Here is an 82,750-nt window from a genome sequence, read left to right on the forward strand (position 1 = left end):
GCGGCGAACGAGACGACAGGCGACGCGAAGACCGCGACGACGAACGCCGAGAGCAACGAAGCGAAGACCGCGGCAGCGACCGCCGCGAGGAGCGCCCCGCACGCGGCAGTTCGCGAGACGGCGCACCACGTCGCAGGTCCGAAGGGGGCGCACGCCGCCGCGAGGAGTCGCGCGGGCAGGCGAGCGAGCGCCTGAGGACGAGGCCCACCAAGCCGACCCCGCCCACCCCGCCCTCGCCGGGCCCCGGAGAGGGCCCGGGCGGTCGCCGGGGCGAGCCCAGGGAGAAGGCGGCCTCGGACCGTTAGGGCGAAGTCGTCGAGAGCATCCGGTACCTGCGGGCGAAAGGCAGCGAGATGGCGGGCAGCAGCAACGGGCAGGAGAAGGAGTCGGGTTCGGGCCTCGCCCGGCTCCGCAAGGCGGTCGTCGAGCATGCGGAGGCGCGCGCCGAGAAGCTGGTGAAGGCGGTGGAGCAGAAGGTCACGGACCTGACCCGGGACCTCACGGAGAAGGCGGGCGAGGACAGCCCCGTCGCCCGCGCCGGCTCGCGGATGCTCGGCGGCGAGTCACCGGCGAAGGCGGCCGCCTCGGAGGGCGGCAAGCAGTTGGGGCAGGCCAAGGACAAGACCACGGGTGCGGTCGTCGGCAAAGCGAAGGACGCCATGGGCAAGGGTGGTTCGTCGGAGGAAGCAAGCGGAAAGATCGGCGACAAGAAGGTCACGACGATCATCGAGACGCTCGACATCGGTCTGCCGATCCGCGTCTGCTACGACCGCTGGACGGAGTTCGAGGAGTTCAGCAGCTTCATGAAGGGCGTCACCGACGCCTCCAAGGAGGACGACGACGTCACCTCGAACTGGAAGCTCAAGGTGGGCCCGTCGAACCGCAGTTGGAAGGCGACGGTCCAGGAGCAGATCCCCGACGAGCGCATCTCCTGGACGACCGAGGGCGACAGGGCGACGACCCAGGGCGTCATCAGTTTCCACGAACTCGCGCCCGACCTCACCCGCATCGTGGTCGTCATGGAGTACACGCCCTCCGGCTTCCTGGAGAAGACCGCCAACTTCTGGCGTGCACAGGGCCGCAGGGTCCGCCTCGACCTCAAGCACTTCCAGCGCTACGTCACCATCGGCGCCGAGGAGGACACGGAGGGCTGGCGCGGCGAGATCCGCGACGGCGAGGTCGTCCGCAGCCACGAAGACGCCCTCTCGGAGGAGAAGGGCGAGGGCGGCGACGGGGACGGCGAGGGCCGGAGCCAGGACCGGGACGAGGACGACGACCGGGACGACGAGCGGCAAGGCAACGACGACCGCGAGAGGGAAAGCCGCGGGAGTCGGTGACCTTCTCCGCCCGCAAGGGGGTCACGGGCGTCGCGGCCCGACCCCGACGGTCGGGCGCGGCACCGGCCCGCCGCTCGCCACGTCGCTCCCGGTGACCGCGGGCACCCACGCCCCGACCGCCTCCGACACGGCGGACGACCACTCCCCACCGGCCGGCGTCGCAGTCGCCACCGCTTGTCAGAGGCGGCGGATAGGTTGCCTCCATGAACACAGGCCGCGGCACCAACCCCCGACTCGACGCGCTCCGCGCCGAGTTGAACGACGCCACGCGGGCCTCGGCCCGCAAGGCGGTCCGGGAGCTCGTACCGCTCATGGACGACGCGGAAGCGGTCGCGCTCGCCGCCGCGTACGAGCCCACGGCGGGCCTCGCCTCCGAGACTCTGCTGCGCCTGTGGTCGCAGTCCCCCGATCCGGACGTGTTCTCCGCCGTCCTGCTCGCCCCCGCCTTCGCACGCGAGGGCCGGGAGGAGCTGCGGCTGAGCCGGTGCGCCTCGCTCGTCGGGCTGCGGCACCTCACCATGCTCCGGAGGCTGGAGCTCCGCTCGAAGAAGGTCACCGACATCACCGAGATCGGCGCACTGACCGGTCTCACCGATCTCGATCTGGAGGGCTGCTCGAAGATCGAGGACGCGGCCCCGCTGAGCGCCCTCGCCGGACTCGTGCACCTCAACCTCGTCCAGTGCCGTTTCGTGACGGACACGAAGGCGCTCCTCCCCCTGCACCGGCTGCGCACGTTGGACCTCAGCCTGAGCGGGGCGACTTCCGTCGAGGGTTTCGGCTCGGCGTTCCCCGCGCTCGAGACGCTGAACCTCGCGGGCTGCCGCGGCCTGCAGAGCGTCGAGGGGCTGTCGGGCCTACGGCAGCTCACCAGGCTCGATCTCGCCCGGACACCGATCGCCGACCTGGCAGGGCTGGGCGACCTCCCCTCCGTCACCCACCTCGACGTGACCAAGTGCACGCAGCTACGCAGCCTGCACGGCGTCGAAGGAATGACGGAGCTGCACCGGCTGGAGATGACGGAGTGCTCCCGGCTGGAGACCTTGAGCGGCTTGGGAGCCCATCCCCACCTGAACCTGCTCTGGATCAGGGGATGCACATCGCTGCGGAACCTGGAGGGGCTCGCCCCGCTCACCGGGCTGAAGCTGCTCCACGTCGAACGGTGCCACCGGCTCACCACCCTCGCCGGAATCGGAACACGTTCCTTGGAGCGGCTCTCGCTCTCCACCTGCGACGCGCTCCAGGACTTCTCGGAGCTGTCGGCGCTCACCTCGGTCGACTTCCTGACGCTCAACCAGCTACCCGAGGTCGACGACCTCGCACCGCTCGACGTCGTGCCGCGGTTGAAGCACCTGTCCCTCGGACGCCTCCCCGGGCTGACCGGGCTCGAAAGTCTGGGAGACCACGCGGAGTTGCACCGGATCGACGTGGGCGTCTGCGACAACCTGCGCTCCCTCGGCACGCTCACCGACCTCCCCGCACTGCGCACGCTCCGCCTGAAGTCCCTGCCGAGCCTCACCGACCTGGGAGACCTCAGCGGGCTGACGAACCTGCACACGTTCGAGCTCTCCGACAGCAGCATCGAGACGCTCGACGGTGTCGCCGGCACACCCGTCGAGAAGGCCGAGTTCCTCAGACTGCCGAACGTTGCGTCCCTGCGCCCTCTGGACAAGTGCCCCCAGTTGCGCGACCTCAAGGTCGAGGGCTGCGCTCTCGTCGAGGACCTGCCGGCCGCGCCGCTCACCAGACTCACCCTCGGCTACCTGAAGTGGAAGGACCTCTCCCCTCTCACCGATCTCACCGGCCTCGACCACCTCAGCATCAACGGCGGCCCGCCGCTCACCGACCTCGGCGCTCTCGGCACCCTCCCCTCCCTCAGAGACCTGAAGTTGTCGCAGCTCCGCCAGGCGCAGAACATCGAGGCGCTGCTCAACGCACCGGCTCTGGAAAAGCTGTCCGTAAGGGGCAGCGTCGGCCACGACGGGGACAGGTTCGGGATCGTGGCGGACCGGCTCCGGAAGCGCGGGGTCGAGGTCACCGTCGTATGAGGGCGCCGCAGGTTCCCGGCGCACGGCACCTCGACTCCTGGGCGGCGGAGGGCGGTTCGCCGCCGGGCCTTGCGGCGGGCCCGGCGCCCGGCCGCGACCCGGCCGCTCCCGGACTCGACGGCGGTGAGGATGCGGACGCAGCGGAGGGTGGTCGCGCGGGTCGACTTCGAGTCCTGCGTCCAGGTGCCGCTGGGCGAAGCGGGCCACGTCCGCCCTGGTGGGCACGAGTGGGGGCGAAATGGCTGAGTCCCGCGCTGGAGGGCGGTGGCGCGGCAGCCCCGGCCCTCGTGCAGGTCGACCAACACCCCTCCCTCCACGCCCAGTTGCACTCGCTGCGTTTGGCGCTCCAGGAGGCCTGCGACCCGTGTGCAGGAGCGCACGTTGCCTGCCAGGTCGGCCACCGTCAGCGCGACCGGTCCGAGGGTGAGTGTCGGGTCCATCCGATAGTCGGCCATTGCCGACCTTTCATCCGTGCTGCGGCTCTCCGGGTGGCGGGGGTGCGGCCGGCCCCGCTCGCGCGCGAGGCGCAGCTCTTCGCCGACGCGCGGAGCGGGCTGGACACCGGGCCGGCAGACGAGGCCGTGCGCGAGGTGCTTCAGGAAGCAGCCGGGAGTGGGCTGTTGCGGGTCCGGGCGAGAAGATTGCTCCAGGACAGGAGCTGGTCGAGCATCGCTGTGAGAGCGGGGCCCTGGTGATCGCCGGGGGTGAACGTGGCACCGAAGTCGGCGAAGTCGGTGCGCAGGTCCAAGGTGACGGTCGCGGAGACGTCCGCGAGCTGCAGGGCACCCAGGACCGGGCGCAGGGCTTCGACGGCGCGCACGCCGCCGTCGAAGCCGTAGGAGACAAGGCCGACGGCCTTGTTGTTCCACTCGGCGTAGACGCGGTCCAGAGCGTTCTTCAGAACGCCGGGGAAGGAGTGGTTGTACTCGGGTGTGACGAGCACGTAGCCGTCGTAGGCGGCGACGGTCGTGGCCCACTGCCGGGTGTGGGGGTGGGTGTAGCGGCCCATGGCAGGCGGGAACGGTTCGTCGATCTGCGGCAGGTCGACCTCGGCGAGGTCGATCAGGTCGTAGTCGGCGTCGCCACGCTTTTGGGCCTGCTCCAGAACCCACTGTGCGACGCGTTCGCCGGCACGTCCGGTGCGTGCGCTGCCGAGAATGATCGCGATCTTCGTCATCGTGCCTCCTGTGTGGAAAAAACGGGTGGCTCTCCGCTCTGGGCGCCGATCGGTCCGCGACCGTGCGTGATCAATCGTTCGCCGACAACAACTCCGACGTCGGCCGGCGGAAGGGGAGCCCGGGTGGCAGGGGTTCAGTGGCCGGTGGACTGGGTTCGGTGGGCGAGGAAGGAGTCGAGAAGCGCGAAGACCCTCTCGGGCTTCTCGCGGAGGGGCAAGTGTCCGGCGCCGGGGACGAGTTCGAACCGTGCATGGGGGAATCCCGCGGCGTAGGCGCGGCCGAATTCGGGGGTGACGACTGTGTCGTCGGCGCCCCAGAGCACCAGTACCGGGCAGGTGACGGTGGAAAGGCGGGGCAGCATGCCGGCGTCCGCCATGGCCGGCCCGGCGTAGGCGCGCATGGCGGCCATCGGCTCTGCGGGCGGTCCGCCCCGCGGCGCCGGAGCCGGTGGCCCGGTGGGCACGGTGATCTGCCGGCCGGGTATGACGGGGCCGATGGCGTCCATGAGGACGAGTCGGGAGATCCGGCTTTCGCGGTCGTCGAGAACGGTCCGGGTGGCGACCCAGCCGCCGAAGGACGTGCCGATCACCGTCACGTCGTTCAGCCCGAGGTGGCCGAGCAGGTCCAGGTAGCAAGCGGCGAGCGCGGGCACGGAGTCGAGATCGTCAGGCCGTACGGTGCCGTCCCAGCCGGGATGGGTGGGCGCCAACACCCTGTGATCCGGCGCGAGATGGTCGATCAGGACCGCAACGCTGGACGGGCCGGGGCCGCCGTGCAGGACGAGGACCGGGCTGCCGCCCTTGCCGGCCTCGCGCAGTTCGAGGTCCAGGCCGGGCCGTAGCGGGAAGGTGCACCCAAGGGGCATCGTCAAGGGTCCTCCAGGCTGAGGAAGCGAGGGCCGTGCGAGCGGGCTTCAGTGGGCTGCCGGGCCCGAGGTGAACAACGCGACCATCTCCTCCAGGCCCCGCTCGCCGAACATGGTGTCCAGATTGGCGGCGGACTCGGTGGCGGACGCCTCGCTGCGCGGGAAGAGAGCCTCCTCGTACGCGGCCAGGGCGGCTTCGGTGTCGCCGGGGTGTGCGGCGATGGCCAGGGCGAGTTCGGCGCCGTCGAGCATGGCGAGGTTGGCGCCCTCTCCCGCGAAGGGGGACATCAGGTGGGCGGCGTCACCGAGCAGCGTCACGCCCGCAGTCCGGTCCCAGCGATGCCCCACGGGCAGGGCGTGAATACGGCGCGGGGTGAGCGTCTCCGCGTCGGCGACCAGGCCGCGCAGGCCGTCGTCCCAACCCTCGAAGTGGGCGAGGACGGCGGCTTTGGCGGCGGCGTGGTCGGTGAAGTCGACCGTGTCCGGCCAGCCCTCGTCGACCTTGAGCGCCGTGTAGACGTGGAGACTGCCGTCGCTCTCCCGGTGCGCGAGGAATCCGCGTTCGTCCCCCAGCGCGATGAAGAACCCGCCGCCGACGACCGCGGCGCTGCGCGGGTGGCGGGTGTCGGCGTCGAACAGGTCGCTCTCGGCGAAGGAGACGCCGGTGTAGGCGGGCTCGGCGGCCGAGACCAGCGGCCGAATCCGGGACCAGGCGCCGTCCGCGCCGATCAGGAGATCGGTGGTGAGGGCGGAGCCGTCGGCGAACGTCACCTCGTGGCGCCCGTCGCCCAGCGCCCGGGCCCCGGTGACCTTGCGGTCCCAGTGGATCGTGCCGTCGGGCAGGGAGTTGAGCAGCAGGTCCCGGAGGTCGCCGCGGTCCGCCTCCGGCCGGTCGCCGGAGCCGTCGTCTTCCTCGGCCACGTGCACGGTGCCGTCCGGGCCGAGCAGGCGCATGGCCTCACCGCCCTCGTGGACGATCTCGAGGAAGCCGTCGTGGAGGCCGGCGGCGTGCAGGGCCTTCTGCCCGCTGTCCTCGTGGATGTCGAGCATCCCGCCCTGCGTACGGGCCGTCGCTGACGCCTCCCTCTCGAAGATCGCCGACTCGATGCCGTTGACGTGCAGGACGCGGGCGGCGATCAGGCCGCCAAGACCTGCGCCGATGATCGCGATCGGGGGATGGCTGGTGCTCATGGGGCCTCCGAAAGCTGTAGGGGAACACCTCGGTGCGCCGAGTCATCACCGGCGACGCCGCGAGGCTCCTTGCGGGGGCCGCGCGGCGCGGAGGCAAGGGATACCTCATTCACTCCGCCCACGGTAACGAACATGTTCGTTGCGAACAAGTTCGATCGTCCGCTTTCGCCCCCGAGGCCCCGGGAGGATCAGTCCGCTGCGCCCGGGACAGGCGTGTGCACGATGCCGTTGACGAGGACGTCGAAGCTCCAGCGGAGCCTGTCCGACACCGAGCCGCCGACCAGGGCGGGCATGTGCGCGTTGATCGCCGGCTGCGTGGCCGGGTCCGCGGCGTGCAGCGCACGCACCATGGCGTCCCAGTCGTCCTCAAAGGCGGAATCGTCCTCGCGCGTCGACTGCTCGGCGGCGGTGGCTGTCGCGTCCTGGAGCAGCTTGTCCAACCCCCAGGCGACCTGCTCGCGACCGGCGCCGCTCCGGGAGAGGAGATCGAGGATGCGCTCCACCAGGCGCAGATAGTTCTCGCCGGTCGGGCGGGCGACGAGCGCGGCCCGCGCGAGCTGCGGGTGCTCGAAGAGCACCCGGGTGTACGACGTCACGACGGCACGAAGCTGCTCACGCCACCCCTCACCACCGTCCCGCCCGGTCAGGTCGACCTCGCCGAGCAGGGAATCCAGCACGGCTGCGTGCAGCTCGGCGGTGTTGGCGACGTAGACGTACAACGACGCCGGTCCGGTGTCCAACTCCTGCGCCAGGCGGCGCATCGTGACCTTCCCCAGCCCCTCCGCCCGCAAGATCCGCACGGCGGTGTCCACGATCCAGCGCCGGGACAGGGCGGGCTTCGCCGGACGCTCCCGGCGGCTGAGCGGCTCTCTTCTCGCAGTCATGACCCGATCGTAAGGAACATGTTCGCGGTGGCCGGCGCCTGAGACCGGGCTCCTTCGACGATCGCGGCCGGTCCCTACGACCGCGTAATCCGGTCGCGCAGCCAGGAGTTGGCGCCGCCGAGCGCCGTCCTGGCCATCGCCGTGGGGTGGCCCGTGAAGCCGTGGGGCGACTCGGGGTAGACCCGGAGCTCGACGTCATTGCCGGCCGCCGACAACCGGCCTGCCAGCGCGAGGTTGTCTTCCAGCAGTACGTCCGCGCCTCCGACGATCAGCAGCGTCGGCGGTAGCCCGCGAAGGTCGGCGTAGAGGGGAGAGATGTCGGGATCGGTGCGGTCTTCCACGTGGCCCACGTACGCCTGGAGGAAGTATTCGTCCGCGATGCGGCGACCGGCCGGGGTGCGCGCGCTCAAGTCGTAGGTCCCGAATTGGAGTGCCGCGCCGGTGAATCGGCCGACGGCACCTCTGTCTCTCAGCCGGAGCAGGGTCGCCAGGGCGAGCGTGGCTCCTGCGGAGCTCCCGCCGATCGCCAATCGGGACGTTCCGAAGCGGGCTTCGGCTTCTGCGACGAGCCAGAGTGCCGCCGCTTCGCAGTCGTCGGGTGCCGCCGGCCAGGGGTGCTCAGGGGCCAGCCGGTAGTCGACGCCGACAACGGCGATGTGCAGGGCGTCCGCGAGCTCGCGGTTGCGCATGTCGCCGTGCGCTGCGGAGTCCATGTAGAAGCCGCCGCCGTGTATGTCCAGGTGGACGCCCCGCGGCGGACCGTGGGCAGGAGTGAAGATCCGGACAGGGACGCGCGCTTCCGCGGCTTCGATCGTCTCTTCGACGGCAGGCGGATCGGCGGCAGCGGGTGCGGACCTCTTCGCTCGGGCTCGCTTGAGTTCCTCCAGCGTGCCGGGGCCACGGCCTGCCGTCCTCGACCTGTAGAAGTCGTGAGCTTCATCGATCTGCTCCGCGGGCACGTCAGCGAAGAGCGCGTCCAATGCGAACCGCACGCGTCCTCCTCGTCACCCGTGACTCAACTCCACGCTATCGCTGACCGGCGGCCGCCGATTCCGCCACGGGACGGCCCGCTGCCGAGCGGGCCGGCGGTGTCCCCCTTGGCCGTGTGCAGGGCGATGGCCCATCCACTCCGCGACGGCGTCGCACCTCCGCGGAGAAGACGTACATGCCCGCGGCTGGGTCGGCGATGGGGATGCCGGTCTTCGCGGGCGAGTCGGGCGTCCCCATGACGGGGGCGAGGCCGGTCTGCCCCGTACGCGCGCTTGTCGTGGTAAGGGCCCGAGCTGCCGTACCCGGACATGGCGACCCGTGATCAACTCCCGGTGATGCTCGGAGAGTTCATCGGCGCCGAACCCCGGCCTCGCGACCGCGCCCGCCGCCCGGAGGAAGACGTCGGCACCGCCGACGCGCCCGCACCGGCTCGCGTCGGCCGGCGCCTCGGTCGGCGAACCGCCGTGCACCGCACGGTGGTTCACCGGGGCGGAACCGCCACACCGACGGCCGGCGGTTACGCCCCCGACCGCTGCGGACACCCGGCTACGGAACAGCCGGTTCCCGGCAGACGTTGAGCCGGCGACGCCACCGCACTCCTGGAGCTTCCGTGTCCCACCCCCTCCCCGTCCGCCCGGCCACCCCGCAGGACATCCCGCAGGCCGTCGAGACGCTCACCGACGCCTTCGCCGACTACCCGTTCACCCGGCACACCGTCTCGGCCGACGGCCACCGGGAGCGCGTGGGCCGCCTCCAGGAACTCTTCCTCGTACGCGTCGGCATGGCGTGCGGCCGCGTGTGGGTCGCGGAAGGCGGCGCCGCCGTCGCCGCGTGGACGACGCCGGAACGGGACGCCCTCCCGGCGCTCGCCGAAGTCGCCCCGCTCGCCGTCGAGTTGGCCGGGGACCGCGCCGGCGCCGCGGAGGCGGCCGAAGCCGCACTGGCACCGCACCGGCCGACGGAGCCGACGTGGTTCCTCGCCACAGTCGGCGTCGCACCCGCGGCGCAGGCACGCGGCCTCGGCTCGGCCGTCCTCGCCCCCGGCCTGGAAGCGGCCGACAGAGCCGGGGACGCCGCCTTCCTGGAGACGTCGAGCGAGGCGAACCTCCGCTTCTACGGACGCCTCGGCTTCGCCGTCACGGCGGAGGTCGAGCTCCCGGAGGGCGGGCCGCTCACCTGGTGCATGCGGCGGGAGCCGAACCCGGGCTGAGGCCAGCGCTTCCGACGGGGCGCGCACCCGGTGCAGCCGTGGCACACGCACTCGGACAACCACCAACCCGTCGCCCGGCGTTGGCCCTACCGGCGCCGGTGGTCCGCCCGCTCCGCCGCGTCAACGATGTTCCGCGCCATTCCGCCGAAGACGGCACCGTGGAAGGGCCACACCGCCCACCAGTACGCGTGCCCCGCCAGCCCGTGCGGGTGGAAGACGGCCTGCTGCGCGTAGACGGTCTGCCCCGACCGGTCCTGTGCGACCCGGAGTTCGAGCCAGGCGAGCCCCGGCACCCGCATCTCCGCACGGAGGCGGAGCAGCCGCCCGGCATCGACCTCCTCGACGCGCCAGAAGTCGAGCGAGTCGCCGACGCGCAGGCGCTCCGGGTCCCGACGCCCGCGGCGCAGCCCGACGCCGCCCACGAGCCGGTCGAGGAAACCGCGCACCGACCAGGCGAGCGGGAAGGAGTACCAGCCGTTCTCCCCGCCGACACCCTCGATCACCTGCCACAGCGCGGCACTCGAGGCAGAAGTGCGGCGCGCCCGCCGGTCCGTGTAGAGGCTGCCGCCGGACCAACCGGGGTCGCTGGGGAGCGGGTCGCTGGGCGCGCCCGGCGTCGACGCCGACGACCAGCGCGTCGCCACGTCGGCCTCCCGCACCCGGCGCAGGGCGAGTTCGACGGAGTGCACGAAGCCGATGCGGCCGCCCGGCGGGTCCGGCACGTACCGCGCGATGTCGTGCTCCTCGCAGACGACCGGGTGGCGCAGCGACTCCGTGAGCGGCTTGGCGATGCTCGCGGGCACGGGCGTGACGAGCCCGACCCAGTAGCTGGAGAGCTTCGGCGTCAGCACGGGAACGGGCACGATCACCCTCCGCGGCAGCCTCGCGACCTCGGCGTACCCCTGCATCATCTCCCGATAGGTGAGGATATCGGGCCCGCCGACGTCGAACGCCCGGCTGACGTCGGGCGGCAGCAGGGCGCATCCCACCAGGTAGCGCAACACGTCCCGCACCGCGATCGGCTGCACCCGGACGCCGACCCAGTTGGGCGTGACCATCACAGGCAACCGCTCCGTGAGATACCGCAGCATCTCGAACGAGGCGGACCCGGACCCGATGACAACCGCCGCCCGCAGCACCGCAGTCGGCACGCCCGACCGGAGAAGCCGGCGCCCGACCTCGGCCCGCGACCGCAGATGCGGCGACAGCACCGACTCGGGGACGCCCGCAGGGGTGAGCCCTCCGAGGTACACGATCCGCCCGACGCCGGCGAGACGAGCCGCCTCCCCGAAGGCACGGGCCGCCCGGCGGTCCGTCTCCTCGAAGTCGCTCCCCGACCCGAGCGCGTGCACCAGGTAGTACGCGACGTCGACCCCCTCCAACGCCCGCTCCACGTCCCCCCGTTCGGTGACGTCCCCCTGCGCCGTCTCCACCTGCTCCGCCCACGGCTGATCCCGCAGCTTCCGCGGCGTACGCACCAGGCACCGCACGGCGTACCCGGCCCGCAACAACTCGGGCACGAGCCGTCCCCCGACGTACCCGCTCGCCCCGGTCACCAGGCACAGGGGGCGCGCTTTTTCGGTCTGGGCCATGCGTGGATGCCTTCCGCCGCCTGTCGGCACGACACACCCTGCCGCGCGTCCGGGAGCTTATGTGCGCCGCAGTATCGAGGCGCCGCGGCGGGGCCGTCCTGGTGCGGGGTTGCCACATCCGGCCGAGCCGAGCGGACAGTGCCGTGACGGGAAGCGACCGTCCTGCGGCGCATGCGTCCCTCCAGCCGCGTGGGAGAGCGACAGTGCTGGCCGGCGCCCGCGCTGCGTGACCAGCCGCGGCGCACGCGGATGGCCGAGTCGCGTCCTGGCGACCACCACACGCCACCTGCTGCTGTTGTAGCGCCGCACGCCGCAGGCTTGCGAGCGGCTTTCGGAGGTGGGCATGGGGACGTCGCGGGCATGGCGGGGACCGCGAGGTGCGTCGAAAACTTGCGACCGGCGCCGATGGGAGCTAGCACGAGACAGTTTCAAGCGGGCAGCTTCGCAGCACCCTTGCCCATCCGACAGTTTGGTGGCTGCGGCACAACTGAACATCGACACACTGCACCAAACACTCCGCAAGAACCGAAACGAGTTCGGTCTTTTGAGTGTGACGGTGGAGGCCGGGGAGAGGCTCACGAGGGCTGTCACCGTGGGGCAGCCGATCCCTGCCGAACCGAAGGAGGTGGCGCAGTTCATCGCGGCCGTCGGCGGTACCGGCGGCACCCTCGCGGACGCGGCGGTACGCCGCGCGGCACACTCCTCAGCGAACCGGCTCCTGGCAAGGTACGTTTCGGAAACCGGCAGCAGTCGCGGTGTCTTCTCCGGCGAATTATTCTGCTACCTCTACCGGCTGTTCTTTGGCGACGTAGTAGCCGAGTTCCTCCGCATGGCTGTCGCCGAGCAGATCAGCTTGGCACTACCTATCCCCCTCATGTTCGGAGCCGAGGAGGAGTTCACCGAGAGCGTGTCCGGAAAGATCGTGGACCTGCTTCCCGATCCGTGCGCAGAGGCCCGGCACGCCGAGGAAGCGGCACAGAAAACGCAGGATGCCGTCGAATTCTTCGGTGACCCGGAAGGCCAACTCGCCGACTCCCTCACGGAGCGCGCGGAAAAACTCGTCCCGCAGACGGCCCTCCGGGCATTGGGGTTGGCCGACCCCAACGAGCCGAAGATCGACACGGCTCTCTAGGTGAGGAAACGAGAATGAGTGGTGCGTACGCGCGTTTCGTGTGGCTCACACATCCGAACGATTCCCCACCGCACGGCGGGGATTGGCGACCCATAGGTGACAACGACTTCGCCGAACGTGAGTCACGGGAACCGGACCGGCGCCCTTATCTGGGCTCGCCTCCGGAATGGGCACGCGATCTCCAGCGTGTGGCACGTGCCGTCTTCGCCGTCGACAAACGCGCTATCCGCGAAAAGACATACGACGAGTGGACGAGGCACCTGCATCTCCGCGTGCCTGTCTCGGCTCCGGACCATTGGGCGGCAGTCCGCCCGGTCCTCACCTCCCTCCTCTCCACGACGACAGGGGATGCGTGGGAGCTCGAATTCACCCGCTCAGGACCGGGACCAGCCATACCGCAGCGTCTCCCCATCGCGCCTGCACGCTGCCCCGAAGTAGCGCTCTTCTCCGGCGGTCTGGATTCCTTCAGCTGGGCATGGCAACGCACCGTCGCGCCTTCCGCACTTCCTCTGCACCTCGTGATGTTCGAAGAGCAACGCGTGACCAATGAGCAGAACCATCTACTCGAATGCATGGGGAATCGGCCCAGGAAGCCGGTCCTCCAGGACACGCAGAGCCAGACGGTACACCGCGTTCGCGGGTGCGGCAGCGAGTACTCGACACGCTCCCGGGGGCTGCTCTACCTGGCGACTGCCGTCCACGCCGCCGCGGCCGAATCGGCGAATGTGGTGCGCGTACCGGAAAACGGGCAGCTCGCACTCAACCCCCCACTCACCGCGTCGCGTACCGGTTCCCTCTCGACCCGCTCAGTGCATCCGTGGACGCTCCATCAGCTGAACCGGCTCATCGAGGAAATAGCCGAAGGCGAGCAACCGGTCCGCGTCGAGAACCCTTTCGCCATGATGACCAAGGCCGAGGTATGCCGCGCGGCGGCATCGGCTGGGCAACAGTTGCAGGAGTCGACTGTCAGTTGCGGCGCCTCGCCTCGGCGACGCCTCGGCTCGAGCAATGCGGCGCACTGCGGCGCCTGCTTCCCCTGCCTGGTCCGCCGATCCAGCCTGCTGCACACGTTCGGTGACGATCGAACCGAGTACCTGACCGACCCCTGGAGAAACGGAATCGAGAGTGGGACGGAGCACTGGTCGGCTCTCCGCCGATGGCTCGACAGGGAGTTCACCGAAGTCGACCTCGTGACTGACACTCCGCTACCGCCTGACGCCGACGCTGCCGCGCTGACGGGCGTAGTCGAGAAAGGCCGGAACGAACTGCGGCAGTTCGTGGAGTGGGCTCAGGCCGGGGAGGTGCGTCCTGGTCAGGGATGAAGCGCCACCTCCGCCCACACCGTCTTCCCCGGCCCCACCCGCCCGCACACGCCCCACCGAGCCGCGAGCGCCTCCACGAGGAACAGCCCCCGCCCGTCCTCCGTTTCCGGGCCCGGGGTGCGGGGCGAGGGAAGGGACTCGTGGGTATCGCTCACCTCGAGGCGGACGACGCCCGCCGACTTCTGCCAGGACAGCCGGAGTTCGAAGTCGCGTCCCGGTACGCGGCCGTGGACGGCTGCGTTGGTGGTGAGTTCGGCGACGAGGAGGACGGCGTTCTCGGAGAGCGGTGAGTCGTAGGCGATTCCCCAGGTGTCGAGCTGCCAGGCGGTCAGATGGCGGGCGAGTCTGGCGCCGCGGGGGGTGGCGGAGAATTTCTGGACGAACACCCTTGCGGTGTTGAGGGGTTGGGGTTGCGAACGGTGCATGGGACCAGAATTCGGCCGTCCACCGTAGCCGCTACAGGCCCGAGAGGAATACAGATCGCGCTGTATCTCCGACTCAGTGGACCGGGCTGATCGCCGAGGGTGACCATGGGTGGTCCAAGCGGATCGCACAGTGCACGGAAGGCGGACGACGATGGCGTCGGACGACGGCCCCACCACACAGCCCGGTGAACCCCAACTCTCGGACAGTCTGCGGACGTTCGGGGCCGTCCTCAGAGCCCTGCGCGACGAAGCGGGCCTGACGCGCGAGGAATTCGGCCCGCTCGTCGGGTACTCGGCGCCGTACATCGCCAAGATCGAGCAGGGGAAGCGGTACCCGCCGAGCGACCTTCCCGTGCGAGCGGAGGAGGCTCTGGGGCAGCTCGCCGTCAAGGTACTTGAGGCTGCGGGGAGGAGCCTGCGTCGGCGGCCCGGGTTGGCTTCCTGGTTCCAGCACTGGGCGTCACTTGAGGAGGACGCCGTCAGCCTGTACGCATACGAGTGCCGCGTGCTTCCCGGACTGCTGCAACCGGAGCCCTATGCCCGACGCATCTTTGAGCGGCGTCTGCCGCCGTTGAGCGACACCCAGGTTGAACGTCAAATTACCGCTCGGCTGAAGCGACAGAAGCTCATGGAAGAACGCCAGAATACTCTTTTCAGCTTCGTGATCGAGCAGGCAGTTCTCGAACGCCACATGGGTGGGCCGCAGATCACGGCGGACGCGATCGATCATCTTCTGTCCCTCGGCACAAGGGCGAACGTGGAGATCCAACTGATGCCTCTACAACAGGAGGACCACGCGGGGTATGACGGTCAAATGTACATCGCTGAAACGCCGACCCACGACTGGATCGGCTATACGGAAGGCCACCGCTCCAGCAATCTGATCACTGCTCCGCAAGAGGTCAGCGCTCTACTCCAACGCTATGGGAAGCTGCGGGCACAGGCCATGGACCACCGGGCCACCGTGAGCCTTCTGGAAGAGATGCGAGGAGCGCTGTGAGTACCAGAACCCACGAGGAGTGGCGCAAGAGCAGCTACAGCGGCAGTGACGGCGACAACTGCGTAGAAGTGACCGCGCCGCCTGTGCCCCGTGTACGCGTAAGAGATTCGAAGAACGTCAAGCGACTCCCCCTCCAGGTCTCCCGGCATGCCTGGGCGGCTTTCACCACCCACCTCAGGGCAGCGTGTACGGCTGATGATCCCGGCTCCGGGTAGCGGAGGCCGCCCTCAACCACCCTCAACTGGGGAGCAGTTGACGAAAGGAAGCTACGTGCATCCGGAGGCTCTAGCGCAGTGTGGTGTCCGTCAGCCTGCTGCTCACGCTTCAGTGAATGCACACCGGAGTGGGATTGTCACAGGTTGTGGCTAGCCTGGATGTCGCCTGGCTCGTATCGAAAGAAGGGCTCACCATGACTGTGATGCTGGAACGACGAAGCTCCACCGAAGAGCCCCGTAAGCGCATACGGCCCTGGAGCGGCTCTGCCAGCTTCCAGGAGCTGTGCCGGACGTTGCTGGAGATGAAGGTGCCGGACGGTTACAGGACGGAGATTATCGGGGGGAACATCGTCATGTCGCCGTTCCAGCGCGGCTACTACCACTTCGCCATGGAGCACCTGGAGGAGCAACTCCGACCGCATCTGCCGAAGGGCCACACGGTGGGCAGCCGCCCGTTCCTCTTCGCCTTCCCCGAGCAGGACCGGGTGTACGGCCCCGATACATACGTCGTGGACCGCGAGGTTTTCCGTACAGCCGACCGCCTGCTGGACGGTGCCTCGCTGGCGCTCGTCGCGGAGTTGACCTCTCCCTCCACCGCAGGAACCGACTGGGGAGACAAGCTCCGCGTCTACGGGCACGCGGGCGTACCCGTCCACCTCGTTCTCCACGCCGCGGACGCGACGGCGACGGTCTTCTGGCAGCCGACGCCCGAGGGCTACGCCGAGCGGAGCACCGTGCCCTACGGGGAGAAGCTGCACATCCCCGCACCGTTCGACTTCGAGCTCGACACCGCGGAGTTCGGCGAACTCCCGGAGGCAGCACCGGAGTCGGGATAGCCCGGCAGCCACGGAACGCGCACAGAACAGGCCCGGCACCCCACCGGAGTGCCGGGCCGAAACACCGCTTCAGCAGCCCAGCAGCCGGCTGCCGAGGTAGCCCTCGATCTGGTCGAGGGAGACGCGGTCCTGCTTCATGGTGTCGCGTTCGCGGACGGTGACGGCGTTGTCGTCGAGGGTGTCGAAGTCGACGGTGACGCAGAACGGGGTGCCGATCTCGTCCTGGCGGCGGTAGCGGCGGCCGATGGCGCCGGCGTCGTCGAAGTCGATGTTCCAGTGCTTGCGGAGGGTCTCGGCGAGGCCGCGGGCCTTCGGGGAGAGCTTCTCGTTGCGGGAGAGCGGGAGGACGGCGACCTTGACGGGCGAGAGGCGCGGGTCGAGGCGCATCACGGTGCGCTTCTCCAACTTGCCCTTGGCGTTGGGGGCTTCGTCCTCGATGTACGCGTCGAGCATGAAGGCGAGCATGGCGCGGTTGACGCCGGCCGCCGGCTCGATGACGTACGGCGTCCAGCGCTCGCCTGCCTCCTGGTCGAAGAAGGAGAGGTCGTGGCCTGACGCCTGGGAGTGGGCCGTGAGGTCGAAGTCGGTGCGGTTGGCGAGCCCTTCGAGCTCACCGAACTCGCTGCCGCCGAAGTTGAACCGGTACTCGATGTCGGCGGTGCGCTTGGAGTAGTGCGAGAGCTTCTCCTGCGGGTGCTCGTACCACCGCATGTTCTCCTCGCGGAGGCCGAGGTCCCGGTACCACGCCCAGCGCTGCTCCATCCAGTACTGGTGCCACTGCTCGTCCTCGCCGGGCTGGACGAAGAACTCCATCTCCATCTGCTCGAACTCGCGCGTGCGGAAGATGAAGTTGCCCGGCGTGATCTCGTTGCGGAAGGACTTGCCGAGCTGCGCGATGCCGAACGGGGGCTTCTTGCGCGAAGTCTGCTGTACCGCCGCGAAGTTGATGAAGATGCCCTGGGCCGTCTCGGGGCGCAGGTAGCTGAGCGAGCCCGAGTCCTGGGTGGGGCCGAGGTGGGTCGAGAGCAGACCCGAGAACTGCTTGGGCTCGGTGAAGCCGCCCTTGTTGCCGCAGTTGGGGCAGTTGATGTCGGCGAGACCGTTCGCCGGCTCGCGCGAGTGCTTCGCCTCGTACGCCTCGACGAGGTGGTCGGCGCGGAAGCGCTTGTGGCAGGAGGTGCACTCGGTGAGCGGGTCGGTGAAGGTCGAGACGTGGCCGGACGCCTGCCAGACCTCGGGGGCGAGGATCACCGACGAGTCGATACCGACGACGTCGTCGCGCGAGGTGACCATGGAGCGCCACCACTGGCGCTTGATGTTCTCCTTGAGCTCCACGCCGAGCGGGCCGTAATCCCACGCGGCGCGCTGGCCGCCGTAGATCTCACTGCACGGGTAGACGAAGCCACGGCGCTTGCTCAGGCTGACGATGGTGTCGATCTTGTCGGCGGCCACGGTGCTCTCTTCATTAACGACGACGGAATGCCTCAGATTACTAACGAGCACGGGGTGCGGATCAAATCGGGGCGCCCCTCTTCGGCCGCCGGATCGGCGCCCGTGGCGGCGGTGTTGCGGCGCCGTCGCGGTGTGCCCTCCCGAGCGGTCCGCGCGACTGCGCGGCTCGTACCGACAGGGTCGCACACGGAGTCCGCGCCGCCGACCCACGACCATGTGCTCATGAATGCGCACGCGCTGAATTCGCTTGCCATACGCGGTGATCGGGATCGATCCTCAATTTGACAACCATTTCCAGTTGAGTTGAAAATGAGTGTCATGAACACTCGACGACGCCTCATACGCACGGGTGCCGCGGCCGCGGCCCTCGGTCTCGGCACCCTCTCCGCCACCGCCTGCGGGAACGACGCGGGCACCTCCGACGGCGGAAAGGTGGACGTCGTCGCCGCCTTCTATCCGATGGAGTACCTCGCCGAGCAGATCGGCGGCGAGCACGTCTCCGTCCGCAACCTCACCAAGCCCGGCGCCGAGCCGCACGACCTCGAGCTGAGCCCCCGCGAGACGGGGCAGCTCAGCGAGGCCGACCTCGTCGTCTACCTCAAGGGACTGCAGCCCGCCGTCGACGAGGCTGTCGAGCAGTCCGAGGTGGCGCACACCGCCGAAGCCACCTCGTTCACCACGCTCGAGGAGCACGGCAGCGACGTCCACGGCGAAGAGGGCCACGCCGAGGACGACCACGGCGAGGACGACCACGAGGGCCACGACCACGACCACGACCACGCCGACACCGGCGGCGACCCGCACGTCTGGCTCGACCCCGTCAGGTACGCGCAGATCGCCAAGGGCGTCGGCAAGAAGCTCGGCGAGGCCGACCCCGACCACAAGTCCACCTACGACCGGAAGACCAAGGCCCTCGTCAAGCGCCTGGACGCGCTCGACTCCCGGTTCGAGGAGGGCCTGAAGAAGCGCACCGGCGACACGTTCGTCACGACGCACGCCGCCTTCGGTTACCTCGCCGACCGCTACGAGCTCCACGAGGAGGCCGTCTCCGGTATCGACCCCGAGTCCGAGCCGAGCGCCTCGCGGATGAAGGAGCTGCACGCCGTCGCGAAGGAGGACGACGTCAGCACCGTCTTCTTCGAGGACAATGCGAGCGACAAGACCGCACGTACCCTCGCGAACGACCTCGACCTCGAAACAGGCGTGCTCAGTCCGCTGGAGAGCCTGAAGAACCCGAAGAAGCAGGACTACTTCTCGGTGATGGAGCAGAACCTCTCCGCGCTGCGCACCGCCCTCGGCGCCCGGTGACCACGCGTCCACGCACCGCGCCCGCCCGCGCCGCGCACGTACCGTCACCGACGGCACCGACCACCACGGAGGAAGCCATGGACGCAGAGCCGTCCCCGCACGCCGGCTCGCCCGAGCAGAGCCCGGAGCACGGCGGCCGGGGCACGCCGGAGGCGCCCCCGGTGATCTCGCTGCGCGGGGCGCACGCGGCGCTCGGGGCCAAGCCGGTGCTGCGCGGCGTCGACCTCACCGTGGGCGCAGGGGAGGTCGTGGCGCTGCTCGGCGCCAACGGTTCGGGGAAGTCCACCACCGTCAAGGCCGTGCTCGGGCAGGTGGCGCTCACCTCGGGCGAACTCGCGCTCTTCGAGACGCCGTTGGCCCGGTTCCGCGAGTGGCGGCGCCTCGGCTACGTGCCGCAGCGCTCGACGGCGGCCGCCGGCGTCCCCGCGACCGTGCGCGAGGTCGTCCAGGCGGGCCGGCTCGCGCGCTCGCAGTTCCGGCCGCTGCGCAAGGCCGACCGCGAGGCCGTCCACGAGGCGCTCGCACTCGTCGGCCTCGCCGACCGCGCGGGCGACCCGGTGGAGGCGCTCTCCGGCGGACAGCACCAGCGCGTACTCATCGCCCGGGCGCTCGCCTCCCGTCCCGAGCTGCTGGTGATGGACGAACCGCTCGCCGGCGTCGACCTAGGCAGCCAGGAGGTGCTCGCCGAGGCGCTCCGCGACCAGGTGCGGCGCGGGCACTCGGTCCTCCTCGTCCTCCACGAACTCGGTCCGCTGGCACCGCTGATCGACCGCGCCGTCGTGCTCCGCGACGGCCGCGTCGAGCGCGTCACGCGCCCCGAGCAGCTCCACGACCCCACCTGCCACCACCCCGACGAGAAGACCGGGGACGCACCGAGCATCGAGACGGGGCTGCTGTCGTGATCGAGATCCTGGAGTACAGCTTCATGCAGCGCGCGCTCCTCGCGGCGCTGCTGGTGGGCGTCGCGGCGCCGGCCGTCGGCATCTTCCTGGTGCAGCGGCGCCAGGCGATCATGGGCGACGGGATCGGCCATGTCGCGCTCACCGGCGTCGCGTTGGGGTTCCTGCTCTCCGCCAACCCGGTGTGGATGGCGGTCGCCGTCTCCTCGCTCGGCGCGATCGGCATGGAGCTGATCCGCTGGTACGGCAAGGCCCGCGGCGATCTGGCGCTGGCGATGCTCTTCTACGGCGGCATGGCGGGCGGCGTCCTCATCATCAACCTCGCGCCCGGCGGCTCGAACGCCAACCTCACGACGTACCTCTTCGGTTCGATCACCACCGTCGCCACGGCGGACATCGTCGCGATCGTACTGCTCTCCGCGTTCGTCCTCGCGGTCTCGCTGGGGCTGCGGCGACAGCTCTTCGCCGTCTGCCAGGACGAGGAGTTCGCGCGCGTGACGGGGCTGCCGGTGCGCGCCCTCAACCTGCTCCTCGCCGTCACGGCGGCCGTCACCGTCACCGTGGCGATGCGGGTCGTGGGGCTGCTGCTGGTGAGCGCGCTGATGGTGATCCCGGTCGCGGCCGCGCAGCAGGTGACCCGGGGGTTCGCGGCGACGCTCGGGGCCTCCGTCGGCCTCGGGGTGCTCGTCACCCTCTCGGGGACGACCGCCTCGTACTACATCGACGTCCCCCCGGGTGCCAGCATCGTCGTCCTCGCGATCGTGGTCTTCGGGGTGGTGACGGCGCTCGCCGCTCCCCTGGCGCGGCGGCGCGCGAGGGCTGTCGCGCGGGCGGAGCGGGAAGGCACCCTGGAGGAGTCGGCCGGGGCCGCGGGGGATGCGGTGCGTGTGCGATGAGTCCGTTTCCGTAGCGAGGACCGCAGCACGGCCGCACCTGGCACAATGACCACGCGTCCCCGGGCCGCCGTCGGGCGCCCGGGCGCAGGCACGAGGCGGAGCCTCGGCATCCGACGGAACGAACGACCACCGAGAGCAGAGGAGTCAGCGCGTGACCACCGCAGGTCCCCCCGTCCGCGGCCGGTCGACCCGGCAGCGCGCCGCGGTCTCGGCGGCGCTCGCCGAGGTCGAGGAGTTCCGTAGCGCCCAGGAGCTGCACGACATGCTCAGGCACCGCGGGGACTCGGTCGGTCTGACGACCGTCTACCGCACGCTCCAGTCCCTCGCCGACGCGGGCGAGGTCGACGTCCTCCGCACCGACGAGGGCGAGGCCGTCTACCGCAGGTGCCACAGCGACGACCACCACCACCACCTCGTCTGCCGGATCTGCGGCAAGGCCGTGGAGGTCGAGGGGCCCGCGGTGGAGAAGTGGGCCGAGTCGATCGCGGCCGACCACGGGTTCGTCGACGTCGGGCACACGGTCGAGGTCTTCGGCACCTGCGGGGAGTGCGCCGAGCAGCGCTGAGGCGGCGACCGCCGTCCGCGGGACGGCCGCCGGACGCACGCCGCCCGGCCGCGCTCACCCCGTCACGCGTCGCTCTGCTGCTCCGCGGCGTCCTCACCGCCGTCCGCCGCGGGCTCGTTGGGCATCGCGCCGCCGAAGCGGCGGTCCCGCTGGGCGAACTCCAGGCACGCCTCCCACAGGTTGCGCCGGTCGAAGTCCGGCCAGAGGACGTCCTGGTAGACCATCTCGGCGTAGGCGCTCTGCCAGATCAGGTAGTTGGAGGTGCGCTGCTCGCCCGACGGCCGCAGGAAGAGGTCGACGTCGGGCATGTCGTCGTAGTACAGGTACCGGCCGAAGGTCTTCTCGTTTATCTTCGACGGGTCGAGGCGGCCGGCGCGCACGTCCTCGCCGATCCGCTGCGCGGCGTCGGCGATCTCGGCGCGGCCGCCGTAGTTGACGCAGAAGTAGAGCGTCATCGCGTCGTTGTCCTTCGTCTGCTCCTGGGCGACCTGGAGCTCCTGGACGACCGACTTCCACAGCCGCGGCATCCGCCCCACCCAGCGGATGCGGATGCCGAGTTCGTCCATCTCGTCCCTGCGGCGGCGGATGACGTCGCGGTTGAAGTTCATCAGGAAGCGGACCTCCTCGGGGGAGCGCTTCCAGTTCTCGGTGGAGAAGGCGTAGAGCGAGAGGTTCTGCACCCCCATCTCGAGGCAGCCCTTGAGGACGTCCATGACGACGCCCTCGCCCCTCTTGTGCCCCTCGGTGCGCGGCAGCCCCCGCTCCTTCGCCCAGCGCCCGTTGCCGTCCATCACGACGGCGATGTGGCCGGGGACGAGCTCGGCCGGGATCCTCGGCGGACGTGCGCCCGAGGGGTGCGGCTCGGGGGTGGCGTAGGTACGCGTCTCGCGCTGCTGCCACGGCAGCACTCCGCGACGTGCCATGCGGATCTCAACTCCAAGTACCGGGGGCGTTACCGCCCGGCGGCTGCGCTCTCCGCGGGCCGGGCGTTGGTCCGGACACTAGCCGGTCCGGCCCTCACGCACATATCTGAGCGAGCGCAGCCCCCGCTCCAGGTGCCAGTGCAGGTACGCCGAGACGAGCCCGGCGCCCTCGCGCACGTGGCGCCGCTCGGCGGCGTCGGCCGTCTCCCAGTCGCCGGTGAGCAGCGCGCCGAGGAGTCGCAGCGTCTCCGAGGACGGGACGACGCTGCCGGCCGGACGGCAGTCGCCGCAGACGACGCCGCCCGAGGCGACGGAGAAGAAGCGGTTCGGGCCCGGGAGTCCGCACTTGGCGCAGTCGGCGAAGCTCGGTGCGTAGCCGGCCATCGCGAGGGAACGCAGCAGGAAGGCGTCGAGGCAGAGCCCCGGCGCGTGCTGCCCGGTGGAGAGGGTGCGCAGGCCGCCCACGAGCAGCAGGTACTGCTGGACGTTGGGCTGGCCCTCCTGGAAGGTGAACCGCTCGGCGGTCTCCAGCATCGCCGTCCCCGCGGTGTAGCGGTCGTAGTCGGCGACGATGCCCTGGCCGTACGGGCTGATCGTCTCCGTCTGGGTGCACAGCGGGAGGCCGCGGCCGACGAGTTCGCCGCCGCGCGCGAAGAACTGCACGTCGACGTGGCCGAAGGGCTCCAGCCGGGCGCCGAACTTCGACTTGGTCCGCCGCACTCCGCGCGCCACTGCGCGTACCCGGCCGTGACCGCGGGTGAGCAGGGTGATGATCCGGTCCGCCTCGCCCAGCTTCTGGGTACGCAGCACGATGCCGTCGTCGCGGAACAGAGTCATGGCGCCATTGTCGCCCACCCGCGCGGCGCGCGGGGCAGCGCCCGGGCGCCGCTCAGGACGGGGTGCGCGCCTGCGCCAGCAGGCGGTCCACGTCCTCGGCGCCGAGCTCCAGCAACCGCCCGGCGGCGGCGAGCACTTCGCGTTCCCGGCCGGTGTAGGGGCCGTCGGCGAGGGCGATGCGGGCGCCGCCGAGGAGGAGGCTCTCGCGTCCTGCGACGGCGAGCTGGGAGGCGAGCGGGGCGAGCTTGTCGTGGAGCTCCAGCTCGGCCAGGACTTCGCGGCCGCTGCCCAACGCGCCGACGTGGGCGGTGAGTTGGTCCTCTGTGCACTCGGGGAAGCCGGCGGCGTGCACCACCTCGACGGCGGTCTCGCGGACGGAGCGGGCCTCGGCCCCGCCGGCCGCGAGCACCACGAGCGCGACCGTGTGCACCGCTTCGCTGAGCATCGCGGCGAGGCCGGCCGTCGTGGGGTGGTCGAGGGCGCCGGGCGCGAAGTGCCCGCGGCAGGCGGTGCATTCGACGACCGGGTCCTCGGCCCCGCGCGGCAGCACGGGGAGGCCGAGCACCACGAGGCGCCGACGTCCCGTCCGGCGGCGGTAGTTGCGGTCGCCGCCGCAGTCGGGGCAGAAGAACTCTCCGTCGTCGACGGTGTGCCAGCGGGTGCGGACACCGCACGCCTTGCGGGCTCGACGGTCACGTGACGGCCCCATTGCCGCACCTCCCTCACGTTTCGGCAACGTTGCCGAGTGGAGTGATGTTAACCACATGCGCGAGGCGGCGTCAGCACCCCGTACGGCACGAACCCGCGGCCAAAGGTCCCCGTGCGCCGGCGAACCGGGTGGCACCGCGTGCCGGGTGCCACCCGGAAGTGCCCTAGCGCCGGGCCCTGTTGACGGCGGAGACGACGGCCTTGATCGAAGCGCGCACGATGTTGGCGTCGATGCCGACGCCCCACAGCACCTTCTCCCCCGAGGCGCCGCCGACCGCGCACTCCACGTAGGCGGCCGCCTGCGCTCCGGCACCCTCGCTCATGGTGTGCTCCACGTAGTCGAGGACGCGCACGTCGACGTCGATCCCGTGGAGCGCGTCGATGAAGGCGGCGAGCGGGCCGTTGCCCGTGCCGCTGAGTACCTGCTCCTCGCCGTCGACGACCGCCTCGATGGTGAGCGCGTCCTGCCCCTCGCTCGTCGTCGAGGTCTGCGCGCCGCGGAGCGCGATGCGGCCCCAGCTCTTGGCGGGCGTCGGCAGGTACTCGTCCTGGAAGACCTCCCAGATCTGCTCGCCCGTCACCTCGCCGCCCTGTGCGTCGGTGCGCTCCTGGATGGTCCTGGAGAACTCGACCTGCATCCGCCGCGGCAGGTCGAGGCTGTGCTCGCCCTTGAGGACGTAGGCGATCCCGCCCTTGCCCGACTGCGAGTTGACGCGGATCACGGCCTCGTACGTACGGCCGACGTCCTTGGGGTCGATCGGCAGGTACGGGACGGTCCACTCGATCGCGTCGTCCGTCGTGTCCAGCTCGGCCGCGCGGACCTCGCGCGCCTCGAAGCCCTTCTTGATGGCGTCCTGGTGGGAGCCGGAGAAGGAGGTGTAGACGAGGTCGCCCGCGTAGGGGTGGCGGGGGTGGACCTCCATCTGGTTGCAGTACTCGTAGGTGCGGCGGACCTCGTCGATCTGCGAGAAGTCGATCATCGGGTCGACGCCCTGGCTGAAGAGGTTCATCCCCAGCGTCACCAGGTCGACGTTGCCGGTGCGCTCGCCCTGGCCGAAGAGGCAACCCTCGACCCGGTCGACGCCCGCCATCATCGACAGCTCGGCCGCGGCGACGGCGGTACCCCGGTCGTTGTGCGGGTGCGCGGAGAGGCAGACGAACTCGCGGTGCGAGAGGTTGCGGGACATCCACTCCATGCGGTCGGCGTACGTCGAGGGCGTCGAACGCTCCACGGTCGCCGGCAGGTTGAGGATGATCTCGCGGCCCTCCTCGGGCTGCCAGACCTCCATCACGGCTTCGCAGACCTCGTGCGCGAACTCCAGCTCGGTGTCGGTGAAGATCTCCGGGCTGTACTGGTAGCCGAAGACGGTCCGGTCGTCGAGGAGCTTCTCCGCGTACTCCGTCACCAGGCGCGTCCCGTCGACGGCGATCTGCCGGATCTCCTCCCTGCTGCTGCGGAAGACGACGTCGCGGAAGACGGGCGCGGTGGCGTTGTAGAGGTGGACGGTGGCGCGCCGGGCGCCGCGCAGCGACTCGACGGTGCGCTCGATCAGTTCCTCGCGGGACTGGGTGAGGACGGAGATCGTCACGTCCTCCGGGATCGCGCCCTCCTCGATGATCGAGCGGACGAAGTCGAAGTCGGTCCGGCCCGACGCGGGGAAGCCGACCTCGATCTCCTTGTAGCCCATGCGCACCAGCAGGTCGAACATGGCGCGCTTGCGCTCGGGCGACATCGGGTCGATCAGCGCCTGGTTGCCGTCGCGCAGGTCGGTGCTGAGCCAGCGGGGGGCCGCGGTGACGCGGTTGCCGGGCCAGGTGCGGTCGGGGATGTCGATCGCCTCGTAGCGGCCGTACTTCTGGATCGGCATCCCGGAGGGGCGCTGCTTCACGGCGGAGGCGGTGACGGGGGTCCGGCGGCCGATGGTGGGGCGTTCGGCGGACTCGGAAGACGACATGGCGTGGGGCTCCTCGGCTGCGGGGCGCCCGTTGGCGCTGCTCCCGCGGATTGGCTTGGAGGGCCGACGGACAGCACCGAACTCCGCGGGGAGGGGGTCGACCGTTTACAGACCCTCGCCGCGGCAGCTAAGGAGGAGAAGCCCGAAGCGCATGATGGGAGCGAGCATAGTGCAGGGCCGCGGGCGCGTAACGCCCCGTATCACGATGCGGAATGCCGTCCCCGGCATCCGCCATCCCTCGGCAGCCCTGCCGCGGGTCCCGCCTACTGCCCGCATCCGCTGCGCTGACCTGCACGCATGCGTCCGCGTCCGGCCGGGATCAGACGCGATGCGCGGCGACGCCCGGCGTGAGCACCGCCACACCGCCGTGGTGGCGCTCGAAGCGGAACGCCGGTTGCCCCGCCGCGGGCGACGGACGCCGGCGGCGGGGCGTCCCGCTCACGGAAGGTAGTACATGGGGTTCGGCAGCTTCACCGAGCGGGCCGCGTGGCCGCCCTTCAAGTCGCTGTACTGATCACCGAAGTTGGCGAGGATCTCGTACCCCTGGTCCTCGATGTGGGCACGCGTACCCGACTTGTACTCGACGGTGTTGCACTCCGTGCCGCACTCCAGGTACGGAGGCGGGTTCTCGGCGTCCTTGAGGTAGAAGTGCTCGCGGTCGACGGGGTTCTCGAAGCCGACGTTCTTGAGGTTGCGGACGCTCCAGTCGCGCTCGTACTCCTTGCGCCCGGTGAGGAAGAAGACCGTGACGCCCTTCTTGTGGGCCCAGTTGACGAGGTGCTTCATCCCGAAGACCGGGTCCATGTCGGTGGTGCGGAGGTACTCGTCCTGCTCCTCCTGGGAGAAGTCGTAGCCGATCCGCCGCTCGAAGTTGTAGGTGAGCAGGACGGTGTCGTCGACGTCGAGGACGACGGCGGGCTTCTTCCCCCTGCCGTGGCGGGCGTCGCGGTCCTTCAGGTCCCGCGCGAGGTCGCGCTCGGCCTTCGCCGCGAGGGCGCGGACCTCCTTGGCGTAGTTCCCCTCGGGAGAGGCGTAGTGCTCGCCGTCCTCCGTCTCGATGTCGCCGTAGTACGCCTCGATCTTCTCCTTCACCTGATCGAGGTTGGGGATCTCCTCCCCGGTCCTGGGCACCGAGTGCTCGGCGGTCGCCTGGCCGATGCCGAAGAGCGCCGAGCCGGCCACGGCGAACGCGGCGGTGGTCGCGGCGATGCGGACGCGGCGCCTGCGGGGGGCCGGGGCGGCGTCGGACGGGCGGGATGAACGGCGGAGCATGCGCACAACTCCTTGGTGTGTGGGGAGAGTTGACGACGGCGCGGGAGACGGGGCCCCGCGGTTTCTACGCGCGCAGATTCAACCACGGGCCCCGAGCCGTGGGAACACTCCGCCGCGCACCGCATTTCCCGCGCACCGACCGGTGTTCACCTCCACGACCCGCGTCTACCGTTGTGCACGCGGATACCACGGCGGACGGCGCCGGGCACCGGCACGCCGCCCCTCGCGGAAGGAGCCGTGCCATGGACCGCCTCACGATCGAGGAAGTCCGCCTCACCCCCGTCCTCGTCGCCGACCCGCCGCTCCTCAACACCCAGGGGCTCCACCAGCCCTACACGCCGAGGCTCGTCGTCGAAGTCCGCACCGCAGGCGGGCACTCGGGCGTCGGCGAGACGTACGGAGACACCAAGTACCTCGCGCCGGCACGGAAGTTGGCGGAACGGCTGCCGGGCCGGAGCGTCAGGGACGTGAACGCGCTCCTCGCCATGGCCGGCGAACTCCCCGTGTCCGGCACCGGGTTGAGCGATTCGGTCGACGTCGGCGGCCTGCGCGGAGTGCAGACGGCGGAGAAGCTCCGGCTCTCGGTCGCCTCCGCGTTCGAGGTCGCCTGCCTCGACGCGCTCGGCCACGCCCTGGGCGAGCCCGTGCACGCGCTCCTCGGCGGCCGCGTACGGGACACCGTCGAGTACGCCGCCTACCTCTTCTACCGCCACGCCCGGCACCCCGACGACGCGGGCGAGCCGGACGACTGGGGCGACGCGCTCGACGCCCCCGGCGTCGTCGCGCAGGCCCGCCTCCTCGCGGAGCGGTACGGCTTCCGCTCGTTCAAGCTCAAGGGCGGCGTCCTCCCACCGGACGAGGAAGTGGCGGCGGTCCGGGCGCTGGCGGCCGAGTTCCCCGGCAGCCCCCTCCGCCTCGACCCCAACGGAGCCTGGACGGTGGCGACTTCCCTCCGCGTCGCGGACGAGCTCCGGGACGTCCTGGAGTACCTGGAGGACCCGACGAGCGGCACGGAGGCCATGGCGGCCGTCGCCGCGGAGACCCGCGTACCGCTCGCCACCAACATGTGCGTCACCACCCGCGGAGAGATACCCGAGGCGTTCACGCGCGGCGCCGTGCAGGTCGTCCTCAGCGACCACCACTACTGGGGCGGCCTGCGCCGCACCCTCGAACTCGCCGCCGTCTGCCGGACGTTCGGCGTCGGCCTCGCGATGCACTCCAACACCCACCTCGGCATCAGCCTCGCGGCGATGACGCAGGTCGCCTCCGTCGTCCCCGATCTCCACCACACGTGCGACACCCACTACCCGTGGCAGAGCGAGGACGTCCTCACCGCACGCGTCCCCCTCGCCTCGGGCCGGGTCCGGGTGAGCGACGCACCAGGGCTCGGCGTCGCCCTCGACCGGGACGCGCTCGCCCGCCTCCACCGCCGCTGGCGCGAGGACGACGGCACCCACAGGGACCGCGACGACGCGGCCGCCATGCGGCGCCTCGTGCCCGGCTGGGACGCCCCCGCCGTCCCCCGCTGGTGAGCCGTCACCAGCCGGCGCGCTCCAGAATCCGCGCGGCGGCGGCCGGCGAGTCCACGAGCGGATGGAGACCGAGCGCCCGCAGCGCGAGCTGCCGCGACGACGTCAACGCGGCCTCGACGGTGGCGAGTTCGACCTCCTTGACCTGCGCGACGAGCCCCTGCTGAGCCCCGTCGAGCGTCGCGGCGCCCAGTGGGCGAGGCCCGTCCGCACCGATCTCGCAGACGGTCTCGACGATCGCCCCGTCCGAAAGCGCCGGCACCGCACCGCGGTTGGGCACGTTGAGCACCAGCCGCGCCGACCGCCCGCCGGAGAGGGCCCGCATCAGCGCCATCGCCACCGCGTCGTACCCGCCGCCTTCGAGGTCGCAGGTGTCGCGCTGCCAACCGCCGCCCGCGGCACGGCTGTCGGCGAGGTAGGTCTCCTCGCGCTGCTGCCGCGTCGCCTCCCACCGGCGGAGCGCCTCGCGCGGTGGGGCGTCGGCGGCGCCGTCGAAGAACTCGCCCTGCTGGCGCCTGAGGAACTCGCCGCGGGTCTCCCCCGCGGCCTGCACCGAACGGAGCGTCTCGCGGCGGAAGTAGTAGTAGTGGAGGTACTCGTTGGGCAGCGCTCCGAGGGCCGCGAGCCACTGGGCGCCGAAGAGCCTGCCCTCCTCGAAGGAGGCGAGCGCCGCGGGGTCGGAGAGCAGCGTCGGAAGCAGCTCCCCGCGCTCCGGATCGCGCAACGAGCCCAGCCAGCCGAGGTGGTTGAGGCCGGTGTACGCGTACTCGACGCCGTCCGGGTCCGCGCCGGCCGCCCGCGCCGCGCGGCGCACGAGACCGACGGGCGAGTCGCAGATGCCGATCACCCGCTCCCCCAGCACGCGCGCCATCGCCTCGGTGACGACCCCGGCCGGGTTGGTGAAGTTGATGACCCACGCCCCCGGCGCCACCGCGCGCACCCGCTCCGCGATCCCGACCGCGACCGGCACCGTCCGCAGCCCGTAGAGCACGCCGCCCGCGCCCACCGTCTCCTGCCCGAGCACCCCTTCGGCGAGCGGCACCCGCTCGTCCTGCACCCGTCCCTCGGTACCGCCGACGCGGATCGCGGAGAAGACGAAGTCGGAGCCGCGCAGCGCCTCGTCCAACTCCCGCTCCACGCGCACCGCGGGCGCCTCGGAGACCCCCTCGGCCTGCGCGGCGAGGATCGATTCGACGACGCCGAGGCGCGCCGAGTCGGTGTCGTACAGCACGAGTTCGGTGATCCGGGGTGCCGCTCCCGAGCGCGCGTCGGCGAGCAGCGCCGCGTGGACCAGCGGGACGCGGAAGCCGCCCCCGCCGAGAATCGTCAACCTCACGGGCGCGAACGTACCACCGCACGGGGGCGTATCCCGGGCCGCGCCGGTTACGTTGGGCAGGACGGCCGCCCCGCGAGGGCGGTCCGGCGTACCCTCGGCGTCCCGCGTCCCGCGCGGGCACGCCCAGGCGAGACGGAGAGCGAGGCGGGCACGGTGAGCACCCCGGCAGCAGGCGGCGAGACGGCGCTGCGGAGCACGCTCCGCGCGACACCCCAGCGCGGCCCCGAACGCTGCCGCGGCTTCGACCCGCTCGCCGCCGTGCGGGACGAGTCGGCCCCCGCCTGGGACGTGTACGTCACCGGCACCGTCTTCCTCGACATCGTCTTCACCGGGCTCGACTCGGCGCCCGTCCGCGGCACCGAGTCCTGGGCGCGGGGCATGGGTTCGAGTCCGGGCGGCATCGCCAACATGGCGACCGCACTCGCCCGCCTCGGCCTCCGCACCTCCCTCGCCGCCGCCTTCGGCGACGACATGTACGGCGACCACTGCCGCGACGTCCTGGAGCACAGCGAAGGCATCGACCTCGCCCTCTCGCACACCGTCCCCGGCTGGCACTCCCCCGTCACCGTCTCCATGGCGTACGACGGCGAGCGGACGATGGTCTCGCACGGCCACGAGGCGCCCGCGAAGGAGGCGAGCGCCTACGACCCGGACGCGCCCCCGTGCCCGCCCCCGGCACGCGCCTGCGTCGCCTCGCTGGTCCCCGGGCGCCCACAAAAGTGGATCGCGACGGCCGCCCGTTCGGGCAGCCTCGTCTTCGCCGATGTCGGCTGGGACGAGACCGGCGCCTGGAGCCTGCGCGCCCTCGCGGACCTGAAGCACTGCGAGGCGTTCCTCCCCAACGCCGCCGAGGCCGTCCGCTACACGGGCAAGGACGACCCGCGCGCGGCGGCGCACGTCCTCTCCGAGTACGTACCGCTCGCGGTCGTCACGCTGGGCAGGGAGGGCGCCTACGCCGTCGACGGACGCACGGGCGAGTCGGCCGAAGTGCCGGGCGTCGCCGTGGAGGCGCTCGACACCACGGGCGCGGGGGACGTCTTCGTTGCCGGGTTCGTCACGGGCAGCCTCGCCGGCTGGCCGCTGCGCGACCGCCTCGCCTTCGCCGCGCTGACGTCGGCGCTCTCCGTCCAGGAGTTCGGCGGCTCCCTCTCGGCTCCGGGCTGGCCGGAGATCGCCGCCTGGTGGCGCCGCCGCCGCACCGAGTGCGGCAAGGCCGACCTCGGCCGGCACCGCTTCCTCGACGCGGTGCTCACCGCCGGCGCACCCGCGCGCCCGCTCCGTCGGGCGGTGCCGACGCTGGGCCTCCGCGGCGGGGACGAGGGGTGAGGGTGCGTCCCGCGGCCGCGCCTTCCGCAACCGGTACGACCGGAGCCGCGGGATGTGGAAATGCCTTTCTTGCCGTGTCGGCACCCGGCGTACCCTTGGTGGCCGAGAGTTCGACCGGCCGGTCGCGCGACAGCCGCAGGACAAGAGAGGGATGAGCTGGCCCCCGGGCCGCCCATGACACAGACATCACCCAGGCAAGCCGGGTCCGAGCAGGCGAGGGCCCACTTCACCGTGCCGCCCAAGCACCCGATGGTCAGCGTGCTCGGCTCGGGTGACGCACTGCTCCGAGTGATCGAGGACGCGTTCCCCGCCACCGACATCCACGTCCGCGGAAACGAGATCACGGCCACGGGCGACCCGGCCGAAGTCGCCCTCGTCCAGCGCCTCTTCGACGAGATGATGCTCGTCCTGCGCACGGGCCAGCCGATGACCGAGGACGCCGTGGAACGCTCGATCGCGATGCTCCGGGGCGGCAACAGCGGCGAGGCGCCGGCGGAGGAGTCCCCCGCCGAGGTGCTCACCCAGAACATCCTCTCCAGCCGCGGCCGCACCATCCGTCCCAAGACGCTCAACCAGAAGCGGTACGTCGACGCCATCGACACGCACACGGTCGTCTTCGGCATCGGCCCCGCCGGCACGGGCAAGACCTACCTCGCCATGGCGAAGGCCGTGCAGGCTCTCCAGTCGAAGCAGGTCACGCGGATCATCCTCACCCGCCCCGCGGTCGAGGCCGGCGAACGCCTCGGCTTCCTCCCCGGCACCCTCTACGAGAAGATCGACCCGTACCTGCGCCCCCTGTACGACGCGCTCCACGACATGCTCGACCCGGACTCCATCCCCCGCCTGATGGCCGCCGGCACGATCGAGGTGGCACCGCTGGCTTACATGCGCGGCCGGGCCCAACCCGTCTTCTCCAAGGTGCTGACCCCGGACGGGTTCCGGCCCATCGGCGACCTCGCCGTCGGCGACCTCGTCGTAGGCTCCAACGGCGAGCCGACGCCGGTGCTCGGCGTGTATCCACAGGGTGAAAAAGACATCTACCGGGTCACGGCACAGGACGGCTCATGGACGCTGTGCTGCGGCGAGCACCTGTGGACCGTCAGGACGGCTTCCGATCGGCGACGCAGCCGCCCCTGGCGGGTCCTGGAGACGCAGGAGATGATCGGCAACCTCCGTGCAGCACACGCACGTCGGTACGAACTGCCGCTGCTCTCCGCTCCGGTGGCATACCCCGAGCGGGACGTGCCCATAGCCCCATACGCACTCGGGCTCCTGCTGGGAGACGGCTGCCTCACCGGATCGACGACGCCTTCGTTCTCCACCACCGACCCCGAGTTGGCGACCGCCCTCGAAGCGGCCCTGCCCGGAGTGCAGCTGCGGCACAAGGGAGGGGCGGACTACGTCATCAACCGCGTCAGGCAATCCGGCGACGTAGTGACCTTGGAGAACCCGGTCACGGGCATGCTGCGGGAGATGGACCTCCTGGGCACCCGCTCTTGCAGCAAGTTCGTCCCGGACGACTACCTGCACAACTCCGCCGAGGTGCGGCTCGCGGTCCTGCAGGGGCTGCTCGACTCCGACGGCGGCCCGGTCACCCGGCAAGAGCGGACCTGCCGGGTGCAGTTCACGACCACCTCCATCCTGCTGCGGGACGACGTGATCTCGCTGGTGCAGTCCCTGGGCGGGGTCGCGTACACGCGTCGTCGCGAAGCGGCCGGACGCACGCCGGGGCACGCAGGCGGCCGGGACGTGAACTACCGGCGGGACACGCACCTCGTGGACATCCGGCTCCCCGAGGGGATCGAGCCGTTCCGGCTGGCCCGCAAGCGGGACGCGTACCGCGAGGCCGGCGGCGGGGGCTCTCCGAGACGGCACATCGACAGCATCGAACCGGCGGGGCGCGAGGAGACGGTGTGCATCCAGGTGGCCGCCGCCGACTCGCTCTACGTCACCGAGGGCCACCTGCTGACGCACAACACCCTCAATGACGCGTTCATCATTCTCGACGAGGCGCAGAACACGAACCCCGAGCAGATGAAGATGTTCCTCACCCGCCTCGGGTTCGACTCCAAGATCGTCGTCACCGGCGACGTCACCCAGGTCGACCTCCCCGGCGGCACCAAGAGCGGCCTCCGCCAGGTGCAGGAGATCCTCGGCGACGTCGAGGGGGTCCACTTCTCCGAGCTCTCCAGCACCGACGTGGTCCGCCACAAGCTCGTCGGCCGGATCGTCGACGCCTACGACCGCTACGACCACCGCGCCGAGGAGGCCCGCCGCAGCGAGCCCGCCGAGCACCCGGGCGAGCATCCGCCCGCCGGGCCCGCGCGCGGCGGCGGCTCCGGTTCGGGCAAGGGACAGAGGAAGCAGCCGTAAAGCACATGTCGATCGACGTCAACAACGAGTCCGGCACCGCCGTCGACGAGCAGGCGCTCCTCGACCTCACCCGCTACGCGCTCGCCCGGATGCGCATCCACCCCCTCTCCGAACTCTCGGTGATCGTCGTGGACGCGGCCGCGATGGAGCAGCTCCACCTCCAGTGGATGGACCTCCCGGGGCCCACCGACGTGATGTCCTTCCCCATGGACGAGCTCCGCCCGCCCGCCCGGGACGAGGAGGACCCGCCGCAGGGCCTCCTCGGGGACATCGTCCTCTGCCCCGAGGTCGCCGAACGGCAGGGCGCCGAGGCGCCCACCGGCCACTCGATGGACGAGGAACTCCAACTCCTCACCGTCCACGGCGTGTTGCACCTCCTCGGGTACGACCACGAGGAGCCCGCCGAGCAGGCCGAGATGTTCGGCCTCCAGGCGGCGATCGTCGACGGCTGGCGGGCCGAGCAGGGCCTCACGGGCCCCTCCCCCGCACCGACCACGACCTCATGAGCGCTTCCGTACTCGCGGCGGCGGTCCTCCTGGTGGTCGTCGCCTGGCTCGCCGCCTGCGCCGAGGCCGGACTGGCGCGGACCACCGGCTTCCGCGCGGACGAGGCCGTCCGGCAGGGCCGCGGCGGCAGCGAGCGCCTCGCCGCCGTCGCCGCCGACCCCGTGCGCTACCTCAACCTCGCGCTGCTCCTCCGCGTCGCCTGCGAGACGGCGGCGTGCGCCGTGGTGACCTACGGCTGCCTCCAGTACTTCGAGGAGAGCTGGCAGGCGCTCACCGTCGCCATCGTCGTGATGCTCCTCGTCTCGTACGTCGCCATCGGGGTCTCGCCCCGCACCATCGGCCGCCAGCACCCGCTCGGCACCGCCACCCTCGCCTCGTACGTACTGCTGCCGCTCGCCCGCATCCTCGGCCCGCTGACGCAACTGCTGATCCTCCTCGGCAACGCCTTCACGCCCGGAAAAGGCTTCCGCAGGGGCCCGTTCGCGAGCGAGGCCGAGCTGCGCGCCATGGTCGACCTCGCCGAGCAGGAGTCGCTGATCGAGGCGGAGGAGCGGAAGATGGTCCACTCCGTCTTCCAGCTCGGCGACACCCTGGTGCGCGAGGTGATGGTGCCGCGCACGGACCTGGTCACCATCGAGCGGTTCAAGTCGATCAGGCAGGCGCTGACGCTGGCGCTGCGCTCGGGGTTCTCGCGCATCCCCGTCGTCGGCGAGAACGAGGACGACGTCCTCGGCGTCGTCTACCTCAAGGACCTCTCGCGCCGGGTCCACATCAACCGGGACTCCGAGTCGGAGCAGGTCTCCACCGTCATGCGCCCCGCGACCTTCGTCCCCGACACGAAGAACGCGGGCGAGCTCCTCCGGGAGATGCAGCGGGACCGCACCCATGTGGCGGTCGTCGTCGACGAGTACGGCGGCACCGCGGGCGTCGTCACGATCGAGGACATCCTGGAGGAGATCGTCGGCGAGATCACCGACGAGTACGACCGGGAGCTGCCCCCCGTCGAGGACCTCGGCGACGGCAGCCACCGCGTCACGGCCCGCCTCGACATCGGCGACCTGGAGGAGCTCTACGGCCTCACGGGTCTCGACACCGAGGACGTGGAGACCGTCGGCGGGCTGCTGGCGAAGGAGTTGGGGCGCGTGCCGATCGCCGGGGCCGGCACCGTCGTCGACGTCTCCGGGGACCGCTCGGACCCGGAGCTGACGGGGCTCCGCCTGACGGCCGAGTCGCCCGCGGGGCGCCGCAACCGGATCATGACGGTCCTCGTCGAACCGGTGCGGGAGGCCGAACCGGCCGCCCTCGACCGCGGCGCCGACACGGAGCCCTCCGCCTGACGCTCTCCCGCCGACGGGTCCGCGGCCCCGGAGAGCCGGCAGGCGGAGGCCGCCGCATATGCTCGTCCCCATGAGCGAGCAGGAGCTGGACGCCGAGGACCGCAAGATCGTCACCCTCGCCCGCAGTACCCGGGCGCGCAACGGCGTGCCCGAGGGCGCGGCAGTCCGCGACGAGACGGGACGCACCTACGTCGCAGGGACGGTCGACCTCCCCTCCCTCCAACTCTCCGCCCTCCGCACGGCGGTGGCGACGGCGGTCGCCTCGGGCGCCGAGTCCCTGGAGGCGGCCGCTGTCGTGACCGAGGCCACCGAGCCGCACCCGGACGACCTCGCCGCCGTCCACGACCTCGGCGGCGCCGCGACCCCCGTCCTGCTCGCGGGGCCGGACGGGCAGCTCCGTACCTCGGTGACCGCCGGCTGAGGCGACGGGCAGCCGCCGCCCGCGGTCCGGCCACCCACGACGATCAGCGACAATGGGGCACATGAACGCATCCTCCGTCGCCCCAGAGGCCGCAGGCGCCTCCGAGGCCCCGTACCGCTCGGGCTTCGCCTGCTTCGTCGGCCGCCCCAACGCGGGCAAGTCCACGCTGACCAACGCTCTGGTGGGCACGAAGGTCGCGATCACCTCCAACCGCCCGCAGACCACCAGGCACACCGTCCGCGGCATCGTCCACCGCGACGACGGCCAGCTCATCCTCGTGGACACCCCTGGCCTCCACAAGCCGCGGACCCTCCTCGGCGAGCGCCTCAACGACGTGGTCCGCACCACGTGGGCGGAGGTCGACACGATCGGCTTCTGCCTGCCGGCCGACCAGAAGATCGGCCCGGGCGACCGCTACATCGCGACGGAACTGGCGCAGCTGAAGCGGACGCCGAAGGTCGCGGTGGTCACCAAGTCGGACCTCGTCGACTCGGAGGCGCTCGCCGCGCAGCTCCTCGCCGTCGAGAAGCTCGGTCAGGAGCTCGGTATCGAGTGGGCCGAGATCGTCCCCGTCTCGGCCGCCGGCGGCGAGCAGGTCGAGCTCCTCGCGCAGCTCCTCCTCCAGCTCCTCCCCGAGGGCCCGCCGCTCTACCCGGACGGCGACCTCACCGACGAGCCGGAGCAGGTGATGGTCGGCGAGCTGATCCGCGAGGCCGCGCTGGAGGGCGTACGGGACGAACTGCCGCACTCCATCGCCGTGGTGGTCGAGGAGATGGTGCCGCGCGAGGGGCGTCCCGACGACAGACCGCTGCTCGACGTGCACGCCAACATCTACATCGAGCGCCCCAGCCAGAAGGGGATCGTCATCGGCCCCAAGGGCAAGCGCCTCAAGGAGGTCGGCACCGCCTCCCGGCAGCACATCGAGGCGCTGCTCGGCACGCCCGTCTACCTCGACCTGCACGTCAAGGTCGCCAAGGACTGGCAGCGGGACCCGCGCCAGCTCCGTAAGCTCGGCTTCTGAACCGGAGAGCGGGCTGCCCCGAACGACCTGCGTCCAGGGCGAGTTGAGAGGACGACCTTGAGCGAGACGCCGATAACACTTGCACACGTCCAGGACGCCGCGGACCGGCTGGAGGGCGCCGCGCACCGCACGCCCGTGCTCCGCTCCTCGCTGCTCGACGCGCTCGCCGGCAGCGAAGTCCACCTGAAGGCCGAGAACTTCCAGCGCGTCGGCGCCTTCAAGTTCCGCGGCGCCTACAACGCGCTCGCGCAGCTCCCCGCCGAGCAGCTCGCGCGCGGCGTCGCCGCCTACTCCTCGGGCAACCACGGGCAGGCGGTGGCGCTCGCGGCACGCGAGCTCGGCAGCAGCGCGCTCCTCGTGATGCCGCAGGACGCCCCGCCGACGAAGCTGGCGGCGACGGCGGCGTACGGCGCCGAGATCGTCACCTACGACCGCTGGACCGAGAGCCGCGAGGAGATCGGCGCGAAGCTCGCGGCCGAACGCGGGCTCACCGTCATCCCGCCGTACGACTACGCGCCCACGATGGCGGGCCAAGGCACGGTCGCACTCGAACTGCTGGAACAAACGGAGGAGTTGGAGGCGCTGCTGGTCCCGGTGGGCGGGGGCGGCCTCGCGGCCGGTTGCGCCACGGTGGCGGCGGCGCTCGCTCCGCGGCTGAGCGTCGTCGGCGTGGAGCCGGACGCGGGCGACGACACGGCGCGCTCGCTCCGCGAGGGCGCCCGCGTCTCGATCCCCGTACCCCGGACGATCGCCGACGGGCAGGGCGCGACGACGCCGGGCGAGCTGACCTTCGCCGTCAACCGGCGTCTCCTCACCGGCGTCGAAACGGTCGGCGAGGACGAGATCCGGGCCGCGATGCGGTTCGCCTTCGAGGTGTTGAAGATCGTGCTGGAGCCGAGCGGCGCCACGGCGCTCGCCGCGCTCCTCGCCGGCCGCGTCCGGCTGCCGCGGCGCACCGGCGTCGTGCTCTCGGGCGGCAACATCGGGCTCGACAGGTTCGCCGAAGTGATGGCGGACGCGCCCGCGCTGCCGCTGCCGTAGGTAGCGGCGCGAGACGCCCGACCCCGCCTCGTACGGGCGGGGTCGGGCGACGGGCTCAGAACCGGAAGGCGTCCACCTCGGCGAGGTAGCGGGCCCGGCGCTCCTCGTCGTCGTCGAGGAAGGACGCGAGGAACGAGTTGCGCGCCAGCAGGCGGAGCTGCTCCTCGCCGAGGCCGAGCGCCTCGGCGCAGGCGGTGAAGTTGTCGGCCGCATAGCCGCCGAAGTACGACGGGTCGTCGGAGTTGACGGTGGCGAGGAGTCCGGCGTCGAGCATCTGCGGGAGAGGATGGTCGGCGAGGGTGTCGACGCCGCGGAGCCGGACGTTGGAGAGCGGGCAGACGGTGAGCGGGACGCGCTCCTCGACGAGCCGCCGCACCAGCGCGGGATCCTCCAGCGCGCGCCGCCCGTGGTCGATGCGCTCCACGCCGAGCTCGTCGAGCGCCTCCGCGACGTACGCGGCGGGGCCCTCCTCGCCCGCGTGCGCGACGCGGCGCAGGCCGAGTTCGGCGGCGCGGCGGTAGACGTCGCGGAAGGGCCCCGGCGGGTGGCCCGCCTCTGCCGAGTCGAGTCCGACGCCGGTGATGCGGTGCAGGTACGGCTCGGCGGACGCGAGCGTCTCGGCCGCTTCTGCGGGCGAGGAGTCGCGGAGGAAGCAGAGGATCAGCCGCGTGGAGATGCCGTACCGCTCCTCTGAGGTGTCGAGCGCGCGGCCGAGTCCCTCGATGACCGTGCCGATCGATACTCCGCGCGAGGTGTGCGCCTGCGGGTCGAAGAAGATCTCCGCGTGCCTGACGCCCTGTTCGGCCGAACGCTCCAGGTACGCCTCGGCGAGGTCGGAGAAGTCCTGCTCGGTGCGGAGGACGTCCATGAGTGCGTAATACAGCTCGAGGAAGGAGCCGAGGTCGGTGAAGTCGTACCGGCGGTGCAGCTCCTCGGGCGAGGAGTACGGCAGGGTGATGCCGTTCCGCTCGGCGAGGGCGAAGGCGGTCCCGGGTTCGAGGGTGCCCTCGATGTGGAGGTGGAGCTCCGCCTTGGGGAGGTGGCGTGCGTCGGGTGGTGCTGAGGACATCCCGGCATGATACGCGCATATCACCTGCGCTTCGGCACGGCGACCCTCGTGAGATCCTCGGCGACCGTCAACTCCCCGTCGAATCCGGCCTTTCGCGCCTGCCTGCCGAACTCCTGCGGGTCCGTGTACCGCTGCGAGAAGTGCGTCAGCACCAGGCTGCGCACCCCGCACTCGGCGGCGACCCGGCCGGCCTGACCGGCCGTGAGGTGGCCGAACTCGCGGGCGAGCGCGGCGTCCTCGTCGAGGAAGGTCGACTCGATGACGAGGAGGTCCGCACCGTCGGCGAGGAGGAAGACCCCGTCGCAGAGCCGGGTGTCCATCACGAAGGCGAACCGCTGCCCCCGCCGCGGCGCCGAGACGTCCTCCAGCCGCACCCCGTGCAGCTCGCCCTCGCGCTGGAGCCGGCCCACGTCGGCCCCCGCGATGCCGTGCGCGGCGAGCCGTTCGGGGAGCATCCGGCGGGCATCGGGCTCGACGACGCGGTAGCCGTACGCCTCGACGGGGTGCGAGAGCCGCTCGGCCGAGAGCGTCAACTCCCCTGTGTCGGCTTGCACTCCGGCCTCGGTGACGGGGCGGCGGCGGAGGCGGACGCTCTCGCGGTAGGCGGTCGCGTACTGGAGCCGCTCGAAGTACTCCCCGCCCGAGGCGGGGTAATGGGCCGTCACCGGATGCGGGACGCGGTCGAGGTTGATCCGCTGGATCACCCCGGCGAGGCCCAGCGAGTGGTCGCCGTGGAAGTGCGTCACACACAGGCGCGTGAGGTCGTGCGCGGAGACGCCGGCGCGCATCATCTGGCGCTGGGTGCCCTCGCCGGGGTCGAAGAGGATGCCCTCGGCGTCCCAGCGCAGCACGTAGCCGTTGTGGTTGCGGCGCCGCGTCGGGACCTGGCTGGCGGTGCCGAGCACCACCAGTTCACGTACGGACAACGCCCGTCACCCGGGGGGCCATTCGAGGCCGCGGCCGCCGAGGACGTGCGCGTGGACGTGGAAGACGGTCTGGCCCGCGCCGGAACCGGTGTTGAAGACGACGCGGTACCCGGAGCCCGGACCGCCCTGGGGGGCGTCGAGTTTCTCCTCCCGGCCGACCTCACCGGCCTCGCGCAGTATGGCGGCGGCGAGTTCGGGGGCCTCGGTCGCGAGCGTCGCGGCGTCCGGGTAGTGCGCCTTGGGGATCACCAGGACGTGCGTCGGTGCCTGGGGGTTGATGTCCCGGAAGGCGAGCGTCGTCTCCGTCTCGCGGAGCAGAGTCGCGGGCACCTCCCGCGAAATGATCTTGCAGAACAGGCAGTCCGCCTGAGGTTCTCCGGCCATGCCCGGATGCTACCGGGCCGCACCGCGCCCGTCCGAGCCGGTTTCGCCTCGGCGCGGGCACGGTGCGGGGCGGTTCACACGTCGGTGCGGATGAGGACGACGAGCGTCCGCGGGCCGTGGACGCCCTCGACACGCTCCAACTCGATGTCGGACGTCGCGGAGGGGCCGCTGATCAGCGTCGTCGGCCGCTCGGGGACGAGGCGCGCGACGGCCTCGGGCACGCCCACCTCGACCGTCGAGCGGTCGACGACGCAGACGTGCAGGTCCGGCACGAGGGTGAGCGCCCTCCGCCCCTGCCGCGGTGTGCCGTCGAGGAAGAGGGTGCCGGTCTCCGCGCAAGCCACGGCCGACGCGGTCACCACTCCGTCGAGTTCGCCGAGCCGGGGCGCCGGCACCTCGGCCGAGTCGGCCTCGACCTCGCCGTCGAAGTCGGCGAGCCAGCCGGGGTCGAGCCCCGGCGGGACGCCGACCCTGCGCGCGCCGTGCGCGCGGAGGGCCTCGGCGACCGTCTCCGCCGTGCGGTCGGCCGTGCAGGTGCGGACCTCGGCCTTGTAGTCGAGGAGACGGTCGGTGAGGAGGCCGACGAGGTCGTCGTCGGGGAGGGTGCGACCCGTGCGGTAGTCGCGGGGCACCTCGACCCGAGGAGCTTCTGCGAGCGCGAGCGCGTCGCGCACCCTGCCGAGGACGGTCTCCCTCGCGGACGCCGACTCGCCTGCGCCGTGGGCGTGTTCGGTCATCGGGACTCCTCTCCCTCGTCGTCCTGCGGGGCCGCGGCGCGCAGCTCCGCCTGCCCCTCCTGCGAGGCGAACCACTCGCGGAAGGTCTGCTTCGGCGGCTCGGAGACGTCGCGGGTGGCGCTCCAGCCGTTGAAGGGCGGCGGCAGATGGGAGAGCTTTCCGTCCTTGCCCGCGAGCAACCGACCGGCACGCGACGCCTTCTGCGCCTTGGTGTAGAGCTTCGGTCGTTTCATGAGCGACGCCGCCGCCTTCATCGCCGTCTTCTCCGCGGTCGCCCCCGACTCCTCGGTGTTCTGGTGGCGCAGCTCGACGAGGAGCGACGGAATGTCGATCTTCACGGGGCAGGCGTCGAAACAGGCTCCGCACAGGCTGGAGGCGTACGGGAGCGAGCTGTTGGGGTCGTCCTTCGCCGCGTGCATCCCGGCGAGCTGCGGCGTGAGGACGGCACCGATCGGGCCCGGGTACGTCGACCCGTACGAGTGTCCGCCGGTCCGCTCGTAGACCGGGCAGACGTTGAGGCAGGCCGAGCAGCGGATGCAGTTGAGCGCCTCGCGACCGACCTTGTCCGCGAGCGCGGCGGTGCGCCCGTTGTCGAGGAGGACGAGGTGGAACTCCTGCGGCCCGTCGCCAGGGGTCACGCCCGTCCACATCGAGGTGTAGGGGTTCATCCGCTCCCCCGTCGAGGAGCGCGGCAGCAGTTGGAGGAAGACCTCCAGGTCGGCGAAGCGGGGCAGCACCTTCTCGATGCCCATCACGGAGATCAGCGTCTCGGGCATCGTCAGGCACATCCGCCCGTTGCCCTCGGACTCCACCACCGAGAGCGTGCCCGTCTCGGCGATGCCGAAGTTGGCACCCGAGAGCGCGACCTTCGTCGTCATGAACTTCTCGCGCAGGTACGCGCGGGCCGCGGCGGCGAGGTGCGCGGGGACGGAGTCGAGGCGCGGGTCGACGCCGGGGATCTCCTTGAGGAAGATGCGGCGGATCTCGTCGCGGTTGCGGTGGATGGCGGGGACGAGGATGTGCGACGGCCTGTCGTGCGCCAACTGCACGATGAGCTCGGCGAGATCGGTCTCGTGCGGCCTGATCCCCTCGGCCTCCAGGTGCTCGTTGAGTCCGATCTCCTGGGTGGCCATCGACTTGACCTTGATCACCTCCTCGCTGCCCGTCGCCTTCACCAGGCGGGTGACGATCTCGTTCGCCTCCGCGCCGTCGCGCGCCCAGTGCACGGTGCCGCCGCGTTCGGTCACCCTGCGCTCCAACTCCTCCAGGAGCTCGGGGAGTCGGTTCATGGTGTCGGTCTTGATCGCCGACCCGGCGTCGCGGAGCCGCTCCCAGTCGGGGAGTTCGCCGGTGACGGCGAGGCGCTTGGCGCGGATGGTGTGGGTGGCCTTGCCGAGGTTGCGACGGAGCTGCTCGTTGCGGAGCTCGCCGTGCGCGGCCTCGGGGAACTTCTGCTCGCCGCGCAGGTTCCCCGTGCCGTAGGGGCTGCGCGGGGGCGCTGCGGGCATGCCGAGGAAGGTGCTGCTCATCGGGCGGCCTCCGCGAGTGCGTACGGCGAGGTGCGGGTGGCGGCGAGGATCTGCGCCAGGTGGAGGGTGCGGGTGTCCGAGGCGATCCGGCTCAACCCGCCGCCGATGTGCATCAGGCAGGAGGAGTCCCCCGCGGCGCAGACGGCTGCGCCGGTCTCCGCCACGTGCCGCATCTTGTCGGCCAGCATCGCCGAGGAGGTCTCCGCGTTCTTCAGCGCGAAGGTGCCGCCGAACCCGCAACAGGCGTCGGCCTCGGGGAGTTCGACGAGGTCGATCCCCTCGACGGCGCGCAGCAGCCGCAGCGGTTTCTCGCCCACGCGCAGCATCCGCAGCGAGTGGCACGTCGGGTGGTAGGTGACGCGGTGCGGGAAGTACGCGCCGACGTCGGTGACTTCGAGGACGTCGACGAGCAGCTCGGAGAGTTCGTACGTCTTCGCCCGCACCTTCGCGACGCCGTCGACGAGCTCCGCGTCCCCGTACCGCTCGGCCACGATGCCGTGCTGATGGCGGACGGACCCGGCGCAGGATCCCGAGGGCAGCACGACCGCGTCGATCGAGGGGTCCCCGAACTGCTCGGCGAAGTTGCGGACGAGCGGCACCGGTTCGCGCTGGTAGCCGGTGTTGACGTGCATCTGGCCGCAGCAGGTCTGGCCCGGCGGGAAGACCACCTGGTGCCCGAGGCGGGTGAGGAGCACGGCTGTGGCCTTCACCGCGTCGGGGAAGAGCGTGTCTCCCAGGCAGGTGGCGAAGAGTCCGATGCGCATGGGACCTCCACGGTCGTCTTTAAGGTCTGACCATAGTAGTCCCGCCTTTGGGGCTGACATGAATTCGGTCCGACCTTATTGACATGTGATGTTTCCGATGACCTACTGAGGAGCCGTCTACGCCACACGCCGCCCCCGGTTGCCGCAGACGGGTCCCGCACCGGCAGGCGCGCAGAGAACTCACCGAGGAGCACATCCGTGGCAACTGCCGTACCAGCGGCCGCACTTGCGGCCTACGCCCCCGACGTGGCCGCCGTCGGAGGCAGCACCACCCTCACCGCGCTGCTCGGACTCGTACCGCTCGCGGTCTTCTTCGTGCTGCTGACGGCGGCGAAGCGCCCCGCGCTCCACGCCGCGCTCGGCGCACTCCTAGCGGCGCTGCTCGTGGCCGTGCTCGGCTACGGGATGCCGGTGCATCTCGGCGTCCTCTCGGCGACGCAGGGCCTCGTCTTCGGACTCTTCCCCGTGATGCTGATCGTCGTCGCCGCGATCTGGTTCTACGAACTCACCGTCGTATCCCGGCGGTTCGAGGACCTCCGGCGCTCCTTCAGCGCCGTCGGACGCGGGGACCTCCGGGTGCAGGCGATGCTCATCGCCTTCTGCTTCGGCGGACTGCTGGAGGCGCTCGCCGGGTTCGGCGCACCCGTCGCGATCACCGCGGCGATGCTCATCGCACTCGGACTGCCGCCCGTGCGCTCGGCGGTGACCGTACTCGTCGCCAACACCGCGCCCGTCGCCTTCGGCGCGATGGCGATTCCGATCACCACCGCCGGCAACCTCACCGGCATCCCGCCGGAGGAGATAGCCTCGGTCGTCGGCAGGCAGAGCCCCGTGCTGGCGCTCTTCGTCCCGCTGCTGCTCCTCTTCCTCATCGACGGTTGGCGCGGGGTGCGGCAACTCTGGCGGATAGCCCTGCTCACCGGCTTCGTCTTCGGCGTCGCGCAGTACTGGTGCTCCGCGCACTTCGCCTACGAACTCACCGACGTCGTCGCCGCGTTGGCCGGCTTCGCCGCCGCGGTGCTGATGCTCCGGTTCTGGAGGCCGCGCACCCCCGAGGACCAGCTCTCGCAGGTCGAGGCCGAACCGCTGACGCCTCGCCGCGTCGTGCTCGCCGTCCTCCCCTACATCCTCGTCATCGCCGTCTTCGCGCTCGGCAAGCTCAGCGTCGGCTCCGTCGACGTGCCCAAGTGGCTCGGCGCCCTCAGTATCGAGCTGCAGTGGCCCGGACTCCACGGGCAACTCGTCGACGGCGACGGCAGCCCGGCGGAGAGCGCCGTCTACTCGCTCGACGTACTCGGCAACCCCGGCACCCTGCTCATCCTCTCCGGCATCCTCGTGGCGCTCGTCTTCAGCCGCGCCGCCGACCGGGAACGCTTCCCGATGTCCGCCAGGACGGCGCTCGGCGCCGCCGGTTCGACGCTGCGGAACATGAGGGGCGCCATCGCCACCGTCGCCACGGTCCTCTCGCTGAGCTACGTGATGAACCAGTCGGGGCAGACCGTCGCCATCGGCACCTGGCTCGCCGCAGCCGGCGGGCTCTTCGCGCTCTTCTCGCCGCTCCTCGGCTGGCTCGGCACCGCCGTCACCGGCTCCGACACCTCGGCCAACGCCCTCTTCGCCTCGCTCCAGCAGACGGCCGGCAAGAGCGCGGGGATCGACCCGACGCTGCTCGTCGCCGCCAACTCCTCGGGCGGCGTCGTCGGCAAGCTGGTGAGCCCGCAGAACCTCACGATCGCGGCGACCGCCGTGGGCCGGCCCGGGACCGAGCGGGTCCTGCTGCGCAAGGTCGCCGGGTACAGCGCGGCCCTGCTGGCCTTCCTCTGCGTGCTCGTCTACCTTCAGTCGCTTCCGGTGCTCTCCTGGATGCTGCCCTAGCCGCGAGCGACCCCGGTACGTGCAGCGCCGGGGCCGCATCCCGGCTCAGCGCGGGCGCAACGTCCCTGGAGGGAGGCGACGTTGCCGCCGAAGGTCCACGAGTCGCACGTGCCGCTCGCAGGGAGAGGTCCAGCTCTTCCGTCAACGGCGCACGAACAGCAATCTCCCTCGAAGAAAGGAAAGTTGGCCGCTCACTCGTCCAACGTGCCCTCCTCCGCGGTCTCGTCGACGAGGGTGCCGTGGAAGCCGCGGATGTGGCGCTCCGCGAGGTCGGCGGCCTCCGGGCCGCGGCCCTCACGGAGGAGGCGGAGAAGTTCGGTGTGTTCCTCGTTGAGCGCGTAGGCGGTGGCCGGCCAGTCCTCTACGGTCTCCAGCGCGCGGAGGATGAGCGGGCGGACGGACTCGCGGACGGCCGAAGTGAGCGTCGACGTCAGCTCGTTGCCGGAGCTGCGGGCGATCTGGACGTGGAAGCGGGTGTCCAGGTCGTTGAAGTCGGCGACGCCGACGTCGGGCCTGCTCATCCCGGCGAGCAACTCTTCCGCCACGTCGAGGTCCTCAGGGGAGGCGTGCCGTGCGGCGGCCTCGAAGCTGGACCGTTCGAGGATCACCCGTGCCTCCAGCACGTCCTCCAGGCCGTAGCTGCCGAGCGCGAAGTGCAGCCGCAGCACGCGGCCCAGGGCGTCGTCGGGATTGCGTACTATTCGGGCGCCCGCGTCGGGTCCGCGGCCCGCCTGGGCGACGAGCACACCGATCGTCTCCAGCACCCGCAGCGCCTCCCGGAGCGCGGAGCGGCTCACCCCGAGGACCGGCGCCAACTCACGCTCGGGAGGCAGCCGGTCACCGACGCGCAGCTCGCCCGCGAGCACCCTCTCCTCGACGCTCTCCAGCACCAGTTCGTGGGTACGGGACTGCCGCACCGGCTGCCATTCGACTGGCATAGCAACTCCCCTGCTCGGCGGTACGGTCCGACCCACTTTACGTCACCCGTCCCAGCCGTCGGACCGCGTCGCAGAGCGTCCCCGCGCCGGCACACCGCGCATCACCGCAGGTCAACGCGGTACGTCTACGCCCAGCGCCCGGAACGCGCGAGGAGCACGGCGGCCGCTACGGTACCGGCCGTCGAGGCACGCAGGACGCTCCGTCCGAGGCGGTACGGGTCCGCGCCCGCCTCGGCGAACGTCTCCAACTCCGCGGGAGCGAGTCCCCCTTCGGGCCCGACGACGAGTACGCACTCGCCCTCGCCCGGCAGCCCGGCCGAGGCGAGCGGTGCGGCGCCCTGCTCGTGGAGCACTGCCGCGAAGCCGGCGCCCGCGAGGAGCGGCGCGACCTGCTGCGTGGAGTGGAGTTCGGTGACCTCGGGGAAGCGGAGCCGCCTCGACTGCTTCCCCGCCTCCCGCGCCGTGGCCCGCCACTTGGCGAGCGCCTTCGCGCCGCGCTCGGCCTTCCACTGCGCGATGCTCCGCGAGGCGGCCCACGGGACGATGCGGTCGACGCCGACCTCCGTCATCGTCTCCACCGCCAGCTCGCCCCTGTCACCCTTGACCAGCGCCTGCACCACAGTGACCCGCGGCTGCTTCGGCGGCTCGACGAGGAGTTCCTCGATCCGCACCCGCAGGCGGTCCTTCCCCTCGGCCGCCTCGACGGTCCCGCGGGCCCCGCGCCCCGCACCGTCGGTGAGGGCGACCGGCTCCCCTGCCCGCAGCCTCCGCACCGAGACCGCGTGCCGCCCCTCGGGGCCTTCGAGCACGAACGGTCCCGCGGACTCGGGGAGTTCGTCGACGAGGAAGACCGGCGCCGTCACAGCGGGGCACCGCCCTCGCCGTCGAGCGGGCCGGCGGCCGCGCCGCCTCCCCTCCCCGCGAACGCTTCCCGTGCCACCGAGACCTCCGCCACCAGCACCTCCGTCAACTGCCCCGCGGGAAGTTCCCGCACCATCCGGTGTCCCTGCCCCGCCCAGAGCGCCATGCCCTGCGGGTCCCCGGCACGGGCCGCCGCCTTGCGGAGACCGGCCGTGAGGTGGTGCACCTGCGGATAGGCGGGCGGTGCGTAGGGACCGTGTTCGCGCAGGAAGCGGTTGGTGAGGCCGCGGGCCGGACGTCCGGAGAAGGCGCGGGTGAGTTCGGTGCCCGCGTGGACCGGGTCGGTGAGCGCGGCCTTATGGAGCGGGCTGGCCCCCGACTCGGGGCAGACGAGGTAGGCCGTCCCGAGCTGGGCCGCGGCGGCGCCCGCGGCGAGCACGGCCGCGATCTGACCGCCGCGCACCAGGCCCCCGGCGGCTATCAGCGGCAGCCGCACCGCCTCCTTCGCACCCGCGACGAGCGTCAACAGACCCGTGCCCATGCCGCGTCCGTCGGTCTGCGGGTCGTCGCGGTGCGTGCCCTGGTGGCCGCCGGCCTCGACGCCCTGGAGCGCCACCGCGTCCGCGCCGGCCTCCTCGACGGCGAGCGCCTCCGCGACCGTCGTCGCCGTGACGACGGTGAAGGTGCCCAACGCGCGCAGCCGCGCCACGACTTCGGGCGTCGGGCAGCCGAAGGTGAAGGAGACGACCGGGACCGGGTCGCTGGCGAGGATGGCGAGCTTCGCCTCGAAGCCGTCGTCCGTGCCGTGGTCGGTGTCGCCCAGCGGGGTCTCGTACCACGCCGCCTCGCCCGCGAGTTGCTCGCGGTAGAGGGCGAGGGCTCCGGCGTCGGCCGTCGACGGCTGCGGCATGAAGAGGTTGACGCCGAACGGTCTGGAGGTGAGCCGGCGGAGCTGCTTGATCTCCTCGTACATCGCCTCCGGCGTCTTGTAACCGGCGGCGAGGAAGCCCAGCCCGCCCGCTTCGCTCACCGCGGCCGCCAGCTCGGGTGTGGAACCGCCGCCGGCCATCGGAGCCTGGACGACGGGGTGCTCTAGCAGCTCGTGGAGCAGGGGCACGGAGGACATGCCCATATCCTGTCACGCGCCGCACCTCGGACGTCTCGCACCGTCAGCAACCGGACGCACTCCGCGCACATCCGCCACAGCAGCGGTCAACACCCAAGCCCTCAGCGGCCGTTGAAGGCGTCCTTCAGACGCGAGAAGAGCCCCTGCTGACCGGGCTGGAACTGCCCCGTCGGCCGCTCCTCGCCGCGGAGCGCCGCCAGGCGCCGCAGCAGCTCCTCCTCCTCGGCCTCCATCTTCGTCGGCGTCGTCACCTCGACGTGGACGATCAACTGGCCGCGGCCGCCGCCCCGCAGGTGCGTGACGCCGCGCTCGTGGAGCGGGATGGACTGCCCGGACTGGGTGCCGGGACGGATGTCCACCTCCTCCGTACCGTCGAGCGTCTCCAACGGGACCTGGGTGCCGAGTGCGGCGGCCGTCATCGGGATGGTCACCGTGCAGTGCAGGTCGTCGCCGCGGCGCTGGAAGGTCGGATGCGCGTTCTCGTGGATCTCGACGTACAGGTCGCCCGCCGGGCCGCCGCCGGGGCCGACCTCGCCCTCGCCCGCGAGCTGGATGCGGGTGCCGTTGTCGACGCCGGCCGGGATCTTCACCGTCAGGGTGCGGCGGGAGCGGACGCGTCCGTCGCCCGCGCACTCCGGGCACGGGGTGGGGACGACGGTGCCGAAGCCCTGGCACTGCGGGCACGGGCGCGACGTCATCACCTGGCCGAGGAAGGACCGCGTCACCTGCGAGACCTCGCCGCGGCCGCGGCACATGTCGCAGGTCTGCGCCGAGGTGCCGGGGGCCGCGCCCTCGCCGTTGCAGGTGTTGCAGACGACGGCGGTGTCGACCTGGATCTCCTTCGTCGTCCCGAAGGCCGACTCGTTCAGGTCGATGTCCAGCCGGATCATGGCGTCCTGCCCGCGGCGGGTGCGCGAGCGCGGGCCGCGCTGCGACGCGGTGCCGAAGAAGGCGTCCATGATGTCGCTGAAGTTGCCGAAGCCGCCGCCGAACCCGCCGGCACCGCCGGCGGCCGCGCCGCCCGTCGGGTCCCCGCCGAGGTCGTAGACCTGCTTCTTCTGCGGATCGGAGAGGACCTCGTAAGCGGTGTTGATCTCCTTGAACCGCTCCTGGGTCTTCGGGTCCGGGTTGACGTCCGGGTGCAGCTCGCGCGCGAGCCGGCGGAACGCCTTCTTGATCTGGTCCTGCGAGGCATCGCGCTCGATACCGAGGACCTGGTAGTAGTCCGTCGCCACTTACGACTCCGCCAGGATCTGTCCGACGTACCGTGCCACTGCGCGTACAGCTCCCATCGTTCCGGGGTAGTCCATGCGAGTCGGGCCGACCACGCCGAGTTTGGCGACCGCTTCGTCGCCCGAACCGTAACCGACCGAGACGACCGACGTGGAACTCAGCCCCTCGTGAGCGTTCTCATGCCCGATCCGGACCGTCATGCCCGAATCGGTCGCCTCGCCGAGCAGCTTCAGCAGCACCACGTGTTCCTCCAGCGCCTCCAGCACCGGACGGATGGTGAGCGGGAAGTCGGGCCCGAAGCGGGTGAGGTTGGCGGTGCCGCCGATCATCAGCCGCTCTTCGGTCTCCTCCACGAGCGTCTCCAGCAGCGTCGCCACCACGGCCGAGACGGTGCCGCGGTCGTCCGCGTCGAAGGACTCGGGGAGGTCCTGGACGAGACCGGGCACGTCGTTGAACCGCTCGCCGACGACCTTGCTGTTGAGCCGGGCGCGCAGATCCGCGAGGGTCGCCTCGCCGATCGGCGTCGGGCAGTCGATGAGCCGCTGCTCGACCCGGCCCGTATCGGTGATCAGCACCAGCATCAGCCGCGCGGGCGCCAGCGAGAGCAGCTCGACGTGGCGCACGGTGGAGCGGGTGAGCGAGGGGTACTGAACGACCGCCACCTGCTGCGTGAGCTGCGCGAGCAGCCGAACCGTGCGGCCGACGACGTCGTCGAGGTCGACCGCGCCGCCGAGGAAGTTCTGGATCGCCCGACGCTCGGGCGGCGAGAGCGGCTTGACGTCGGCGAGCTTGTCGACGAAGAGGCGGTATCCCTTGTCCGTGGGGATGCGCCCCGCGCTGGTGTGCGGCTGCGCGATGTAGCCGTCCTCCTCGAGCGCCGCCATGTCGTTGCGCACGGTGGCCGGCGAGACCCTGAGGTGGTGCCGTTCCGTGAGCGCCTTCGAACCCACCGGCTCGTGGGTGCCGACGTAGTCCTGGACGATCGCGCGCAGCACCTCAAGCCTGCGTTCCCCGAGCATTTCCGCGCACCTCCCGTCCGCTTCCTCTCCGCCCCGCGACGGCTGCCTGGCACTCTGCGAGGGGGAGTGCCAAACTCCCCGTGGGCCAGTGTACGGCGGGTCACCAGGAGCGGGGCAAGGGTGGGCCCCGCCGAGCGCGCGGAGCCCGTTGCGCGCGGTCCTCCCCGGGCGGGCGGTTCCTGCGCGGCGCCGGTAGTTTCGTCCGCGTGGAGAAGACGCACACGGTCGAGTCCGAGGGGGCGGCCTGGGAGCCGCTCGGCCCGGCGGTGATCAGACGCAGGCTCCCCGGCTGGGACGCGACGGTCGGTGCCGTCGCGGGCGCGGATGGGGTGCTGCTCATCGACACCGGCTCCAGCCTGCACGAGGGAGCGGCCCTACGGCGCGAGGTGACGGCGCTCTTCGGCGCGCGCGTGACCCATGTCGCTCTCACCCACCCGCACTTCGACCACGTCCTCGGCACCGCCGCCTTCGCGGGCGTCCGCGTCTACGGCGCCGTCGGGACCGATGCGCTGCTGGCACCGGGGGCGCGGGGACGGGAGGCGCTCCTCTCCGACGCGCTCGCGCACGGCCTCGACGCCGAAGCGGCGGCCGAGGCCGTCGACGTGCTCGTCGCCCCCGAGCACACGGTCACCGACCGGCTCACCATCGACCTCGGCGGGCGCACGGCGCACCTCGTCGACGTCGGCCCCGGGCACACCGCGCACGACCTCGCCGTCCTCGTGCCGCACGGGGCCGGCGAGCGCTCCGTCGTGTTCTGCGGGGACCTCGTGGAGGAGTCTGCCGAGCCCCAGGCGGGGGCGGACGCGCAACCGGCGCGGTGGCCCGAGGCGTTGGACAGGCTGCTCCGGCTCGGCGGGCCCGGCGCGGTCTACGTGCCCGGGCACGGGGCCGTCGTCGACGCCGGGTTCGTCGCGGCCCAACGGGACGCGCTGGCACGGCGGTTCGGCTGAGCGGCGCGCCCCGCGTGCGCCGCGGCACCCGCGGGCGTACGGGCGAGGAGCGGGGGCAGAATGGCACAGGCGCCGACCGTCAGGCGCCCCGTCCGCAGCGAGCCGCCGGTGTGCCGGCGGCTCCCCGAGCAGCCCGCGCCCCCGCGCGCGTACGGAGAACAGGGACCATGCGCAGCCGCGAGTACAGCCCCGACCTCACCCCGCCCTGGAAGCGGCAGCGGCAGGTGCCGGAGGTTCCGGCCGATGCCGACCTCGTCGTGGAGGAGGTGACCACCGGCTTCTGCGGAGCCGTCGTGCGCTGCGAGAAGACGGCGGAGGGGCCGACGGTCACCCTGGAGGACCGCTTCGGAAAGCACCGGGTCTTCCCCATGGCACCGCGCGGCTTCCTCCTGGAAGGGCGCACCGTCACCCTCGTACGCCCCACCGCGCCCCCACCCGCGTCCGCGCCCCGGCGCACCGCCTCCGGGTCGGTCGCGGTGCCGGACGCGCCGGCGCGGGTCGCGAGGGCGGGGCGCCTCTACGTCGAGGGCCGGCACGACGCGGAGCTGGTCGAGCGTGTCTGGGGGGACGACCTGCGGATCGAAGGCGTCGTCGTCGAGTACCTCGAGGGGATCGACGATCTCCCCGCCGTGGTGAGGGAGTTCGGGCCCGCGCCCGATGCGCGGCTCGGCGTCCTCGTCGACCACCTGGTGCCCGGCTCGAAGGAGTCGCGGATCGCCGCCGAGGTCTCGGGGGACGACGTGCTCGTCGTCGGGCACCCCTACATCGACGTCTGGGAAGCGGTGAAACCGACGTCGGTCGGGATCGGCGCCTGGCCCTCGGTGCCGCGCGGCGAGGACTGGAAGACGGGCATCTGCCGCGCCCTCGGCTGGCCCGAGCACACGGGACGCGCCTGGCAGCGCATCCTCGGCTCGGTCCGCACCTACCGCGACCTGGAGCCGGCGCTGCTCGGCCGGGTCGAGGAGCTGATCGACTTCGTCACGGCGCCCGCGTAAGGGAGCGCGCCCGGGCCGGACGCTCCGGCGCAGTGTTCCAATGGAGGCATGCCCTCCGCACTCCCCGACGGCGAGCCGATGCCCGCCGACGGCGCCCTGCCCGAGCCCGCGCTCGACGGCGCCGCCGCCCGCCCCCTCGCCTTCTACCTGCACGTCCCGTACTGCGCCACGCGGTGCGGCTACTGCGACTTCAACACCTACACGGCGACGGAGCTGCGCGGCAGCGGCGGCCGGCTCGCCTCGCGCGAGAACTACGCCGAGGTCCTCGCCGAGGAGGTGCGGCTCGCGCGGCGGGTGCTGGGCGACGACGAGCGCCGGGTGCAGACCGTCTTCGTCGGCGGCGGGACGCCGACGCTGCTGCCCGCTGCCGACCTGGGGCGGATGCTCGGCGCCGTACGCGAGGAGTTCGGGCTCGCCGAGGACGCCGAGATCACCACCGAGGCGAACCCCGAGTCCGTCGACCCGGACTACCTCGCCGAGCTCCGCGAGACGGGGTTCAACCGGATCTCCTTCGGCATGCAGAGCGCACGCCCGCACGTGCTCCAGGTGCTCGACCGCCGGCACACCCCGGGGCGCCCCGAGGAGTGCGTCGGCGAAGCGCGCGCCGCCGGCTTCGCGCACGTCAACCTCGACCTCATCTACGGCACCCCGGGCGAGACCGACGACGACTGGCGGGCGACCCTCGACGCCGCGCTCGGCGCGGGTCCTGACCACATCTCCGCGTACTCGCTCATCGTCGAGGACGGCACCAGGCTCGCCGCGCAAATACGCCGCGGCGAAGTGCCGCCGACCGACGACGACATCCACGCCGACCGCTACCTCCTCGCGGAGGAGCGCCTCACTGCGGCGGGCCTCGGCTGGTACGAGGTCTCCAACTGGGCGGCCGACGCCCCCTCTCGCTGCCGCCACAACGAGCTGTACTGGACGGGCGCCGACTGGTGGGGCGCGGGCCCGGGCGCCCACAGCCACGTCGGCGGCGTCCGCTGGTGGAACGTGAAGCACCCCGGCGCCTACGCGCAGGCGCTCGGCGACGGGCGCTCCCCCGGTGCAGGACGCGAGGTGCTCACGGCCGAGGACCGCAGAGTAGAGCGCGTCCTGCTGGAGCTGCGGCTCTCCGAGGGGTGTCCGCTCGAACTCCTCGCGCCCGCGGGCGCGAAGGCCGCCGCCGCTGCCGCGGAGGACGGCCTGCTGGATCGGGACGCCTTCGCGCGGGGGCGCGCGGTGCTGACGCTGCGGGGGCGGCTCCTCGCCGACGCCGTCGTGCGGGACCTCGTGGACTGAGCCGGGGCGCCCGCGTCAGGCGGCGCGCGTCCCCTCGTACATCTCCTCGATGAGGTGCTGGAACTCCCGCTCCACGACGGGCCGCTTGAGCTTGAGGCTCGGGGTGAGCTCGCCGTGTTCGATGTCGAGGTCGCGCGGCAGCACGCGGAACTTCTTCACCGTCTCCCAGCGCTGGAGGCCGGAGTTGAGCTCGTCGACGTAGCCGGCGATGAGCGTGCGCACCTGCTCGGAGGTGACGACCTCCTCGTACGGGCGGCCCTTGAGGTCCTCCTGCTCGTCGGCCCACGCCTGGAGGGAGGGCTCGTCGAGGGCGATCAGGGCGGTGCAGAAGTTCCGGTCGGCGCCGTGGACGAGGATGTTGGAGACGTACGGGCAGAGCGCCTTGAAGCTGTTCTCCACCTCGGCGGGGGCGATGTACTTGCCGCCCGACGTCTTGATCAGGTCCTTCTTGCGGTCGGTGATGCGCAGGTAGCCGTCGTCCGAGAGCTCGCCGATGTCGCCGGTGTGGAACCAGCCGTCCTCCTCCAGCACTTCGGCCGTCTTCTCCGGCAGCCCGTTGTAGCCCTCCATGATGCCGGGCCCGCGGAGCAGGACCTCGCCGTCCTCGGCGATGCGCACCTCGGTGCCGGGGAACGGCTTGCCGACGGTGCCGGTGCGGTACGCCTCGCCCGGGTTGACGAAGCTCGCCGCGCTCGACTCCGTGAGGCCGTACCCCTCCAGGATGTGCACGCCCGCGCCGGCGAAGAAGTAGCCGATCTCCGGCGCGAGCGCGGCCGAACCCGAGACGCAGGCGCGCAGGTTGCCGCCGAACGCCTCGCGGATCTGGGCGTAGACGAGCCGGTCGGCGACGGCGTGCTTGGCGCGCAACCCCGCGGGGGCCGAGGCGGTGCCGGTGCGGCGGAAGTTCTCCTGCGTCACCTTCGCGTACTCGCGGGCGACGCCCGCCGCCCACTGGAAGATCTTGTACTTCGCCGCACCGCCGGCCTTCGCCTTCGCTGCGATGCCGTTGTAGACCTTCTCGAAGATCCGCGGCACGCCCGCCATGTAGGTCGGCTGCACCACCGGAAGGTTCTCGATGATCTTGTCGACACGGCCGTCGACGGCGGTGACGTGCCCCAGCTCGATCTGGCCCGCGGTGAGGACCTTGCCGAAGACGTGGGCGAGCGGCAGCCAGAGGTACTGGACGTCGTCGGTGGTGACGAGGCCGCTCTGCGCGATCGCCTTCGCCATGTAGGACCAGCAGTCGTGCGGGAGGCGGACGCCCTTCGGGCGGCCCGTGGTGCCCGAGGTGTAGATCAGCGTCGCCAACTGGTCGGCGCGGAGGGCCGACACGGTCTGCTTGACCGCCTCCGGGTGGCGCTCCAGATGCTCGCGGCCGCGGCGTTGGAGCTCCTCGAAGGTGAGCACCCAGCCTTCGGGGTCGCCCGCGCCGCTCGCGGGTTCGCCGTCGAGGAGGACGACGTGGGCGAGTTCGGGGAGCTCGGCGCGATGCGCCCGGACCTTCGCGACCTGCTCGTCGTTCTCCGCGATGAGCACCCGGCTCTCGGAGTCGGCGAGGATGAAGAGTGTCTCCTCCTCGTTGGTGGAGGGGTAGACGGTGGTGGTCGCGGCGCCCGCGCACAGGATGCCGAGGTCGGAGAGGACCCACTCGACCCGCGTCGAGGAGGCGATGCCGACCCGCTCCTCCGGGCGCACGCCGAGCGCCATGAGCCCGGCCGCTATCGCGAAGACACGGTCGGCCGCCTGCTGCCAGGTGTACGAGCCCCAGTCGTCGGGTCCCTCACCGGAGGCGGGCGGCACGGGGTAGCGATACGCCTCGCGGTCCGGCGTGGCCTCGACCCGCTCCAGGAACAGCGACGCCACGGAGGGCGGCCGGTTTTCGATCAGGGACTGCGTGTCGCTCACGGCAACCTCCGGGGCCCGCACCGGGCTTGGTAACTCACGAGTAACTACTGAGCAGTGATCAGACTAAGGGCGGCAGCCCCCTTACGTAAGGGGGCTGCCGACGGTATCCATAACCACTACGGAGTGTTCACACGGCCCGGAGTCGGACTCTCCCCCGCGGCGGGAAAGTTGAGGGAAAGCACCGGTGGCGCCCTACTTCTTCGCCTTCTCGCCCCCGCCGTCGTCGGTGGAGAGCGCGGCGATGAACGCCTCCTGCGGCACCTCGACCCGGCCGACCATCTTCATCCGCTTCTTGCCCTCCTTCTGCTTCTCCAGCAGCTTGCGCTTACGGGAGATGTCGCCGCCGTAGCACTTGGAGAGGACGTCCTTGCGGATCGCGCGGACCGTCTCGCGGGCGATGATCCGCGAACCGATGGCGGCCTGGATGGGCACCTCGAACTGCTGGCGCGGGATGAGCTCCCGCAGCTTCGTCGCCATGCGGGTGCCGTACGCGTACGCCTTGTCCTTGTGGACGATCGCGGAGAAGGCGTCGACCTTGTCCCCGTGCAGGAGGACGTCGACCTTGACGAGGTCGGCGATCTGCTCACCCGTCGTCTCGTAGTCGAGGGAGGCGTAGCCGCGGGTCTTCGACTTCAGCGAGTCGAAGAAGTCGAAGACGATCTCGGCGAGCGGCAGCGTGTACCGCAGCTCGACGCGGTCCTCCGAGAGGTAGTCCATCCCCTGGAGGCTGCCGCGGCGCGACTGGCAGAGCTCCATGATCGCGCCGACGTACTCGCTGGGCGCGATGAGCGTCGCACGGACCACCGGCTCGCTCACCTCGTCGATCTTGCCCGTGGGGAACTCGCTCGGGTTGGTCACCTCGTACTCGGTGCCGTCCTCCATCCGCACCTGGTAGACGACGTTCGGGGCCGTGGCGATGAGGTCGAGGCCGAACTCCCGCTCCAGGCGCTCCCTGATCACCTCCAGGTGCAGCAGGCCAAGGAACCCGACGCGGAAGCCGAAGCCGAGCGCGGCGGAGGTCTCCGGCTCGTAGGTGAGCGCCGCGTCGTTGAGGAGCAGCTTGTCGAGGGCGTCCCGCAGCTCCGGGTAGTCCGAGCCGTCGAGCGGATAGAGGCCGGAGAAGACCATCGGCTTGGGGTCCTTGTAGCCGGGCAGGGGCGCCTCCGCGCCCTTGGCGAGCTGCGTGACCGTGTCGCCGACCTTGGACTGGCGGACGTCCTTCACGCCGGTGATGAGGTAGCCGACCTCGCCGACGCCGAGGCCGTCCGCCGCCTTCATCTCCGGTGAGTTGGTGCCGATCTCCAGCAGCTCGTGAGCGGCGCCCGTCGACATCATGCGGATGCGCTCGCGCCGGTTGAGCTTGCCGTCGACGACCTTGATGTAGGTGACGACGCCGCGGTACGCGTCGTAGACCGAGTCGAAGATCATCGCGCGGGCGGGGGAGTCGGCCGTGCCGACGGGCGGCGGGGTCTGGCGCACGACCTCGTCGAGGAGGGTCTCGACGCCCTCGCCCGTCTTCGCCGAGACCTTCAGGACCTCGTCGACCTCGCAGCCGATGAGGTGCGCGAGCTCGGCGGCGTACTTCTCGGGCTGGGCCGCGGGCAGATCGATCTTGTTGAGCACGGGGATGATGACGAGGTCGTGCTCCATCGCCAGGTAGAGGTTGGCGAGCGTCTGCGCCTCGATCCCCTGCGCCGCGTCGACGAGCAGGATGCACCCCTCGCACGCCGCGAGGGAGCGCGAGACCTCGTAGGTGAAGTCGACGTGCCCCGGGGTGTCGATCATGTTGAGGATGTGCGGCGCGGGCTTGCCGTCGGTCTCGTCCGTCGGGGCCCAGGGCATGCGCACCGCCTGGGACTTGATCGTGATGCCGCGCTCACGCTCGATGTCCATGCGGTCGAGGTACTGGGCACGCATCTGCCGTTGCTCGACGACTCCGGTGAGCTGGAGCATCCGGTCGGCGAGCGTCGACTTGCCGTGGTCGATGTGGGCGATGATGCAGAAGTTACGGATCAGCGCCGGATCGGTACGGCTGGGCTCCGGCACGTTCGAAGGGGTCGCGGGCACGCAGTGTCCTGTCGGGTCTGGTCGGGTCCTCGGCGGGATGCCATCGGGCGGTCTTTCGGGGCTCCATGTTCCCACGACCCCGGCTGCGGGACCGGCTTGGGAGGCCCCAACGGCTGCTGGTAACGTGGTGCACCGTGCCTGCTGGCGTCTCGGCCGGTCCCTCGGTCCCGGAGTTCTCCGGTGGATCCGAGCGGCTGGAGTCGGGAACGCCGTCGGAGTCCGGCCCGCCGCAGGCGGCGGGCTCCCCCGCTGCACAGCACCCGTCGGCTCCGCCGCGGTGGTGCTGGCTGCGAGCTCGCACGGCCCCGGCCTCACGGGCACGGGGTGACAGACGAAGCAACCGATCCCGTAAAGGCTCATTCGTGGCGAACATCAAGTCCCAGATCAAGCGCATCGAGACCAACGAGAAGGCTCGTCAGCGCAACAAGGCCGTCAAGTCGGAGCTGCGCACCGCGATCCGCCGCACCCGCGCGGCCGTCGACGCCGGCAACCTGGCCGAGGCCACCGAGGCCCAGCGCGTCGCCGCCCGCAAGCTCGACAAGGCCGTCAGCAAGGGCGTCCTGCACAAGAACAACGCGGCGAACAAGAAGGCCGCACTGGCGAAGCGCGTCGGCACCCTCCAGGGCTGACCCCGCCCCGGGCCCACTCGACGGGCCCTCGGTGACGGAAGGCGGGCCCTCTCCCGTCTCCGCACCCGGAACGAACGCCCCCTGCGGGCCGCGCCGCCGCCCGGACCGAACCACGGTCTGCGGCAGGCCGGTTGACGGGCCCTCTACCCCGTCCGCAGGTGGCGACCACAGTACGTATTGTTCGCCACGACACTGCGTAAGTGCCCCGGTGGTCCGACGACCGCCGGGGCACAGTGCTGCGCGGGGACGGCGGCGTCGGCGGGTGGCCGTGGCGCCCGGGGCGGCGGCCCTCGGGGCACTTGGGCGTGAACGCCCCGGGGCGTGGGCGGCGCTGCGGTCGGGGCCGGGGATGCCCGGACGTACGAGTCGCCCGGCGTTCGCGGTTGATCGTGGAACCGGCCCAGTGTGATCCGGCCGGTCTGCCGACACGGCTCGTCGGGCAGTCTGCCGTGCATGCCGGCGCCCCGCAGCGGTGTGCGCTTCTCGGACGTGGCCCCCAATCCCCGTCCGCCGCCGGACAACACCGGACGACGGACACCACCAGCGTCTCGCCCGCCGCCAGGACGCACTGGGCCTGCACTAGGCGGGGTTGAGAGGGAGCGCGCGTCGCGGCGGCGCTCTGAACGGGCGGGCAGCCGCCTTCCCGGCCCCTCCGCTCACCGTGCGCGGGCCGCCTGCGCCACTGTGACGACCGCTTTCTCCAGCGCGTACTCCGGATCGCGACCGCCGCCCTTCACCGCGGCGTCCGCCTCGGCCACGGCGCGCAGCGCCACCGCGACGCCGTCGGGGGTCCAGGTGCGGGACTGCTGACGGACCCGGTCGACCTTCCAGGGCGGCATCCCCAGCTCCCTCGCGAGGTCGCCGGGACGCGCCCCGCGCGGCGCCGAGGCGATCTTGCCTATGGCGCGGACCCCCTGGGCGAGGGCGCTGGTGATCATCACGGGGGCGACACCGGTGTTGACGGCCCAGCGCAGCGTCTCCAGCGCCTCGGCCGCCTTGCCCTCCACCGCACGGTCGGCGACGGTGAAGCTCGACGCCTCGGCGCGGCCCGTGTAGTACCGGCCGACGACGGCGTCGTCGATCGTGCCCTCGACGTCGGCGGCCAACTGGGCGCAGGCGGAGGCGAGTTCGCGCAGATCACTGCCGACGGCGTCGACGAGGGCCTGGCTCGCCTCGGGGGTGGCCGAGCGGCCGAGGGTGCGGAACTCGCCGCGGACGAACTGGACGCGCTCGGCGGGCTTCGTCACCTTGGCGCAGGCGACCTCGCGTGCGCCGGCCTTGCGCGCCGCCTCCAGGAGGCCCTTGCCCTTGGCGCCACCCGCATGCGCGAGGACGAGGACGACCTCCTCGGCCGGGGACGGGAGATACGCCTTGACGTCCTTGATCGAATCTGCGGCGAGGTCCTGCGCCGCCCGCACGACGATCACTTTCCGCTCCGCGAAGAGCGACGGGCTGGTGAGCTCCGCGAGGGTTCCGGGCGACACGTCGGAAGCCTGGAGATCGCGCACGTCGGTCTCCGGGTCGCTCTCCTTCGCCGCCTTGACCACCTGCTGGACGGCCCGGTCGACGAGGAGCTCCTCCTGGCCCACGGCGAGCGTGACAGGGGCGAGGAGGTCGTCGGCCGGCTGCTTCTTGCGGCTCTCACGGGTGCTTGCCATCGCCTCCCAGCATCCCACGGGGCGCTGACAGAATGGCCGGGTGAGCGACGTACGACATCTCCTGGTGCTTCCCGACCGCGAGGCGGCGGAGGAGGTCGCGGAGGAGCTCCGTCTCCGCTTCGACCTCGACGAGGAGCCGCAGTTGGTCCGCGACGCCCTCGCCGGAGAGGACGACGCCGAGGACGCCCAGTGGCTCGTGGTCCTGGAGGACCCCGAGGGCATTCACCCGCCCGAGATCCTCGATGCGCTGGCGACGGAGCGCGAAGGGTGGCTGGAGCGCGACTGACGCCCGGCGGCCACCCCGGCGTCGCCGCATCGGGCGGGCTTTCCGGGAGCGTCCCGGCTTGGCGGGGCGCGGCCGCCACCTGGTAGGTCTTTGCCATGAGCAACACTGAACTCCAGCGGCTCCTGGAGGAGTTCGCCAAGGAGCGCGACTGGGAGCAGTTCCACAACCCGAAGAACCTCGCGATGGCGCTCGCCGGCGAGGTGGGCGAACTCGTGGAACTCTTCCAGTGGCTCAGCGCCGAGGAGGCCGCGGAGATCATGGCCGAGCCGAGGCGGGCCCAGGCGGTCCGGGAGGAGGTGGCCGACGTCTTCTCCTACCTGCTGCGCCTCGCCGACGTCACGGGCGTCGACCTGGAGGAGGCGCTGCGGCAGAAGGTCGCGCTGAACCGCATCCGCTACCCGGCCGAGCTCGCCAAGGGGAACGCGTCGAAGTACACGAGGCTTCGGGAGCAGTCGGAAGGCGGGGCCGCAGCGGAGGGGGGATGAGTGGGCCGGTGGGCCGGCGGATTGCCTGCGGAGGGCGGGGAGTTGGGGCCCGCGGACTGTCGCGGGGGCATGGGCGGCGTGCGGCCGGGCGCCGCGTACGGACGGGCTCTCGCGGGGCCGGCCGCGGGGCCGGTGCGCCGGTCGGCTTGGTGCGCTGCTGCGTTGTTCGCGAGGTTCGGGGGCGGACGTGCGGGGCCCCGGCGCAGCCGGGCCGGCTTTGTGCTGCTGAGCCCGTGCTTCGTGCTTCCCCTTCTTCAGGGCGATCGGCGGCGGCTCGGCCTGCGCGGTACGCAGTCCGGACCGACATGCGTGATGCGACGGGTAACTCGTGGGTGTCAACGCAGAGATGCGGCCGGCGCCGGGTGCCATGACTCATTTCGGGTGATCCACGGCGTACGGCAGGTGACGAGAACGGCTCCACGGGCTGACGGCGCCTGCCTGGGTCCGCAGCGCCGAGCAACTCGATGTTCGGGCTGGTCGGTCGGGGCGGCGCGGCGTCGGTCAGACGGGTCCCACTCTTCCGAAGACGCCGCCCCCGCGGGCTCAACGGGAGCGCCGCGGCACACCTCGCGACCGTCGGGCGCCCGCGTACTCATCGCTCCCCCCGCTCGGCCACCACCGACGGCCGGCCCTCCGCACCGGTGACCGCCAACGCGCCCTGGGTGTCCGTGCGGGCCACGACGGCGCCGAGCTCCGCGAGCGCCCGGAGGGTCTCGGGCGCCGGGTGGCCGTAGGTGTTGTCGGAACCGGCGCTGACCAGGGCGGCGCGGGGGCGGATGCGGTCGAGCAGGGCGGCCTCCTGGTAGCGCGAGCCGTGATGGGCGACCTTGAGGACGTCGACTCGCGGGAGGTCCGGGTGCTCGGTCAACAGACGGCGCTGGGCCGCGGGTTCGAGGTCCCCGGGCAGCAGGAGGCTCAGCCCGCGCGTGCGGGCGAGGAGCGTGACGCTGGCGTCGTTCGGCCCCGAGGGAGCGGGCGCCGCCCCTTGCGCGGGCGTCGGCCAGAGCACCTCCCACGACAGGTCCGCGACTCGGCGCCGTTCGCCCGCGGTGCTCACCTCCAACGGGACACCGGCGTCGGCGGCGGTACGCCGGACCGCGGCCGCCTGGCCCGGGGGATCGGCGAACGGAGAGGTATGGACGGCGCGGACTGCACGGCCGCGGAGGACGCCGGAGAGCCCGGAGACGTGGTCGGCGTGGAAGTGCGTGAGGAAGAGCGCGGGGACCGCGGTGACCCCGAGCGCCCGGAGGCACTCGTCGGCAGCTTCCGCGTCCGGGCCCGCATCGACGACGACTGCCTCGCCCGGGCGCCCGGTGGCGAGCGCGAGGGCGTCGCCCTGGCCGACGTCGCAGACGGCGAGCGCCCAGCCGGCCGGCGGCCACCCCGTGAGCGGCCCGACGAGAGGGGCAGGACGCGTCAGCGCCAGCACGAGGACCCCCGCGCCGAGGGCGCACGCCCAGCGCCGCCGCAGCACCGGCACTCTGCCGACGAGGAGGCACAGCAGGAGAGTTGCCGCTGCGAGAAGGAGCGCGCCCGCCCAGCTCCCGGGCCAGTCGATCTCGGCACCCGGAAGTGAGGCCCCGGCACGGGCGATCACGGCGATCGCCTCGGTCGGCCAACTGGCGAGCCACGCACATGTCTCGGCGACAGACGGGAGCAGCGGAGCGAACGCAAGCGTCGCGAACCCGAGCACAGTGGCGGGCGCCACCGCGAACTCGGCGAGCAGGTTGCACGGGACGGCCACGAGACTGAGGTGTGCGGCGAGCACCGCAACCACCGGGGCGCACGCGAGCTGCGCCGCAGCGGAGGCGGCGAGCGCTTCGGCGAGGCGGTGCGGAACGCCTCGCCTGTGCAGGGCGGCGCTCCAGCCGGGCGCGACCGTGAGGAGGGAGGCCGTTGCGAGGACCGAGAGGAGGAAGCCGAAGTCCCGGGCCAGCCAGGGGTCGTAGAGCACGAGCAGGAGGACTGCGGCGGCGAGCGCCGGCAGCAGCGACCTGCGGCGCCCCGTGGCGATGGCGAGCACGGCGACGAGTCCGCACGCGGCGGCGCGCAGCACGCTCGGATCGGGTCGGCAGACGACGACGAACCCGAGCGTCAGCAGCCCCGCGCACCCGGCCGTCTGCCGCAGCGAAATACCGAACTGCGGTGCGAGACCGCCGCGTTCGGCGGTGCCCGCCGAGGACGGCCTGCCGATCAGCAGCACCAGCATCACCGTGAGGTTCGAGCCGCTGACGGCGAGGAGGTGTGTCATGTCCGTGGTGCGAAAGTCCTCTTCGAGCGCCGGATCGAGCCGGGACGTATCGCCCACGACGAGCCCCGGCAACAATCCGCGGGCGTCTCCGTCCAGGCCGGAACTCGCCTCGCGGAGCCCCGTGCGCAGGTGCCCGGCGGCCCGCTGCACCGCGCTGGGTTCGCGCACGACTTGCGGCGCGCCGGGGCGCACCCGAAGGACGGCGGCGAGGTCCCTGCCTCCTTTGCCGTCGGATTGGGCCGGCACCGCCTCCGCGTGGACGCGGACGCCGGTGGACGGAAGCACGCTCAGCCATGCCGCGTCCGCTCCGCGTGCCTGTTCGCCCCGCGCGTTGGCGCCGTCCTCCGCGTCGACCCGCTCTCGTGCGACCACCAGAAGGACAGGGGAGCGCACGGAGGTGGCCGATGAGCCGCGCCCTTCGACGCGCCGCACCTCCGCGGGGACGACGAGGAAACCCGAAGTCTCCTCCGCTCCGCGGACTTTGGGTTCGGTGGCCCTCGGGTCGGCCGTCACCGTCGCCTCGACGGTGACACGTGCGTGCCGCTCCGCCAGTTCCGGCAGCGGGCCTCTGTGGAGATCGGCCGCGTGGAGCCAGGCGCCGGTGCCGGCCGCGGCGGCTGCGAGCCCCGCCATCGCCGTGCCGACGAGCAGCCCGCGCCTGCGTCCGAGCGCCGCCGCGCCCAGCAGCAGGACAGCGCCGACCGCCGCTGCACACGCCCCGGCCACCACCCAACTCCCCGGCGCCGCCAGGCCCACGGCGGCAGCGGCCCACGCGCACAGCGCCGGCGGCACCAACCGGTAGTCGGGCGGCCCCTCCTCCCTCGGATCGGAGTCACCGAGCGGGTTCGCTGCCGCCGCGTGCGCCTGCGCCCGCTCGCGCGGCGGCCGAACTGCGGCCATGACTCCTCCGCTTCGGGACTCGACAGGCGAGAGAGGACAAGGTTGACCACGGACTCGGCGCCCCCGGCACACTGGTGGACCGCGTACGGACGGCGCGGCGCACCGGAACGGGGTCCTGACCGACGGGCCGAACGCGCTCGACTGCGCGACGCAGCGGCGCCCTTCGCCGATGCGGCCCCTCGCTCGGGTGCGGGGCTCCGCAGGGAGCGAAAGCGGCGAGCTGACCGGTGGGCTCGGTCTTCGGCGCAGGTGAAGCTCCTGCCGAGCGGCAGACCTCGCCGGGGTGGTCACGGCACGACCTTGGGCTGGATGTCGGCGAAACGGCGCTCACCGATGCCGCTGACCTCCTGGAGCTGTTCGACGGATGCGAAACCGCCTTGCTGCTCGCGGTAGTCGAGGATGCGCTGCGCGAGCGCAGGCCCGATCCCGGGAAGGGTTTCCAACTGCTCCGCGGTCGCCGAGCCGAGGCTGATCGGTGCGCCCGGTGCGCCGCCCGGGGCGGCTCCGTGCCCCGACGCGGCCCCGGACGGCTCGGCCCCTGGCTGGGCCTGCGGCGGCCCTCCGGCGACGATCTGCTCACCGTCGACGAGTGGGCGAGCTCTGTTGAGCCCTTCCGTCTCGGCCCCCGGGGTGAGACCTCCGGCGGCTTTGAGTGCGTCCTCGACGCGCGATCCCGTGGGCAGCGTCCGCAGACCCGGCTTTTTGACGTCGCCCGCGACATCGACGGTCACCTCGCCGCCGGCGGCGGAGGACGAGCCGCCCTTGGGCCCACCGACGGCTCCTGTCGTCGGTGCGGAGCCGGGTGACGCGCTCGGAGTGCCGTCGCCCGGTTCCTCGGGCATCCGGCTCGGCGCAGCGACCGGTTGCGGCCGTCCCGACCAGAAGTGGTGGACGGCGAAGCCCACCGCGACGAGCAGCACTACCGCCACCGCGACGACCGTCTTCACCTCCATCCCGCACCGGACCCGCAGCCACAGGGAGAGCCGCCGAAGACCGGCGGGCGCCGGCAGTGTCACCGTCTGCGCCGCCTCGGACTCAGCCAGGAGGCGTGGCACGCCCCCGGGCGGCCGGGAGTTGCCCGGCTCTTTCCTGCCGGAGCCGCCCTCGCCGGGGCTGCCACCTCCATGTGGACTGCCCCTCTGCGCTGCCGGGTTGCTGCGCACCTCTGCCGCCGCGGAGACCTCCCGGGAGACGTTTCGGCGAGCGCCCGGACCGACATGAGCCCGGCCCGCGCCTCCTCGATGAGCGGCCTCTTCCGCCTGACGCGCGCCCTCGGCCGCGGCGTTCCGCGCCTTGCTGCGACGAACGGCGGCGCGTGCGGCGGCGACCGCCTCATGACGCCGCTGCTCGGGCGAGAGCCACCGCTCCCCGCCCTCCTCCTCGGGGTGCGACTGCGGCTCCTCCTCCCCCACAGGGCTTTCCCCGTCGAGTGGCCGGTGCTCGTCCCGTCCGTGCCCGTCGGCGTCAATCTCGATCGGCACACGTCGACTTGGCGCCGTCGCCCCGGCGACACCGTGCCGAAAACCGACACCCTCTCCCGGGCCCTCACCGGACCCCTTCGATGTCCCCCGCTTGCTGAAGAGCCCGGCCGAAACGCCGTCAGCAATCCGCGCCCGCGAGCCCTCGACGTCCCGAGTCGGGGCCGCGTGAACCGCCAAACGCCCGCCCTCTGCAGATGCGAGCCCCGCAGGAGGAACAGGCGTCAACTCCCCGACGGCAGAAGAGACCCGACGCCGCACCCACCGGACGCCGCGCAGCGCGGCCAGTCCGTCGAGCAACGAGTCCGCCTCACACGGAGGCAGACCGCGAGCGCCCATCGCCTCACCGGATACCGCCCTCCCCCTACGGCCCTCACCACCGGACGCCGAGGAGCTCCCGACCCCGCCCCGCGGTGCTACGGCGCGCGCAGATCCCCCGCCCGACACGACAACACCCGACACCGCGGTATCCACGGAAGCATCGGACGACCCGACGCCCCCCGACGACCCGCCACCTCCGGACGCATCCCCAAATCCCCCTCGCAGCCCGTCACTCGCACCGCTGCTCAAACCCTCACGGGCACCCGACGCCTCACCGCCCTCAGCCGTCCCCAACGCGCCGGACCGATCCGCTGGTTGAGACGACACCACCTCCCCCGAGCCCCCACCGGACTCACCGGCCCTCGACGCCGCACCCGACCCGCCGGCGTCCGGCGACTCACCAGCCGCCCACGCGGATCCACCCCGGCAGCGAACAGCGCCCCCGCACGCCGCCCCATCTCCGGTGCCGGTTCGGACGTGCGCTTCCGCCTCCGTTCAGCACGCAGGGCGGCGACCCCGCTCTCAACGGAACGGTCGGGATCTGCGGAACGGTCGCGAGAGGTGTCGCGCACCCGGGCTCGTTGCAGAGCGTGCGGGCGGCGGGGTCGATGACGGCGGTGATGTGTCCTGGAGTTCATGCCGACAGACGCTAAAGACGCCGCGACAGAAAAGTGGATCTTGCTCTGTTTCTGTGGAAAACCCGCGAGTTGGGGAGAACTCACTCATCCTCGAGAGTGAAAAACCGCGCTCACTTCGGCGCGACGACCACACCGACGAGCCCGGGCCCCGTGTGCGCCCCGATCACCGCGCCCACCTCGCTGACGTGCATCTCCCCCACACCCGGCACCCGTTCGGCGAGGCTCTCCGCGAGCCGCTCGGCACGCTCCGGTGCGGCGAGGTGGTGCACCGCCAGGTCGACGCTCCCCGCTCCGGCAGCCTCCAGGGCGATCTCCTCAAGACGAAGGAGCCCCTTCCCGGCCGTCCTGACCTTCTCCAGGAGCCCGATTCCACCCTCGCTCAGCCGCAGCAGCGGCTTGACCGCGAGAGCCGAGCCGAGCAGCGCCTGCGCAGCACCGATCCGCCCTCCCCTGCGCAGGTAGTCGAGGGTGTCGACGTAGAAGTACGCCTGCGTCCGCTCCGCCTGCTTCCGCGCCGCTGCCACTGCCTCTTCCGCGCCCGCGCCCGACTCGGCGGCGTCGGCAGCCGCGAGCGCGCAGAAGCCGAGCGCCATCGCCACGCCCCCCGTGTCGACGACGTGGACCGGCAGGGGCGCCTCCCTGCCTGCGACGACCGCCGCATCGTAGGTACCGGAGAACTCGGCCGAGAGGTGGAGCGAGACGACGCCCTCCGCACCGGCCTCGGCCGCCTCCCGGTAGACGGCGGCGAACTGCTCGGGCCCCGGCCGCGACGTCGTGACGGGTCGGTGCTCCTTGAGCGCGGCGGCGAGCGCGGGCGCCGAGATCTCCGTGCCCTCCTCCAGTACCTCGCCGTCGACGACGACCATCAGCGGGACGGCACGGATACGGTGCCGGAGCAGCGCCTCCGTCGGTAGATAGGCCGTGGAGTCCGTGACGATCGCGACATGGCGGGACATGCGCCCGAGGCTATCTGCCCGGACCGCCGAGCAGCGCCCCGGCCCGGACGCCGAACCGCCGACGAGCAGCAGGAAGAGCAGCGCAGGACCCGCGTCCTACTTCCGCTGCCAGCGCCGCCGGCCGTCCCCGGGAAGCCCGCGGTGCTCGCCGCCTTCCGGCAGTTCGCTCTCCTCCGGACGGCTCTGCCCGGTGCCCTGCTCCCAATGCCGGAGCGCGCCGGACTCCATCTCGATCTGCGAGTGGAGGGAGTCGAGCCCCTCGGCGTCGAACCGCTGGGCGCGGTCCGCCGCCGCGCTGCGGAGCGACTCGGCGGACCGGACGACCCGCTCGGCCCTCGCCTGGACCTCCGGCAGCCGTTCGGCGACGCGGGCCCTGCTCGCGCCGTCGGCCAACATCTGCAGCTCGCCGTCGAGTTGACGCGCATGCGAGTGGAGCCGGTCGAGGAGGCCGAGCGACTCCCGCAGTCCAGGGTCACGCGCAACGCTCGCCTCGAGGTACCTGCGAGTCCCGTCGATCGAGGAGCGGAGCTCCAGGCGGACCCGCGCCACCTGTCCGACGGCACCCGGCTGCGCCGCCTTCGCCTTCAGCCCGGCTTCCTCGACCCCGCGCCGCAACTGCACACCCGTACGCTCCACGCCCCTGCTCACCGCCCGCGCGACCCGGAACGCCACCACACCCCCGACGACGACGCACGAGACGAAGAGCAGCACCAGGACCGTCACGACCAACTCCACCTGCTTCTCCGTCCGTACGCGCACAGCGACACCCTCCAGCGTAAGCGGAGAGCCAGGCGTTCAGGACGGGTTCGAACCCGGAACCGCCCCGAGGCGGCCCGGAGGGGAAGCTTCCGAGGGGCCGGGCCCCTCGGAACCAGCTCAGGCAGGCACGATGTTGACGAGCTTCGGCGCCTTGACGATCACCTTGCGCACGTCGGCGCCGTCCAGCGCCGAGACGATCGCAGGTTCGGCGAGCGCCTGCTCCCGCAGCTCCTCCTCGCCGATCGAGGGCGGCACCTCCAGCCGCGCACGCACCTTGCCCTTGACCTGCACGACGCAGGTGACGGCCTCGTCCACGAGGTACGCGGGGTCGGCCGCGGGGAAGTCGTGATGGACGACCGACTCCTCGTGCCCGAGCCTCCGCCACAGCTCCTCCGCGACGTGCGGCGCCAGCGGCGCGACGAGCAGCACCATCGTCTCGGCGACCGACCGCGGCACGCCACGCACCTTGGTGACGTGGTTGTTGAGCTCCGTCAGCTTGGCGATCGCCGTGTTGAAGCGCATCGCCTCCATGTCCTGGGCGAAGCCGTCGACCGCCTTGTGGAGCACGCGCAGCGTCTCCTCGTCGGGCTCGGACTCGACGACGGAGACCTCCCCCGTCTCCTCGTCGACGACGTTCCGCCACAGCCGCTGGAGCAGCCTGTACTGCCCGACGACGGCACGGGTGTCCCACGGACGCGAGACGTCGAGCGGCCCCATCGCCATCTCGTAGAGCCGCAGTGTGTCGGCGCCGTACTCGGCGACGATCTCGTCGGGCGTGACGGCGTTCTTCAGCGACTTGCCCATCTTGCCGAGGAGCCGCGTCACCTTCTCGCCCTGGTAGTAGTAACCGTCCGCGCGCTCCTCGACCTCGGCCGCCGGCACGGCGATGCCACGTGCGTCGCGGTAGACGTACGCCTGGATCATGCCCTGGTTGTACAGCTTGTGGAACGGCTCGGCCGAGGAGATGTGGCCCAGGTCGTAGAGGACCTTCGACCAGAAGCGGGCGTAGAGCAGGTGCAGCACCGCGTGCTCGGCGCCGCCGACGTAGAGGTCGACGCCGCCGGTCGACCGGCCCTTGCGCGGGCCCATCCAGTACCGCTCGACCTCCGGGTCGACGGGGGCCCGGGTGTTGTGCGGGTCGAGGTAGCGCAGCTCGTACCAGCAGGAGCCGGCCCAGTTGGGCATGGTGTTGGTCTCGCGGCGGAACCTGCGCGGGCCCTTCCCGTCCCCCAGGTCGAGGGTGACGTTGACCCACTCCTCGTTGCGGGAGAGCGGGGTCTCCGGCTGCGCCTCGAAGTCGTCCGGGTCGAAGGTGCGCGGAGAGTAGTCGTCCACCTCGGGCAGTTCGAGCGGCAGCATCGACTCGGGCAGCGGGTGCGCGACGCCCTGCTCGTCGTAGACGATCGGGAAGGGCTCGCCCCAGTACCGCTGGCGGCTGAAGAGCCAGTCGCGCAGACGGTAGTTGACGGTCCCCGCGCCGACCCCGCGCTCCTGGAGCCACTCGGTGATCCGGTGCTTCGCCTCCGCGACCTGGAGGCCGTCGAGCGAGACCTCCTCCGAGGAGGAGTTGACGATCTTCGCGTCGTAGGAGACGAAGGCGTCCTCCCACTCCTCGGGTGAGAGCCCGCGGCCGTCGGACGGCTCGACGACGCAGCGCATCGGGAGCTCGAAGACGCGGGCGAACTCGAAGTCGCGGTGGTCGTGCGCCGGGACGGCCATGACGGCGCCCGTGCCGTACCCGAGCAGCACGTAGTCGGCGACGAAGACCGGGATCGGCTGCCCCGTCACGGGGTTGTGCGCGAAGGCGCCGGTGAAGACGCCGGTCTTCTCCTTCGCCTCCGTCTGCCGTTCCAGCTCGGACTTGGCCTCGGTCTGCGCGCGGTACGCCGCGATCGCCTCGCGGGGGGTCGCGTGGCCACCCGTCCAGGCCCGGTGCGTCCCCTCGGGCCAGTTCTCCGACGCGATGCGGTCGACGAGCGGGTGCTCGGGCGCCAGCACCATGTACGTGGCGCCGAAGAGGGTGTCCTGGCGCGTCGAGAAGACCTCGATCCGCTCCTCGCCGACGGCGAACTCGATGCGGGCGCCCTCGCTGCGGCCGATCCAGTTGCGCTGCTGGAGCTTGATCGCCTCGGGCCAGTCGAGGGTGTCCAGGTCGTCGATGAGGCGGTCCGCGTACGCGGTGATGCGCATGTTCCACTGCCGCAGATTCGCCTTGAAGACCGGGAAGTTGCCGCGCTCGGAGCGGCCGTCGGCCGTCACCTCCTCGTTGGCGAGGACGGTGCCGAGGCCCGGGCTCCAGTTGACGGGCGCGTCGGAGGCGTAGGCGAGGCGGTACTCGCTGAGCACCTCGGCGCGCTGCGGCTCGGTGAGGTCCGCCCAGGGGCCGAAGTCACCGGGGGTGTCGCGGGTGCCCGACTCGAACTGCGCGACCAGCTCCGAGATCGGGCGTGCGCGCTGCGCCCCGGTGTCGTACCAGGAGTTGAAGATCTGGAGGAAGATCCACTGCGTCCACTTGTAGTACTCGGGGTCGATCGTGGCGAAGGACCTGCGGGCGTCGTGTCCCAGGCCGAGTTGGCGCAGCTGGCTCTGCATCTGCGCCATGTTCGCCTCGGTGGAGTGCCTGGGGTGCGTGCCCGTCTGCACCGCGTACTGCTCGGCGGGCAGGCCGAACGCGTCGAAGCCGAGCGTGTGCAGGACGTTGTGTCCGGTCATCCGCTGGTAGCGGGCGTAGACGTCGGTGGCGATGTACCCCAGCGGGTGGCCGACGTGCAGGCCGGCGCCCGAGGGGTACGGGAACATGTCCATGATGAACTTCTTCGGCTTCGCCGTCTCCCGGGGATCGCCGCCGAGGTCGCCGTCGCCCGGGTTGGGGGCCTCGTAGGTGCCGTGCTTCTCCCAGAAGTCCTGCCAGCGTGCCTCGATGTCGGCGGCGAGTGCCGCCGTGTAGCGATGGGGGGCCGCTGCGGGTGCGGCGTTCGTCTGCTCGCTCATCGTCCTCAAAGCTCCATCGGTCGTCATCTGCCTAGGTCGAGAAATGAAAAATCCCCTCGCACAGGAGGGGAAGCCGCGCGGACTCCGGGCCTCGGGAGCCCGGACATGGTCAGCGCGGCTGGCTAAGCAGAAGGCGTTCAGCACGCATGGCGTCAGGGTACCGCACGCCCTGAGGGCCCGTACCGGGCGTCCACATCGCGAGGAAGAGAGCGCAAAAAGGGCGGCCCGTGCTCGCGGGCCGCCCCTGTGCGGAACTGTGGAGCTAAGGAGAATCGAACTCCTGACCTCTTGCATGCCATGCAAGCGCTCTACCAACTGAGCTATAGCCCCGCGTTCCTGCGACGAGTGCCGGGAACGGGTAGAAGCTTAACCGGTGACCAGCCCGAATGAGAAATCCGCTGCACCCGCTGCCGACACGGCTACCAACAGGCGGTCCCCGCACGGTCGTTGGCCGGTCGCCCGCTCAGTCGTCGTCGCCGAGGACCGGCTCCGGAAGGCTGCCCGCGTTGTGCTCCATGAGGCGCCATCCGCGTACGCCCTCGCCCAGCACCGACCAGCAGCAGTTGGAGAGGCCGCCGAGCGCCTCCCAGGTCCCGGGCGCGAGGCCCAGCAGCCGGCCGATCGTCGTCCGGATCGTGCCTCCGTGGCTGACCACCACCAACGTGCCCCCGGCCGGGAGCTTCTCCACGCTCCGCTCCACCACGGGCGCCGCACGGTCCGCCACCTCGGCCTCCAGCTCACCGCCTCCGCGGCGGACCGGCTCGCCGCGCTTCCACGCCGTGTACTGCTCCGGGTAGCGCTCCAGGATCTCCTCGTGCGTCAGGCCCTGCCAGGACCCGGCGTACGTCTCGCGCAGCCCCTCGTCGTAGGTGACCTCCAGGCCCGTGAGCGCGGCGAGTTCGGCCGCCGTGGCCGCGGTGCGGCGCAGGTCGGAGGCGACGATCGCGTGCGGGCCGAGGCCCGCGAGAAGCCGGGCCGCCCGCCGGGCCTGCTGGATGCCGGCCTCGGTGAGTGCGATGTCCGTGGTGCCCTGGAAGCGGCGTTCGAGGTTCCACAGTGTCTGCCCGTGCCGCCAGAGGACGATCTTGCGTCCGCCGGGCCCGGCGCCCTGCGCGCTCAGCTCCGCTCCCCGTCGAGTGCACCGTCCTGGGACTGCCGGTGGCGCTCGCCCTCGCCCGCGGTCGCCTGCGCGTCGGCGGGGAGCTCCACCTGCGGGCAGTCCTTCCAGAGCCGCTCCAGCGCGTAGTAGACGCGCTCCTCGGAGTGCTGCACGTGCACCACGATGTCGACGAAGTCGAGCAGCACCCAGCGGCCGTCACGCTCGCCCTCGCGGCGGGCCGGGCGCGCGTCGCACTCCTCGCGCAGGCGCTCCTCGACCTCGTCGACGATGCCCTTGACCTGGCGGTCGTTGGGGGCCGAGGCGAGGAGGAAGGAGTCGGTGAGGGCGAGGACGTCGCTCACGTCGTAGGCGACGATGTCGTGGGCGAGCTTGTCGGCCGCCGCCTGGGCGGCGACGGTGGTCAGCTCGATGGCGCGGGGTGTGGCGGTCACAGGTGATGCTTTCGGCTCGATTGTCTGGATTCGGACACACGCAGGTTTCCAGGGTCTCACGCCGGTGAAGGGACCCGGCCGGCTCAACCCTTGTAGTCGGCGCCGAGCACGACGGAGACGTCCGCGTTGCCGGACACCTCACCCTTGCGGGCGGCGCTCTCCCGGAGCCCGAGGGTCTTCGCGACCTCGACGGCCTTGGCCTTGTCCCCCGCGTCCACATAGGTGACGGCCGAGCGGGCCCGGGCCGAGGCCGCGGCTCCGCCCTTCACCACGGTGTACCCGCTGTTGACGAGCGCGACCGAGGCGGCGTCGTCCCGTCCGCGTGCGCCCGTCGCGTTCTCGACGCCGACGCGCAGCACTCCGTCGGTGTCGGAGTTCTTCACGGTACCGCCGAGGATCTGCTTGACCATGCCCTCGCTCGTGGCCTGGCTCAGCGTCCCGTTGGCCCGCACCGGCAGGACGCGGGTGTCGTAGGAGCCGTTCTTCGCCTGCTCGGCGAGCTTGGCGAGGGAGGCGCCCAACTGCTTCTCGCTCAGCGACGGGTCGGGGATCTGGCCGAGCGACTCGACGGTGCGGCCGGCCGCGGCCGGCTCGCTGGAGAGCTTGCGGAGCGAGGCGTGCAGCACCTGGCCGAAGCGGTTGAGCTGCTTGGCCTCCGCCTCGGCCGGTGCGCGGTGCGTGGCGTAGGCGACGGCTGCACGACCGTCGAGGTCGCGGTCGGCGCCGCTGCGGACGAGGGGGCTCTCGCCCTTCTTCTTCGCGGGGATCGTCGCGTCGGCGTCGATCGTGATGCCGCCGACGAGCTCGACGAGGTTCTCCAGGTACGGGGTGTCCAGCCGCCAGGTCCCCTTGATGTCGGCACCGAGGAGCGTGCCGAGCGCGTCCCTCGTCGGGGAGGCGCCTTCGCCCTCGACGGCCTTGCCGAGGGTCGTCGTCGTGCCCTCCTCGGCCGTGACCGCGAGGGAGTTGGGGAGGAGGAGGGTTCTGCCCTTGCCCGCGCTCTCGTTGTCGACGAGGAGGGCCGTCGAGGTGTCTCCGCCGTCGGTCGAGCGCAGGTGGACGACGATCACGTCGCGCCGCTGCTCGCCCGTGGCCGCGGCCTCCTCCTTCGACCCGTCGAGCCCGGGCAGCATCCCGGCGTACCAGAGGTAGCCGAGGCCGCCCGCCACGAGGACGACGGCGGCGACGACGAGCGCGACGATCCGGTTCCGCCCGCGGCGCTTCGCCTCCTCACGGCGCTCGGTGCGGCTCTCGCTGAACTTCAGCCAGTCGATGACGTCCTCGGACTCTTCGGCCGGCTCCTCGACGAAGGAGAACTGCTCCGTACGGTAGTCGGGCCCGGCGTCGGCGGCCGGGCCTTCCTGCGGCGGCTGTGCCTGGTGCGGGAGGGGCGGCTGCTGCGGCGCGTACGGATCGGGCTGCTGCTGCGGCGAGTCGGGGGAGTAGGCGTACGGGTCGTACCCGGCCTGCTCCCCCGCGTACGGCCGGCCGTGCCCCTGGGGCTGCTGCGCGTAGGGGTCGGCGTAGGAGTCGTACGACGGATAGCCGGGATGCTGCGCCGAGGGGTCGTAGCCCTGGTACGTCTGCTGGGACTGGGGCGCGCTCGCGTAGATGGGGCGGCCGTACTCGTCGTAGCCGAGGATCTCCGGCTGCCGACCGTACGGGTCGTACCCGTAGCCGTCGCTCACTCCTGCGCTCCCCCCGACTCCTCGTCCTCGACCGTCTCGACGACCTCGCGGTACAGCCCGCGTTTCATGATGTACCGCACGATGCCGTCGGGCACGAGGTACCAGATGGGGTCGCCCCGCTCGACTCTGGCGCGGCAGTCCGTCGACGAGATCGCGAGCGCCGGCACCTCCACGAGGGAGACGCCGCCGTGCGGCAGCCCCGGGTCGGTGAGCGCGTGCCCCGGACGGGTGACCCCGATGAAGTGGGCGAGAGAGAAGAGCTCCTCGGTGTTCCGCCAACTGAGGATCTGTGAAAGGGCGTCGGCGCCGGTGATGAAGAACAGGTCGGTGTCGGGATCGAGCTCCCGCAGCTCCCTGAGCGTGTCTATCGTGTACGTCCGGCCGCCGCGGTCGATGTCGATCCGGCTCACCGAGAACTGCGGGTTGCCGACGGTGGCGATGACCGTCATCAGGTAGCGGTCCTCGGCGGGCGAGACCCGCTTGTGGGTCTTCTGCCACGGCATGCCCGCCGGGACGAAGACGACCTCATCGAGGTGGAAGCGGGCTGCCACCTCACTCGCTGCGACGAGGTGCCCGTGGTGGATGGGGTCGAAGGTCCCGCCCATCACACCGAGCCGCCGCTTCGCGGTCCCGGGCACTATGTGCTCTCCCATGCGTGCCGACCCTATCCTGTCTTCGGTCAGCGCGGCCCTCCCTCACAGCACGGCCGCACGGCCGGGCGACCGGCCCGGCAGGACGGTCCGGGGGCTCAGCGGTCCCGGTTGAAGCGCGTGGTGATCCACAGCAGCAGGAGCAGCGCGAACAGGGCGCCGAAACCGGTGAGAAGCGGGTTGAGGCTCTCGTGCTCACCGCCGTGCCCCTCGGAGGCGAGCACGGTGAGGGCGTCGTGTGCGGTGCTGGGCAGAGTCATCGTCGCGGACCCATCCAAGTCTCGTAGGGGCGTGCGCAGGTCGTACGGCAGCGCGGCCGGTTACGACCGCGCAGGCTCATGGTAAGCGTGGCCCCTCGGCCGGCTCACGCCGACTCAGTTCATCGGGCCGGAGGGCGGGGCGGCGGGAACGCCCGTACCGCCGCGGCCGTTGTGCGAAGACGGCCGGGAAGGTGCAACTCCTCGGCACAGCAGGGCGTCTGCACCTAACGTGGACGGCCGACGCGGAGGGGACATCACATGACGCAGCACAGCGACAGCACGCCTGGCGGAGGTTCCGAGGAGAATCCCGAGCGCCTCCCCGGCCGGGAGCGCCGGAGGTTCCCCGGCATCTCCTCGCGTGCGTACGAGCACCCGGCGGACCGCTCGGCGCTCGTGGCGCTCCGGAAGCTCACGGGGTTCGACTCCGTCTTCAAGTCGCTGAGCGGCCTGCTGCCCGAGCGCAGCATGCGCCTGCTCTACCTCTCGGACTCGGTCCGCGTCTCGCCCGAGCAGTTCGCGCACCTCGACGTCATGCTCAGGGACGCCTGCTACATCCTGGACCTTGAGAAGGCCCCCGCGATGTACGTCACCCAGGACCCGAAGCCCAACGCCATGTGCGTCGGGATGGACGAGCCGGTGATCGTGCTCACCACCGGGCTCGTCGAGCTCCTCGACGAGGAGGAGATGCGCGCCGTCGTGGGCCACGAGGTGGGGCACGCCCTCTCGGGCCACGCGGTCTACCGCACGATACTTCTCTTCCTCACCAGCTTCGCGCTCAAGATCGCCTGGATCCCGCTGGGCAACGTGGCCGTGATGGCGATCGTCACGGCGCTGCGCGAGTGGTTCCGCAAGTCGGAGCTGTCGGCCGACCGCGCCGGACTCCTCGTGGGGCAGGACCTCGACGCCTCGATGCGCGGCCTGATGAAGCTCGCGGGCGGCAACCACCTGCACCGGATGAACGTCGACGCGTTCCTCGCCCAGGCCGACGAGTACGAGGCCGGCGGCGATGTGCGGGACTCCGTCCTCAAGGTCCTCAACGTGCTGCCGCGCAGCCACCCCTTCACCACCGTGCGCGCCGCCGAGCTGCGGAAGTGGGCCAAGAGCCGGGACTACCAGCGGCTCATGGACGGCCACTACGACCGCCGCGCCGACGACGCGGAGGCCTCCTTCTCCGACTCCTTCCGCCAGAGCGCGGAGCACTACTCCGAGACGGTGCGGAACAGCAAGGACCCGCTGCTGGGCCTCGTGAAGGACATCGCGGGCGGCGCCGGCGACCTCGGCGGCAAGCTCCGCGACACCTTCACGGGGCGGGGCGGCGGCAAGGGCGAGGCGGACGGCGGCACTACGGGGAAGGGTTCCTAGGGCTCGGCTGGGCGTTGGCCGCGAGCGCTCCGCACGTAGGGACGGCCGAGCGTCCGTCGGCGTACGGGTTGGTCCCCGCGGGGCCGTCCTCCTTCGCCTTCTCGCCGGCGAGGAGCGGGACGAGGGTGTCGGAGGGGTCGGCGGAGCACGGCAGCGGGCCCGCGCGCATCGAGACCTGGCGCACGCTGAGTTGGTGGTCCCGGAGATCCTCGCGGGTGAAGTGGAAGCGGACCTCGCGGCGCACGGTGAAGAGCGACGCCGCCTCCTCCGCACCGTCGCCGGCGGGGCGTACGGCGTAGGCGAAGACGTGGTCTGCGGTGACCTCCAGCGCGGCGGGACCCGCCTCCTTCACGTCGAGCGTGCCGTCGACCCGTACCCGGGGATCGGCGAGGGCGGTCTTCTCCGGGTCGAACCGGACCATCCAGCCGGTGGCCGCGTAGCTGCCGTCGTTGCGGGGGCTCTCCAGGCTCTCGTCGAACTGCCGCTGCTGGCCCGGGTCGAGGAGCAGCCGCACGGGGCGGGCCGCGCCTCCCGTGAGGACCTCCGGGTCGAGGGAGCTCTCGACGACGTAGTCCTTGGCGCTGGTGAGCGCCGTGAGGACCTCGCTCTCCGAGAAGTGCTCGCTGCGCCGGGCCGGCGGCAGCGTCACGCCGTCGGCGCCCGAGCGGAACTCGGCGGCGGGGCTGTTCGCGAAGAGGTCCTCGGCCTCGGCCCCCGGGACCGCGTCGCGGGGCGCGAGCGGCAGCAGCGAGATACGCATCGGCTCGGCCGCCGGCTGCGGGGGCGAGTGGTACGGGTTGCGGATGCCCATGTAGATGGCGGTGCCGAAGGCCATCGCGATGAGCAGGCAGAGCAGGACGCCCTGCTTGGAGAAGGTGAGCCCCGTCTTCCGCTCAGCGGCCGGACGGCTGCGCACCGCTGCGTGCGAGTCGTCGGCGATCCGCTCCTGTGCGGAGTACTCCTGGAGCCGTGCAGCCTGCACGAACGACTCGTCGAAGACGAGCGCTCCGTACTCTTCGTCACCGCCTGTGGGGCCCCCGCTCTCCGGCGCCCCATCGGGCGGATCTTCGCGCCCGGACATAAGAACAGAGTAGGTCCGGTGCACGCGTCGTGACCGGCCGGCTGTGGACAACTTGCGGAAATCACGGATCTTTTCGGTACCGGACGTGGCGAGCCGCACCTTTCCCGCAGGCGGCAAGGGGCGTACGACCGGGGCGGAGTGCGAGGGTCCGCTCCGACGCGGGGACCGCGAGGAGCGGATTCACCGATTCGCGCTATCCGTGTCCTGGCTCCGCCGTGGCCGGCGCCTCCTCGGGCCGGGTCGAGTGGAGGTTGCCCGGCAGGTCCTCGGAGGACTCGATGTCGGCTGTCGCGGGCGGGGGTTCGGGGTCGTCGCGCTGGGCGGCGGCGCCCCGGTAGACGGCACTGAACGCCAGGGCGACCACGCCGATGCCCATCACGACGGCCAGCACCCACGCCACGGGGCGCTGCCAGCGGCCGTGACCGCGGTACGGGCGGGCCGACGCCGGTGGGCCGGAGGCGGACGGGCGGCCGTAGCCGTAGTCGGCGCCGTGCTCGTACGCCTCCAGGTCCGGCGGGAGGCCGGAGCGCAGGTCCGGGTGGAAGCCGGGGCCGAAGTTCTCCGGGCGCGCGAAGCGGACTTGGCGCTCTGCCTCCGGGTCGGGCTCCTCGCCGTCGGCCAGGGCGTCGTAGTCGTCGTAACCCGGGGGGTCCTCCCACGGATAGCGGGGCTCCTCCGGGTCCTGGTGCGGCTGCGCCGAGGTGAGCATGCGCTCGGCGGCCGTCGGCTCGTGGACCTCGGCGGCACGCACGAAGTCCTCGTCGAAGACCACGGTGGCGAACTCTTCGTCCGCATTCCCGTGGTGGCGGTACTCGGGCTCCTCGCCGTCCGGGAACGGCCTGCCCCCCACGTCGTCCGGCACGGGATCCAGCGTAGACCTATACGGTCAATTTGGGCAGTGAGCGCAGGAATTCAACCGCGGATGTGGCCGTCGCCCGTGACGACGTACTTGGTCGACGTCAGCTCGGGGAGGCCCATGGGCCCCCTGGCGTGGAGCTTCTGCGTCGAGATGCCGATCTCGGCGCCGAAGCCGAACTCGCTCCCGTCGGTGAAGCGGGTCGAGGCGTTGACCATCACGGCGGTGGCGTCGACGAGGGCGGTGAAGCGGCGGGTGGCCGCGGTGTCGCGGGCGACGATCGCCTCGGTGTGGCCCGAGGTGTGGGCGCGGATGTGCTCGACGGCCGCGTCCAGCGAGGGGACGACGGCGGCGGCGAGGTCGTAGGAGAGGTACTCCGTCGACCAGTCCTCGGGCGTGGCGGGGACGACGGCCGGGTCGGCGCGCTGCCAGCGCTCGTCGCCGTGGACGGTGACGCCGGCCTTGCCGAGCGCCTCGGCCGCGCGCGGCAGGAACGCGTCGGCGATCTCCTCGTGGACGAGGACCGTCTCCGCCGCGTTGCAGACGCTGGGGCGCTGCGCCTTGGAGTTGACGACGATGCCGACGGCCGTCTCGACGTCTGCCGAGGCGTCGACGTAGACGTGGCAGTTGCCGACGCCCGTCTCGATCACGGGCACCGTGGACCCCTCGACGACGGTGCGGATCAGCGAGGCACCGCCGCGCGGGATGAGGACGTCGACGAGGCCGCGGGCGCGCATCAGCTCCTCGACGCTCTCCCGGCTCTCCCCGGGGACGAGCTGCACCGCGTCGGCCGGGACGCCTGCCGACGCGACCGCCTCCCTGAGCACCTCGACGAGCGCACTGTTCGAGGCGTACGCCGAGGACGAGCCGCGGAGCAGAACGGCGTTGCCGGACTTCAGGCACAGCGCTGCCGCGTCGACCGTGACGTTGGGCCGCGCCTCGTAGACGATGCCGACGACGCCGAGCGGCACCCGGACCTGCCGCAGCTCCAGGCCGTTGGGGAGGGTCGAGCCGCGCAGCACCTCGCCGACCGGGTCGGGGAGGCCCACGACGCGGCGTACGTCGGCGGCGATGCCGGCGAGGCGCTCGGGGGTGAGCGTGAGCCGGTCGAGGAGCGAGGGCTCGGTGCCGGCGGCCTCGGCCTTCGCGACGTCCTCCGCGTTCGCCGCGGTGATCCTCGGCGTCCGCGCGACGAGGGCCTCCGCGACCGCCTCCAGGGCCGCGTCCCGCACGCTGCGGGGCAGCGGCGCCAGCTCGGCTGCTGCCTCCTTGGCACGGCGGGCGGTGGCGAGCACGGGCGACGGCTGCTGCGTGGCGGTCATGTCCCCAGCGTAGCCAGGCCGGTGCGGGCGTCCGGCCGCGCGTCCGCTTCCCGAGACGGGGCCGGCGACCGGACGTCGACGCCGACTCGGCGCGCGGGCACGGGCGAACGCGGAGCGTCAGAACGGGTGGACGCCCACCGGCACGGCCGGCGGCGGTCCGTACCCCTCGGCGACCCGCTGGTGGTAGGTCTCCCGGCCGATCACCTCCAGGCCGACGATCTCCCACGGCGGAAGCTTCGCCGAGGCACGGTGCTCGCCCCACAGCCGCAGCGCCACGGCAGCCGCGTCGTGGAGGTCGCGGGCCTCCTCCCAATACCTGATCTCCGCATGGTCGTTGGCGTATCGGCTGGTGAGGAGGAAGGGATGGTCGTGCGCGAGCTGCTCAAGCGCGCGTCTGACCTCCTTGAGCGGTGCGTCGGCACCGGCGACGCTGAGCGTGATGTGCCACAGCCGGGGCTCCGGCCGAGGCTGCGGCACGGTGCTCTCCTCCGGCCGGGAGGACCCCATCTCGACGCTGGCCAGTCGTCTCACCGGCGGCCTCCTGAGAATGGTGCGAAGGGGGTGGGGAGGCGCTGCGCCCTGCGGGCGGCACGCTCCTGGTTCCGCAGCCGCCGCACGCTCGGGCGGCTCCACCTCAAAGTTGACCAGCCCGAGCGCCCCCGTGGGGCGGTTTTCCTGAAGGTGTCCGCGGAAACGCCGCTCTTTGACCGGTCTCGTGCGGAGGTTGGCGCACCAGCCTGAACACCAGTCCCTGCACCGAGCACTCGCACCCGACCGCCGGCGTGCGCCCGGGGGCGCGCCCGAGCGCACGGTCGCTACGTACCCGAGCGCCCCGCAGTGCTACGAAGCGAGCAGCACGAGGTCGTCCCGGTGGACGACCTCCCGCTCGTACTCCGGGCCCAGCTCTCTCGCCAACTCGCCCGTGGAGCGGCCGAGAAGCTGCGGCAGCTCCTTGGCGTCGAAGTTCACCAGCCCCCTGGCCACCGGACGGCCCGCCTCGTCCCGCAGCTCCACCGGGTCGCCGGCCGAGAAGGCGCCGTGCACCGACGCGATCCCCGCGGCGAGGAGCGAGGTGTGCCGCTCGACGACGGCCTCCACGGCACCGGCGTCGAGCGTCAGCGCACCCAGCGGGGTGGAGGCGTGCGCGAGCCAGAGGAGGCGGCCGGCCGCGCGGCGGCCCGTGGGGTGGAACCAGGTGCCGGTGGGACGGCCCGCCAGCGCGTCGGCCGCCTGCGCGGCCGAGGTGAGGACGACGGGCACGGCTGCCGCCGCCGCGATCCTGGCGGCCTCCACCTTCGTCGCCATCCCCCCGGTGCCGACGCCGGACCGTCCGACGCCGCCGACCTCGACCCCGGCGAGCTCGGCGGCGCCCGCCACCTCGGCGATGCGGCGCGAGTCCGGCCTGGCCGGGTCGCCGTCGTAGAGGCCGTCGATGTCGGAGAGGAGAACGAGGAGGTCGGCGCGGACGAGGTGGGCGACGAGGGCCGCCAGCCGGTCGTTGTCGCCGAAGCGGATCTCGGCGGTGGCGACGGTGTCGTTCTCGTTGACGATCGGGACCGCGCCCATCGACAGCAGTTGCTCCAGGGTGCGGTAGGCGTTGCGGTAGTGGGAGCGGCGGCTGGTGTCGTCCGCCGTCAGGAGCACCTGGCCGACGCGACGCCCGTACCGCGCGAACGAGGCGGTGTACCGCGCGACGAGCAGCCCCTGCCCGACGCTCGCCGCCGCCTGCTGACGGGAGAGGTCGCGCGGGCGCTTGGCGAGGCCGAGCGGTGCGAGCCCCGCGGCGATGGCGCCCGAGGAGACGAGGACCGTCTCCTTGCCCTCCGCGAGGGCGCGGCCCGCGAGCGCGTCGACCAGGGCGTCCACCCTGTCCGCGTCGAGGCCGCCGGCGGCCGTGGTGAGCGAGGAGGAGCCGACCTTGACGACGATCCGCCGCGCGTCTGCCACCTCCTGCCGCAGACCTGCCACCGCGTCCGTGCTGCTGTCACTGTGTGTTGCGCCTGTCACTCTCGTCGGTGCTCCCGCCGTGGTGGATGCGGACCGCGCTGCGGCGGGTCCTCCTCCTCGCCGTCCTCGCGCAATCCCTCCGGCAATCTACGTCAGTGCAGGTCGCGGATGCGCATCGATTTCGGGTGACGAAGAGGTGAGCATCGTTACCTTTGCGCCGCCTCGACCGCGGCACAGAGCGGGCGCGGGGCGGGGGAAGATTGTCACTGGGGCTGCCCGCGTCATACGGTCAGGTCCTCTCGGCCCGCTCCTGTGGACGGGCTCGACATATATCCGCAGAAACCACACAGAACAACTCGAATTCAGCCAGAAAACTCTCGATTCTCCTGCCAGGAGCCCAGCCCGTGCCCTCTGCCGGACTCTCATCCCGACGCGTCGTCCAACTGGCGGCGCTGCTCGCGCTGGCGGTGTTCTACGCCGCGCAGCTCGCGGGCGCCCTGCTGCCGAACGTGCCGGTCTTCATCGCCGCCTCGCTCGCCGGCCTGGCGCTCGACCTGTACCTCACGCACCGGCAGCCCGGCCTGCTCGCGCTGCTCGGCAAGGTGAGGTTCGACGTCACCACCCGCCAACTGCTGCGCGACATGCTCGTGGTGATCGGCCTCGTCCGCATCCCGGAGGTGCCGCCCGGCGTCGAGCGACCGCTGACGCTGCTCCTCCTCGTCGCCTACGCCGCGCACTTCCTGTGCCAGGCCGTCGCCCAACTCGTACGGCGCACCCGGACGTTGCCGATCGTGACGCGGAACATCGACACCTCCGCGCTGCGGCTCACCAAGGCGCCGCCCCGCCTGCTGCTGCGGCAGCCGAGCCGCCGCCTGCTGAGGTTCTCGGTGCCCGGCACCATCGGCGTCGTGCTCTCCGCCGGGCTCTCGGCCGAGACTTGGGGGTATCTCGGCGTCGGCTGCACGCTGCTCCTCTCCCTCGGCAGCGCGTGCTACCTGGGCCTGTGGCTGCTCCCCAAGCGCCGCGCCGTGAGCGAGGCGAAGGTGTGGGAGTGGTTGGATGCGTGGTTGGGGGAGTATCGGCCGACGGTGGGGA

72 protein-coding genes, 1 tRNA gene and 1 pseudogene are annotated in these 82,750 nt (G+C 71.8%); 30 read left to right on the forward strand and 44 right to left on the reverse strand.

What is annotated here, in order from left to right; all coding sequences use genetic code 11:
- The 3 genes from UWG_RS33925 to UWG_RS0128285 all read left to right on the forward strand — a co-directional run.
- Nucleotides 1-195: hypothetical protein (locus UWG_RS33925; RefSeq protein ID WP_033196426.1), on the forward strand; the 195-nt coding region annotated here is incomplete at its 5' end.
- Between the two features lie 158 nt (nt 196-353).
- A complete protein-coding gene (locus tag UWG_RS0128280; RefSeq protein WP_016910561.1) occupies nt 354-1,337 on the forward strand; it encodes an SRPBCC family protein in 984 nt (327 codons plus the stop codon).
- Nucleotides 1,338-1,540: 203 nt separating this feature from the next.
- A complete protein-coding gene (locus tag UWG_RS0128285) occupies nt 1,541-3,382 on the forward strand; it encodes a leucine-rich repeat domain-containing protein (protein ID WP_016910562.1) in 1,842 nt (613 codons plus the stop codon).
- Nucleotides 3,383-3,977: 595 nt separating this feature from the next.
- Here the strand turns inward: UWG_RS0128285 and UWG_RS0128290 are convergent.
- The 5 genes from UWG_RS0128290 to UWG_RS0128310 all read right to left on the reverse strand — a co-directional run bounded on the left by UWG_RS0128290 (nt 3,978) and on the right by UWG_RS0128310 (nt 8,492).
- Nucleotides 3,978-4,559 (reverse strand): NADPH-dependent FMN reductase, encoded by a 582-nt coding sequence (locus tag UWG_RS0128290; protein ID WP_016910563.1) that lies wholly within the window; start codon nt 4,557-4,559, stop codon nt 3,978-3,980.
- Nucleotides 4,560-4,693: 134 nt separating this feature from the next.
- Nucleotides 4,694-5,425 (reverse strand): alpha/beta fold hydrolase, encoded by a 732-nt coding sequence (locus UWG_RS0128295; RefSeq protein ID WP_016910564.1) that lies wholly within the window; start codon nt 5,423-5,425, stop codon nt 4,694-4,696.
- 48 nt (nt 5,426-5,473) lie between these two features.
- Nucleotides 5,474-6,616 carry an FAD-dependent oxidoreductase gene (locus UWG_RS0128300; protein WP_016910565.1) on the reverse strand — a complete coding sequence of 381 codons (1,143 nt, stop codon included), beginning with the start codon at nt 6,614-6,616 and terminating at the stop codon, nt 5,474-5,476.
- 188 nt (nt 6,617-6,804) lie between these two features.
- On the reverse strand, nt 6,805-7,500 hold the full coding sequence (locus UWG_RS0128305; protein WP_029391852.1) for a TetR/AcrR family transcriptional regulator: 696 nt from the start codon (nt 7,498-7,500) through the stop codon (nt 6,805-6,807).
- Between the two features lie 74 nt (nt 7,501-7,574).
- On the reverse strand, nt 7,575-8,492 hold the full coding sequence (locus UWG_RS0128310; protein ID WP_016910567.1) for an alpha/beta hydrolase: 918 nt from the start codon (nt 8,490-8,492) through the stop codon (nt 7,575-7,577).
- A gap of 608 nt (nt 8,493-9,100) precedes the next feature.
- Here UWG_RS0128310 and UWG_RS0128315 point away from each other — a divergent pair.
- Nucleotides 9,101-9,700 (forward strand): GNAT family N-acetyltransferase, encoded by a 600-nt coding sequence (locus UWG_RS0128315; protein ID WP_016910568.1) that lies wholly within the window; start codon nt 9,101-9,103, stop codon nt 9,698-9,700.
- Nucleotides 9,701-9,786: 86 nt separating this feature from the next.
- Here UWG_RS0128315 and UWG_RS0128320 read toward each other — a convergent pair whose 3' ends face one another.
- Nucleotides 9,787-11,292: an SDR family oxidoreductase gene (locus tag UWG_RS0128320; RefSeq protein ID WP_016910569.1), complete on the reverse strand. Its 1,506-nt coding sequence runs from the start codon at nt 11,290-11,292 to the stop codon at nt 9,787-9,789.
- 472 nt (nt 11,293-11,764) lie between these two features.
- On the opposite strand from UWG_RS0128320, the gene UWG_RS0128325 reads away from it, so the two are divergent.
- Nucleotides 11,765-12,424, forward strand: coding sequence for a hypothetical protein (locus tag UWG_RS0128325; RefSeq protein ID WP_157838610.1), 660 nt, complete (start codon nt 11,765-11,767; stop codon nt 12,422-12,424).
- A gap of 539 nt (nt 12,425-12,963) precedes the next feature.
- Nucleotides 12,964-13,746 (forward strand): 7-cyano-7-deazaguanine synthase, encoded by a 783-nt coding sequence (locus UWG_RS33250; protein ID WP_016910572.1) that lies wholly within the window; start codon nt 12,964-12,966, stop codon nt 13,744-13,746.
- On the opposite strand, the gene UWG_RS0128340 is transcribed toward UWG_RS33250, so the two are convergent.
- On the reverse strand, nt 13,737-14,171 hold the full coding sequence (locus tag UWG_RS0128340; protein WP_016910573.1) for an ATP-binding protein: 435 nt from the start codon (nt 14,169-14,171) through the stop codon (nt 13,737-13,739). The genes UWG_RS33250 and UWG_RS0128340 overlap by 10 nt on opposite strands.
- 151 nt (nt 14,172-14,322) lie before the next feature.
- On the opposite strand from UWG_RS0128340, the gene UWG_RS0128345 reads away from it, so the two are divergent.
- The 3 genes from UWG_RS0128345 (at nt 14,323) to UWG_RS0128350 (ending at nt 16,222) form a co-directional block, all read left to right on the forward strand.
- Entirely contained in the window at nt 14,323-15,171 is an 849-nt protein-coding gene (locus UWG_RS0128345; RefSeq protein ID WP_016910574.1) for a helix-turn-helix domain-containing protein, read from the forward strand.
- On the forward strand, nt 15,168-15,386 hold the full coding sequence (locus UWG_RS32480; RefSeq protein WP_078495763.1) for a DUF397 domain-containing protein: 219 nt from the start codon (nt 15,168-15,170) through the stop codon (nt 15,384-15,386). The genes UWG_RS0128345 and UWG_RS32480 overlap by 4 nt, the downstream gene beginning before the upstream one ends.
- Before the next feature lie 194 nt (nt 15,387-15,580).
- Complete coding sequence (locus tag UWG_RS0128350; protein ID WP_029391853.1) at nt 15,581-16,222, forward strand: Uma2 family endonuclease; 642 nt, start codon at nt 15,581-15,583, stop codon at nt 16,220-16,222.
- A 69-nt stretch (nt 16,223-16,291) separates the two neighbouring features.
- Here the strand turns inward: UWG_RS0128350 and UWG_RS0128355 are convergent, their stop codons facing one another.
- The gene (locus tag UWG_RS0128355; protein ID WP_016910576.1) at nt 16,292-17,674 is read right to left on the reverse strand and encodes a glycine--tRNA ligase; all 1,383 of its coding nucleotides are present in this window, start codon (nt 17,672-17,674) and stop codon (nt 16,292-16,294) included.
- Nucleotides 17,675-17,992: 318 nt separating this feature from the next.
- Between UWG_RS0128355 and UWG_RS0128360 the strand changes: the two genes are divergently transcribed.
- The 4 genes from UWG_RS0128360 (at nt 17,993) to UWG_RS0128375 (ending at nt 21,342) form a co-directional block, all read left to right on the forward strand.
- Complete coding sequence (locus tag UWG_RS0128360; protein WP_016910577.1) at nt 17,993-18,982, forward strand: metal ABC transporter substrate-binding protein; 990 nt, start codon at nt 17,993-17,995, stop codon at nt 18,980-18,982.
- Nucleotides 18,983-19,059: 77 nt separating this feature from the next.
- Nucleotides 19,060-19,884, forward strand: a complete 825-nt coding sequence (locus UWG_RS0128365; protein ID WP_016910578.1) for a metal ABC transporter ATP-binding protein — start codon at nt 19,060-19,062, stop codon at nt 19,882-19,884.
- Entirely contained in the window at nt 19,881-20,777 is an 897-nt protein-coding gene (locus UWG_RS0128370) for a metal ABC transporter permease (RefSeq protein ID WP_016910579.1), read from the forward strand. The genes UWG_RS0128365 and UWG_RS0128370 overlap by 4 nt, the downstream gene beginning before the upstream one ends.
- 151 nt (nt 20,778-20,928) lie before the next feature.
- Nucleotides 20,929-21,342: a Fur family transcriptional regulator gene (locus UWG_RS0128375; protein ID WP_016910580.1), complete on the forward strand. Its 414-nt coding sequence runs from the start codon at nt 20,929-20,931 to the stop codon at nt 21,340-21,342.
- 62 nt (nt 21,343-21,404) lie between these two features.
- Here the strand turns inward: UWG_RS0128375 and UWG_RS0128380 are convergent, their stop codons facing one another.
- From UWG_RS0128380 to UWG_RS0128405, 5 genes are all read right to left on the reverse strand, one after another.
- Nucleotides 21,405-22,265: an isoprenyl transferase gene (locus UWG_RS0128380; RefSeq protein ID WP_033196427.1), complete on the reverse strand. Its 861-nt coding sequence runs from the start codon at nt 22,263-22,265 to the stop codon at nt 21,405-21,407.
- Nucleotides 22,266-22,343: 78 nt separating this feature from the next.
- Complete coding sequence (gene recO / locus UWG_RS0128385) at nt 22,344-23,102, reverse strand: DNA repair protein RecO (protein WP_016910582.1); 759 nt, start codon at nt 23,100-23,102, stop codon at nt 22,344-22,346.
- A gap of 52 nt (nt 23,103-23,154) precedes the next feature.
- Entirely contained in the window at nt 23,155-23,811 is a 657-nt protein-coding gene (locus tag UWG_RS0128390) for a TerB family tellurite resistance protein (protein ID WP_016910583.1), read from the reverse strand.
- A 163-nt stretch (nt 23,812-23,974) separates the two neighbouring features.
- A complete protein-coding gene (leuA, locus tag UWG_RS0128395; RefSeq protein ID WP_016910584.1) occupies nt 23,975-25,765 on the reverse strand; it encodes a 2-isopropylmalate synthase in 1,791 nt (596 codons plus the stop codon).
- Between the two features lie 438 nt (nt 25,766-26,203).
- Nucleotides 26,204-27,037, reverse strand: coding sequence for an HAD family acid phosphatase (locus tag UWG_RS0128405; RefSeq protein WP_016910586.1), 834 nt, complete (start codon nt 27,035-27,037; stop codon nt 26,204-26,206).
- Nucleotides 27,038-27,279: 242 nt separating this feature from the next.
- Here UWG_RS0128405 and UWG_RS0128410 point away from each other — a divergent pair, with 242 nt between their 5' ends.
- Entirely contained in the window at nt 27,280-28,569 is a 1,290-nt protein-coding gene (locus tag UWG_RS0128410; protein WP_016910587.1) for an enolase C-terminal domain-like protein, read from the forward strand.
- A 4-nt stretch (nt 28,570-28,573) separates the two neighbouring features.
- Here the strand turns inward: UWG_RS0128410 and UWG_RS0128415 are convergent, their stop codons facing one another.
- Entirely contained in the window at nt 28,574-29,902 is a 1,329-nt protein-coding gene (locus tag UWG_RS0128415) for a family 4 glycosyl hydrolase (RefSeq protein ID WP_029391854.1), read from the reverse strand.
- A 186-nt stretch (nt 29,903-30,088) separates the two neighbouring features.
- Here UWG_RS0128415 and UWG_RS0128420 point away from each other — a divergent pair, with 186 nt between their 5' ends.
- From UWG_RS0128420 to UWG_RS0128450, 7 genes are all read left to right on the forward strand, one after another.
- Complete coding sequence (locus tag UWG_RS0128420; protein WP_033196429.1) at nt 30,089-31,228, forward strand: PfkB family carbohydrate kinase; 1,140 nt, start codon at nt 30,089-30,091, stop codon at nt 31,226-31,228.
- 174 nt (nt 31,229-31,402) lie between these two features.
- Nucleotides 31,403-33,601, forward strand: coding sequence for a PhoH family protein (locus UWG_RS34365; protein ID WP_078495764.1), 2,199 nt, complete (start codon nt 31,403-31,405; stop codon nt 33,599-33,601).
- 5 nt (nt 33,602-33,606) lie between these two features.
- A complete protein-coding gene (gene ybeY / locus UWG_RS0128430; RefSeq protein ID WP_016910591.1) occupies nt 33,607-34,107 on the forward strand; it encodes an rRNA maturation RNase YbeY in 501 nt (166 codons plus the stop codon).
- Entirely contained in the window at nt 34,104-35,444 is a 1,341-nt protein-coding gene (locus UWG_RS0128435) for a hemolysin family protein (protein WP_016910592.1), read from the forward strand. The genes ybeY and UWG_RS0128435 overlap by 4 nt, the downstream gene beginning before the upstream one ends.
- A gap of 58 nt (nt 35,445-35,502) precedes the next feature.
- On the forward strand, nt 35,503-35,865 hold the full coding sequence (locus UWG_RS0128440) for a cytidine deaminase (RefSeq protein ID WP_016910593.1): 363 nt from the start codon (nt 35,503-35,505) through the stop codon (nt 35,863-35,865).
- Nucleotides 35,866-35,917: 52 nt separating this feature from the next.
- Nucleotides 35,918-36,886, forward strand: a complete 969-nt coding sequence (gene era, locus UWG_RS0128445) for a GTPase Era (protein ID WP_016910594.1) — start codon at nt 35,918-35,920, stop codon at nt 36,884-36,886.
- Nucleotides 36,887-36,943: 57 nt separating this feature from the next.
- Nucleotides 36,944-37,927 carry a pyridoxal-phosphate dependent enzyme gene (locus UWG_RS0128450; RefSeq protein WP_016910595.1) on the forward strand — a complete coding sequence of 328 codons (984 nt, stop codon included), beginning with the start codon at nt 36,944-36,946 and terminating at the stop codon, nt 37,925-37,927.
- Between the two features lie 55 nt (nt 37,928-37,982).
- Here UWG_RS0128450 and UWG_RS0128455 read toward each other — a convergent pair whose 3' ends face one another.
- From UWG_RS0128455 to UWG_RS0128480, 6 genes are all read right to left on the reverse strand, one after another.
- Nucleotides 37,983-38,996, reverse strand: a complete 1,014-nt coding sequence (locus tag UWG_RS0128455) for an adenosine deaminase (protein WP_016910596.1) — start codon at nt 38,994-38,996, stop codon at nt 37,983-37,985.
- A 20-nt stretch (nt 38,997-39,016) separates the two neighbouring features.
- Nucleotides 39,017-39,922, reverse strand: a complete 906-nt coding sequence (locus tag UWG_RS0128460) for a ribonuclease Z (protein ID WP_029391858.1) — start codon at nt 39,920-39,922, stop codon at nt 39,017-39,019.
- 6 nt (nt 39,923-39,928) lie between these two features.
- Complete coding sequence (locus UWG_RS0128465) at nt 39,929-40,306, reverse strand: histidine triad nucleotide-binding protein (RefSeq protein WP_016910598.1); 378 nt, start codon at nt 40,304-40,306, stop codon at nt 39,929-39,931.
- 74 nt (nt 40,307-40,380) lie between these two features.
- Nucleotides 40,381-41,043, reverse strand: coding sequence for a LutC/YkgG family protein (locus tag UWG_RS0128470; RefSeq protein ID WP_016910599.1), 663 nt, complete (start codon nt 41,041-41,043; stop codon nt 40,381-40,383).
- Nucleotides 41,040-42,572 carry a lactate utilization protein B gene (locus tag UWG_RS0128475; protein ID WP_016910600.1) on the reverse strand — a complete coding sequence of 511 codons (1,533 nt, stop codon included), beginning with the start codon at nt 42,570-42,572 and terminating at the stop codon, nt 41,040-41,042. Before UWG_RS0128475 ends, UWG_RS0128470 begins: the two co-directional genes overlap by 4 nt.
- Nucleotides 42,569-43,336, reverse strand: coding sequence for a (Fe-S)-binding protein (locus UWG_RS0128480; RefSeq protein WP_016910601.1), 768 nt, complete (start codon nt 43,334-43,336; stop codon nt 42,569-42,571). The genes UWG_RS0128475 and UWG_RS0128480 overlap by 4 nt, the downstream gene beginning before the upstream one ends.
- Before the next feature lie 198 nt (nt 43,337-43,534).
- Between UWG_RS0128480 and UWG_RS0128485 the strand changes: the two genes are divergently transcribed.
- A complete protein-coding gene (locus tag UWG_RS0128485) occupies nt 43,535-45,211 on the forward strand; it encodes an L-lactate permease (protein WP_016910602.1) in 1,677 nt (558 codons plus the stop codon).
- Nucleotides 45,212-45,402: 191 nt separating this feature from the next.
- On the opposite strand, the gene UWG_RS0128490 is transcribed toward UWG_RS0128485, so the two are convergent.
- The 5 genes from UWG_RS0128490 to hrcA form a co-directional block, all read right to left on the reverse strand.
- On the reverse strand, nt 45,403-46,149 hold the full coding sequence (locus tag UWG_RS0128490; protein ID WP_016910603.1) for a FadR/GntR family transcriptional regulator: 747 nt from the start codon (nt 46,147-46,149) through the stop codon (nt 45,403-45,405).
- Nucleotides 46,150-46,274: 125 nt separating this feature from the next.
- Nucleotides 46,275-47,012 carry a 16S rRNA (uracil(1498)-N(3))-methyltransferase gene (locus tag UWG_RS0128495; RefSeq protein ID WP_016910604.1) on the reverse strand — a complete coding sequence of 246 codons (738 nt, stop codon included), beginning with the start codon at nt 47,010-47,012 and terminating at the stop codon, nt 46,275-46,277.
- A complete protein-coding gene (locus tag UWG_RS0128500; RefSeq protein ID WP_016910605.1) occupies nt 47,009-48,136 on the reverse strand; it encodes a nitronate monooxygenase in 1,128 nt (375 codons plus the stop codon). The genes UWG_RS0128495 and UWG_RS0128500 overlap by 4 nt, the downstream gene beginning before the upstream one ends.
- 101 nt (nt 48,137-48,237) lie before the next feature.
- Nucleotides 48,238-49,371 (reverse strand): molecular chaperone DnaJ, encoded by a 1,134-nt coding sequence (dnaJ, locus tag UWG_RS0128505; protein WP_016910606.1) that lies wholly within the window; start codon nt 49,369-49,371, stop codon nt 48,238-48,240.
- The gene (gene hrcA / locus UWG_RS0128510; RefSeq protein ID WP_016910607.1) at nt 49,372-50,388 is read right to left on the reverse strand and encodes a heat-inducible transcriptional repressor HrcA; all 1,017 of its coding nucleotides are present in this window, start codon (nt 50,386-50,388) and stop codon (nt 49,372-49,374) included.
- A gap of 206 nt (nt 50,389-50,594) precedes the next feature.
- On the opposite strand from hrcA, the gene UWG_RS0128515 reads away from it, so the two are divergent.
- The 3 genes from UWG_RS0128515 (at nt 50,595) to hemW (ending at nt 53,614) form a co-directional block, all read left to right on the forward strand.
- Entirely contained in the window at nt 50,595-51,338 is a 744-nt protein-coding gene (locus UWG_RS0128515; protein WP_016910608.1) for an MBL fold metallo-hydrolase, read from the forward strand.
- 167 nt (nt 51,339-51,505) lie between these two features.
- Nucleotides 51,506-52,333 carry a DUF3097 domain-containing protein gene (locus UWG_RS0128520; RefSeq protein ID WP_016910609.1) on the forward strand — a complete coding sequence of 276 codons (828 nt, stop codon included), beginning with the start codon at nt 51,506-51,508 and terminating at the stop codon, nt 52,331-52,333.
- A 48-nt stretch (nt 52,334-52,381) separates the two neighbouring features.
- The gene (gene hemW, locus UWG_RS0128525; RefSeq protein WP_016910610.1) at nt 52,382-53,614 is read left to right on the forward strand and encodes a radical SAM family heme chaperone HemW; all 1,233 of its coding nucleotides are present in this window, start codon (nt 52,382-52,384) and stop codon (nt 53,612-53,614) included.
- 15 nt (nt 53,615-53,629) lie between these two features.
- Here the strand turns inward: hemW and UWG_RS0128530 are convergent, their stop codons facing one another.
- Together UWG_RS0128530 and lepA are read right to left on the reverse strand one after the other, a co-directional pair.
- The gene (locus UWG_RS0128530; protein ID WP_016910611.1) at nt 53,630-55,519 is read right to left on the reverse strand and encodes an AMP-dependent synthetase/ligase; all 1,890 of its coding nucleotides are present in this window, start codon (nt 55,517-55,519) and stop codon (nt 53,630-53,632) included.
- A 192-nt stretch (nt 55,520-55,711) separates the two neighbouring features.
- A complete protein-coding gene (gene lepA, locus UWG_RS0128535) occupies nt 55,712-57,586 on the reverse strand; it encodes a translation elongation factor 4 (RefSeq protein ID WP_016910612.1) in 1,875 nt (624 codons plus the stop codon).
- A 362-nt stretch (nt 57,587-57,948) separates the two neighbouring features.
- Here lepA and rpsT point away from each other — a divergent pair, with 362 nt between their 5' ends.
- Nucleotides 57,949-58,215 carry a 30S ribosomal protein S20 gene (gene rpsT / locus UWG_RS0128540; RefSeq protein WP_016910613.1) on the forward strand — a complete coding sequence of 89 codons (267 nt, stop codon included), beginning with the start codon at nt 57,949-57,951 and terminating at the stop codon, nt 58,213-58,215.
- Nucleotides 58,216-58,871: 656 nt separating this feature from the next.
- On the opposite strand, the gene holA is transcribed toward rpsT, so the two are convergent.
- Complete coding sequence (gene holA, locus UWG_RS0128545; protein WP_016910614.1) at nt 58,872-59,873, reverse strand: DNA polymerase III subunit delta; 1,002 nt, start codon at nt 59,871-59,873, stop codon at nt 58,872-58,874.
- A 40-nt stretch (nt 59,874-59,913) separates the two neighbouring features.
- Here holA and UWG_RS0128550 point away from each other — a divergent pair, with 40 nt between their 5' ends.
- Entirely contained in the window at nt 59,914-60,159 is a 246-nt protein-coding gene (locus UWG_RS0128550) for a hypothetical protein (protein ID WP_016910615.1), read from the forward strand.
- A 95-nt stretch (nt 60,160-60,254) separates the two neighbouring features.
- Nucleotides 60,255-60,644, forward strand: coding sequence for a nucleotide pyrophosphohydrolase (locus UWG_RS0128555; RefSeq protein WP_016910616.1), 390 nt, complete (start codon nt 60,255-60,257; stop codon nt 60,642-60,644).
- Nucleotides 60,645-61,236: 592 nt separating this feature from the next.
- Here the strand turns inward: UWG_RS0128555 and UWG_RS0128560 are convergent.
- The 11 genes from UWG_RS0128560 to UWG_RS33445 all read right to left on the reverse strand — a co-directional run bounded on the left by UWG_RS0128560 (nt 61,237) and on the right by UWG_RS33445 (nt 75,087).
- The gene (locus UWG_RS0128560) at nt 61,237-63,795 is read right to left on the reverse strand and encodes a ComEC/Rec2 family competence protein (RefSeq protein ID WP_016910617.1); all 2,559 of its coding nucleotides are present in this window, start codon (nt 63,793-63,795) and stop codon (nt 61,237-61,239) included.
- A 287-nt stretch (nt 63,796-64,082) separates the two neighbouring features.
- Nucleotides 64,083-65,276, reverse strand: a complete 1,194-nt coding sequence (locus UWG_RS33440; RefSeq protein WP_237720312.1) for a ComEA family DNA-binding protein — start codon at nt 65,274-65,276, stop codon at nt 64,083-64,085.
- Nucleotides 65,277-66,342: 1,066 nt separating this feature from the next.
- Nucleotides 66,343-67,188 (reverse strand): DegV family protein, encoded by an 846-nt coding sequence (locus tag UWG_RS0128570; protein ID WP_016910619.1) that lies wholly within the window; start codon nt 67,186-67,188, stop codon nt 66,343-66,345.
- A 96-nt stretch (nt 67,189-67,284) separates the two neighbouring features.
- Nucleotides 67,285-67,947, reverse strand: coding sequence for a hypothetical protein (locus UWG_RS0128575; protein WP_016910620.1), 663 nt, complete (start codon nt 67,945-67,947; stop codon nt 67,285-67,287).
- Between the two features lie 117 nt (nt 67,948-68,064).
- Nucleotides 68,065-70,938, reverse strand: coding sequence for a leucine--tRNA ligase (gene leuS, locus UWG_RS0128580; RefSeq protein WP_016910621.1), 2,874 nt, complete (start codon nt 70,936-70,938; stop codon nt 68,065-68,067).
- Nucleotides 70,939-71,195: 257 nt separating this feature from the next.
- Nucleotides 71,196-71,268, reverse strand: a tRNA-Ala gene (locus UWG_RS0128585).
- A 133-nt stretch (nt 71,269-71,401) separates the two neighbouring features.
- Nucleotides 71,402-72,058: a histidine phosphatase family protein gene (locus UWG_RS0128590; protein WP_029391860.1), complete on the reverse strand. Its 657-nt coding sequence runs from the start codon at nt 72,056-72,058 to the stop codon at nt 71,402-71,404.
- The gene (rsfS, locus tag UWG_RS0128595) at nt 72,055-72,489 is read right to left on the reverse strand and encodes a ribosome silencing factor (protein ID WP_016910623.1); all 435 of its coding nucleotides are present in this window, start codon (nt 72,487-72,489) and stop codon (nt 72,055-72,057) included. Before rsfS ends, UWG_RS0128590 begins: the two co-directional genes overlap by 4 nt.
- 83 nt (nt 72,490-72,572) lie before the next feature.
- Nucleotides 72,573-74,177: an LCP family protein gene (locus UWG_RS0128600; protein ID WP_016910624.1), complete on the reverse strand. Its 1,605-nt coding sequence runs from the start codon at nt 74,175-74,177 to the stop codon at nt 72,573-72,575.
- Nucleotides 74,174-74,830, reverse strand: coding sequence for a nicotinate-nucleotide adenylyltransferase (nadD, locus tag UWG_RS0128605; RefSeq protein WP_050988674.1), 657 nt, complete (start codon nt 74,828-74,830; stop codon nt 74,174-74,176). The genes UWG_RS0128600 and nadD overlap by 4 nt, the downstream gene beginning before the upstream one ends.
- 95 nt (nt 74,831-74,925) lie before the next feature.
- Nucleotides 74,926-75,087: a hypothetical protein gene (locus UWG_RS33445; RefSeq protein WP_016910626.1), complete on the reverse strand. Its 162-nt coding sequence runs from the start codon at nt 75,085-75,087 to the stop codon at nt 74,926-74,928.
- 258 nt (nt 75,088-75,345) lie between these two features.
- Here UWG_RS33445 and UWG_RS0128615 point away from each other — a divergent pair, with 258 nt between their 5' ends.
- The gene (locus tag UWG_RS0128615) at nt 75,346-76,449 is read left to right on the forward strand and encodes a M48 family metallopeptidase (RefSeq protein ID WP_016910627.1); all 1,104 of its coding nucleotides are present in this window, start codon (nt 75,346-75,348) and stop codon (nt 76,447-76,449) included.
- On the opposite strand, the gene UWG_RS0128620 is transcribed toward UWG_RS0128615, so the two are convergent.
- From UWG_RS0128620 to proB, 5 genes are all read right to left on the reverse strand, one after another.
- Nucleotides 76,430-77,530, reverse strand: a complete 1,101-nt coding sequence (locus UWG_RS0128620) for an SCO2583 family membrane protein (protein ID WP_016910628.1) — start codon at nt 77,528-77,530, stop codon at nt 76,430-76,432. The genes UWG_RS0128615 and UWG_RS0128620 overlap by 20 nt on opposite strands.
- A gap of 193 nt (nt 77,531-77,723) precedes the next feature.
- On the reverse strand, nt 77,724-78,392 hold the full coding sequence (locus UWG_RS0128625; protein WP_016910629.1) for an SCO2584 family spore wall biosynthesis protein: 669 nt from the start codon (nt 78,390-78,392) through the stop codon (nt 77,724-77,726).
- Nucleotides 78,393-78,442: 50 nt separating this feature from the next.
- Nucleotides 78,443-79,708, reverse strand: coding sequence for a glutamate-5-semialdehyde dehydrogenase (locus UWG_RS0128630; RefSeq protein WP_016910630.1), 1,266 nt, complete (start codon nt 79,706-79,708; stop codon nt 78,443-78,445).
- 117 nt (nt 79,709-79,825) lie between these two features.
- A complete protein-coding gene (locus tag UWG_RS0128635; RefSeq protein ID WP_420235652.1) occupies nt 79,826-80,230 on the reverse strand; it encodes a hypothetical protein in 405 nt (134 codons plus the stop codon).
- A 318-nt stretch (nt 80,231-80,548) separates the two neighbouring features.
- Nucleotides 80,549-81,655: a glutamate 5-kinase gene (proB, locus tag UWG_RS0128640; protein ID WP_016910632.1), complete on the reverse strand. Its 1,107-nt coding sequence runs from the start codon at nt 81,653-81,655 to the stop codon at nt 80,549-80,551.
- A 404-nt stretch (nt 81,656-82,059) separates the two neighbouring features.
- On the opposite strand from proB, the pseudogene UWG_RS0128645 reads away from it, so the two are divergent.
- A pseudogene (locus tag UWG_RS0128645) lies at nt 82,060-82,750 on the forward strand (hypothetical protein); the annotation flags it as partial.

The sequence above is a fragment of the Streptomyces xiaopingdaonensis genome (genome assembly GCF_000262345.1).
Lineage (GTDB): Bacteria > Actinomycetota > Actinomycetes > Streptomycetales > Streptomycetaceae > Streptomyces > Streptomyces xiaopingdaonensis.

What these genes read in the sequence shown, in the direction of transcription:
- UWG_RS0128500 (WP_016910605.1), bottom strand. Translation starts at nt 48,136, where the DNA reads ATGTCCTCCGTGCCCCTGCTCCACGAGCTGCTAGAGCACCCCGTCGTC.
- UWG_RS0128570 (WP_016910619.1), bottom strand. Translation starts at nt 67,188, where the DNA reads ATGTCCCGCCATGTCGCGATCGTCACGGACTCCACGGCCTATCTACCG.
- UWG_RS0128290 (WP_016910563.1), bottom strand. Translation starts at nt 4,559, where the DNA reads ATGACGAAGATCGCGATCATTCTCGGCAGCGCACGCACCGGACGTGCC.
- UWG_RS0128350 (WP_029391853.1), top strand. Translation starts at nt 15,581, where the DNA reads ATGACTGTGATGCTGGAACGACGAAGCTCCACCGAAGAGCCCCGTAAG.
- UWG_RS0128520 (WP_016910609.1), top strand. Translation starts at nt 51,506, where the DNA reads ATGCGCAGCCGCGAGTACAGCCCCGACCTCACCCCGCCCTGGAAGCGG.
- hrcA (WP_016910607.1), bottom strand. Translation starts at nt 50,388, where the DNA reads ATGCTCGGGGAACGCAGGCTTGAGGTGCTGCGCGCGATCGTCCAGGAC.
- UWG_RS0128440 (WP_016910593.1), top strand. Translation starts at nt 35,503, where the DNA reads ATGCTCGTCCCCATGAGCGAGCAGGAGCTGGACGCCGAGGACCGCAAG.
- UWG_RS0128470 (WP_016910599.1), bottom strand. Translation starts at nt 41,043, where the DNA reads ATGACCGAACACGCCCACGGCGCAGGCGAGTCGGCGTCCGCGAGGGAG.
- UWG_RS0128360 (WP_016910577.1), top strand. Translation starts at nt 17,993, where the DNA reads ATGAACACTCGACGACGCCTCATACGCACGGGTGCCGCGGCCGCGGCC.
- UWG_RS0128475 (WP_016910600.1), bottom strand. Translation starts at nt 42,572, where the DNA reads ATGAGCAGCACCTTCCTCGGCATGCCCGCAGCGCCCCCGCGCAGCCCC.
- UWG_RS0128410 (WP_016910587.1), top strand. Translation starts at nt 27,280, where the DNA reads ATGGACCGCCTCACGATCGAGGAAGTCCGCCTCACCCCCGTCCTCGTC.
- UWG_RS0128280 (WP_016910561.1), top strand. Translation starts at nt 354, where the DNA reads ATGGCGGGCAGCAGCAACGGGCAGGAGAAGGAGTCGGGTTCGGGCCTC.
- UWG_RS0128390 (WP_016910583.1), bottom strand. Translation starts at nt 23,811, where the DNA reads ATGGGGCCGTCACGTGACCGTCGAGCCCGCAAGGCGTGCGGTGTCCGC.
- UWG_RS0128455 (WP_016910596.1), bottom strand. Translation starts at nt 38,996, where the DNA reads ATGTCCTCAGCACCACCCGACGCACGCCACCTCCCCAAGGCGGAGCTC.
- UWG_RS0128465 (WP_016910598.1), bottom strand. Translation starts at nt 40,306, where the DNA reads ATGGCCGGAGAACCTCAGGCGGACTGCCTGTTCTGCAAGATCATTTCG.
- UWG_RS0128295 (WP_016910564.1), bottom strand. Translation starts at nt 5,425, where the DNA reads ATGCCCCTTGGGTGCACCTTCCCGCTACGGCCCGGCCTGGACCTCGAA.
- UWG_RS0128435 (WP_016910592.1), top strand. Translation starts at nt 34,104, where the DNA reads ATGAGCGCTTCCGTACTCGCGGCGGCGGTCCTCCTGGTGGTCGTCGCC.
- UWG_RS0128620 (WP_016910628.1), bottom strand. Translation starts at nt 77,530, where the DNA reads ATGTCCGGGCGCGAAGATCCGCCCGATGGGGCGCCGGAGAGCGGGGGC.
- UWG_RS0128300 (WP_016910565.1), bottom strand. Translation starts at nt 6,616, where the DNA reads ATGAGCACCAGCCATCCCCCGATCGCGATCATCGGCGCAGGTCTTGGC.
- UWG_RS0128630 (WP_016910630.1), bottom strand. Translation starts at nt 79,708, where the DNA reads ATGACCGCCACGCAGCAGCCGTCGCCCGTGCTCGCCACCGCCCGCCGT.
- leuA (WP_016910584.1), bottom strand. Translation starts at nt 25,765, where the DNA reads ATGTCGTCTTCCGAGTCCGCCGAACGCCCCACCATCGGCCGCCGGACC.
- UWG_RS0128320 (WP_016910569.1), bottom strand. Translation starts at nt 11,292, where the DNA reads ATGGCCCAGACCGAAAAAGCGCGCCCCCTGTGCCTGGTGACCGGGGCG.
- UWG_RS0128285 (WP_016910562.1), top strand. Translation starts at nt 1,541, where the DNA reads ATGAACACAGGCCGCGGCACCAACCCCCGACTCGACGCGCTCCGCGCC.
- UWG_RS0128405 (WP_016910586.1), bottom strand. Translation starts at nt 27,037, where the DNA reads ATGCTCCGCCGTTCATCCCGCCCGTCCGACGCCGCCCCGGCCCCCCGC.
- UWG_RS0128555 (WP_016910616.1), top strand. Translation starts at nt 60,255, where the DNA reads ATGAGCAACACTGAACTCCAGCGGCTCCTGGAGGAGTTCGCCAAGGAG.
- UWG_RS0128490 (WP_016910603.1), bottom strand. Translation starts at nt 46,149, where the DNA reads ATGCCAGTCGAATGGCAGCCGGTGCGGCAGTCCCGTACCCACGAACTG.
- ybeY (WP_016910591.1), top strand. Translation starts at nt 33,607, where the DNA reads ATGTCGATCGACGTCAACAACGAGTCCGGCACCGCCGTCGACGAGCAG.
- UWG_RS0128380 (WP_033196427.1), bottom strand. Translation starts at nt 22,265, where the DNA reads ATGGCACGTCGCGGAGTGCTGCCGTGGCAGCAGCGCGAGACGCGTACC.
- leuS (WP_016910621.1), bottom strand. Translation starts at nt 70,938, where the DNA reads ATGAGCGAGCAGACGAACGCCGCACCCGCAGCGGCCCCCCATCGCTAC.
- UWG_RS33445 (WP_016910626.1), bottom strand. Translation starts at nt 75,087, where the DNA reads ATGACTCTGCCCAGCACCGCACACGACGCCCTCACCGTGCTCGCCTCC.
- UWG_RS0128340 (WP_016910573.1), bottom strand. Translation starts at nt 14,171, where the DNA reads ATGCACCGTTCGCAACCCCAACCCCTCAACACCGCAAGGGTGTTCGTC.
- hemW (WP_016910610.1), top strand. Translation starts at nt 52,382, where the DNA reads ATGCCCTCCGCACTCCCCGACGGCGAGCCGATGCCCGCCGACGGCGCC.
- UWG_RS34365 (WP_078495764.1), top strand. Translation starts at nt 31,403, where the DNA reads ATGACACAGACATCACCCAGGCAAGCCGGGTCCGAGCAGGCGAGGGCC.
- UWG_RS0128615 (WP_016910627.1), top strand. Translation starts at nt 75,346, where the DNA reads ATGACGCAGCACAGCGACAGCACGCCTGGCGGAGGTTCCGAGGAGAAT.
- UWG_RS0128365 (WP_016910578.1), top strand. Translation starts at nt 19,060, where the DNA reads ATGGACGCAGAGCCGTCCCCGCACGCCGGCTCGCCCGAGCAGAGCCCG.
- recO (WP_016910582.1), bottom strand. Translation starts at nt 23,102, where the DNA reads ATGACTCTGTTCCGCGACGACGGCATCGTGCTGCGTACCCAGAAGCTG.
- UWG_RS0128560 (WP_016910617.1), bottom strand. Translation starts at nt 63,795, where the DNA reads ATGGCCGCAGTTCGGCCGCCGCGCGAGCGGGCGCAGGCGCACGCGGCG.
- UWG_RS0128480 (WP_016910601.1), bottom strand. Translation starts at nt 43,336, where the DNA reads ATGCGCATCGGACTCTTCGCCACCTGCCTGGGAGACACGCTCTTCCCC.
- UWG_RS0128305 (WP_029391852.1), bottom strand. Translation starts at nt 7,500, where the DNA reads ATGACTGCGAGAAGAGAGCCGCTCAGCCGCCGGGAGCGTCCGGCGAAG.
- nadD (WP_050988674.1), bottom strand. Translation starts at nt 74,830, where the DNA reads ATGGGAGAGCACATAGTGCCCGGGACCGCGAAGCGGCGGCTCGGTGTG.
- UWG_RS0128345 (WP_016910574.1), top strand. Translation starts at nt 14,323, where the DNA reads ATGGCGTCGGACGACGGCCCCACCACACAGCCCGGTGAACCCCAACTC.
- holA (WP_016910614.1), bottom strand. Translation starts at nt 59,873, where the DNA reads ATGGCAAGCACCCGTGAGAGCCGCAAGAAGCAGCCGGCCGACGACCTC.
- era (WP_016910594.1), top strand. Translation starts at nt 35,918, where the DNA reads ATGGGGCACATGAACGCATCCTCCGTCGCCCCAGAGGCCGCAGGCGCC.